This is a genomic window from Pedobacter heparinus DSM 2366 (assembly GCF_000023825.1).
Lineage (GTDB): Bacteria > Bacteroidota > Bacteroidia > Sphingobacteriales > Sphingobacteriaceae > Pedobacter > Pedobacter heparinus.
The window spans coordinates 2,883,579-2,998,921 of record NC_013061.1; the positions used below are offsets into that span (position 1 = coordinate 2,883,579).

89 protein-coding genes and 1 other RNA gene (2 of these 90 cut by a window edge) are annotated in these 115,343 nt (G+C 42.6%); 29 read left to right on the forward strand and 61 right to left on the reverse strand.

The features are described 5' to 3' along the window. The 6 genes in view from ccoN to PHEP_RS12335 are tightly spaced (at most 20 nt apart) and all read left to right on the forward strand, a layout consistent with a single transcriptional unit that may run on beyond the window. Positions 1-1,879: the 3' portion of a cytochrome-c oxidase, cbb3-type subunit I gene (gene ccoN, locus PHEP_RS12315; RefSeq protein WP_036674568.1), read on the forward strand. 233 nt of this gene lie to the left of the window's left edge; the window shows 1,879 of its 2,112 coding nt (coding positions 234-2,112); its start codon lies beyond the left edge, outside the window; it ends in the stop codon at positions 1,877-1,879. Between the two features lie 20 nt (positions 1,880-1,899). Continuing rightward, entirely contained in the window at positions 1,900-2,067 is a 168-nt protein-coding gene (locus PHEP_RS22230) for a hypothetical protein (protein WP_015808301.1), read from the forward strand. Continuing rightward, positions 2,064-2,864, forward strand: a complete 801-nt coding sequence (locus PHEP_RS12320) for a cbb3-type cytochrome c oxidase N-terminal domain-containing protein (RefSeq protein WP_015808302.1) — start codon at positions 2,064-2,066, stop codon at positions 2,862-2,864. The genes PHEP_RS22230 and PHEP_RS12320 overlap by 4 nt, the downstream gene beginning before the upstream one ends. A 1-nt stretch (position 2,865) precedes the next feature. Continuing rightward, the gene (gene ccoG, locus PHEP_RS12325) at positions 2,866-4,266 is read left to right on the forward strand and encodes a cytochrome c oxidase accessory protein CcoG (RefSeq protein ID WP_015808303.1); all 1,401 of its coding nucleotides are present in this window, start codon (positions 2,866-2,868) and stop codon (positions 4,264-4,266) included. 4 nt (positions 4,267-4,270) lie between these two features. Continuing rightward, positions 4,271-4,696: a FixH family protein gene (locus PHEP_RS12330; protein ID WP_015808304.1), complete on the forward strand. Its 426-nt coding sequence runs from the start codon at positions 4,271-4,273 to the stop codon at positions 4,694-4,696. Further along, a complete protein-coding gene (locus PHEP_RS12335) occupies positions 4,693-5,379 on the forward strand; it encodes a sulfite exporter TauE/SafE family protein (RefSeq protein WP_015808305.1) in 687 nt (228 codons plus the stop codon). The genes PHEP_RS12330 and PHEP_RS12335 overlap by 4 nt, the downstream gene beginning before the upstream one ends. A gap of 37 nt (positions 5,380-5,416) precedes the next feature. Here the strand turns inward: PHEP_RS12335 and hemN are convergent, their stop codons facing one another. From hemN to PHEP_RS12355, 4 genes are all read right to left on the reverse strand, one after another. Next, positions 5,417-6,781 carry an oxygen-independent coproporphyrinogen III oxidase gene (hemN, locus tag PHEP_RS12340; protein WP_015808306.1) on the reverse strand — a complete coding sequence of 455 codons (1,365 nt, stop codon included), beginning with the start codon at positions 6,779-6,781 and terminating at the stop codon, positions 5,417-5,419. Continuing rightward, positions 6,771-7,247: a Rossmann-fold NAD(P)-binding domain-containing protein gene (locus PHEP_RS12345; protein WP_015808307.1), complete on the reverse strand. Its 477-nt coding sequence runs from the start codon at positions 7,245-7,247 to the stop codon at positions 6,771-6,773. Before PHEP_RS12345 ends, hemN begins: the two co-directional genes overlap by 11 nt. Positions 7,248-7,331: 84 nt before the next feature. Continuing rightward, positions 7,332-8,390, reverse strand: a complete 1,059-nt coding sequence (locus PHEP_RS12350; protein WP_015808308.1) for a response regulator — start codon at positions 8,388-8,390, stop codon at positions 7,332-7,334. Then, positions 8,387-9,571, reverse strand: coding sequence for a PAS domain-containing sensor histidine kinase (locus tag PHEP_RS12355; protein WP_015808309.1), 1,185 nt, complete (start codon positions 9,569-9,571; stop codon positions 8,387-8,389). The genes PHEP_RS12350 and PHEP_RS12355 overlap by 4 nt, the downstream gene beginning before the upstream one ends. Positions 9,572-9,733: 162 nt before the next feature. On the opposite strand from PHEP_RS12355, the gene PHEP_RS12360 reads away from it, so the two are divergent. Further along, positions 9,734-11,515, forward strand: a complete 1,782-nt coding sequence (locus PHEP_RS12360; RefSeq protein WP_015808310.1) for a hypothetical protein — start codon at positions 9,734-9,736, stop codon at positions 11,513-11,515. Between the two features lie 11 nt (positions 11,516-11,526). On the opposite strand, the gene PHEP_RS12365 is transcribed toward PHEP_RS12360, so the two are convergent. The 18 genes from PHEP_RS12365 to PHEP_RS22080 all read right to left on the reverse strand — a co-directional run bounded on the left by PHEP_RS12365 (position 11,527) and on the right by PHEP_RS22080 (position 31,132). Continuing rightward, the gene (locus PHEP_RS12365; RefSeq protein WP_015808311.1) at positions 11,527-12,168 is read right to left on the reverse strand and encodes an SCO family protein; all 642 of its coding nucleotides are present in this window, start codon (positions 12,166-12,168) and stop codon (positions 11,527-11,529) included. After that, positions 12,168-12,602, reverse strand: a complete 435-nt coding sequence (locus PHEP_RS12370; protein WP_015808312.1) for a hypothetical protein — start codon at positions 12,600-12,602, stop codon at positions 12,168-12,170. The genes PHEP_RS12365 and PHEP_RS12370 overlap by 1 nt, the downstream gene beginning before the upstream one ends. A 12-nt stretch (positions 12,603-12,614) precedes the next feature. Then, positions 12,615-13,907 (reverse strand): sialidase family protein, encoded by a 1,293-nt coding sequence (locus PHEP_RS12375; protein WP_143715741.1) that lies wholly within the window; start codon positions 13,905-13,907, stop codon positions 12,615-12,617. Positions 13,908-13,916: 9 nt separating this feature from the next. Beyond that, complete coding sequence (locus PHEP_RS12380) at positions 13,917-16,229, reverse strand: TonB-dependent receptor domain-containing protein (protein WP_015808314.1); 2,313 nt, start codon at positions 16,227-16,229, stop codon at positions 13,917-13,919. Between the two features lie 206 nt (positions 16,230-16,435). Next, positions 16,436-16,807 carry a hypothetical protein gene (locus PHEP_RS22235; RefSeq protein ID WP_015808315.1) on the reverse strand — a complete coding sequence of 124 codons (372 nt, stop codon included), beginning with the start codon at positions 16,805-16,807 and terminating at the stop codon, positions 16,436-16,438. 54 nt (positions 16,808-16,861) lie between these two features. Continuing rightward, entirely contained in the window at positions 16,862-17,647 is a 786-nt protein-coding gene (locus PHEP_RS12390) for an alpha/beta hydrolase (protein WP_015808316.1), read from the reverse strand. A 223-nt stretch (positions 17,648-17,870) separates the two neighbouring features. After that, the gene (locus PHEP_RS12395) at positions 17,871-18,260 is read right to left on the reverse strand and encodes an acyl-CoA thioesterase (protein WP_015808317.1); all 390 of its coding nucleotides are present in this window, start codon (positions 18,258-18,260) and stop codon (positions 17,871-17,873) included. Further along, the gene (locus tag PHEP_RS12400) at positions 18,261-19,274 is read right to left on the reverse strand and encodes a beta-ketoacyl-ACP synthase III (protein WP_015808318.1); all 1,014 of its coding nucleotides are present in this window, start codon (positions 19,272-19,274) and stop codon (positions 18,261-18,263) included. A gap of 187 nt (positions 19,275-19,461) precedes the next feature. Further along, the gene (locus PHEP_RS12405; protein ID WP_015808319.1) at positions 19,462-21,222 is read right to left on the reverse strand and encodes a HAMP domain-containing sensor histidine kinase; all 1,761 of its coding nucleotides are present in this window, start codon (positions 21,220-21,222) and stop codon (positions 19,462-19,464) included. A gap of 29 nt (positions 21,223-21,251) precedes the next feature. Continuing rightward, complete coding sequence (locus PHEP_RS12410; RefSeq protein ID WP_015808320.1) at positions 21,252-22,382, reverse strand: sensor protein KdpD; 1,131 nt, start codon at positions 22,380-22,382, stop codon at positions 21,252-21,254. Between the two features lie 81 nt (positions 22,383-22,463). Beyond that, a complete protein-coding gene (locus tag PHEP_RS12415) occupies positions 22,464-23,537 on the reverse strand; it encodes a porin (RefSeq protein ID WP_015808321.1) in 1,074 nt (357 codons plus the stop codon). A gap of 6 nt (positions 23,538-23,543) precedes the next feature. Beyond that, complete coding sequence (locus PHEP_RS12420) at positions 23,544-24,110, reverse strand: K(+)-transporting ATPase subunit C (protein WP_015808322.1); 567 nt, start codon at positions 24,108-24,110, stop codon at positions 23,544-23,546. A gap of 11 nt (positions 24,111-24,121) precedes the next feature. Then, positions 24,122-26,152, reverse strand: a complete 2,031-nt coding sequence (kdpB, locus tag PHEP_RS12425; RefSeq protein ID WP_015808323.1) for a potassium-transporting ATPase subunit KdpB — start codon at positions 26,150-26,152, stop codon at positions 24,122-24,124. Between the two features lie 10 nt (positions 26,153-26,162). Continuing rightward, entirely contained in the window at positions 26,163-27,881 is a 1,719-nt protein-coding gene (gene kdpA / locus PHEP_RS12430; protein WP_015808324.1) for a potassium-transporting ATPase subunit KdpA, read from the reverse strand. Positions 27,882-27,890: 9 nt separating this feature from the next. After that, a complete protein-coding gene (locus PHEP_RS22490) occupies positions 27,891-28,019 on the reverse strand; it encodes a potassium-transporting ATPase subunit F (RefSeq protein ID WP_081436850.1) in 129 nt (42 codons plus the stop codon). Between the two features lie 208 nt (positions 28,020-28,227). Then, positions 28,228-28,764: a pyridoxamine 5'-phosphate oxidase family protein gene (locus PHEP_RS12435; protein ID WP_015808325.1), complete on the reverse strand. Its 537-nt coding sequence runs from the start codon at positions 28,762-28,764 to the stop codon at positions 28,228-28,230. An 86-nt stretch (positions 28,765-28,850) separates the two neighbouring features. Further along, a complete protein-coding gene (locus PHEP_RS12440; protein ID WP_015808326.1) occupies positions 28,851-30,197 on the reverse strand; it encodes a sigma-54-dependent transcriptional regulator in 1,347 nt (448 codons plus the stop codon). Positions 30,198-30,217: 20 nt separating this feature from the next. Further along, positions 30,218-31,132 carry a peptidase dimerization domain-containing protein gene (locus PHEP_RS22080; RefSeq protein ID WP_143715743.1) on the reverse strand — a complete coding sequence of 305 codons (915 nt, stop codon included), beginning with the start codon at positions 31,130-31,132 and terminating at the stop codon, positions 30,218-30,220. A gap of 191 nt (positions 31,133-31,323) precedes the next feature. On the opposite strand from PHEP_RS22080, the gene PHEP_RS12450 reads away from it, so the two are divergent. Then, positions 31,324-31,977 (forward strand): SCO family protein, encoded by a 654-nt coding sequence (locus PHEP_RS12450; protein WP_015808328.1) that lies wholly within the window; start codon positions 31,324-31,326, stop codon positions 31,975-31,977. A 3-nt stretch (positions 31,978-31,980) separates the two neighbouring features. Further along, positions 31,981-32,403, forward strand: coding sequence for a c-type cytochrome (locus PHEP_RS12455; RefSeq protein ID WP_015808329.1), 423 nt, complete (start codon positions 31,981-31,983; stop codon positions 32,401-32,403). Positions 32,404-32,411: 8 nt separating this feature from the next. Here the strand turns inward: PHEP_RS12455 and PHEP_RS12460 are convergent, their stop codons facing one another. The 3 genes from PHEP_RS12460 to PHEP_RS12470 are packed head-to-tail and all read right to left on the reverse strand — an operon-like array spanning position 32,412 to position 37,375. Continuing rightward, positions 32,412-33,725 (reverse strand): PepSY-associated TM helix domain-containing protein, encoded by a 1,314-nt coding sequence (locus tag PHEP_RS12460; protein ID WP_015808330.1) that lies wholly within the window; start codon positions 33,723-33,725, stop codon positions 32,412-32,414. Between the two features lie 55 nt (positions 33,726-33,780). After that, positions 33,781-35,004: a DUF4374 domain-containing protein gene (locus tag PHEP_RS12465; RefSeq protein WP_015808331.1), complete on the reverse strand. Its 1,224-nt coding sequence runs from the start codon at positions 35,002-35,004 to the stop codon at positions 33,781-33,783. A 22-nt stretch (positions 35,005-35,026) separates the two neighbouring features. Further along, the gene (locus tag PHEP_RS12470) at positions 35,027-37,375 is read right to left on the reverse strand and encodes a TonB-dependent receptor (protein WP_036674057.1); all 2,349 of its coding nucleotides are present in this window, start codon (positions 37,373-37,375) and stop codon (positions 35,027-35,029) included. Between the two features lie 106 nt (positions 37,376-37,481). Between PHEP_RS12470 and PHEP_RS12475 the strand changes: the two genes are divergently transcribed. From PHEP_RS12475 to PHEP_RS12480, 3 genes are all read left to right on the forward strand, one after another. Continuing rightward, entirely contained in the window at positions 37,482-37,958 is a 477-nt protein-coding gene (locus PHEP_RS12475) for a helix-turn-helix domain-containing protein (RefSeq protein ID WP_015808333.1), read from the forward strand. 40 nt (positions 37,959-37,998) lie between these two features. Beyond that, positions 37,999-38,377: RNase P RNA component class A (gene rnpB, locus PHEP_RS21785), an RNA gene on the forward strand. Between the two features lie 62 nt (positions 38,378-38,439). Continuing rightward, positions 38,440-39,846, forward strand: coding sequence for a sigma-54-dependent transcriptional regulator (locus PHEP_RS12480; RefSeq protein ID WP_015808335.1), 1,407 nt, complete (start codon positions 38,440-38,442; stop codon positions 39,844-39,846). A 1-nt stretch (position 39,847) separates the two neighbouring features. Here the strand turns inward: PHEP_RS12480 and PHEP_RS12485 are convergent, their stop codons facing one another. From PHEP_RS12485 to PHEP_RS12550, 13 genes are all read right to left on the reverse strand, one after another. Then, positions 39,848-41,632 carry a chloride channel protein gene (locus PHEP_RS12485; protein WP_015808336.1) on the reverse strand — a complete coding sequence of 595 codons (1,785 nt, stop codon included), beginning with the start codon at positions 41,630-41,632 and terminating at the stop codon, positions 39,848-39,850. 12 nt (positions 41,633-41,644) lie between these two features. Next, positions 41,645-42,367, reverse strand: a complete 723-nt coding sequence (locus PHEP_RS12490; protein WP_015808337.1) for an RluA family pseudouridine synthase — start codon at positions 42,365-42,367, stop codon at positions 41,645-41,647. Between the two features lie 49 nt (positions 42,368-42,416). Then, the gene (locus PHEP_RS12495; protein WP_015808338.1) at positions 42,417-43,106 is read right to left on the reverse strand and encodes a response regulator transcription factor; all 690 of its coding nucleotides are present in this window, start codon (positions 43,104-43,106) and stop codon (positions 42,417-42,419) included. Positions 43,107-43,211: 105 nt separating this feature from the next. Next, the gene (locus PHEP_RS12500) at positions 43,212-44,321 is read right to left on the reverse strand and encodes a TlpA disulfide reductase family protein (protein WP_015808339.1); all 1,110 of its coding nucleotides are present in this window, start codon (positions 44,319-44,321) and stop codon (positions 43,212-43,214) included. Between the two features lie 8 nt (positions 44,322-44,329). Continuing rightward, complete coding sequence (gene gatB, locus PHEP_RS12505; protein WP_015808340.1) at positions 44,330-45,793, reverse strand: Asp-tRNA(Asn)/Glu-tRNA(Gln) amidotransferase subunit GatB; 1,464 nt, start codon at positions 45,791-45,793, stop codon at positions 44,330-44,332. Positions 45,794-45,865: 72 nt separating this feature from the next. Then, positions 45,866-46,135, reverse strand: coding sequence for a hypothetical protein (locus tag PHEP_RS12510; protein WP_015808341.1), 270 nt, complete (start codon positions 46,133-46,135; stop codon positions 45,866-45,868). Between the two features lie 100 nt (positions 46,136-46,235). After that, the gene (locus tag PHEP_RS12515) at positions 46,236-48,098 is read right to left on the reverse strand and encodes a TonB-dependent receptor plug domain-containing protein (protein WP_015808342.1); all 1,863 of its coding nucleotides are present in this window, start codon (positions 48,096-48,098) and stop codon (positions 46,236-46,238) included. Positions 48,099-48,290: 192 nt separating this feature from the next. Beyond that, on the reverse strand, positions 48,291-50,021 hold the full coding sequence (locus PHEP_RS21660) for a DUF6528 family protein (RefSeq protein WP_015808343.1): 1,731 nt from the start codon (positions 50,019-50,021) through the stop codon (positions 48,291-48,293). A gap of 54 nt (positions 50,022-50,075) precedes the next feature. Continuing rightward, the gene (locus tag PHEP_RS12530) at positions 50,076-50,927 is read right to left on the reverse strand and encodes an endonuclease/exonuclease/phosphatase family protein (RefSeq protein WP_143715744.1); all 852 of its coding nucleotides are present in this window, start codon (positions 50,925-50,927) and stop codon (positions 50,076-50,078) included. Between the two features lie 73 nt (positions 50,928-51,000). Further along, positions 51,001-52,740 carry a RagB/SusD family nutrient uptake outer membrane protein gene (locus PHEP_RS12535; RefSeq protein WP_015808345.1) on the reverse strand — a complete coding sequence of 580 codons (1,740 nt, stop codon included), beginning with the start codon at positions 52,738-52,740 and terminating at the stop codon, positions 51,001-51,003. 5 nt (positions 52,741-52,745) lie between these two features. Continuing rightward, positions 52,746-56,120, reverse strand: coding sequence for a TonB-dependent receptor (locus PHEP_RS12540; RefSeq protein ID WP_162141655.1), 3,375 nt, complete (start codon positions 56,118-56,120; stop codon positions 52,746-52,748). Between the two features lie 305 nt (positions 56,121-56,425). Beyond that, positions 56,426-57,598 (reverse strand): FecR family protein, encoded by a 1,173-nt coding sequence (locus PHEP_RS12545; RefSeq protein ID WP_015808347.1) that lies wholly within the window; start codon positions 57,596-57,598, stop codon positions 56,426-56,428. Positions 57,599-57,664: 66 nt separating this feature from the next. Next, complete coding sequence (locus PHEP_RS12550; protein ID WP_015808348.1) at positions 57,665-58,252, reverse strand: sigma-70 family RNA polymerase sigma factor; 588 nt, start codon at positions 58,250-58,252, stop codon at positions 57,665-57,667. A 189-nt stretch (positions 58,253-58,441) separates the two neighbouring features. On the opposite strand from PHEP_RS12550, the gene PHEP_RS12555 reads away from it, so the two are divergent. Further along, entirely contained in the window at positions 58,442-60,844 is a 2,403-nt protein-coding gene (locus PHEP_RS12555; RefSeq protein WP_015808349.1) for a TonB-dependent receptor, read from the forward strand. A gap of 7 nt (positions 60,845-60,851) precedes the next feature. Here the strand turns inward: PHEP_RS12555 and PHEP_RS12560 are convergent, their stop codons facing one another. Next, the gene (locus PHEP_RS12560) at positions 60,852-62,483 is read right to left on the reverse strand and encodes an ATP-binding protein (RefSeq protein WP_015808350.1); all 1,632 of its coding nucleotides are present in this window, start codon (positions 62,481-62,483) and stop codon (positions 60,852-60,854) included. Between the two features lie 78 nt (positions 62,484-62,561). Beyond that, positions 62,562-65,264: an alanine--tRNA ligase gene (alaS, locus tag PHEP_RS12565; protein WP_015808351.1), complete on the reverse strand. Its 2,703-nt coding sequence runs from the start codon at positions 65,262-65,264 to the stop codon at positions 62,562-62,564. 136 nt (positions 65,265-65,400) lie between these two features. On the opposite strand from alaS, the gene PHEP_RS12570 reads away from it, so the two are divergent. The 3 genes from PHEP_RS12570 (at position 65,401) to PHEP_RS12580 (ending at position 69,646) form a co-directional block, all read left to right on the forward strand. Beyond that, complete coding sequence (locus PHEP_RS12570; protein WP_015808352.1) at positions 65,401-65,736, forward strand: MerR family transcriptional regulator; 336 nt, start codon at positions 65,401-65,403, stop codon at positions 65,734-65,736. A gap of 68 nt (positions 65,737-65,804) precedes the next feature. After that, positions 65,805-67,832, forward strand: a complete 2,028-nt coding sequence (locus PHEP_RS12575) for a helix-hairpin-helix domain-containing protein (protein WP_015808353.1) — start codon at positions 65,805-65,807, stop codon at positions 67,830-67,832. A gap of 119 nt (positions 67,833-67,951) precedes the next feature. Continuing rightward, entirely contained in the window at positions 67,952-69,646 is a 1,695-nt protein-coding gene (locus tag PHEP_RS12580; protein ID WP_238326507.1) for a ComEC/Rec2 family competence protein, read from the forward strand. Positions 69,647-69,648: 2 nt separating this feature from the next. Here PHEP_RS12580 and PHEP_RS12585 read toward each other — a convergent pair whose 3' ends face one another. Continuing rightward, complete coding sequence (locus PHEP_RS12585; RefSeq protein WP_015808355.1) at positions 69,649-70,902, reverse strand: sensor histidine kinase; 1,254 nt, start codon at positions 70,900-70,902, stop codon at positions 69,649-69,651. Beyond that, positions 70,899-71,594 carry a response regulator transcription factor gene (locus tag PHEP_RS12590; RefSeq protein ID WP_015808356.1) on the reverse strand — a complete coding sequence of 232 codons (696 nt, stop codon included), beginning with the start codon at positions 71,592-71,594 and terminating at the stop codon, positions 70,899-70,901. The genes PHEP_RS12585 and PHEP_RS12590 overlap by 4 nt, the downstream gene beginning before the upstream one ends. Before the next feature lie 124 nt (positions 71,595-71,718). Between PHEP_RS12590 and PHEP_RS12595 the strand changes: the two genes are divergently transcribed. After that, the gene (locus PHEP_RS12595) at positions 71,719-72,135 is read left to right on the forward strand and encodes an EamA family transporter (protein WP_015808357.1); all 417 of its coding nucleotides are present in this window, start codon (positions 71,719-71,721) and stop codon (positions 72,133-72,135) included. 11 nt (positions 72,136-72,146) lie between these two features. Here the strand turns inward: PHEP_RS12595 and PHEP_RS12600 are convergent, their stop codons facing one another. The 4 genes from PHEP_RS12600 to PHEP_RS12615 are packed head-to-tail and all read right to left on the reverse strand — an operon-like array spanning position 72,147 to position 78,079. Further along, the gene (locus PHEP_RS12600) at positions 72,147-75,167 is read right to left on the reverse strand and encodes an efflux RND transporter permease subunit (protein ID WP_015808358.1); all 3,021 of its coding nucleotides are present in this window, start codon (positions 75,165-75,167) and stop codon (positions 72,147-72,149) included. After that, positions 75,164-76,090, reverse strand: coding sequence for an efflux RND transporter periplasmic adaptor subunit (locus tag PHEP_RS12605; RefSeq protein WP_036674594.1), 927 nt, complete (start codon positions 76,088-76,090; stop codon positions 75,164-75,166). The genes PHEP_RS12600 and PHEP_RS12605 overlap by 4 nt, the downstream gene beginning before the upstream one ends. A gap of 8 nt (positions 76,091-76,098) precedes the next feature. Continuing rightward, the gene (locus tag PHEP_RS12610; RefSeq protein WP_162141656.1) at positions 76,099-77,346 is read right to left on the reverse strand and encodes a TolC family protein; all 1,248 of its coding nucleotides are present in this window, start codon (positions 77,344-77,346) and stop codon (positions 76,099-76,101) included. Between the two features lie 4 nt (positions 77,347-77,350). Further along, a complete protein-coding gene (locus PHEP_RS12615; protein ID WP_015808361.1) occupies positions 77,351-78,079 on the reverse strand; it encodes a phosphatase PAP2 family protein in 729 nt (242 codons plus the stop codon). 188 nt (positions 78,080-78,267) lie between these two features. On the opposite strand from PHEP_RS12615, the gene PHEP_RS12620 reads away from it, so the two are divergent. Genes PHEP_RS12620 through PHEP_RS12640 form a run of 5 tightly spaced genes read left to right on the forward strand, consistent with a single transcriptional unit; the run spans position 78,268 to position 84,708 of the window. Continuing rightward, complete coding sequence (locus tag PHEP_RS12620; protein WP_015808362.1) at positions 78,268-79,047, forward strand: enoyl-CoA hydratase/isomerase family protein; 780 nt, start codon at positions 78,268-78,270, stop codon at positions 79,045-79,047. 16 nt (positions 79,048-79,063) lie between these two features. Then, entirely contained in the window at positions 79,064-79,741 is a 678-nt protein-coding gene (locus PHEP_RS12625; protein WP_015808363.1) for a hypothetical protein, read from the forward strand. Positions 79,742-79,753: 12 nt separating this feature from the next. Next, positions 79,754-81,619 carry an LTA synthase family protein gene (locus PHEP_RS12630; RefSeq protein ID WP_015808364.1) on the forward strand — a complete coding sequence of 622 codons (1,866 nt, stop codon included), beginning with the start codon at positions 79,754-79,756 and terminating at the stop codon, positions 81,617-81,619. Between the two features lie 4 nt (positions 81,620-81,623). Then, positions 81,624-83,801 (forward strand): S9 family peptidase, encoded by a 2,178-nt coding sequence (locus tag PHEP_RS12635; protein ID WP_015808365.1) that lies wholly within the window; start codon positions 81,624-81,626, stop codon positions 83,799-83,801. A gap of 37 nt (positions 83,802-83,838) precedes the next feature. Beyond that, positions 83,839-84,708 (forward strand): aldose 1-epimerase family protein, encoded by an 870-nt coding sequence (locus tag PHEP_RS12640; RefSeq protein ID WP_015808366.1) that lies wholly within the window; start codon positions 83,839-83,841, stop codon positions 84,706-84,708. Here the strand turns inward: PHEP_RS12640 and PHEP_RS12645 are convergent. From PHEP_RS12645 to PHEP_RS12655, 3 genes are all read right to left on the reverse strand, one after another. Next, a complete protein-coding gene (locus PHEP_RS12645) occupies positions 84,705-85,901 on the reverse strand; it encodes a GAF domain-containing sensor histidine kinase (RefSeq protein WP_015808367.1) in 1,197 nt (398 codons plus the stop codon). The genes PHEP_RS12640 and PHEP_RS12645 overlap by 4 nt on opposite strands. Positions 85,902-85,981: 80 nt before the next feature. Continuing rightward, positions 85,982-86,764, reverse strand: coding sequence for a DUF4249 domain-containing protein (locus PHEP_RS12650; protein WP_015808368.1), 783 nt, complete (start codon positions 86,762-86,764; stop codon positions 85,982-85,984). Between the two features lie 4 nt (positions 86,765-86,768). Beyond that, on the reverse strand, positions 86,769-89,096 hold the full coding sequence (locus PHEP_RS12655) for a TonB-dependent receptor (RefSeq protein ID WP_015808369.1): 2,328 nt from the start codon (positions 89,094-89,096) through the stop codon (positions 86,769-86,771). A 276-nt stretch (positions 89,097-89,372) separates the two neighbouring features. On the opposite strand from PHEP_RS12655, the gene PHEP_RS12665 reads away from it, so the two are divergent. Then, on the forward strand, positions 89,373-89,837 hold the full coding sequence (locus tag PHEP_RS12665; RefSeq protein ID WP_015808370.1) for an Lrp/AsnC family transcriptional regulator: 465 nt from the start codon (positions 89,373-89,375) through the stop codon (positions 89,835-89,837). A gap of 22 nt (positions 89,838-89,859) precedes the next feature. Here the strand turns inward: PHEP_RS12665 and PHEP_RS12670 are convergent, their stop codons facing one another. From PHEP_RS12670 to PHEP_RS12695, 6 genes are all read right to left on the reverse strand, one after another. Next, complete coding sequence (locus tag PHEP_RS12670) at positions 89,860-93,024, reverse strand: glycosyl hydrolase (RefSeq protein ID WP_015808371.1); 3,165 nt, start codon at positions 93,022-93,024, stop codon at positions 89,860-89,862. Between the two features lie 42 nt (positions 93,025-93,066). After that, positions 93,067-93,993, reverse strand: coding sequence for a glycoside hydrolase family 43 protein (locus PHEP_RS12675; RefSeq protein ID WP_202901246.1), 927 nt, complete (start codon positions 93,991-93,993; stop codon positions 93,067-93,069). Positions 93,994-94,276: 283 nt separating this feature from the next. Then, entirely contained in the window at positions 94,277-95,404 is a 1,128-nt protein-coding gene (locus PHEP_RS12680; RefSeq protein WP_015808373.1) for a DUF4998 domain-containing protein, read from the reverse strand. A 28-nt stretch (positions 95,405-95,432) separates the two neighbouring features. Further along, the gene (locus PHEP_RS12685) at positions 95,433-96,629 is read right to left on the reverse strand and encodes a DUF5000 domain-containing lipoprotein (RefSeq protein ID WP_143715745.1); all 1,197 of its coding nucleotides are present in this window, start codon (positions 96,627-96,629) and stop codon (positions 95,433-95,435) included. Positions 96,630-96,672: 43 nt separating this feature from the next. Further along, positions 96,673-98,562: a RagB/SusD family nutrient uptake outer membrane protein gene (locus PHEP_RS12690; RefSeq protein WP_015808375.1), complete on the reverse strand. Its 1,890-nt coding sequence runs from the start codon at positions 98,560-98,562 to the stop codon at positions 96,673-96,675. A 6-nt stretch (positions 98,563-98,568) separates the two neighbouring features. After that, positions 98,569-101,748 carry a SusC/RagA family TonB-linked outer membrane protein gene (locus PHEP_RS12695; RefSeq protein ID WP_244862612.1) on the reverse strand — a complete coding sequence of 1,060 codons (3,180 nt, stop codon included), beginning with the start codon at positions 101,746-101,748 and terminating at the stop codon, positions 98,569-98,571. A 441-nt stretch (positions 101,749-102,189) separates the two neighbouring features. Between PHEP_RS12695 and PHEP_RS12700 the strand changes: the two genes are divergently transcribed. From PHEP_RS12700 to pdeM, 4 genes are read left to right on the forward strand one after another with little or no spacing between them, the layout of a single operon-like run. Then, complete coding sequence (locus PHEP_RS12700) at positions 102,190-103,188, forward strand: ligase-associated DNA damage response exonuclease (protein WP_015808377.1); 999 nt, start codon at positions 102,190-102,192, stop codon at positions 103,186-103,188. After that, positions 103,172-104,779: an ATP-dependent DNA ligase gene (locus PHEP_RS12705; RefSeq protein ID WP_015808378.1), complete on the forward strand. Its 1,608-nt coding sequence runs from the start codon at positions 103,172-103,174 to the stop codon at positions 104,777-104,779. Before PHEP_RS12700 ends, PHEP_RS12705 begins: the two co-directional genes overlap by 17 nt. Positions 104,780-104,812: 33 nt before the next feature. Then, positions 104,813-107,335 (forward strand): ligase-associated DNA damage response DEXH box helicase, encoded by a 2,523-nt coding sequence (locus tag PHEP_RS12710; RefSeq protein WP_015808379.1) that lies wholly within the window; start codon positions 104,813-104,815, stop codon positions 107,333-107,335. Continuing rightward, positions 107,325-107,960 carry a ligase-associated DNA damage response endonuclease PdeM gene (gene pdeM / locus PHEP_RS12715; protein ID WP_015808380.1) on the forward strand — a complete coding sequence of 212 codons (636 nt, stop codon included), beginning with the start codon at positions 107,325-107,327 and terminating at the stop codon, positions 107,958-107,960. Before PHEP_RS12710 ends, pdeM begins: the two co-directional genes overlap by 11 nt. Before the next feature lie 2 nt (positions 107,961-107,962). Here pdeM and PHEP_RS12720 read toward each other — a convergent pair whose 3' ends face one another. Genes PHEP_RS12720 through PHEP_RS12735 form a run of 4 tightly spaced genes read right to left on the reverse strand, consistent with a single transcriptional unit; the run spans position 107,963 to position 111,276 of the window. After that, positions 107,963-108,574 carry a hypothetical protein gene (locus PHEP_RS12720; protein WP_015808381.1) on the reverse strand — a complete coding sequence of 204 codons (612 nt, stop codon included), beginning with the start codon at positions 108,572-108,574 and terminating at the stop codon, positions 107,963-107,965. A 19-nt stretch (positions 108,575-108,593) separates the two neighbouring features. Further along, on the reverse strand, positions 108,594-109,862 hold the full coding sequence (bioA, locus tag PHEP_RS12725; protein ID WP_015808382.1) for an adenosylmethionine--8-amino-7-oxononanoate transaminase: 1,269 nt from the start codon (positions 109,860-109,862) through the stop codon (positions 108,594-108,596). Next, entirely contained in the window at positions 109,859-110,299 is a 441-nt protein-coding gene (locus PHEP_RS12730) for an NUDIX domain-containing protein (protein ID WP_015808383.1), read from the reverse strand. The genes bioA and PHEP_RS12730 overlap by 4 nt, the downstream gene beginning before the upstream one ends. Further along, entirely contained in the window at positions 110,299-111,276 is a 978-nt protein-coding gene (locus tag PHEP_RS12735) for a cation diffusion facilitator family transporter (protein WP_036674598.1), read from the reverse strand. The genes PHEP_RS12730 and PHEP_RS12735 overlap by 1 nt, the downstream gene beginning before the upstream one ends. A gap of 134 nt (positions 111,277-111,410) precedes the next feature. Between PHEP_RS12735 and PHEP_RS12740 the strand changes: the two genes are divergently transcribed. Further along, positions 111,411-112,604: a pyridoxal phosphate-dependent aminotransferase gene (locus tag PHEP_RS12740; protein WP_015808385.1), complete on the forward strand. Its 1,194-nt coding sequence runs from the start codon at positions 111,411-111,413 to the stop codon at positions 112,602-112,604. A gap of 203 nt (positions 112,605-112,807) precedes the next feature. On the opposite strand, the gene PHEP_RS12745 is transcribed toward PHEP_RS12740, so the two are convergent. Both PHEP_RS12745 and PHEP_RS12750 read right to left on the reverse strand, forming a co-directional pair. Then, a complete protein-coding gene (locus PHEP_RS12745; RefSeq protein WP_015808386.1) occupies positions 112,808-114,049 on the reverse strand; it encodes an ABC transporter permease in 1,242 nt (413 codons plus the stop codon). 90 nt (positions 114,050-114,139) lie between these two features. Next, on the reverse strand, positions 114,140-114,838 hold the full coding sequence (locus tag PHEP_RS12750) for a hypothetical protein (protein WP_143715746.1): 699 nt from the start codon (positions 114,836-114,838) through the stop codon (positions 114,140-114,142). Positions 114,839-115,021: 183 nt separating this feature from the next. On the opposite strand from PHEP_RS12750, the gene queA reads away from it, so the two are divergent. Further along, positions 115,022-115,343, forward strand: partial view of a tRNA preQ1(34) S-adenosylmethionine ribosyltransferase-isomerase QueA gene (gene queA, locus PHEP_RS12755; RefSeq protein ID WP_015808388.1) — the 5' end (the start) only. It continues 728 nt past the right edge of the window; 322 of the gene's 1,050 nt are visible here — the first part of the coding sequence; the start codon lies at positions 115,022-115,024; its stop codon lies off the right edge, out of view.

Consider the following 115,343-nt stretch of genomic DNA (forward strand, 5'->3'; position numbering starts at 1 on the left):
TTTACAGCGATTGCTGAAAGCGCGCATGTTTAGTGATGTGCTCAGTAAAATACATTTCTGGGGCTGGCAGCTCATCATTATTTCGGCTGTAATTACACTTCCCTTGGGTTTAACCTCCTCACATGAATATGCCGAACTGGAATGGCCCATAGACATTGCGATTACCCTGATATGGGTGGTATTTGGCGTAAATATGTTCGGAACCATTATTAAGCGCCGCGAAAAACACATGTATGTGGCCATCTGGTTTTACATTGCCACCTTTGTTACCGTAGCTGTACTGCACATTGTAAACTCATTTGAGCTGCCTGTATCGGCTTTTAAAAGCTATTACCTGTATGCAGGTGTACAGGATGCACTGGTACAATGGTGGTATGGCCACAATGCTGTTGCTTTCTTTTTAACTACACCCTACCTGGGCATGATGTATTATTTCCTGCCTAAAATGGCCCAAAGGCCGATATATTCCTATAAACTGAGTATCCTGCATTTCTGGTCGCTCATTTTCATTTACATCTGGGCCGGTCCGCACCACCTGTTGTATACTTCCCTTCCGGGCTGGGCACAATCGCTGGGTGTGGCCTTTTCTGTTATGCTCATTGCACCAAGCTGGGGCGGGATGATCAATGGCCTGCTTACCCTGCGTGGTGCATGGGACAAGGTACGGGAAGACGCGACGCTCAAATTTATGGTAGTGGGCATAACCGCTTATGGTATGGCTACTTTTGAAGGTCCGATGCTGGCCTTAAAACAGATCAATGCCATTGCACATTATACCGACTGGATTGTTGCGCATGTACATGTTGGCGCACTGGGCTGGAATGGCTTTCTTACCTTCGGCATTTTGTACTGGCTGATCCCAAGGATCTACCGGACTTCCCTGTATTCCAAAAAGCTGGCTTCCTTCCATTTCTGGATCGGTACGCTGGGCATTATTTTTTATGCCGTGCCCCTGTATTTTGCCGGGTTTACACAAGGACTGATGTGGAAAGAGTTTACAGAAGAAGGTATGCTGAGGTACCCAAATTTTCTGGAAACCGTACTGCAGATCTTGCCGATGTACGTATTGAGGGCCATAGGTGGCGGTTTATACCTGATTGGTGTGATTGTGATGACCTATAACCTGATCAAAACGGTAGGTACAGGTAAACTGCTGGCCAATGAACCGGCCGAGGCCCCTGCCCTGCCCGAAAACTACCAGCCGCAGGGCTCTGACAAAAAACTGCACCGTATGCTGGAGCGCAAACCAATGGTATTTTTAGTGCTTTCGCTGGTTGTGATCCTGATTGGAGGTATGGTAGAAATGATGCCCACTTTTACCATCAAATCCAATATCCCTACCATCAGCAGTGTAAAACCTTATACCCCACTTGAATTACAGGGCAGGGACCTTTACATCAAAGAAGGCTGTGTAAGCTGCCATTCGCAGATGATCCGTCCTTTCCGTTCAGAAACAGAACGGTATGGGGAGTACAGCAAGGCCGGGGAATTTGTGTACGACCACCCGCATTTATGGGGTTCCAAACGCACGGGCCCTGATTTGCAGCGTGAGGGTGGAAAATACGGAAATGCATGGCATTTTAACCACATGATGGACCCGCAGACCATGTCGCCCGGCAGTATCATGCCGCCATACGAATGGCTGGTAACCCAAAGCCTGGATACGAGCACTACCCGCAGCAAGATCAATGCCATGCGGACATTGGGTGTGCCTTACGAAGCCGGCTATGAAAACAGGGCGAACCGGGACCTGGACGCACAGGCCAGGGCAATTGCAGATGACCTGCAGAAAAACAACATCAAAGTAAAGAGCGATAAGGAGATCATTGCCCTGATTGCCTATTTACAGCGATTGGGAACAGACATTAAAGCAAAGTAAAACATTAAAACGAGAAGCATATGTTTAAGCAATTTTTAGATCAGGCTACCGGAAACCAGGGCTACCTGATCACCTCTCTGGCCATCTTCCTGCTCTTTTTTATCGGCGTAGCCATTTTGCTGGCCACCATGAAAAAAGATGAGGTAAAATACATGAGTGAACTTCCATTAAAAGATGATGTAAAATGAGTGATATTTTAATTTGGGCCTTACTGTTTGTTTCGGTAAGTATACTGGTGGTTTCGGTACTGGTTTTGAAGGTAATCAAAATCTATATACAGCAAAGTTTACACCCCTCCCGCCTGGCAACAGCTGAGGAAAAAGAGCAGTACAGACTGGAGCAGGAAGGCCTACAAATGGAAAAGCCGGAGAAAAGCAGTATCTGGACAAAATTACTTGGTCTGAAGCCCCTCTCAGAAGAAAAAGAACTGGTGATGGAGCATGAGTTTGACGGCATAGCCGAACTGGACAACCCTACCCCTGCCTGGTTTATGGTGCTGTTTTATGGAACCATCTTTTTTGCCATTGCCTATATGGTCAATTACCATGTAATTGGCTGGGGCAAATCGCAGGAGCAGGAATATGCAGCCGAACTGCAGCAGGCTGAAGATGAACACATTGCTTATCTACAGAAACCCGGCGCCGGTACTGCCAATAAAATTAACGAGAGCAATGTAGCGCAAAGTACCGATAAAGCGGTGCTGCAGGCTGGCGGGGCACTGTTCAAAACAGCATGCAGCCCCTGCCATGGCGAACATGCAGAAGGCGCTGTTGGGCCAAACCTTACGGACGATTACTGGCTGCATGGCGGGAAGGTGAAGGAAATTTTTAAGACCATTAAATACGGTGTACCGGAAAAAGGGATGATAGCCTGGGAGAAGCAGCTGAAACCCAAACAGATCTCGGACATTGCCAGTTACATATTGTCACTGAAAGGCAGTAACCCGGCAGGTGCAAAAGCACCTCAGGGCAAAAAAGAAGAATAAGATGTCGCAGGCCCCCAGTCATTTCAGAGACCAGATCTCCACCTTAACGGACGATGGAAAAAAGCGCAAATGGATCTATCCACGTGTTGTTAAGGGAAAATTATACCAATACAGATCATGGCTCAGTTACTTTTTTCTGGCCCTGCTGTTTGCTGCCCCATTTTTAAAGCTGAACGGGGAGCAACTGGTATTGCTAAATGTGCTGGAGCGGAAATTTGTGTTTTTCGGAGTGGTTTTCTGGCCCCATGATTTTTACCTGTTTGTGCTGGCCCTGCTGACCTTTATGGTATTTATTGTGGTGTTTACGGTGGTATTTGGCCGTGTATTTTGCGGCTGGGCCTGTCCGCAGACCATATTTCTGGAAATGGTGTTCCGCAAAATTGAGATCTGGATAGAGGGCGACCAGCTGAAGCGAAAAAAGCTGGATGATGATCCGCTTACGCGGGAAAAACTTTTTAAAAAGGCCTTAAAACATAGCATCTACCTCTGTATTTCCTTCTTTATTGCCAATATCTTCCTGGCTTACCTGATCGGTTCGGCTGCACTGATAAAGATCATGACAGAACCGGTTGCTTTACACCTTTCGGGCTTTATTTCCATTTGCGTTTTTACCCTGGTGTTTTACCTGGTATTTTCGAAAATGCGGGAACTGGTATGTACCGTTGCCTGTCCCTATGGCCGCTTACAAGGTGTATTGCTGGACAACCAGAGCATTATTGTGGCTTATGACGATCTGCGTGGGGAACCCAGGGCAAAGCGGGTAAAAGAACAGGAAAACCAGAACGGGGATTGTATAGACTGTAAGTTATGTGTGGATGTTTGCCCTACAGGAATAGACATCCGCAATGGTACGCAAATGGAATGTGTGAACTGTACGGCCTGTATTGACGCCTGCGATATGGTGATGGAGAAGATTGGCCGTCCTGCCAGGCTGATCGGCTTTAAATCAGAAGAAGAGATCCGCAGCAAAAAGCCCTTTCAGGTCAACAGACGCATTTATGCTTATGCTGTTGTTTTATTCATCTTAACCGGCGTCTTGTCTTACTTGCTGGTTACACGAAGCGCTGTAAAAACTACGATCTTAAGGGCCGGAGGAACACTGTACCAGCTAAGAGATAAAGACAAGACCGTAAGCAATTTATACAATGCAGAGCTGATCAATAAAACCAATACCACCATCCGCTTTAACCTGCTCGCTGATCGTCCTGGTGCTAAAATCCAGTACATTCAGCAACAGGACAGTATTGTTTACGGAGGTGTAGTGAAGCTGACTTTTTTTGTCATTTTACCACAAAAAGAAATTGATCAATATAAATCAGAAATGGTGTTTAAACTGGTATCAGAGGATGGTAAGGTATTGGACCGCTTTGAAACCACCTTTATTGCACCACCAAACAATTAAGACAATGAACTGGGGAACAAAATTAGTGATCGGGATGCTTTGCTTTATGAGTTTTATTATAGTGCTGGGTATCCTGATGTTTAACAGCAAAGACGATGCGCTGGTAGATAAGGACTATTATGAAAAAGGGCTGGAATACGATAAAGATTACAACCGCAAGGAACAGGTAAAAACAGATGATGCAGCACCGGAGATCACCGTACTGTCAGATGAAATGCGGATCACTTTTAAGGCAGCTGCGCAAGGTGAACTGAAACTGATCAGGAATTCCGATCAGCGGATGGATAAAAAGACAGCCATAAAAACAGATGGGGCTAACCAGGTAAAACTATCCTTGAAAGGAATAAGCAAAGGCCGCTGGAAAATTATATTGAGCTGGATGACGGATGGCAAGGCCTATTTAAATGAACAGGAAATTACGGTGTTATGAGTACAGAGAAACTTGCCTTTATGATTGGACTGCTGGGCAGTGTGCATTGCATAGGCATGTGTGGTCCGCTGGCTTTTGCTGTTCCTTCTTTAAAAAAGGGCGGCCTTTTCCTGGTAGCGGATAAGCTGGTTTACCAGTTTGGGCGCATTGCAGCTTATTGTACCCTGGGGGTAATTGTTGGACTGATTGGCCAGCAGATCTGGCTGGCCGGCTTTCAGCAGGGCATCAGCATTTTAAGCGGGGTACTGATTGTGGTGGCTGCCTGTTCCAGACTATTTAAGTTCAGTTTGTTCAACACACAATCGTCTTTTATGCTTGGCCCCTTTAACAGGGCTTTTAATTATGCGTTAAAACATAAGGCCAATCACTTGATCATTGGTTTTATCAATGGTTTTTTACCTTGCGGTTTTGTTTACCTGGCCCTTGCGGGAGCATTAAATACCAAGGGCATAGCAGATGCGGTAAGCTATATGTTCTGGTTTGGTTTGGGTACGCTGCCCCTGATGTTCATCGCTACGCTGGGCTTAGGTTTTACCGGTACGGTATTCAGGAAAAAAATTAACCGGGTAGTGCCTTATCTGATGTTGTGTATAGGACTGTGGTTTATACTGAGGGGCCTGTCGCTCGACATTCCTTATGTGAGTCCGCCGCCCCTGCAGCCCGGCATCAGCAACTGTAAATAAAACAGGCCGGTTTTGTAACCGGCCCGCGAGTGGAGCATTAATCTGCCATACTGAATACCTGCTTTTCAGGTTGTTTTTCCCACAACCGGGCATCCAGCGTCATACATATATTTCTCAGGAAACGTTTACCAAATCCGGTGACACGCAATTCACCGGCCGATAAAAACACTAACCCGTCCTGAGCGAGCCAGCGCATTCTGATCAGTCCCTCTGCCAGGGCCTCATTTTCTTCTTCTGCCAAAGTCCATGAAGTATACCCGCGGCAGATGATGTTCAGAATATGTTTGCGGATCAGCAGATCCGTTTCAGTTAAGAGGTGCCCTTTAAATACCGGGAACAATCCCTTGTTTACCATATCGGTATAGGTTTCGACAGTCTTTACATTCTGGGCAAAGGCATTCCAGCTGTCGCTGATCGCAGATACCCCCAGGCCTATGGTTAACCGGCTGTACTGGTCTGTATAGCCCATAAAATTGCGGTGCAGACTGCCCTTTTGATCCGCTTCGTACAGGCTATCCGTTGTCAAAGTAAAATGGTCCATTCCGATTTCAGTATAGCCACCTTCTTTGAGGAGTTTGCGGCCCAGCTTATACAACTCTTCTTTAGATTCAGGAGCGGGCAAATCACTTTCTGTATAACGGCGCTGACCTGGTTTAACCCAGGGCACATGGGCATAGCTGTAGAAGGCAATCCGGTCCGGTCTTAACCTCAATACCTCTTCAATGGTATCGGCAAGGCCTGAAAAGCTTTGATGCGGCAAGCCATAGATCAGGTCGTAATTAAGAGACTTATAGCCATTTTCGCGTGCCTTCCGGGAGATTTGTTCTACCTGCTCTACCGTTTGTACCCTGTTGATGATCAGTTGTACCCTTGGGTCAAAATCCTGGATACCAAGACTCAGCCTGGTGAAGCCCAGCTGGTTTAAGGTGATCAGATGTTCGGTTGTTGTATTTGCCGGATGCGCTTCAAAGCTAAATGCCGCATCTTTATGCACAACAGCATCCTTCAATATACCCTTAATTAAAAATTCGAGGTTTTGGGCATTAAAAAAAGTTGGTGTACCTCCTCCGAGATGTAATTCCCTGATGAGCGGTTTGGTTTTAAACTGTTTTAAATAAAGCTGCCATTCTTTTAAGAGGGTATCGACATAAGGTTTTTCTACCTGGTGGTTCTTTGTGATCCTGGTGTTGCAGCCACAATAGGTACACAGGCTTTCGCAAAAAGGTAGGTGGATGTATAAGCTGATGCCATCCTTTTGATTGCTTTCATCGAATGAGCCCACAACAGCGCTGCACCATTCATCGGCATTAAAATTATCTTCGTTCCAATAAGGTACTGTAGGATAACTGGTGTAACGGGGGGCGGCAATATGGTATTTTTGTCTGATAATATTAGTGTTCATGGGTATGAGCGCTATGATGAGCAGAAGCAGTTGGTTTAACTTTATCGCAGGCTTTTGAACAAACGCAAGCCTGGCCCAGACAGCGTTTTTGCTGCCATTTATCAAGATTTATAATGGTTTCTTCTGCCAATGCCATCGGCAATTCGGAATTACTAAGCCTATGAAGTGCAGTAACCGGCACACTGGCAATGCGCATGGCCCTTTTGGCTGCTGCATCCTGGTCTATATGCGCCGTTGAAACAGAACGTGTGGCAATGTATTTTACCCCCAGATCGGCCAGTTTGCCGATGACATCTGCAGAGACGATGTCATCTTCAAACACAATTACAGCTTCCTTTCCTGCAGCATAACTTACGGTATCGGTACTGAGCACATTAGAGATCAGCGTGATCTCGTGTTTTTTATGATTGGCAATTGCCAGGGGTTCTTTTTCGAATGACTTTATACTGTACGCAACTACTTTCATGCAAATCTGATTATTGAATAATCAAAATTAACAGTCCTGCAGCGCTCAAAGAATGAGGTGAATCAGAGAGAAATGTGATGTTGATCAGTTTTTCATCTGTTGGAGTTTCAGTTCATCGGTGACAATGATCTGGCTGCCTTTCTTTTCTATCAGGCCCTCGTCCCTGAAATCGCTCAGGATACGGCTTACGGTTTCCGTGGCCATACCAGCCATAGCGGCCAGGTTATCCCTGGATATTTTTAAATTCAAAACAGCACCAGACTTTTCCTGTTTGCATAAGCGGATCAGCACTTCGGCCATCCTTTTTCTTACGGAATGGTAAGCCAGCTGTAACAGTTGTTCTTCCTTGCTGCGCAGGTTATTGGAGAGGATGCGGATAAATTCTTTGGCCACATCAGGGTATTTATTCAGCAATGCTTCTACCATTTCTTTTGGCAACAGGCATACGGTGGTATCTTCCAGGGCCTCGGCTGTTTCGGCATAAGGTTCGTGCCCTAAAAGTGCAGGGATACCAAAATATTCTTCTGCGTTATAGAGTCCTGTAAGCAGTTCACGGCCATCCTCACTCAGCTTAATGGTTTTGACCTTTCCGGTCAGTACCAGGTAAATACCCTGAACAGCGTCGCCTTCATAATAGATCACCTGTTTTTTCTTCACATTCCGCACTTTGCGGTCGGCTATCATTTTCTGGAGTTCGGCCATGCCCGAATTGCTTCCGAGCAAGGTACTGAGTTTGTCGAGCGATTGGCTGTAAAACAGTTCCTGTTTGTCTTTTTTACTGAGCCTGCTTTCAATGGCGTTCAGCAGTTCTACATCGTCAAAAGGTTTGGTCAGGTAATCATCTGCTCCCATTTCCATACCTTTGCGCATGTCGATCCGTTCTGCTTTTGCGGTTAAAAAAATAAAGGGGGTTGCTGCAGTTTTAGGGTTTTTATTTAAGAGGTATAATACACCATAACCATCCAGTTCGGGCATCATGATGTCGCAAAGCACCAGGTCTGGCAGGTGTTTTGCGGCCAGTTCCATTCCTACTTTTCCATTATGGGCCTGTAAAACCTCGTAATTGGCCAGTTCAAGTATTTCAGCGGTACTCTCTCTGATGTCTTCATTATCTTCAATAATCAGTATGCGTGTTCTCTTCATCTGTTAAAGGAAAGTTTAAAGGTGGTTTCTTTATTGACGACACTTTCGAAATGGAGCCTGCCGTTCATAAGTGTGGCGTACCGGAGTACAATATTTAAGCCCAGGCCCGTACCGGGGATATTTCCTGTATTGTTTGCCCTGAAAAAAGGCTGGAACAGATGTTTCTGGTCAGCTTCGGGGATACCGATACCATTGTCTTTTACCATGATGGTACATTCATGTTCGTTGATCTCTGTATTAAATTCTATAAAGGTATGTTCACCGGAATATTTGATGGAATTGGAGATCAGGTTGATCATACAGTTCCTGATCAGGTTCTGATCGAGCTCGGTCACACTTTCCAGTCCCGTATGCTGATAAATGATGTGCTGTTCCTGTTTGGCGATCATCTGCATCTCTTCCGTTACTTCTTCTGCCAGTTTGACCAGGTCAAAAGAAATAAAAGCCGGTTCAACGATACCGGCCTCCAGCCTTTCGAGCGATAAAAAATCATTTAGAATGGTCGTTAAATTTCCTACTGCATTTTTGATTTTACCCACATGCTTGATGATGTTCTTGTTGTTAAAGGGCTGGGCATATTTTTCAATAAGAGAAGAAGAAAGCTGTACAGAGCTCAGTGGTGTCCTGAATTCATGAGAGGCCATAGATACAAACCTGCTTTTCATCTGGTTCAGCTCTTTTTCTTTTTCCAGTGAGAGGCTCACCTCTTCTTTGGCTTCGCTTAGGGCCCGCACTGTTTTTCTTAAGGATTTGGTCCGTTCTTCTACCAGTTCTTCCAGTTCGGCCGCATATTCACGCAGGCGTTCTTCGGCTTCTTTTTCTTTGGAAAGATCATGTATAAAACCTGTATAAATGATCCGGTCGTCGTATTGCACCTCACTTACGGCCAGACGAAAAGGAAAAGTGCTTCCATTTTTTCTCAGCCCCCTTACTTCACGTCCTTTGCCAATGATACGTTTTTCACGAGTAGTCTGGTACCTGTGCAGATAACCATCGTGGCCGCTTTTATCCGGTTCGGGCATCAGCATATTGATGTTCCGGCCTTTCACTTCTTCCAGGGTATAACCAAAAAGTTTAAGCGCAGCAGGGTTAAGGCTTTCGATATGCCCCCTGTTGTCGATGGTAATGATACCATCAATGGCCGTTTCAATAATGGCTTCTAATAATCGGACTTGCTCCATAACTGATCTTCATCAATAAAAATTATGTTTTTTGATGGTTTACAAATATATAAATTCTGAGCAGCTATGATTTATGGCATCAGTCATATTTAAAAGTGATGACCATCATATTTTAACCTGAAAATAGTCTGCTATTTTGCAGCTGAACCTTACACTGATTCCATGTACCATACTTTTCACATTCCTGTTCTTGGCCTGGGTTATTCTATAGATACGCCTCTAAAAGTAGCCAGGTATGGAATTTCTTCTGTTGTTTCCATTGTAGATGATGAGCTGACCGAGCGCATGCGCAAGTTTCATTCGGCAGCACAGCAGGAAGATTATACGCTTATTGCCAAAAAGGAAACCGACTGCCGGGCCTTAAGGATAACCGCTTATTTGAACCTGCTGGACAAGCTGGTGAAGGGGCAGTTTGAAGCGATGCTGGGCAAAGCGGATGAGCCGGCCGGAGATTTTCATACCTACTTTGAACTGCTGCCCGACGATTCGGTTTTAAAGCTGGAATATACTGAAATGCTGAAAATGACAGATCCTGCAGCCAGAGCGACTGCACTTTTTGCTTTAAAGCAAAAGATGAGCCCCGGTTCAATTGATGTAAACATCATGTCGAAGGTGGACAAAGCCAATTACAACGGCCAGGACGAATACCTTGGCGATGCCTATACTGATGCCCTGGCTGCCATGCGGGGTTTTGCCAATAGCCGGCTTAATGCTGCCGTAATTATTTCTGCAGGACTGAACCCCAGGCTATATAGCTATATGGAGCAATGCACAGATTTTTATCCGGATGCCTCGGGAACGATCAATAAGCAGATCATCCTTAAAGTAAGTGATTTCCGTTCGGCCACGATTCAGGCTAAGTTACTGGCCAAAAAGGGCTTATGGGTAAGCGAATTCAGGGTTGAATCGGGGCTGAACTGCGGGGGCCATGCTTTTGCTACCGAAGGTTTTTTACTGGGGCCGATATTGGAAGAGTTTAAGGAGAAACGCAGCGCATTGCTGGAGGAGCTGTATGAGGTATACGGTATGGCCCTTACTGCAAAACACAGGGCTGTCCCCTCAAAACCTTTGCAGCGGATTACTGCCCAGGGTGGTATTGGTACGGCCGAGGAGCACCGGTTTCTGCTGAATTATTACCAGCTGGATGCTGCAGGATGGGGCAGCCCCTTTTTACTGGTGCCGGAAGCTACAAATGTAGATGATGATACCCTGGAAGCACTTGTTAATGCAGAACAGGAAGATTTTTACCTGAGCAATTCATCGCCCTTGGGCGTCCTATTTAACAGTTTTAAGCAAAGCAGTATGGAACAACAGCGGCTGGATCGGATTACAAAAGGGCGACCGGGAAGCCCCTGTACCAAGAAATTTTTATGTACGAACACGGAATTTACAGCATTACCGATCTGCACGGCATCCAGGGAATATCAGCATTTAAAACTTAAAGAACTTGAAAACCAGGCTTTACCGGCAGCCGAATATCAGCAACAGTTTGAGGCCATAACTGAAAAAGTATGCCTTTGCGAAGGATTGTGTGCTGCTGTATATTTAAAAAACGGCATGCTAAAGTCTAAGGAAAGCAAGGCGGTCAGTATTTGTCCGGGACCAAACCTGGCTTATTTTTCTGGAAAATACAGTTTAAAGGAGATGGTACAGCACATTTATGGAAAAACAAATTTACTGACTACCGTAAACCGCCCCAACCTGTTCATTAATGAACTGAACCTTTACATCGATTACCTGAAAAAAGACATCTCAGCACAGCTGAGCGACCTGAACACTAAAAAAATAAAATACTTTACCAAGTTTAAGGAACAACTGGAACAGGGTATCAGCTATTACAAACAGCTGCTGCCGGTATTGAAAGAACAGAGCAGCATTTCTGTACATGAAGTTTACAAGCAGCTGCTGCTGGCAGAGCAGCAGCTGGAAAATTGTAAAGTATAAGCTGCAACTGCTTACTTTTGGGAATACGAGGCCAGTAATATATCCATATCCAGCATCAGCTGTTGTACTTCCTTATCCTGTGTGCCATCATAGAAACCACGGATGCGTTTTTCTTTATCTACCAGTACCAGGTAGCCCTGATGGATAAAACCACCAGGCGCAGCTTTATCCTCTTGAGCGGAGACCAGGTAATTTCGTTCGGCCAGGGCATAGATTTCATCCCTGCTGCCCCATAGATATTCCCACTGGGTTCCTTTTACCCCCAGTTTAGCGGCATAAGCTTTCATCCTGGATGGGGTATCGTATTTCACATCGATGGTATGCGAAGCCAGTTTAACCTGGGGGTTACCCAGGTACTTATTATAGACCTTTAACAGGTTGCGGTGCATGGTTGGACAAATGGTTGGGCAGGAAGTGAAGAAAAAATCGGCCACGTAAATACAGCCTTTAAAATCATTTTCTGTAACCACTGCACTGTCCTGGTTTAGCAGCCTGAAAGGCGGAATGGTCCGGAAAACCGTATCCTTTACCGTTTTACCATCCATTACCTTTTCGCCTACTTCCATTTGCATGAAAGGGAGCTGCTGCGCTTTATCTTTACAGCCATACAAGCTTAAGGACAGCAGTATGATGCAGGTGAATGTCTTGCGCATTACTTTCCGAATTTACTTAGATAAGCAGCCGAGGATCTGATCTCCTTTTTGTAAAGGCTGTCGACCGCAACAATCTTTACCATTTCGTCTTTAAAATACTGAATGGCTGCCTCATTTGATTTTCCGGTTACATCAGGTTCAAATTTGTGCATCCAATCGTCCATGCTGTCTTCTGCTTTGGTAAGCTGAGCGATCAAAGCTGTTATTGTAGCTTTTTCTGCTGTGGTATCTATTTCAGGAAATTTAGCTTTCAAGCCTTTTAAATCCTTTAATAAGGTATCCAGTTTCATCTGGTTGTTTACCACTACCCCCTGATCGGCCATGACCACATCATGAAATTTCATTACTTCATCCCGTTTGGTCTTATAATCTACACCTAGCTTACAGGCAGCTGCTGCCAGGATGACCAGTAAAATCCCTATTGTTCTTTTCATCTCTTTATGTTGTTATTTTGTTAATGCTACGCGAGTATAATATATTTTTGATCCGGATTTTCCTTCCCTTACCCAGGCAATCAGCAAACCATCTTTAAGAGGGGTTAAAACTGCATGGTTATCGGCTGCTGCACCATCGGTAACGTCAATTGCTTTTTCCGGTATGCCTGCTGTTAAAATATTTACCAGGATCTTTGCATGACCAGCTGCTGTATGGTTCATTTTCATGCCACCATGTGAATGGTTCATTTCCATTGGTTTTTCAGGTTCAGCAATCAGGGCTTCCTCACAGACCATAGCCAGCTTATCCCCTTCGAGGGCAATCAGCTGTGGATGCCTGCCCGAAGCCGTAATCAGGTTACGCCTTTGAAAATCAGCTCCCAGGCCTGCTGAAGAGGTATGGTATAAACCTGCTCCGCCACCAGCTGTAAACCATACGGCATGCACAAGGCCCTTACTTACCGCAAGCGATGGCCCGGAATGCGGACAGCCGTTGAGCTGCCAGTTGTCGGCACTAATGGTTTTAGCTGCACTAAAGGTTTTACCATTATCGGCAGAGGACTTGTAAGCCATGTCCCTCACCTGCTGATCTGAAAGTTCAGCAGGGAAACTGATATTCCTGTAAGCAAGGTGGATGTTCCCTGCCCCATCAGAAAAAATATCAGTACGGCAGCACTCGCAGGTTCCTTTATCGATACAGGTATCTGTTTCAAAGCCTTTTCCCTGCGCTGTACGGGCAAAAAACAAGGCCGAGCCTTTGATATTTTTTCCAAAACGTCCGTCCAGCCAGACGGCACCAAGTTCGCCATCCTTTAACGTAGTCACATCAAAAAAGCCCCGGCCATAAGTATGAGCAGTATCGGTATGTATGAAGCGGGCCTCGGACCAGTTGTTTCCCTTATCTGTTGACAGGCTATAATATATGGCACCTGCATAAGGATTCTTTTCATTTGGAAAGCGTTTGCCAAAGATGGCCAGTACCGTACCATCTGCTTTAAATGCAACCTTAGCCATACTTTCGGCAGCATTACTGCATCCCGCCGAAGCGGGAACCGTAATGGCCTGATCAAACCGGCTGGCCTGTACATTGTATCTGGCATACTTTAAACGGAAAAGGGAATTTTTACTATCTTTTTCTGTCCAGCACAGCACTGCATTGCCTTCGTTGTCTCTGGTAAAATAAGGGGCAACAGCTTCGGCAGCGCCTGTATTTAGAAGCTGTGCTTCGGGGATATTGGTTTTCCGGGTACAGGCGTTAAAACACAGTACCGTACCCATTAGCAGGAATGCTATTTTCTTCTTCATCTCCATCAGTTAAAATAAGTATTTTAGATTTAAACCACCATAACCATTTCTTTTTGGGGAGGGGTTAAAGTATGGGGGTTGTGCCCCGCCATAGCCTATCGCATTTAAAGATACAATAGAACTGTAGTTTTTATTCCCAATATTATCCAGGCCTGCGTAAACATTCAGTTCCAGACAATTGCCGAGTTGTTTTTTATAGCCGATTTTTGCATTTAAAACCTGGTACGCAGCATTATAAGCCGTATTGCCGTCATTTAAAGGAAGGCGGTCGCTATAAAAATAATTTCCATAGAAATAAATCCCGGTCCTGGTTTCAAGATCTATACCAGCATTCATTACCCAGGGTGCGATGCCTGTTAATTTATTTCCGTCATAGCTGGCCGTAACCTCTCCCTGTGCATTTAAAGTTTTGTAATCTTTAAACTTAAAATCTGAATAAGTTAATGCCACAAAAGGACGCAGATTAATAATTTCTGCCTCATCAGTGGCTTTTAGCAGCTGATAGGATAAGGCCAGTTCTACGCCATTGTGGCTTGTTTTTCCGGCATTGTTGTAAACTGTAATGCCCTGTTGTACAGATTGTGCGATCAGTTCACCCTTCATATCCATTTTAAACAGGGCCAGGTCGTACGCCAGCCTGGATTGCAACAGGTTACCTTTTGCATTCAACTCATAGTTTATTGCTTTTTCGGCCTGTAATACCGGATTAATGGAACCATCTACATTTTTGATCTCTGAACCGGATGGCGGGGAAAAGCCGGAGCTGACACTGGCATGCAGACTTAAGGCCTCACTAAATGTATGGCTAAGTGCAATTCTCGGTGTTGCCTGCGGATTGAACTTTTTAACACCGCTTTGGTTCTGCTTCAGGTAATCTTTAACATCGTAACGCAGACTGTTATAACTTAAGCCCAATGTTAAAGTGGTTTGTGGTGCCAGTGTGGTTTCTGACTGATAGAAAAGGGAATACTGTCTGTTCTGATAGTCTATATTCGCGTTGACTGTGCCTTCCTTACCCTGGTTGTTGACATACTGGGTGCCTTTGGTGAGGCCTTCATTAAACTCGGCACCCAGGGTAAACCTACTGGGCAAAATGCTGAATCCGGGATCATAGGTAAAGCGGGTCCTGCCGCCGTAGCTCTGGTAAAAATTCCGGATGTAGGCATAGGGCAGCGGGTGGTCCAGGTCGTAAAAATACGTAAACACACTGGTAGAATTGGAAAACTGATCGTTGAAACGGTATTGCTGTCCTAATCCAATGCGTGTCCAGGTCTGATACCTGCCCGCCTGCTTATCCAGATTGGCTGCATTGGCCTGTAAAGGATCAGCAGCGACCTGGGCTGCAGTGAGCGATCCCGGAATCTGGGAATGCTGGGTGGTCCTGTTCAGCATCAGGGTAATGATGCGTTTATCGCTCGGAAAAAGCTGAAAATTTCCGGTAAGGAACCTGCGCATGTCGTTACTGTGTGCTCTGTAGCCCTCATATTCCTGCCAGCCATAAGAAACATAACTGTTCAGCTTGTCGCCGCCACTCCTGTAAGTAGCTGCCAGACGGTGCAAACCATAGGAGCCTGCCAAACCAGAAGCTTCCAGGCTTTGCTCCTGATATGGTGCACGCTGCAGCTGAAAGTTGATGACCCCGGCGGTACCTGCACCATAGATGCTGGAGGCCGGGCCTTTAATGATTTCGGCACGGCCGATGCTGTTGACATCGAGGGCTTCAATCCTTGTGGTTCCATCGGCTTCGGTAACAGGAATTTCATTCACGTAAATTTTAACACTACGGATACCGTAAGCTGCACGGACACCATTGCCCCGGATGGAAATACGGGCTTCAGAGAGCGTACTCTGGTCCATACGCACACCGGGAATGGCATTCAGTGCAGGTTGCAAAGACAAGCCGCTGCCACGACTGATGTCTTTAGCCGTAAGCAATGCAACTGCGCCGGCTGTTTCCTTATTGGTTTTGTTTGCATTATTATAACCGGCAATCCGGACCTCGTTTAAGCTGAGCCCATCGGCTTCCAGTTGTACATTGAGTTCATTTTCAGCCGTATTAATTTTGATACTCTGGGTTTTATATCCGGCCAGCACTGCCCTAATCTTATTGTCGGGCTGTACAGCAGCTATTTCAAAAAATCCCCTGGCATCAGATTTTGTAAGTTGCTGATTGTTTGCACTAAACAAAATCACCCCGGCGAGCGGCTGACGCGTCTGGGAATCGTAAATATGGCCTTTAACAGGCAAGTTCTGGGCATGTCCATGCAAAAAAGGCATGAGCAGCCCTATACATAAAATTAAGTATCTAAATAAATTCATCATTAAATTTGATCTATCCATTCCTGCTCCATCCCTTAAATAAAATGAATGGGAACAAATAATAATTCCAGGAAAATTAAATATTGAGCCTATAAGCCAACGAACCGATATACGCACAGTATTACAGCTGTACGGCAATTTGCGATGCCTATAGTAGAATTTTTTTTCCCTTCTTCAGGAAAAAGGTTTGCAGCCTCAGAAGAGAAGGGTCAATTTTCCTGTGGCGGATGAAATATGGCAGATGAATGTCTTGGCAAGGCAAAAGGGATTTCTGCTGCTCTTGAAGATCTGAGCTGCTTAACCGGGGAAATACAAACCAGTTTTTGGGTAACCAGTGCATCCTGTAGCTGGACTTTCTGTGACTGGCGTTCCTGTTTCTGTTCTTTTTCCTGTGCCTGCTTTAATTTTTTCATTAAATAACATTTACCATTACAGTGCAGCTGGGGTTTATCCCTGTTGATACAAAGTTCTTTGGCAATGTAATTCTGATTGGCTTCAAAACCGAGATAAACAAACAAATTGCTGCAGTTTGCAGTGAGCAAACTGAATAAAAGCAATATGGAAAGTGGTTTCAACAGCATTTTGCTGCAAATGTAAGATAAATGCAAAAGATTTAGCCAAAAAAATGAAATATTTCAGGTTGCTTTTAACCAGTTTAAAATATACTCTGCATCATTTTTCCAGTCTGTTTGCCCCAGGACAAAGTGGTTACGCCCCTGAAACTCCCTGTAGGCCAGAACGGAGTTGTTTTTTGCGTATTTTTTATAATTACGGTAATTTAAATGTGCGGGGATAATGTTGTCTATACTACCTGCAGTAAACAAAAGTGGCGCATGTTCCTTTTTATAATCTACTCTGGCAGCAGTAGTAAGTGCGCCTCTGGTCACAGTTTTAGATTCAGGAATGGTAAACTGCTGGTAGGCGATATTTTGCTCTTCCAGGGACATTTCATTAACGAATGCATATTGCCAGTCTTTAAAGGACATTAAATAAGTTTTTTTGAGCGAGCTGAAAATGCCTAGCGACTTCCATCCTGCTTTAATAAATGAATATTCATAAGGGAATACACCTAATGTTGGAACAGAATGTATGGCTACCCCGGCAGCCGCAAGATCGCGGTTGACAATGATCTGGGTGATCAATCCGCCCAAAGAATGTCCGATGACGATGGGTTTTTCGGGCATTCTGCTAACTATACTGGCATAATGATCTGTCAATTCCGTTAAAGTTAAAGCGGCAAGATCTGTGTCATGAGGTTGCCTGCTACGGAGATCGGCAGCAGTTCCATTTTTAAAAGGCCAGGCCGGAGCGATGGTCTTGTAGCCATTGATTTCAAAATAAGCCCGCCATTCATCCCAGCAGGCGTTGGTTACAAATGCACCGGTAATAAATACGATGCTCTTGGCTGTTATTTTTCTCATTACGACATTAAATCCTTTTAAGAATTGCAATAAATACCATCAAAATAACCAATTAAAAGGCATTTATAAATTTAAATATACACAATAATTAACCAAAATGAAATAATTGGTCATTTCATTTTCAATAACTTATTAAAAATTACCTTAATAAAAATATGCATAAAAAAACCGTTCCGTATTGTGGTACGGAACGGTCAATTGGTCATTTAGCAGATAGTCAGGATCAGCCTTTAAAAACCGGTACGGGTTTTTTATTTTCATCTATGGCCACAAACGAAAACTCTCCAGTTACCGCTTTTTCCCTTTCGTCGCTATACATCTGCTCGATATAAATCTCTACGCTTACCTTTAAACTGGTATTGCCAATGTGGCTAACCCTTCCAATGAGCTCTACAATGGTGCCAGCTGGAATTGGCCTGTTAAAGTCAATCCTGTCGCTGCTGACAGTAACCATACGCTGTCTGCTAAACCTTGTAGCGGTAATAAAAGCCACTTCATCCATCATGTGCATGGCTGTTCCGCCAAATAATGTATCATAATGGTTGGTGGTATTGGGAAACACTGCTTTAAAGATACGGGTTTCCGATGCCTGTATTTTATCTTCTACTGTCATTTAATCTTTTTTAGACTGGCGTAATGTTCCCCATTTCAAATAGGTTGCACCCCATGAAAAACCTGCACCAAATGCGGTGAGTATCATTTTATCGCCATATTTAAAATCATCTTTAAAATCCCATAGGCACAAAGGAATGGTTGCAGCGGTGGTGTTTCCATAACGGTCTATGTTTACCTTTACCTGCTCGGCAGATAAACCCAGGTATTCGCCTACGGACTGGATGATCCTTAGGTTAGCCTGATGCGGGATGAGGTAATCAATTTGCGCGCTGACGAGGTCGTTGGATTTTAAAACCTCGTTACAGGTATCTGTCATTCCCTGAATGGCTGCTTTGAATACCACACGGCCATCCTGACGTACATAATGGAGCTTTTCATCCAATGTAGACTGTGAAGCAGGGAATTTAGAGCCCCCGGCAGTCACGATCAGGTTTTCCTTACCACTGCCATCGGTTCTGAAAAAGCTATCCATTAATCCTACAGGTTCTTCTGTTTGTTCCAGTAAAACTGCACCGGCACCATCACCAAAGAGGATACAGGTGTTGCGGTCCGTATAATTTACGATGGCACTGTTTTTATCGGCACCAATGACCACCACTTTTTTACAGCGTCCGCTTTCAATCATACTTGCACCAAGTGTAAGTGCATATAAAAAACCACTGCAGGCGGCGTTGGTATCTATGCCCCATGCATTTTTAAGGCCTGCTTTTTCGCATACCATACTGCCTGTACTTACCATTACATAATCCGGTGTAGAGGTTGATACGATCACACAATCAATTTCATCAGGGTTAACATTGCCTTCTTCCATCAATCTTTTAAGGGCATAAGTTGCCATATCTGAAGTCGCAATATCAGGATCGTTTACAATCCTTCTCTCCTTTATCCCTGTCCTGGCAACAATCCATTCGCTATTGGTATCCACCATTTCTTCGAGGTCATGGTTACTTAAAACCGTATCTGGAACATAACCCCCAACAGCGGTAATCACCGCATTTTTCCTTATTCTCATTTGTGCGTACGTAATTCTGTAAAAGAAGCAGGCCTTAAACCTGCTTTCTTTTTTTTGCAAAGTTACAGCTTCTTCTACAGATTCCCGCAGTACTTTTTACAGCTGCGACCATTTCTGTTAAAGCAACACCATTGAGAATTTACCCAAAGCTGTGCTGCCGGACAGCAGTACGTTAAGGGACAACGGCTCATGCATTAGTGGCAACCGGCAATGAAAAGCAGAATTTACTCCCTTCCCCTATTGCACTTTCAACCCAGATCTTACCACTTTCGGCTTCTATAAAATCTTTAGAAATGGCGAGGCCAAGTCCCGATCCTGATTTGTTGTTCCCATCTGTAGGTACCTGAAAATATTTTTCGAACAAACGTTTCTGATATTGTTCTTCTATCCCCTTGCCAAAATCCCTGACGGAGAACTCTATGGTATCGTTCTTTTCGATTACCTGGACTATAACCTTTGATTTTACTGCACTGTATCTTAAGGCATTGGACAGGAAGTTGACCAGTACCCAGGCTGTTTTTTCAATATCAACATTGATTTGCGGGAGCTTATTTTTTGAAATGAGTTCCAGTTCAATTGATTTCTGTTCGGCCTGGAACCTTACGGCATCCATGGCGTAGATGGCAATTTTACGGGGATCAGACTTCACAAAGTTCAGCTGCAGGTTACCGGTTTCTACCTGAGCCAGGTCGAGCAGCTCGCTGGTAATCTTGAGCAGCCTTCCACAATCTTCCCTGATGTGTTGGACGAGTTCCTTTTGTTCAGGGTTCATGACTCCGACCCTTTCATCATCCATCAGTTTTAAACTCATCTTAATGGATGAGATGGGTGTTTTCAGCTCATGAGAAACGGTAGCAATAAAATTTGTTTTGGCCTCATCCAGTTCTTTAAACTGGGTGATGTTTTTAAGGATATAGACCTGGCCCGCGGCTTTACCCGTTTGAACAGTTGCATTGTCGGCATTGTCGTCATAGTTGGGCACCATAATTTCCCTTCGCTCCAGCTGAAAATAGGATTCTTTGTGATCAGCGTAGATCTTGATGGGTTTATCCGTACCGGTTTCCTGTAAAATGCGGTTCAGCAGGTCATTTTTTTTGCGAAGTTCCATTGCATTCTGTCCGATTATATTTTGCTGGTCAAGGTTCATCAGTTGTCCGGCTACCTTATTGAAAAACAGAAACTCCTGCTGTTCGTTTAAGCCAATGATGGCATCCTGCATCTGTTCAATAATGGCCTCAATTCTCAGTTTTTCTGATTGTATTTTGGCCAGGTTGCTGCTTTCCCACTTATTTAATTCGGCCGTCATCACATTAAAGGAGGCCGCCAGTTCAGAAAATTCATCCGAACCTTTAAACTCCAGTTTTTGCTTATAATTTTTACGGCTGATCTCTTTTATGGCATCAGAAAACTCGCGTAAGGGATTGGCTACAAAGCCCGGAAAATTGACGATGAAAGAAAAAAGGATCAGAAAACAGATGGAAGCGGCAAAGATCACATACATGGCGGCCCTTTCTATGGCAGCCTGTGCCACATCATTTTTCCTGACAATAGCATTCATGTTCAGGTCGTCAATCAACTTCAGCTGCCACCTGATCTTGGCGATAGCCTCTTGTATTGCTGCCGGTGTAGCTGAAGGATCTATAAGCTTTGTATAGGCCAGTTTCAGGGCAGCTACTGCCTTGCCCTCTCCGGCCTCTGTAATGTTCTTTTCTTCCAGCGCCAGTTGCCTGTTAAACAATTCCCGGGCCTGATCTGACAAGGGCAAAGGGTGTTCATCCAGTATCGACCGCATCTTACTCGTAAAGTTCAGTGTCTCATAATTGTCTTTCAAAATAACCTTCGACCTTATGGAAATCTCATTCATGTAGTACAATGAAATACCTCCAAAAAAGAGGATCACCACGAACAGGAATCCGAATCCGAGGCGAAGTTTGGTTTTTATTTTCATTCCTATATTTTTTAAATTCTATAACACTGCTAACTCAAAATCACTAAATCGGTTTCTGTAGCTGAAATGCTGCGCAAAAGTTGGTTAAAAATCGCGGTTCTCATGATAATCTGAAATAAATTTAAATGTGGCTTGCCGATGCATATCGTAGTGACCTCTTTTTCCTCTGCTATTTTTAGTATAGTTTGTGTAATCTGGTTGCTTTTGATCTTGATCACTTCCGCACCCAGTTCTGTGGCCAGTTTAAAATTATTGATCAGGTGCCGCTGCAGATCAAGCTTTACCTTATCGCCCCTTTCCCTGTTGTTCTGTACATACAGCACGATCCAGGATGAATGGTAATAAGAGGCCAGCCGGGCTGTTTTGCGGATCACGATCCTGGCGGTCTCCTTATTGGTAGAGATACAGGCCATAAAGCGTTCGGGCCTCAGTTTAATCTGTTTGGGAATTTCTATACTGATCTTCCTTTCCAGATGATGGGCCACTTCTTTTAAAGCAAGCTCGCGGAGCTGCAATATCCTGTCAGATTGAAAAAAGTTAGCCAATGCACGTTCAATTTTTGTGTGGTCATAGATCTTACCTGCCTTTAAGCGGTCTATCAGTTCGTCTGCCGTTAAGTCAATGTTTACAATTTCATCGGCCAGTTCCAGGATCCTGTCGGGAATCCTTTCTGTAATGGGAATCCCGGTAATCTTTTCGATCTCTTCGTTCATGCTCTCCAGGTGCTGGATATTTACGGCCGAGATCACACTGATGCCGGCTTCCAGGATGTCGACCACATCCTGCCATCTTTTGCCATTTTTACTTCCTTCTACATTGGTATGTGCGAGTTCATCTACAATTACAACTTCAGGGTGCAGATTAATGATAGTATTTACATCCATTTCTTCCAGTTCTTTCCCCTTGTAAAACAATTTTCTTCTGGGGATCAAGGGAATACCGGCCAGGAGGGCCTGTGTTTCTGCGCGGTTGTGCGTTTCGATATAACCGATATGGATATCAATGCCATTTTTCAATAATGCATGTGCTTCCTGGAGCATCCGGTAGGTTTTGCCCACACCGGCGCTCATGCCAATGTAGACTTTAAATTTCCCCCTTCTGGATTTCTTTACCAGGTCCAGAAATTTGCGTACGGAGCTTGCTTTATTTTCTTCTTCCATCACATTGTATAAAAATATTTTTTATCCATAATTAAAAATTAATACAGGACCAGCCGCACCACAACCAGCCCTGTAAAAAACTTAAAAAGAAACTGCAATACTTGCTGTAACTGCAGCGTTGGTATTCACTATATTTTCATTTTTGATAAATATTTTATCCTTGCTATCGTAAAGCTTCCCTTCCAGCCTTACTACCGCATTGCTGATGGGGGCATAGTCAACATTTAAAGAATAACCAGTGGTTTTAAAGCCGTTGGATGTACCTGTAACTATAAAAATACCATTTTTATCCTGGTAATGCTCTACCCTGCCCGCCACTTTCCATTGATCAGAAATGTTATAACGGGCTATGGCTACCGGTGCAAATACCTCATTGTGTTTTTTACTCCCTTTAGCCTCCTGCTGGGTACCGTAGTCGAGCCCCAGGGTCAGACCGAAATCGTCTGTCAATTCAAAAATTCCATATACATCATGATAAAAGCGGTTTACACGTAGGGCGTCGCTGCCCTCTGTTCCCAGGTAATTGCTATAATTAAGGGTGATTTTTGCTGTAGGTTTCCAGGTCAGCTGCAAGCCACCTGCAGGCTTGCTGTTGCCATTGAGGCGGTTAATGCGCTGCCAGCCGTTTAAGTAAAGCAAGGTAGCAGCAAAACTGCCATCCTTACTGGCATAACTGAGCTTGGCACCCGATTCATAGTAAGGTGTATTTTCTGAGGAAATGTTCCGGGTCAATACCCAGCAGTCTTTGGATACCGCACTTTCAAAATCAATATGTGAAGCAAATATACCTGCATCAAGCCAGAGGTTAAGTGTTTTAGAAAGCTTTAAGCCTGTATTGGCCTCATAAATATTTTTTAGCACACCAGGTTCAGCAGCCATATTGGCATTGGTATACGTACCGGCCATCAAGGCTACATTTGCCCTGATGTTTCCATCATCATAGGCCCCTTTAATAAAACCCAGGTTCAGGTTTACCTCATTGTGACGGTTGTGTGAATAAATAAAACCGGGGCGGTTGTTATCTGATGGTTTGTTAAGATCGTATCCGTAATAAGTTTCCAGGTAGCCAGACACCTTAATTTTCGGTTCGGTCTGCCCATAGCTGTAGCCTGCGACAGTACTTAAGACTGCCGATAACAATAGTAGTTTCTTCATTTCAATTTATTTTTTTAATTCGTCGAGCGCCAGATTTAGCTTTAATACATTTACACGTGATGGACCAAACATCCCTAAAAAAGGGCCTTCGGTATACTTTACCACCAGTTCTGCAACAGTTCTTTCGGTAAGGCCACGTGTGGCTGCCACCCTTTTGATCTGTATAATGGCCCCCTGTTCGGAAATGTTGGGATCCAGTCCGCTTCCCGATGCAGCAACCATATCGGCAGGGATATCTGCCTTTTTAAGGTAGGGATGGTATTTTAACAAAGTATCGATCCTGCCTGAAACTAAGGCCAGGTATTCGGCATTGGAAGGGCCCTTATTGGAGCCTCCAGATCCGGCAGCGTTGTAAGCCACAGCAGAGGGCCTACCCCAGAAATATTCGGGTTGGCTAAAGTTTTGTCCCAATAAGGCATAGCCCACTACTTTTCCGTTTTTAGTGATTTTCTCGCCCCCACCATTGCCTCTGGAAAAGTTGCCTGCAAAGGCAACAATTAAAGGATAGATGACACATAAGAGCAGCATCAGTACTGCAGTAAGGCGTATAGATTGTAACAGGTATTTTTTCATGATTTCTATTTTTAAATAAATAATCCTACCATCAGGTCAATTAATTTTATGCCGATGAAAGGTGCAATTACCCCTCCTAACCCATATATAAACAGGTTTCTGCGCAGCAAGGCGCTGGCACCTATGGGTTTATAGGCAACACCTTTTAAGGCCAGGGGAATGAGGAAAGGAATGATGATGGCATTAAAAATTACGGCCGATAAAATTGCACTTTCAGGACTGTGTAGCCCCATGATATTCAAATGCTGTAAAGCAGGGATGGAAGCAATAAACAGGGCCGGTACAATGGCAAAATATTTGGCCACATCGTTTGCGATAGAGAAGGTGGTTAGCGTGCCACGGGTAATCAGCAGTTGTTTGCCGATCTCTACGATCTCGATCAGTTTGGTAGGGTCATTGTCCAGGTCGACCATATTACCGGCTTCTTTAGCTGCCTGCGTACCACTGTTCATGGCCACGCCTACATCGGCCTGTGCCAAAGCGGGGGCATCATTGGTACCATCACCCATCATGGCTACCAGTTTACCCAGTGCCTGCTCCTCTTTGATATAGTTCATTTTATCTTCCGGCTTGGCTTCGGCAATAAAATCATCAACCCCTGCTTTTTCGGCGATGAACTTAGCGGTTAAGGGATTATCACCGGTTACCATTACGGTTTTCACCCCCATCTTGCGCAAGCGTTCAAAACGTTCACTGATGCCGGGCTTAATGATATCCTGCAGTTCGATTACTCCGATGGCTTTTTCATTTTCGGCAACTACCAATGGGGTACCACCATTGTTGGCTATAGCTTTAACCTGGTCTTCAATATCCATTGGAAAAGGGTTTCCGGCCATCAACACGATGTTACGGATAGCGTCAAATGCCCCTTTCCGGATGCGTTTTCCATCAGGGGTATCAATACCGCTCGAACGTGTTTCGGCAGTAAATTTGATAAATTTTGCTCCTTCAGGTGCAACAGCATGACTATGGCTGTCCTGTAAAGCCGCAAGCTCTACTATAGATTTTCCTTCAGGCGTATCATCTGCCAGTGAGCTCAGCACACAGGCATCCATGAAGTTTTTGATCACTATCCCGGTGGTAGGGTAAAAATTTGTGGCCTTACGATTACCTATGGTAATGGTTCCGGTTTTATCTAAGAGGAGGACATCTATGTCGCCAGCAGTTTCAACTGCCTTGCCCGATTTGGTGATCACATTGGTCCTTAATGCCCTATCCATCCCCGCAATGCCAATGGCAGAAAGGAGCCCGCCAATGGTTGTAGGGATCAGACATACAAACAGGGAGATCAGGGCTGCTATAGTGATCGGCGTATTTGCATAATCGGCAAAAGGCTTTAAGGTTACGCATACGATGATGAAAACCAGGGTAAAACTGGCCAGCAAAATGGTCAAAGCAATTTCATTGGGTGTTTTCTGACGGGATGCACCTTCTACCAGGGCGATCATCTTATCCAGAAAGCTCTCGCCAGGCTGAGTGCTTACCTGTACTTTGATCTCATCAGAAAGCACTTTTGTACCACCGGTTACGGATGATTTGTCGCCACCCGATTCGCGGATAACGGGGGCTGATTCACCTGTAATGGCCGATTCATCAATTGTAGCTATACCTTCAATGATCTCGCCATCGGTGGGGATGGTATCGCCTGCTTCGCAGATAAATACATCCCCTTTTTTGAGCAGGTTTGAAGAGCGCACCTCAACCTTTCCATTGCTCAGCAATACTTTGGCCGGTGTTTCTTCCCTGGTTTTCCTTAAACTGTCGGCCTGAGCTTTTCCGCGGGCTTCGGCAATGGCCTCGGCAAAGTTGGCAAAAAGTACGGTAAGCAATAAGATCAGGAAAATAAAGAAGTTGTATACGGCCGATCCCTGTCCGGGGTTGTTCATTGAATAAATGGTAACATAGGCCATAATGGCCGTACCGATCTCGACCGTGAACATGACAGGGTTACGGACCATCACCCTTGGGTCGAGTTTAATAAAAGACTGTTTAAATGCAGTTTGCACTAAAGCAGGTTCAAATAATTTATGAGAAGTTTTCATCTGTCTGTTTCTATTTAAGCATCGTAAAATATTCTGCCAGGGGGCCTAAGGCCAGTGCAGGGAAATAAGAAAGTGCATTTAACACCAGGATTACTGCAAAGGTCATCAGGCTGAAAGTCAGCGTATCTGTTTTTAGCGTACCAGCCGATTCGGGGATGTATTTTTTGGCACCTAGTAAACCGGCAATAGCCACCGGACCAATTATGGGCAGGAAACGACCAAGTATCAATACGAAACCTGTGGCCACGTTCCAGAATACATTGTTGTCGCCCAGCCCTTCAAAGCCCGAGCCATTGTTGGCATTGGAGGAGGTCATTTCATATAACATTTCAGAGAAGCCATGAAAGCCGGGATTGTTCAGCCAGTTTTTGGGCTGTACGGCCCAGGCCGCATCCCCATGGTTTGTAAAGACATAACTGGCTATAGCGGTACCAGCCAAAATCAAAAAAGGGCTTAACAACGTGATCAGCGCCGCTATCTTGATTTCCCTGGCCTCTACCTTATGCCCAAGAAACTCTGGTGTACGGCCCACCATCAGTCCGGAAATAAATACAGCGATGATCAGGTAAATAAAGTAATTCAACATCCCTACTCCACAGCCCCCGTAAAAGGAGTTGATCATCATGCCCAGCAATTGCCAGGTTCCTGTTAAAGGCATGGTGCTGTCGTGCATGCTGTTTACCGAACCGGTAGAGATGATGGTGGTTACTGTACTCCAGTAAGCAGATATGGCTGGACCAAAACGTACCTCTTTACCCTCCATGGCGCCTGTAGCCTGCGAAATACCCATTTTTGCAATTGCCGGATTACCCCCCAGTTCGCTGCTCAGCGTAGGGACCAGCAGGAGCAGCATGCCTATGGTCATTACCCCGAAGATCATCCAGGCCAGTTTTTTACGCCTGATGAAGTAACCGAAGGCAATGACCATGGCGATGGGGATGATCACCTGGGCAATCAGTTCGACCATAGCGGTCAGGTAATTTGGATTTTCCAAAGGGTGTGAAGAATTGGCACCAAACCAGCCTCCACCATTGGTACCCAGGTGTTTTATGGCAATAAAGCCGGCGGCCGGGCCACGGGATACATTTACGGTATCACCCTGCAGGGAGATAAACTGGTCTTTACCTTCGTAACTGGTTGGTGTGCCATTAAAAGCCAGGATAAGGGCCATAATTAAAGACAGGGGCAATAACAAACGGGTAATTGATTTTACAAAGAAATCCCAGAAGTTGCCCAGTTTAACCGAAGTTTTATCTCTGAAAGCTTTAAAAAACACGACCGCAGCAGCTATACCGGTTGCACAGCTTACAAACTGTAAAAACATGAGTACATAATGCTGGGTGAGGTAACTTACCCCAGATTCTCCGGAATAATGTTGCAGGTTACAGTTTACGACAAAACTGATAATGGTATTGAAAGACAGATCTGCCGTCATACCGGGATTACCATCAGGGTTCAGGGGTAGTTTATCCTGGTATATCAGTACAAAAAAACCGTATACCAGCCAAACCAGGTTAATGGTAAGCAGTGCTTTCATGTGCTGCTTCCAGTTCATCTCTTCTTTGGGGTTGATTCCGGACAGCTTAAATATGCCGTTTTCGAGTGGTTTCAGAAAGTCTGTCCAGACTTTTTCTCCGGCAAAAACTTTTGCCAGGTATTTACCCAGCGGAATAGCTATGACCAGCGTGAGCAGGTAAGTAGCAACAATTCCAAGTAATTCAGTGTTCATAGTTTTTAATTAAAATTTTTCTGGTTTAATCAGCACGTAGATCATATAGATGAAGACGGCGATTGCGATAAGGAATAATGCGATCATAACTTTTAGATTTTTTCGAACCAGTCGATTGATTTGTAAAATAACCTGCATAAGATGAGCAGGGCAAGGAGCAAAAGGATTGTTAACATAATTGTGTTGTTTTTGAGAAGCTATAGCCAATTGGCATACCACAAGAAGAAAAAAATACACAACTATCTATAAATCAATATGTAAAAGAAAATACAAAAAACCTGGTAAATAAAAAACCCTTCCATTTTGGAAGGGTTTTTATCATTATGGAAGCTTAGGGAAACCTGTGTTAAATGTTGATCCTTCCTTCTACTGAGTCATCCAGTGTTTTGCCAATTGCTGTACCGATCATCATTTTAACACCTGCAACCAGGTTACCATGCTTGTTATCCCAGTAATACCCGAAAGACGGCACTATTTTTAACAGCGAAATACGGGGATCATTCTCCCCTTCTGTAAACCATACTTTCAGGAAGGGGCTCCAAAGTTCCTTTATTTTTGTCTTGTCGTCATGAATACTTGCTTCTGCGGTAAGATATAGGTAATCCGAATGCTTAGAGCCCTGAAAATAGAGTTTTACCCTTGAATCAAGTGCTACTTCGGCATTTACATGGCTGTCATTTGCACTGATGACCCATAGGTTCCCCTCATCATCCACCTGTTGGATAGTCATTGGTCTTACGCCTCCGGAAGGTCCGGAAGCCGGTTCTGTACAAAAAAAACAGGTTTCAGCCTGCTCTATTAGCTCTTTGATTTTTTTTACGGCTTCTTCCCGGCCTAAATTTTCTATAGTATCTTCCGGCTGATTTTTATTAATGCTGTTCATAGGAATAGGAGTTAGATAAATTTTATGTTCCTAATAAACAGGTTATGGATGGGAATGTTTCCGCTCTTTTAAGAAAATGAAATTGTTCACACTGCCGTGCCTATTTTCAGTTCTTCAATTTTACGGTACAGGGTAGTCAGGCCAATTCCCAATAGTCTTGCGGTTTCTGTTTTATTGCCACGGGTGTATTTCAGTACTTTAATGATGTGCTGTTTTTCCACGGATTCCATTTTTAAGGCATCAGTCTCAGGAATTTGTCCACCCAGATGAAACTCATAAGGCAGCAGGCTGCTGCTGAGTTCCTGCCCATCCGCCAGAATAGCCACACGTTCCATCACATTTTTCAGTTCCCTGATGTTACCTTTCCAGGCGTGTTTCAACAACAATTCTTCAAAATCAGTATCCATTTTAAACTCGGGCTTGTTCACCTTATCTGCAAACTCTTTCAGATAATGCCTGGCGATCAATAAAATGTCAGATTTACGCTGCGATAAAGCAGGCAGCTCTATAAAAAACACAGAGAGCCGGTAATACAGGTCGAGCCTGAACCTACCTGCTTCTGCTTCCAGTTTCAGATCTCTGTTGGTAGCTGCTATGATGCGTACATTTACTTTGCTGGTCTGCGTATCGCCCACCTTAATAAAGGTTTGGTTTTCCAATACCCTCAGCAATTTGGCCTGCAGTTCCATGTTCATTTCTCCTATTTCATCTAAAAATATAGTGCCTTCATGGGCTTCCTCCAGCAAACCCTTCTTGTCTTTAACCGCCCCGGTAAAGGCACCTTGTTTATGGCCAAACAATTCACTTTCCAGCAGTTCATGGTTAAAACCACTGCAATTTACGGCAACAAAGGGTTTCATTTTACGGGGACTTTCGTAATGGATGGCCTGTGCAAACACTTCCTTACCCGTTCCGGTCTCGCCCAAAAGCAATACAGTGGTATCTGTGGCCGCTACTTTTCTGGCTAGTTCTATGGCTGCTATGATGGCTTTCGACCGGCCCAGAATCCCCTCAAAACTATACTTTTTACCTACCTTGTTTTCCAGCTCATTTATGCGGTACTGCAGCTTTGCCTTATCCAAAGCTTTGTAAACCAATGGAATGATCTTATCGTTATCATCGCCTTTGGTAATGTAATCAAAGGCACCATTGCGCATGGCCATTACCCCGTCGGCTATGGTGCCAAAGGCCGTCAGGTTAATTACCTCTGCATAAGGCTTTATTTTTTTAATTTCCCTGACCAGCTCGACACCGTTAATATCAGGAAGTTTTACATCGCTTATGACTACATATACATCCTGACTGGAAAGAATTTTGAGCCCCTCCTTTCCGGTACCGGCCTGAAAGACCTTAAAACCTTCCAGTTCTATAATGCGTGCCAAAAGGCTGCATATTTTTTTTTCGTCATCAATGATCAGAACCGTATTCTGCATAGCCTATAATTTCAGCAATATTAGCAATTATTCGAGACAAGTATGTCGTCATGAACGTCAAATTTACTCCTGATGTGGTTCCTTACCGTATTCAGGATTTCCTTTGCTGTATAACTGTGATCGTATCTGATCTCGACTGTAAAACTACATTGGCCCGCCAGATTATTTGTCATGATATCTGTATGAATTGCAGTTACCTGCATCCTTACCGGATCAGGTAAATCCCTTTCTATTGGAAAAACGTATTCAGAAAACCATCTGATATCGTTTAATGCTGTACATAGTGCATTGGTTCCTTCTGCAAAAGGAACCAGACTTGCTCCAGGATGAGCAGTACACTCGAGCCGCATTACCTGTAGCCGGTTTATATTTTTTGCAGACTGCCCTCCTTCTGCCTTATGCGGATCGAAGAGCATGGCCGTACACAAACAATTGCATCGCTTTTTATTTTCCAGAATGTTATAATTTACACAGCTTTTGCAACCTTCCCAAAAAAATTCGTCCTGCGTGATCTGGGCAAAACTAACCGGTTCAAATCCCAGCTGGGTGTTCAGCTTCATCATTGCGGCGCCAGAGGTGATACTGAAAATCTTTGCCCCTGGATACCTGCTGCGCGACATCCTGAAAATCCGCTCCTTAATTGCCCTTGCTACACCTGCATGGCGAAACCTGGGCGCAACGATAAGACCAGAGTTGGCCACAAAACTGTTGTTTTGCCAGACTTCAAAATAGGCAAAGCCTACCCATTCGCCAGTACCAGTAACTGCAACCACAGCTTTTCCACCCTTCATTTTTTCGGCAATGCTTTCCACTGTACGGTTGGAAATACCGGAGCCACGTGCTACGGCCGAAGCAGCGGTTTCATTTACAATTTCATGTGCATACCTGATGTCTTCTTCAGTTGCTATACGTACAAATATCATTTGATTATCCATGATAAATTCAATTTTACAAGCCCCTTTCAAAGTGGATGCCTGTTTGGGCCGGTGCTTAGAAAAGCGTATAAAAACCATTGAAAACATCATTTATTTATTTCATGACCTTTTTATGGCAATAGGAAACCTTATCAAAATGGCAGGGTTAATTTCATTTTAGTTACCTTTGTTCGTCCCAATCCTATCACAACATGAAATTAAGATCCCATATACCCCTTTCTTTTTTAATTCTTTTGGTTTTTATACTTTCTGCCTGCGGTGATGCAAAAAAGCTACCTGTATTGGGGCCCAGGACAACAGAAACGGTTAAAAATGCTGACGGAACGACCCGCGTGGATACTGTTTTTAAAACGATTCCGGCATTTAGCTTCTTAAACCAGGATTCTGTAAACATTACCCAGGATAAGTTTAAAGACAAGATTTATATAGCCGATTTCTTTTTTACTTCCTGCACCACCATTTGTCCGACTATGCACCGCAACATGAAAGCGATTTTTGAAAAATACAAGGACAATCCTGAGGTAATGTACCTTTCACATACCATTGATTTTAAGTATGATACACCTGCTGTACTTAAAAAATATGCGCAGAAACTTGGTGTTGATGATGGCAGATGGCAGTTTGTTTATGGCATTAAGGACAGCGTGTATAAGATAGCCGAGAAGGACTATCTGGTAGCCGTAATTGAAGATACGACTGCTAAAGACGGCTATATACATCAGGGCTGGCTGGTATTGATAGATAAACAAAAGCGCATTCGCGGTGCTTATGATGGTACCGATACCAAGCAGGTAGACCAATTGATGAAAGACATTCCGGTTTTACTGGCTGAAGATAAAAAGTAAAATATGCGCAGGTATTTTATAGGTTTACTGTTTTTATTTGCTGTTGCCACCATCATATTTTCCTGCCAGGATGCCGGCAAAATTAAACAGGATGTTTATTATGTAAATGGACGTGATCTGTACCTGAAGCATTGCCAGAACTGTCATGGGGCCAATGGCGAAGGCCTGGGTACTTTAACACCGCCACTAACCGATACCATCTTTTTAAAAGTAAACAAACAAAAACTGGCCTGTTTTATTAAAAATGGTATAAAAGAGCCCATTACAGTGGGTGGGCTGGAGTATGAAGGCACTATGCCAGGTTTTGCCAATCTTCAAAACATAGACATTGCCCAGCTCCTGGTTTACATTAGTAATTCATTTGGCAATCATCAGGGGATGTATACTTATGAGCAGGTAGCCAAAGATCTTAAAAGCTGTAAATAGCGGCCAGGCTAAAGCGGCACTTCATCAGCAACTGCTATTGCTACCTTCTTTTTTCCGGCCAGCTTTTGAACCACATGGCCTGTTTCTTTTACAGGCTTCTTTTTCTTTTTAAATTTCCGGCCATACCAGATCAAAAACCCTGTTATAGGCAGACTTGCCCCTATTAATGAAGCCAGAAAGGCCATTACCTTACCCGGAAACCCAAGTATACTTCCTACATGAATGTCGTAATTCATTTTACGGAGCTTGCCACCAAGGCCTGCTTCAGCATAAGCTGTGGAATAGATATCTGCCCTGGGGAGTTCTTTAGCCGTATGCTGATCAAAAGTATAACCCTGGCTATTGTAAAACTGACCAGTATTGGGATATACTGTAATGCCGATTGTAGCCTTAGCTTTTGAAGTATCCGGGAAATTATAATAAAAGCCCTGCGATTTTGGATGTTTTGCAATGACCTTATTCCAGGCCAGATCCATAGCCGCCTCTGGTGTATAATATTTATTGGCCTGCAGGGAATCTGATTCCAGCCTTTTAAATTCTGCCAGTTTTTCTCCTCCGGTGGTTACCCAATATAAACCTTCACTATACCATTTAATGCCATAGACCATACCCGTAAGTGCAATGGCCAGCAAAAACAGCAATGAATAAAAACCCAGTACATTGTGCAGATCGAGGTTTACCCTTTTAAACGAAGCTCCCCATTTGACCTTAAAACTCTTGTCGCGCGTAGATTTGTTCCATTTTTTGGGATACCACCAGATCAGACCTGTAATCAGGAGCAGTACAAATACCAGGGTTCCATAATTTACAATAGGCCGGCCAATCTCATAAGGCATCCAAAGAAACCGGTGACCGTTCAGAATGAACCTGAAAAAATCAGTCTCATTTTTTTTTCTGACTTCCGTAACCACCACTGCTCCGGTATAGGGGTTAATTTTAAGGGTAGTACCCCCGCCCCTTCTTCCAGCTCCTCTTTCGCCCCTTCCTTTTTTTTCTACTTTATCTTTCAGGTTAAGGTTAATGGTACGCCCCTGCTGATAAGTGGCATATGCCGGTAGTTTATCTGGATAATCGCGGGCTACAATGGCCGACAACTGTCCGGGTGTGAGTACGGGTTTATCTTGTTTTTCAATTCTTGTTTTTGGTTCCAGCAGGCCATTGATCTCTTCATTAAATACCCAGATACAACCTGTTAGACAAACAATCAGCACAATGATACCGGAGGCAAGCCCCAGCCATAAGTGAAGCCATTTATTGATCCTGGTAAAAAGAGTATCCTTACTCTTTTTATTTGGAACTGAATTTTTGTTTCCTGTAGTCATTGTGCTGATGTATTTGGTATTAAAATGTAATTTTTATGGATGTTTAAGATGGGTATTATGGTAAATGCTGGATAGCTGTAATCAGTCCTCCTTCTACTTTCAGTCCTTTTACAGCTGTGCCGGCTGCAGCATCTATTTTATATACATAAGTAGTTCCGTCTTTCAGGTTAAAACCGATATAAGCATGCTTACCATCATTTGGTGCATAGTTATTGGTGGTGACAGTCTGAATATCTGCAGCAGCAGGTGTACCAGATATCAGTTTAAATGTTTTATCGGCCACATTGACAACAGCAAGTTGTTTACCTGTAACATAAGCACCTTTTTCTGCTTTTGGCGTAACATTGGCTATAAAATTATTGCTGCCAATATAGATCCAGTTGGTGACTACATAACCACCCGAAATGGTTTCAAAATTGTAAAAATAGCTCTGGTCAAATTCAGTGGTACCCGCCTTAATTCTGGTAATTGCAGAAGGTTTAGTTGAAGTTAACACTCCGCCATTAACAGCTACAGAAGAAGAAAATGCATAAACATCCCCATTTTCGACCAGGCCAAGTCCGTCTACAAAGTATCTGCCGATAAAGCTGGTACGTGTATCTTTAATTACTTTTTCCAGCTGCATGGCCGGATAAGAATAAACCGCTATACCTGCAAAATCCGGGTAATCCGTTTCAAACGATCTGTTCTTGATCGAGAAAAATGGGGCAAATACCTTAGTACCCACCTGTTTGATCCAGCTAAAATGGGCAATCTCGCCGTTACCAGTGGGTGCAATGGCATCAATTGTACCCTCGCCACTAATGGCAGTGCTATTATTGGTATTTACCCGGTAATAGTTGGCCAGTGTGGCGCCCGTTTCATTGATGGTACGTGGGATTTTAAGCATCAGTATATCCTCGTTTACCGGTGCAAAAGCCTGAACGGTTTCTGAAACAAAATTAGAAAGTTTGTTTAATTTACCGTCTTTCACATCATAGGAAGTTACAGCACCTGGATTTCCCTGTCCGTACAACATACTGAAAAACTTGTTATTGGCCGTTACATAATAACGGTAGGTACCATCTTGCTCCACTCCGTTTCCTATAATAGATACCGCACCTTCATCTAAGCTGCTGGCGGTTACCAGATAGTCGGCAACCCCGGTAGAGGCAATTGGTGTAACAGCGAGTACAAAGTTACCTGGATTTTCAGGTATGTTATTTTTATCTTTTTTGCAGGAAGTTAATGCTGCTGCAAATGCAACAGCCATAATCGCTTTTGTAAGCTTTGCTTTCATATCAATTGTTTTTAATGGTGTATTAATTGTTTTTGTTAAAGAAATATCTTAGGTTGAGGTAGAAACCGCGACCTGGCTTTTGCAGGCTAAAATTGTCAAAAAGGTCTTCATTGGTAAGATTTTTGGCTTCCAGTCCGATATTATACCTTCCTTTAGCCATGCTGTATACAAAGTTCAGGTCATGTGCAAGCTGCTGGGGAACTTCCCGTTTTGCATCATTTGCACTTTTTCCACCCAGGCTGGGCCAGTACAGCCAAAAAGCATGTACATACAATAAATTATAACCAATGCTCAGGTTATTGTTCTTATTTCCAACATTTTTAAGTGATACAGAGATGTCTGCATTTCCATATAAATACGGAATATTCGGCATCTGATCTAAATACAATGGGCTTACAGCACTATAATTGGGTTCATATTTCTGAAGATTGCGCAGAAACTGATAAGTAAACGTAGATCCGGCTGAGAGCCAGTCTTTATAGGAATATCTGATCTCAGCATCTCCCCCCCAGGTGCTTACTCCTTCCCGGTTATCGGCCACCAGTTTGGTCTGGTTCAGGTTTAGTCTATTGTAAATAAATTGGTCCGATTGCCTGTAAATTGCATTGGCGGTAATGGAAAAATTGTGTATTTTATTTAATGAAAAGCCATAAATAAGGCCAAGGTTGATGTTGTCACTTTTTTCAGGTTTCAAGGCAGGGTTGCCATCCATATTTTCCAGGTCGCCAAATATCTCGTTGGCTTCAGGCATACGGTTTGTGAGTTCATAAGAACCTTTAAGTTGTAAACTTGAATTGAAATAATAAGTGACTGCTGTACCGTATCCTATTTTTTCTATGGCCGACTCTCCTGTAGCGGCAGTTCCGTTAACATTGTTCTGATAAATGTATTTTCCAAATAAGTTGACACTCCACCTGTCTTTCACATTATAACTATAGCCTAGCCCGAGTACGTTCTTATAGGTCTTTTTAAGCAGGTTACTGATATTGTTTGCCGGGTTCAGCAGGTCGTTGGTCTTACGGTTGAAAGTAGTAAAAACATTGTTCAGGGCCACCGACTGGTTGTCGCTGATGTTATAATTGACCATAGCAGTGGCTAAACCATTATTGTTTCTGTATTTAGCAAAAGTTCTTCCACGCTCTCCACTGGTACCTGTATTTTTAGGTACGCCATACCAATCGTACCTTACATTCATGGTATCAATATTCTGTTCATACCCCAAATTGTAGTTGGCATTCACCGTAACATCCAGGCCTTTAATCAGGTCTGTTTTTTTATACTTCAAAGAAGGCATTACAATACTTCCACGTCTGTGTAAAGCACCAAATACAGCTTCCATGCGTGCGCCGGTTTGTATTTCCTTATAATTTTTACCCAATGTAATGCCCAACAATAATTTATCAGCAAAGCCTTTATCTACCAGTCCGACGTTTGCAATCACTGTTTCATTGTGATAGTTATCATGAAATCTTCTCAATTTGATGTCTTCCTTTACACCCGTATTTATAGTAGAGAGCGTTACCTTATAATCATTGTCGGAATAGTTTTGAAAAGCATTCAATTGTACAGTAAAGCCACTTTTACTTGTGGCAACCGTATTGAAAACAGTCCTGTGCGTATTAAAAGAACCATACGCATAAGCAGCATCTATAAAATTGCGCTGACGGTCGCCCGTTACTATATTGATGGCCCCACCAAGCGCATCAGCGCCAAGCCACATGGGTACTACCCCTTTGTAAACTTCTATGCGTTCTGCGACATTAATGGGAATATTATTGATCTGAAAAGAGCTGCCAAAGTTATCCATCGGGATTCCATCAATAAAATACCTGATGTGATTTCCTGAAAAACCATTTAAAGAAAGGTTAAAGTTAGACCCTACCCCACCAGATTCCCTTACACGTATACCGGCAACCCTATCCAGTGCACCAGAAATATCCAGTGTAGTGTTGTATAGTTTTTTAGCATCAACAGCCGTTACATTAAAGGCCTGCCTGTTGGTTTCCTGGACTACGGTCCGCCCGATTACCGAGACTTCAGAAAGGTCGTTGTCCCTAGCTTTTAACACCAGCTGTATACCTGAAGTATTACCTGTTATTGTTACCTTTTGTATCCTATCGGCATAGCCAATATATTTCACTTTTAAACGGTATTCACCTGCAGGAATATTTCTGATGCTGAATTTCCCTTCTCCGTCTGTTACTGAGGATTTATTGCTGCCCTGCAATACAACTCCTGCACCTGTGAGTAGTTCTCCACTACCAGATTTTACAATACCTTCAAGTGTATATCCTTGTTGTGCCTGGGCATAAAAGCTACTGAAGATGAGGAAAATCAACATTAAATACCTGTATCTGGTAAAAATTTGCATCTTTGAATTATTAATATTTATTTAGACTTATTCTTAATTGATGCAAAAGTATGTGTTACTTTGTACGAGAGTTGCAGGAATTTATACGAATTAAGCAGAAAAAATTATGGTAGATATTTACATTAAAGATGTTTCAGGGAACATTATTTTCAGGGAAAAGATGGAGCTCAGTAAAGTTAGCGAACTGCTGCTGCTGGTTAAGAAGTTTACCATACCGTCGTCATCCCTTTCGGGCGCAGGCTGGACAGAAAAAGAAACAGATACTTTTACCGCTATTGCCGAAATGATCGGGAACGAGCTGTCGAGAAATTTTTCCATCCAGGAGCTGGCAAACCATGCGGGCATGAACCGTACCAAGCTTCAGGCGGGCTTTAAGCAGGTATACAAAAAAACGATCAACTCATTTACGCATGATTTAAAAATGGAGCGGGCCAAAGTGCTGCTGACGGCTGCACAGGGCATTGGTTTGAAGGAAATAGCCGGTATGCTGGGCTATCGTTATACCAATCACTTCTCAGCAGCATTTAAGAAAAAATTTGGTATTTCACCTTCAACATTCAAGAACAACAATTACCGGAACTGATTCATCAGCTAATATACATTCTTTTCCTATCTTTGCTGAAAATGCAAGCTGTTCTATCGCTGGCCCGGTTCGCCGGGAAAGAGGAAAGTCCGGGCAACACAGAGCATCCCGCTTCCTAACGGGAAGAGGTTCAGGAATGAATACCTGAATTATGGAAAGTGCCGCAGAAAATATACCGCCGATGGCTTTTAAGCACAGGTAAGGTTGAAAACGTGAGGTAAGGGCTCACGAGTTTTGCCAGTGATGGCAAGGTTGGTAAACCCCGGGAGTTGAAAGACCAAATAGGCTAACGCATGTAGGGCTGCTCGTCCGATGTTAGTGGGTAGGTCGTTAGAGATAAATGGCAACATTTATAGTAGATTAATGGTAGAAGCCCGATTTATCGGGAACAGAACCCGGCTTACAGGCTTGCATTTTTTATTTTATAAATGGGTTATTAAAATTATATTAGTAGCCAGACACAAAATGATTAGCATTACCTATGGCAAAATTATTAATAATTGATGATGAAAGGGCAATAAGAAGTACGCTCCGTGAGATTTTAGAATACGAGAATTACGAGGTTGAAGATATTGACAATGGTATTGACGGACTGGAACTGATCAAAAAAAAGAAATTTGATCTTGTACTGTGCGACATTAAAATGAATAAAATGGATGGTATGGAAGTACTGGAACAGGCCCTGGCCTATAGTCCGGATCTTCCTTTCATCATGATATCTGGCCATGGTACTGTAGAAACCGCCATAGAAGCCAGCAAAAAAGGGGCGTTTGATTTTATATCTAAACCACCCGATCTGAACAGATTGTTGATTACAGTCAGAAATGCCCTGGACAGGGGTAATCTGGTTACTGAAACTAAGGTATTAAAAAGAAAAGTAAGCAAGACCAGGGACATCCTGGGCAGTTCAGAAAATATTGGAAAAATTAAAGAAACCATTGAACGTGTTGCGCCTACTGAAGCCAGGGTATTGATTACAGGTGCAAATGGTAGTGGTAAAGAGTTGGTGGCACGCTGGCTGCACGAGAAATCGCAACGTGCAGAAAGTCCGCTTATAGAAGTAAACTGTGCTGCAATCCCGTCGGAACTGATAGAAAGTGAACTATTTGGTCATGAAAAGGGTTCATTTACCTCTGCAGTAAAACAACGTATCGGTAAGTTTGAACTGGCCAATGGCGGCACTTTGTTTTTAGATGAGATTGGCGACATGAGCCTGTCTGCGCAGGCTAAAGTACTTCGAGCCTTACAGGAACATAAAATTACACGTGTAGGTGGAGAAAAAGAACTGGAAGTCAATGTCCGAGTACTGGCGGCGACAAATAAAGACTTGCTCAAAGAAATTGAAGCCGGAAATTTCAGAATGGACTTATACCACCGTTTAAATGTGATCAATATTCATGTTCCACATTTAACTGAGCGTACAGAGGACATCCCCGAAATTGCCTTAAACTTTCTTGAAGAAATTTGCAGGGACTACGGTATGCCGGTTAAAAAAATCAGTGATGGGGCTATGACAGCCTTACAGGCTTTGCCATGGACAGGGAATGTCCGTGAATTGCACAATATGATTGAGCGGCTGATTATTTTAAGTGATAAGGTTATTACTGAAAATGATGTAATTGCTTTTGCGAATCCTGGCGGCGGGACCAATATTGGGGCTGTAAATACGGCGAATGGCCAGTCAGGACTGGCGCATGGGCCGACAGTTGATTATGATAAATTTAATAATTTCCAGGATTATAAAGATCATGCAGAAAGGGAATTTATTAAATTCAAGCTGGAAAAAAACAACTGGAATGTATCTAAAACAGCTGATGATATTGAAATCCAGCGTAGTCACCTATACAGTAAGATTGAAAAATTCGGTTTGAAAAGGGTAGCAGAATAAGCTAGCCCATATAATCTGCCTGTCTGCTCAACAAGGCCCTGTATTTATTAAAGATGGCTGTTTTTGAGACAAGGCCAAGATATTTTCCTTGCTCATCCAATACAGGTAGCAGCCATGCATTTTCTTTTTCCATCTTTTGCAGCAGGTGTTTTAAAGAATCGGAAATGACTGCTACATCCGGTGCAGTTTGCATCAGGTCTTGCACGGCTAATGTATCTGAATTGCTGATGCCTTTTTTAAGCAGGTCTTCCACATATAACAAACCCTTAAAATCCTGCTCATTCCCCACTACGGGGAACAGATTTCTTTTAGATTGTAATATTTCGTTCAGTCTGTCAGAAATCAGGTCATTTTCATTTAAAACCAGGTAATCATGCTCTAAAAGATGCCTCAGTTTCATCATGTTCAATACAGTTGCATCTTTATCTTCAAGAGAAAGCAGTTCCCCTCTTTCTGCAAGTGGCTGTGTATAAATGGAATATTTATGCTTACTGCGGTTAATCAGATAGGCAATTGCCGAAGTAATCATTAACGGAACCATCAATACATAGCCCCCGGTAATTTCTGCAATTAAAAAGATACCGGTTAAAGGGGCATGCATAATGGCACTTAAAGATGCGGCCATACCTGCAACAATAAAATTGGCCACGCTTAAATGGGCAAGACCGAGTGTATTGATTGCAAATGCGACAGCAAAACCAATTAAACCACCCATAATTAAACTGGGAGCAAAAATTCCCCCGTTACCACCGGCGCTTAAAGTAATCAGTGTGGCAGCAGATTTGGCAAAAACAGTAACGACGGTAAAGAGAATAATGACCCAGGGCAGACTGCTGTATTCGGCAAAGATACTGTTACTGAGCAGTGTAGTATAATTACCTCCCAGCAGATTTTTGATGGTAATGTATCCTTCCCCATATAACGTAGGAAATAAAAAGACCATTATTCCCAGCATTAAACCACCCAATACTACTTTTTTATAGGGGTTTCTAATTTTGTAAAATGATGTTTTAATAAAGCTGTTTACTTTTTTAAAATAAATAGAAAACAAGCCGATCAGTACAGCCAGCAATACGTAATAGATCAAAGCATTCATCTTCCAGCCTTCTGTAACCAGAAAAAACAGCTGCTCGTTATAGAACAAACGGGCAACTACAGCTGCCGTAGCCGCAGAAAGCAATAAGGGGATAAAAGCTGGAATGGTAAATTCTGGCAGCAGGATCTCTATGGCAAAGACTATCCCGGCAATGGGACTGTTAAAGGCTCCTGCAATACCTGCCGCGGCCCCACAGGCCAGCAGCATAGTAGTTTCCCTGTAAGATAAGCCCAGAAAACGACCAACTACAGAACCAATGCCACCACCACTGGTTACAATGGGTGCTTCCAGTCCTGTCGAACCACCAAAACCCACCGTTAAAGCTGCGGTTATCACTTGCGAATAAATATTGTGTGGCTCTATTTTGCTCGACTTTTTAGATATGGTATAGAGTATAGGCGTTAAACCGGTTTCAAACTTACCTTTTCGGATAAACCGGCGCACATACAATACGGAGAGCAGAATTCCTATGAAAGGAAAGAAGAAAAAAAGATAATACTTATACTGCCAGTGAAAACCAGTCTGCAAAAAATCTTCAATGTGGTGTGTCAGCGATTTAAGTAATGCCGCTGCAAGACCCGCCAGTATACCGACAATCAATGCAGCTATGACCAGGAAATTCCTGTTAGAAATTTTTGTTTTCCTGTACTGATTAATGGCATCTATATAACTTACTAATCTAACGTACATCTTAAAACAGCTTTAAGCGTCGAACTTGTCCAGTAATTTAATCAGTGTAGCAAAATCTTTAGGATAAGGAGCCTCAATTACAATATCCTGTCCGTTCAGTCCCTTAAACACCAGGTGCCGCGCGTGAAGTGCAAAACGCTTCATAATGGGCTGTTCCTCTTCATCTTTTGCCAAACGGTAACCTTTTTTTAAGCTGGAAAGGTATACAGGCTTGCCCCGGTACATATCGTCGCCGGCAATGGCTGCACGTTGTGTAGCCAGGTGTATCCTGATCTGGTGCATGCGCCCGGTAATGGGCTTGCATTCTACCAGTGTATAATGCCTGTAATGTTTCAACGTATTGAATATGGTTTCTGCACGTTTGCCTTCCTTACGGTCGATGGTCACACTTTTATTACCATCATTTAAAATGGGGAGGTCGATAAACAATTCTTTGAATGTAAACTGTCCGTCAACTACCGCATGATAAGTTTTATTTACTTTACGTTTTTCAAATTGCATGGCAACGTTACGGTAGGCTTCTGGTGTTTTGGCGATAATAATGGCACCTGACGTTTCCTTATCTAAACGGTGACATACCTGTGCATCAGCTGTATATTGCTTTGCCAGGCGGAGAATGTTCACTTCTCCTGAGCCGCCACGTTCATCTAATGATGCGACGAAGGGCGGTTTATTTACTACGACATAATCATCGTTTTCAAACAGTATGAGATCTTTAAAATTTGGGTACTTCACTCGGTAATTTTATGTAAAGTACAAAAGTACGCATTCTTAGTGGCAATGTCTAAGACAACTCGAACTTATACCCTACTCCTTTTACGGTAGCGACGTAGGTTTCGCCCAGTTTCTCGCGTAATTTACGGATATGTACATCAATGGTACGGTTGGTTACCACTACAGAATCTTCCCAGATATTCTTTAATATAGATTCGCGTGTATATACCTTACCTGGTTTAGAGGCCAAAAGGTACAACAGTTCAAATTCTTTTTTAGCCAGCACTACCTTTTGCCCGTTCTGGTACACCAGGTAAGCTTCCCTGTCGATTACCAGGTCCCCTATTTCCACCTTATTGTCTGACACGTCGTCCGTACTTGAATTTCTTCTTAAGATGGCATTGATACGGCTTACCAGGGCACGGGGTTTAATGGGTTTGGCGATGTAATCATCAGCACCCACGTTAAAACCGGCAATCTCGGAATATTCTTCACTGCGGGCAGTAAGGAATACCATAAATGTATTTTTAAATTCAGGAATGGCACGCATCAATCTGCAAGCTTCGATCCCATCCATTTTAGGCATCATAATATCCAGGATGATCAGATCAGGATGTACCTTTTTCGCAATCGTAATCCCTTCCTGTCCGTTACCCGCCAGATAAACCTGATAACCTTCTTTTTTTAAGTTGTATTCTATTAATTCTAAAATATCGGGTTCATCATCAACAATAAGTATCTTCTGTTTTACGGTGCTCATAGCTTTAATTATTTGTTACGAAATTAGGTAATCAATTATAATATAGCGTTAAACACAGGTTAACAAATTGTTAATTACACCCTGTATATTAACATGAATTTAGGGTTAGCGTAAAGTTTTATTTAAAAAAGCATCCAGTTCTGCACCGCGAAGGTTTTTAGCTATTATTTTTCCATTCGGATCTACAATAAAAGAACTTGGAATGGCATCTATACCATATAACAACGCTGTTGGACTTTCAAAATCTTTCAGGTCGCTGGCATGTGCCCAGCTCAGGTTATCGGCTGCTATGGCTTTTTTCCAGGCTTCTGCATCTTTATCCAGGGAAATTCCTAAAATGGTAAAATTCTTATCTTTATAGGCATTGTAAGCTTTCACTACATTGGGATTTTCCTGTCTGCAGGGCATACACCATGATGCCCAGAAATCAAGCATTACATATTTACCTTTAAAATCGGCCAGTTTAATAGGCTTGCCATCTACACTGTTGATGATAAATTCCGGGGCTTGCTGCCCTACCTGTACAGATTTAAGTTTAGCCATTTTTACCAGAAATTCGGTAACTGCAGCATTGTTATTGAAATTACTTTTAATCTTATCGGCATAATCTACCAGCTCTTTTTCATACTCTGCCGGGTTTAACAGATTAACGGCATAAAAGCCCGCAAGCGAGCTGGTATTGTTTTGTGCGAACTTAAGGACAGCCTTGTTTAAGCCATCAATCTCCTGGGTATAGGCAGGCCGCATTTGCTCCATGATCATGTCCCTTTTATCGGGCTGTGCGGCTACGGCTTCATCAAAACTGCGCTGGATCTCCCCTATCTTAACCATATACTGGTTTTTAGTTTTGTTCAGTTCTTCCAGTTTATCTGCTTCTACAGCACCTGATATGGTATAGCCAAGGTTTTTATCGGCCAGATCTGCCTGTATTTTGATCTGGTCACCATTCTGGGCTATAATCATGTATTCACTATGACCTGAAGATATCCTGAAAAAATCTACTACGGGCGTGCTATGGATAAATTTAAACTCCCCTTTTTCTGAAAACACTGTTGAATCCAGGGGTTTTACCTGATCCTTTTGTATACCAAACAGGTAAACCTTACTGCCTGCTGCCGCATTTTTAAATGTTCCTTCTACTACAAAATTCCCTTTGTCTTTACATGCTGCAAAAACAATACAAAGCAGCACTATATATCCGATTCTCTTCATCATATTCCTGATTATTTTAACTTATCCTGTAACAATTGATTTATTTTCTGAGGGTCAGCCTTACCTTTGGCGAGCTTCATTACGTCGCCAACAAAAAGACCCAACACCCCTTTTTTACCTTTTTTATACGCTTCAACCTGCGCTTGATACCTCGTCAGTACTTCATCTACAAAGGCAGACAGTTCATCGCCGTTGTCTACGATCAGCAGGTTCAGTTTTGCTGCCAGTTCCAATACGTTAACGGCAGGGGCTTTAAGCAATTCGGGCAATAACTGTTGTAAAGCAACCTGCTGTGTAATTTGCTTATCATCAACCATGTTGATCACATCGGCGAGCTGTTCCGGAATAACTTTAAAATCTGCTATGCCGATCTCTTTTTCATTTAGCAATGCCCTTATTGGTCCTGTAAGCCAGTTTACCAAATTCTTTTTATTATTAACAAACTCCAATGCATCGTTAAAATACTGCAAAAGATCGTGGTCTTCAGCAAGCATAGTTGCCTCAGAAGTACTTACTCCATAATCTGCTACCAGTTTTTTGGCAATTTCCTGTGGTAATGCAGGCATATCAAATTTTAACTGGGCCAGCCATTCATCTGAAATGTGTACGGGTGCCAGATCCGGGTCAGGAAAATAACGGTAATCGTTGGCTTCTTCCTTGCTCCTCATGGGTGCAGTAGTTCCCTTGTCTGCATCAAAAGTAAGTGTACTCTGGACAATACTGCCACCACTCAAAACCACTTCTTTCTGACGGCCAAACTCAAAATCAATTGCCCTGCGCACATTTCTTATGGAGTTTAAGTTTTTCACTTCACAGCGCGTACCAAATTCAATTGCTCCCACTTTCCTTATAGAAATATTGGCATCACAGCGTAAGCTTCCTTCTTCCATATTTCCATCACTCACATCCAGGTGCCGCACCAGTTTTCTGATCTCGGTAAGCAAAAGTGAAGCTTCTTCCGCACTGCGGATATCGGGTTCAGTTACAATTTCAATTAAAGGTACACCAGCCCTGTTCAGGTCGACATAAGAATATCTGTCATCCTGGTCGTGCAGACTTTTACCTGCATCTTCTTCCAGATGGATGCGGTTGATACCGATCCGTTTTTCTTCTCCGCTGCCCAGGGTTACATTGATAAACCCATTCTGACAGATGGGTTTATTGTCCTGAGTGATCTGATACCCTTTAGGCAAATCGGCATAGAAATAGTTCTTTCTGTCGAAATAGTTAACCTGATTGATGTTACAGTTTAAGGCCAGGCCCATTCTGGCAGCTTTAGCTACTACTTCCCTGTTCAACTTAGGCAGTGCACCAGGCAGGGCCAGCGAAACTGCCGAGATGTGTTCATTGGGTTTTGCTCCGAAAGCTGCACTATCGGATGAAAATATTTTAGATTGTGTATTGAGTTGTACGTGGATCTCTAAACCAGATACCAATTCGAATTCTGATGGAGAAACTGAGGTTTTCGTACTCATTTATAGGCAATAGTTTTCTTAATTTCTGATGTGTTTTACATACAAACATAACCATTTATACGTTAAAAACCTTTATTTATCTACAACAACGATACTACTATCCGCCACTTTAGCCGAATCTTGCGACGTAAAATTTACACTGTCTGCATTTTCAGTTGCCACCTTACCGGCAGCTACCGGGGCTTCATATTCGATAACTTTACCGCTTTTATGCCGCACAGGCTTAGGGTGTTTGTTATAAAAAACAGCACCTACAGCTGTAACAATTAATGCTGTACAAGCAATTGTAAGATATTTAAATTCCCTTCTGCTATAAAAGGGTGTACTTTTTTCTTCTGTCATTTTAAGCTGTCATTTCTATAATGGTACCTAAAGTACTCAAATGCCTGTTTTATTTTAAATAAAAACAAGTATCAAATAAATTTGTTTAACTGGACTCCGGTTAAAAACTCGTTTTTAACCCTGTTGTAAACCAGCTGCCAGGCATGGGCACTGCTCCAGCTTCAATGTACTGAATGTTAAACAGGTTTGCCCCCTCAGCATATAGGCTATAGTGTTTTTGCTTAAAGGCTATTCTCGCATCCATGGTCATGTAATCCTTGTAATTGATGCGCTCATTGTAGCGGCTGGTTAACGTAAGCGAGAACAGCTGATAAAACTCTCCGCTGATGGTACTGCTCAGTTGGTTCCTCAGACTTTCCAGTGCATAACGCGAAAAATTTGCTGTAGCCGATGTTTTTTTAAAGCTGGGATCCAAATTGGTATAAGCTATACCAATCCTGATGTGGTTCAAAACCTGTCCTTCCAGTTTCCGGGTATAATCTGTACTGAAGGTAAGACCATTTGTATTTACGCGGCTAAAGTTTTGTGGTTGCCATGGATCGGTCTGTATATTTTTAACCCAATCAATGAAGTTATCTATGCGGCGAACGAAATAACTGGCATTCATGGTAAAGTTCTCGTTGTTAAATTTAACTCCGGCTTCGGCATATCTGGATTTTTCCGGTTTTAGCTGATCATTCCCGATATTGGTAGGTCCTTTATAGTAGAGATCTGTATACGTAGGCAGGCGTTGTCCGGTTCCGACATTGGCGAATACACGCCAGTTACCATAAAAATTATATCCAAGGTCCAGTCCCGGGAAGCTTTGCCATCCATAATCCGAATTGTAATTTATATAAGCCCCAAGGTTGATCTGTAAATGTATGAGCGGTTCAAATTTATATTCAGCAAAAAGCCCTGCATTGTTACGGTTCCTTTTACCCAGGTTTGTACTGTTAATGCGCTCTGACCTTGCTTCCAGTCCGAGCCCAAAAACCCCTATATCGGTTTGTATATTATTGTTCAGTTCTGCATCAAAAACATTAGTCTGGTGATGGTTATGAAATTTATCCGGCGTTTGTTTGATGTAAAGATAATCATCTGTGTTGTTCCTGAAGCTGATTCTGGGCACCATTATCCAGTTTTGGCCCAGCTTAGCGGTATAAGAAACTGAGGCCAGGGCTGTTTTTACGGTTTCTTCTGCTTCTTTATCGCCTGGTGCCGAATAAAAAGCATTTGCACCAAAATTATTATGGGTATAACCGGCAAGCACATCAATTACATCCGTTTTACCCGCAGCAAATTTTCCCTGGTAATATACTTTCTGATTGTTAAAAGCAGTATTGTAACGATAGCCATTACCTGCCTCCTGGCTGGCCGAAAACAAGTGCTGAGCCGTTTTTGACACCAGGTTCCCTGTGGCCTGAAGACCATAATTGTAATATGTATCACCCGAAATATTGTCTTTAAAACTACTCCCGGCAAATACATTTGCAGAAAGGCCTGTTTGTTGCGCATTGCGGGTTACAATATTAATGGCACCGGTTAAAGCGTTAATACCATAAACCCGGGACGCCGATCCACGCAAGACTTCGATATGGTCAATATCGTTTATGCTTATGGGTAGGTTCATCATGTTGTGGCCTGTCTGCGGATCAGAAACTTTGAAGCCATTGATCAGAACAAGCGACTGGTCAAATGTCCCCCCATCTATACTGATATCGGCCTGCACACCACCGGGACCACGCTGACGGACATCTACACCTGAAATATAGCTGAGCAATTCGGCAACTGACCTTGCCGGCAAACCCAGGACCTTCTCCCTGTCCATGATCCAGATGTTTCTGTTTTGCTTGGAAAAAGGAAGCTGAAGCCTGTTTTCTTTTACTACAACTTCATTCAGTTTATTAACGGTATCCTTATTTAATTTAACCCGGCCTTGCTGTGCACGGGCAGGAAAAACCATCGAAAACGAATAAAACATTAATAGCATTAATAGCGTGGAGAGCTTTGAGAGCTTTGAGAGCGCCGAACATGTTGAGCGCATTCGTACAGGAAAAACATTAGCTTTTAAATACATCTTTTTTTGATTTCGAGCGGCAAATATAATGCTTTCCGGAAATCTGTTTAAAAAAGCATTGGGTTGTTATAATACCCCAATGCTTTATAAGATATATTATTGAAGGGTTACTGTTGCCACAACAGGAAGATGATCTGAAGCCAGTGTATTTATTGTTCCATAGCTCAACACGTTAAAGCCTCCGGGCCGTGACATAAAATAATCTATACTTCTTGTTGCTGCATTAGAAGGATGTGTTGCCGGGCAACTGCTTATACAGCCTAAAGTAAACTTTTCTTTTAACTTGGCTATGGTAACAGAACTAGGTATTTCATTAAAATCACCACCCAGAATAAAAGGATAGCTAATGCCAGTTACGATGTTGTTGATGGCGGTTGCCTGCAGTAAACTATTCCCTGCTGCAGGTCCAAGATGATCCAGGTGCGTACCGGCAAAATTAAACATGGCCCCATTTTTCTCAGTCCTGATCACAGCCATCTGTCTTGGCTCTCCCGTTCCGGCAGGCAGCACATAACGCGTAATTTCATACAAGGGCCATTTAGAAAGTATGGCATCACCATATTCGCCCCCGTCAAAGTCCATTGCTTTTGAGAAATAATAATACATTCCTGTTAATTTACCCAACTCTTCGGCCTGGTTTATGGAAGTACCCGAACGGTTGGTATATTTATCTACCTCCTGCAAGCAGACCAGATCCGGGTTTTGCGCTGTAATTACATTTGCGATGGTCTGCAAACCACTGCCTGCCAACTGAATGTTGTATGTCATGAGTGTAATTTCTTCAGACTGGGCGGCAATGCTGTAGTCATATTTCCAGATCCTTGCCCTGTAATTTGATGTACCTACGAGGTTTTGCCATTGGTGCCATACACCGCTGCTTGCACAAAAATCAATATGTGCAGCGTTTGATGGGTCTGCCTGGATCAACCTGCCTGAGATCTGGTTCACGCAGGATTTCACACCGCTTCTAGAGGCATAATTTCCAATCGCTGTAAATGCTTTGCTGGTCTTGTTATAGGTATATACACCTGTACTGCTGCATACCCATAATTTATTGGGATCACCGGCAAAATCTGTCACATCCTGTCCCCCTGCTGTTGGTAATGTACTTCGTAAAGAAACATTTTCGGTAAGTGTAGGTGCTGCAGCAGTACCACCCACGGTTAAGGCGGCCAATACAGAAGCTCCGGCAATTGTTCCGGTTACCCGGATTACATTATTTACCGGATCCCAAAGTACTGCAGTGGGCGAAGTAATGCTAAACTGCGCGTAGCTGGTACTGCTGCCCCCCTGAGAGGAAGTATATACCCGCACCCAATTGCCATCCTTTGCTGCAACTACTATATTCCCATTGGGCAGAAGCTCCACGCCGTGTGGTGTGGTACCTGCCCCGAGGTTTAATGCCCACTGCCTTTTTCCGGTGCTTTGAATGGCAATGGTGGCCAGGTTACCTCCAACAGCAGCCCATGCACCACCCCAGGGGCTTTGGCGGATCCTTACATCTCTTGGATCTCCCCAGGCACTTACTTCTGTCGAACTGTATAATCTTGCCGTAGTAGGGCTCCAGCTCATTTTTAGTGCCGCCGCCGTCCAGTTTGCTGCGTAACAATCATAAACATTGATCTTGTCGTTGGTTACATCCAATACAGCTACCCAGCTATCTTTAATGGAAGTTCCGGCCAGGCTTGTTAAAGGGGCCAAAGTACTTTGAGTTGCCCCGCGGTTCTGTTCTGCTTCATTTCCCGGGTTTAATTCTGCTTTGTAACATGAGCTGGCCAAAAACAAGGCTGAGGTAATTATTATTGCTATAACATTAATTCTTTTCATAACGCTTTCTTTTAATTCAGGCAGGTTTGACCCTGCTTTTTGATGAATAACTGATTATTTAACCAATTGTATCTCTGTAACAAGCGGCAAATGATCTGATGCATAACTTTCATTCACTGTCACATAACTCAACACATTAAATTTTTCTGCAGGGCGCATCATTACATAGTCAATTGTTGAACCCGGTTTTTGCGCGGAAAAAGTTAAAGGGCAGGAAGATTTACATCCCCAGCTCAGTTCCTGCCTTAAGATCGTAAGGGGGTTAGACATGGGGGTGGCATTAAAATCACCGGCAATAATTAGTGGCAAAGTAAAGGTCTTCACAATTTTAACGAGTTCAGTAGCCTGGAGCATCCGGTTATCCTCGGCAGTCAAATGGTCCAGGTGTGTAGAGGCAAACAAAAAGCGCTGGCCTTCTTTCTCCACAGTGATGAGGGCTACAGACCTGGTTTCGCCTCCAAGTTTTGCAGTTACCGGCAGTTCATAACGCTTGCTTTCCAATATTGGGAAACGGGAAAGCACAGCATCACCAAACTGACCGCCATCATAATCAATTGCCTTGGTGTAAAAATAATTCATCCCTGTAAGCCTGGCCAGTTCTTTAGCTTCGTCAAGACTTGTCCCTGAACGATTGGTATTCACATCTACTTCCTGTAATGCGACCAGGTCCGGGTCCTGGGCTTTTATTACAGCAGCAATAGCAGGCAGATCAACAATACCGGCAGGTTTCGAGGGTGGGTTGCCAATATGAATGTTATAGGTCATGACCTTTATTTTTGCACCTGTAACCTGAACCGGTGGTTCTGGCTGTTCTACATTTGAACCTCCTTTTCCTTTGCCACAAGATAGCAGCAACAATAAAAAAAAGGCTGGTGTACAATATTTTACTGATAATATTTGTTTCATGGTACATTTAATTAACAAACAGATCAGGCACCTGTAAGTACTATACAGGTGCGCTGTTCTTAAAAAGAATTGGTTATTTCCAGCCATCTGGCTGAATGAGATTAGGGTTCAGATCCTTTTGTGGCAATGGTACCGGCCACAGGTAGTTTTTAGGTTCTACGAATTTCCGTCCTGAATTGATAATAAGGTAACCCTGTGCATCTGTGGGGATAGTAGCAATGTAGACCTGATTGTAAGCCGGCACAAGACTTTTCTTTATCCCTTTCACATCTTCTGCCAGTAAGCTGCCTTGCTTCCAGCGCAGGATATCAAAATAACGGTGTCCTTCCAGTGCCAGCTCAATCCTGCGTTCCCTTCTGATCTCGGTACGAAGGTCCATACCCCAGGCATTCAGCTCAGTGATCTTCATCTGGACCATACCAACCCTGGTTCTTAATTTATTAATGGTATCGTCCAGATCGGTCTGGGTTAAAGTACCCTGCTCCATCCTGGCTTCTGCGTAGGTCAGCAAGACCTCCGCATACCTCAGCAAATGGATGTCGTTGGCATCTTTATTATAAACACCCACTGCAGTTGGCTCTACATATTTAAGGTTGTAATAACCTGTACCGGTTACCGTTCCTTTTTTATCGGCATCCCATTTTGGCAAATTGAAAATGGCATTTGGGTTTGAATCCTGATCACCGTCATCTTTACCTTCCCAAGCCGTACCTGGACTTAGCACAGTTTGTATCATCCGGGGATCCCTGTTCTGGAAAATAGCAGCATAAGTGCTTTCGCTATATAAGGCAGATTTGTCAATCGGTTTTCCATCGCTGCATAAATAAGCATCTACAAGGGATTTGGTAATGCTAAAACGCGAAACCTGATCGGGCACCCAGCTTTCTCTGCTGAGGTTATGCTCCGATACATTGGCAAGATATGGCCTGGCCAGGATAGTTTCTTTATTGGCAGCATTGGTTATTTTACCTTTGTAAGTAAACAGTTCCTTGTAGCTTGTGCTGGTATTTCCATTTGAGTACAAGCTGTATATCCCTAAATTCATAACGGCTTTAGCGGCTGCTTCAGCCACATCCCATTTCTGAAAGAACAAGGCAACTTTTGCTTTCCATCCCAGGGCTGCGCCCCTGGTAATCCTACCCGAATCAACGGCTGTATAAGTTGGAGGAAGCGAAGGCGCTGCAGCTTCCAGTTCCTGCAAAACAAAGTTCAGTACTTCAGCCTTTGGCGTCTGAGTGGCCATTATCTCCGGATCACCTATATTTAAGGTTTTGGTGATCAGAGGCACATCGCCGAACAACATGATCAGAAAGCTATAATAATGGGCGCGTAAAAACCTTACTTCTGCGGCATACCTGCTGAGCAGATCTGGCTTTACACCCTTTGCTTTTTCATAATTCTGGAGAAAATGGTTGCACCTGCGGATCGCAGCATATTGTTTTACCCACTCATTATTGATCGAGGGAAGGTTATAATCAAAAACACCGGTAGAGATAGACAGGTAGTCGGAAAGTGGCGGATAGATGATGTTATCGCCACAGCGTTCCAGATCAACATAGCTATCCTGCAAGGTTTCACTTTTTCCTTTCAGATAAGCATAGCAGCCATTTACGGCCAGCTTAAGTTGTTCTTCAGTTTCCCAGAAACTAACATCGGTAATGGCATCCAGCGGCTGACGATCTAAAAAATCCTTGGAGCATCCGCTTAACAGGGAAGCCAGGGCAGGCATGGCGATGAAGGAGGACAGGCCATAGAATGTGGCTTCACGTAAAAATGACCTGCGGTTTTTATATGATGTATTTTCGTTGTTCATGACAATTATTTTAATCTTAGATTGATACCAAAAATGATTGTTTTAACCTGGGGATAAAATCCGCCATTGCTGATCTTATCGCCACTGGCCTCGCCCGGTACAATGGTTTCCGGATCGTATGCACTAAAAAAATTGGTGCTTGTAAAGAGGTTATCGGCCGAAAAGAAGATCCTGAACTGATCGACCCTCCATTTACTGATCCATTTGTTTGGAATGGTGTAGCCCAGCTGGATATTCTTTAACCGCAGATAGGAAGCATCCTGCAACCAATATTCGGCCAGCTGCCTGGTCGTATTCCGGGTATCCTTAAATAACAGGCGCGGATACCAGGCAGTGGTATTGTCAGGCGTCCAGTGATCCAGGTGCATTTCCTGTGGAAAAGCTGCATCAGCATAAAAAGGATGTATGGCAGGACCGGAAATGTATCCGTTTGCCTTGCCTACGCCCTGAAGGAAGAATGAAAAATCGAACTGTTTAAAACCAAGGTTACCCCTGAAAGAATAAGTGTAATGCGGAAAAGGATCGCCAATTACGGTACGGTCCTTATCTGCCGATATGATCCCATCCCCATCCAGATCAACAAACTTCAAGTCGCCCGGAGCCACTTTTCCTGCATCTACAGGAAATATCGGAAAGTTAGGACTGAGTTTTCCGGTTACCTCATCCTTTGTAAAATCGGCTGCCTGAGCCAGCCCCGCTGTTTTGTATCCATAATAAGCATTGATCGGATAACCTACCAAGCGAATGTTATTGGCAATAGTTGGTGCTACGCCCCCCAAACTGATTACTTTGTTCTTTACATCTGAAAGCTGGGCGCTGAAACCGTACCTGAATTCCTTGATCTGGTCGTTCCATCCCAGATTCAATTCCCAACCTTTATTGGATACAGAACCGGCGTTCTGATCAGAAACTGAAACGCCAATTACTGCCGGCTGGGCAACTTTAAGCTGTATATCCCTTGTTTCACGGTTATACCATTCAGCTGTAAACGTGAGGCGGTTTTTGAAAAGGGCCAGGTCTACTGCTATGTTAAACATCCTTACCTTTTCCCATTCCAATGCCGTATTGGCGAGAACAGTTTGGGCAAATCCCTGTGTAAGGACATTGCCTATCGGCATGGTAGATACTGAAATGATAGAAGGTATATAAGGATAATATTCGCCATAACCTGAAGCATCTGCATTATACTGATTGCCCAATAAACCGTAGGACATCCGGATCTTTCCTTCACTTAACCAGGCTAAGGCGATACTGTTCTTTATAAAATTCTCCTGTGTAAAGCGCCAACCTGCAGATGCAGAAGGGAATAAGCCATAACGCGACTCCGGAGCATAAGTTGAAGTCCCATCGTACCTTAAATTGGCTTCAAAAAGGTATTTATCTGCAAAATCATAGTTTATACGGCCAAAATACCCCCTCAATGCATATTGAAAGGCATCACCATAATTGGTAGGATTTGCAGTCCCAAGATTTAACACGGGAACATTGTCGCTCAGAAAATTAGTTTTGACGGCACGCCAGTAATCATTTCTGCGCCATTCCAGTTGGGTACCTGCCAGGGCCTTTAAATGGTGTGCATTTAAATTTAACCGGTAATTTACCTGTGCAGCGAAAGTCTGGATCTTATTGATGTACTGACGTTCATCAAGGGTATTGTTTGGGTTTGAGGTATACCAGATGGCCCCTGTTTCGGGATAAAGATAATCTATCCTGCGGGAGAAGATATTTCTGTTCTGGTTGTGCATGTCCAGACCATATTGCGCCTGAAGTTCCAGATCTTTCATCAGATGAAGTGTGGCTGCTATACTTCCGGTGAACTGCTGTGTTTTGGCCAGGTCAAATCCTCCATCTGTTGCAATTGCTACCGGATTACTTGAACCACCACCATAGCCCCATAAACCATTTGTAAATTTAACCGGACTTAAAGGTGAGATGGTAAGGCCTGTATAAAAAACACCTCCATTCTGACTGGTAGCAGCAGAAGATTGGTTTACATCACGGTCTATATAGCCCAGATTAGCATCTATATCCAGTATATCCAATATTTTTGCAGCGTTGAGCCTGATCCTTGCATTGTTGCGTACCGTACCAAACTGGTCTCCAACAGCCAGTCCCTGCTGGTCCTGCCGACCATAGGACATATAATACTTCAGGTCTGAAGAACCACCTGTAAAACTAACAGCATGATTTTGCTGGGGCGCATTATTTTTATAGATTTCATTGAACCAGTTGGTATTGGCAAAATAATTCGGATCAGATCCGTTACGTGCAGTTTCTATCTGGGACTGGGTAAATGATGGGGGGATACCTGAATTGGACTGTGCTTCGTTCAGCAGTTCCATATAAGCAGCCGAACCCAGCATTTTTGGCAATGCAGTGGGTTTTTGAATCCCATAGTAGCCGTTGTAACTGATGCTGATCTTTTGATTTAAGCTGCCCGACTTGGTGGTAATCAGAATGACCCCGTTAGCCGCCCTAGTTCCGTATATAGATGTGGAAGCTGCATCTTTTAACAGGGAAACAGACTCAATATCTTCCGGGTTGATACTGTTCAGGTCCTGAGGAATACCATCTACAAGTATAAAAGGCTCAGAATTGTTTAAAGAAGTTAATCCCCTTATGCGCAGCATGGCCCCGGATGCTCCGGGCATTCCACTTTGCCCTACAGCCGTTAAACCGGGGAGCAAGCCCTGAAGTCCACTCGATACGGAAGTGATTGGCCTTCCTACCAGATCTCTGGCAGAAATGGTACTTACTGAACCCGTGAGATTGCTTTTTTTCTGGGTTCCGAAACCCACAACAACAACTTCATTCAAGCCGGTCTGGTCTTCCTTTAAAACTATATTGATTACTGTCTGGCGATCTACCCTGATCTCGTTGGTGATAAAGCCGAGATAAGACACACTCAAAACAGCATTGTCTTCAATGCCTTTTAAAAAGAACTCTCCGTTATTATTGGCAACCGCTGTTGTTTTAGTTCCTTTTACATGTACAGAAGCACCGGGCAGCGCTTTTCCATTATCATCTGTTATTCTGCCACGGACATCTATGGCATTGAATACAAACATTAATTTGTCCATTAACGAAGCATTCTGTTTGATCAGAATGGTTTTATCCTCTATGGTATAGGTTAATCCTCTGCCCTGGATTACCTTTTCCATAACTTCATCCAACGCGGCATTGCTGAAACTGACGTCAATGGTGGAATTGATCCCGATTCTGTTGGTAGACAGCAGGACATCATACCCCGTCTGTTTCCTGATCTCCTTAAAAATGCGCTGCAGGGTAATGCTTTTCCGCTCTAAGGTCATTCTTTGCCCAAAAGAGGAAGCACTAACCTGCAGCAGGGTGGTAATTAATATGACAGTGGTTAACCTCATAATTAATAGCAGTTTAGCTATGCTGCCAGATGGCATACATAAAATTTTAGTATAATTTTTATACATTTGATTGTCTGTGTTTATGCGATTGCTGTTGATTTAAGACCTCAGGGCAAGCGCAATGAATCATGAATAATTAATTGTTCGGCCGGTTTTACCGGAATGGTAGCAGATTTAGAAAGGGGTGTTCGCTGCACTCCTTTCTTATGGCTATCCATATAAGCGGTTAAGTTTTCTTTTCTGGATTTTTCATTTGATGTTTAGCTGGTTATTTAATTGGTTGTTTTATCATTAAAGGCTGACTGTTATTTCTCGGACACATGAACTGTTTTCCCTTTCACTTCAAATTTCAGGTTACCAGTAGTTTCGAGCTTGGTCAGCACCTTTGATATTTTTTCAAAACGGCTTATGGTGCCATAGTACTTTACACTTTTAACCGCTTCATCTTCATAGTTCACACTTACATTGTACCAACGGCAAAGCTTTGCCATTACACTGGCCAGATCTTCATTATCAAACATGAAATAGCCATTTTTCCAGGCTATTGCATCTTCTGCATCACCACTTACCAGTTCTATTCCTTTTGCACCGTTAATGGCCTGCTGACCAGGTTTAAGCAGGGCATTTCCTTTATCATTTTTAATGCGGACGAGTCCCTCCAGTAAGCTTGTTTTTGTAGCGGCCTGATTGGTATAGGCACTGATGTTAAAATGGGTTCCCAGTACTTCTACTTCCTGACCTTTGCTGACTACGATAAATGGTACTCTGGCACCTGCGGCAGATGTTTTAGACTTGGTCCTGATCTTTGCCACTTCAAAATAAGCTTCGCCGTTAAGCTCAACTTTCCTGCTATCCAAACCCGAAAATGTGGCCGGGAATTTCAAACTGGAAGCGGCATTCAGCCATACCCTGGTACTATCCGGTAAAACAACCTGGTAAGTACCACCATCTGGGGTGCTGACCATCATTTCCTGTTGTGATGAAGGACCTGATCCCGGCATAGCACCAGGATATAAGTCCTCAGTCCGGGGGGAAACCTGAACTTTACTTCCATCATTATAAGTTAATGTTGTGGTGTTGATCACTATGCCACTTTTAACTCCACTTAAGTTTACCTTACTGCCATTTACCAGGGTAAGTACAGCTTTATTGCCACCCGGTTCAACGTCATAAGAAAGCGCTGTTGTTTCTGCAGTCTTATATCTGACCCTATAAAAATAAAAGCCTGCTGTCAGACATAAGAAAACAGTAGCAGCTGCCGCTATCCTCCGGATCAGCACCTTTGATTTTCTTAACGGTATAATTTCACGTTGCAGGCGTTCCAGCATTCTTTTGTGTACAAGATGTTCGTCATCAGGATATTCAGCATCCGCATAAGCGACATCCCGGTACCATTGATGCAGTTGTTCACGCTCTTCATTAGTTGCTGTACCTGCAGTATATTTTTTAATCAGGTCATTGATCTGTTCCTGCTTCATCCGCATATTTCATTCTTATGTTAATATACAGGTGTACGGTGAAAGGGGGCTGACCCTATATAGAAATTAAAATAAATTTTTCCAGAGTACGGACGACAACAGCAAGAGCAGACCGGAATCTTTGAGGTTTCCCCTAATTATTTTCAGGGCACGTGTTAAATTGGCCTCTACTCCTTTTTCCGAAATATTCATCCTATCAGCAATTTCAGCATTATTCAGCCCCTCTTCCCGGCTGTATTTAAAGGTAAGACGACATTTTTCAGGAAGCTGCTCTACAATGCCGTTGATGTATTCTTTAAGAAACAGGGCATCGAGTTTATCCTCATCATAGCTACTTTCTTTAAATTCATAATTTTTAAGGGCCAGTTGTTTACGCTGCTGCACTTTCTGGTAATGTTTAAAAATATTAAATTTTATGGCTGTTGTTAAAAATCCAGGAACATTCATTATCAAGTCCCCGTCCCTCCTGTTCCACAAGGCGATAAAAACCTCATGTACAATATCTTCAGCATGTGATTTATCCTTACAATGGTTCCAGGCCAGCAGTAACATTTTCTTCCAGTACCGGTTATAAATCTCCGTATAGGCATCTTTGTCTGCTTCTTTTAGCAGAACAGCCAGTTCATTATCGCTATGCGTACCATAAGAAACCATTGCGTTTGTAATCCTTATTTAAAGCTAATCATATCTGTCTCAATGTTAATTAAATATTTTTGTTTTATTGTAATGATGCAGTGCTCAATCCTGAATTTTTATAAGCTGCGTTAAAAATTGATATAAAAAACAAGCCGCCATAGGGGTAAACTCAAAACTGGGTGTCTCATCAGAAACAAACCCATCACAATGAATATAAAATATCTCTTCATTCTTATTGCAGTTTTCAGTCTGCAACACCTTAGGCTCCAGGCACAAAACAAAGATTCCCTAAACCGGAGCAAAACACAGCTCAGACAGACACTCAAGGGAACGCTGATTGATAAAGGCACTAAACTGCCCTTACAGGGCGCAACGGTCAGGTTGTTGACCAACACCAGTGTTAAACCGGTAAGTACGGATGTACAAGGTATTTTCAGGTTAAGCGATGTTCCATTGGGACGTCAGATATTACAGATCAGCTTAACAGGTTACGGACAACTTACGCTCTCTGAAATACTGGTAACCAGTGGCAAGGAACCCGTATTTAACCTGGAAATGGAAGCACAGGCCAATAACCTGAACGAAGTTGTGGTAAATGCAAATTCGGGTAAAAAACCATTGAACCAAATGGCTTTAACCAGCGGACGTTCCTTTTCACCTGAAGAAACCAATCGTTATGCCGGTGCTTTTTTTGACCCTGCGAGAATGGCCCAAAGTTTTGCAGGTGTAGTTGCCGGTGGCGATGACAACGAGATCATTGTAAGAGGAAATTCTCCTAAAAGTCTGCAATGGCGGCTGGAAGGTATAGAAATTATAAACCCCAACCATTTTGGCAGCGAAGGTGCTTCAGGAGGAGCCGTTAGTATGATCAATACCACTGTTTTGAGTACTTCAGATTTTTATACCGGAGGCTTAGCAGCTGAATACAGTAATGCTTTATCAGGTGTATTCGATTTAAAATTCAGAAAAGGAAATACCGACAAACGTGAATATGCGCTTAATATTGGAGTGCTGGGTGCCGGGGCTACCTTTGAGGGACCATTTAAAAAAGGAGGGAATTCTTCTTATCTGATCAGTTACCGTTATTCTTCATTGAGCTTACTGGAAAAGGTAGGCGTTAAAGTATCCGATGAGGGCGTGCCCAAATATCAGGATCTGTCTTTTAATCTCGTGTTTCCTACAAAAGCAGCCGGCACTTTCTCTCTTTTCGGAATCGGCGGCCTCAGTAAGCTCCACAAAGATGCAGAAAGGGAGTATACCAAATGGGAAGAAAGAATGGACGGCCAGGATATGAGATTCGGTTACAATGCCGGGAGTGCTGGCTTAAAACATACCTATATTGCCAGCAGTAAGCTGTATTTTAACAATATCATTTCTGTTTCCGGCAACCGAAGTACCAACCATATTGATACCCTGAACAACGATTATCAGCCCAGCCTTACGGATAAAAACCAATATACAAACACTGCATTACGTTATGCGGGAATGCTGAACTATAGCATCAATACCTCAAATGTGATCCGTGCAGGTGTAAATGCCAGTTTTTTAAGTTATAACCTGTACGGACTGGAATACAATACAGAAATAAAAGCATTAAAGGAATTAATTAACCAAAAAGGGAGTACCAGCAGTTACGATGCTTTTGTGCAGTATAAAGCTGAACTTAGCAGCAGGCTAACCCTAAATACAGGTATGCATGTCAACTACTTTAATTTAAGCCGGAGCTGGACAGCAGAGCCGCGTTTGGGCTTAAACCTGGAACTGCCTGCCGATCAGCAATTGTCGTTCGGAGCCGGCTTGTATAGTCGCCTTGAACCACTTTCCTATTATTTTGCCAAAGGCAACGAACCCGCAGTTGGTCAGCCAGCTACAGCACAAAGCAATAAACTGGAACCTACAAAATCTGCCCAGGCGGTACTGGGGTATGAAAAATTATTTGGTGGAAGCCTCAAATTTAAAACAGAGGTTTACTATCAGCATTTATATGATGTACCTGTATCTTCAGACCCTTCCGTGAACTTTTCGCTGCTTAATGTATCGGATAATTCGGCCATATCTTCTTCCGCTTACCGTTCGCTGATCAATAAAGGAACAGGTAAAAACTATGGCATTGAACTTTCACTGGAAAAGTCATTGAGCAAGGGGTATTATTTTATAGTTACCTCCTCATTTTTTGACTCCAAATTCAAAGCTCTAAGTAAACAGGAATTCAACACTGCTTTCAATACCCGTTATGTGGGCAACTTATTACTGGGTAAAGAATGGAAAGTGGGAAGAAATAATCTGTTCGGGCTAAATGGCAAGCTCATTTATGCAGGCGGCAGACGCTATACACCTGTATTGGTTGAAGAATCTATGAGGCTTGATGAAGAAGTGATCGATCAAAATAAAATCAACACCTTAACTGCCGACCCCTATATGCGTGTTGATTTCTCTGCCAGTTACCGCATCAACGGTAAAAAGGTAAGCCACCTGATCCTTATGGATATACAGAACCTGCTCAACAAGGAAAACACTGTAGGTATGCATTACAATCCAAGCAAGCGCATTATAGAGGCCGCAAAATGGAGTGGTATCATCCCAACCCTCAACTACAGAATAGAATTTTAAATTAGTTTTATGTGGTAACTACCCCCCTTGCCCTGGCAACCTTTAGTAAGATGTCGAACATTTTCTCGGGTGCAAAAGGTTTATTCAGAATATCATATACATGGATCTTTGAAAATTTTTGCTTCACTTCTATCATGATATCTGCGGTAAAAATCACAGGATGAATATCGGGATGCTTACTCCTGATGATCTCTGCAAGGGCATAACCATCCACACCAGGCATGTGCAGGTCAAGCATCGCCACATGATAATTCTTCATATTTATCAGCCGGAGAGCTTCCTGCCCATCCTGTGCGCAATCTGCCAATATGCCAAAAAATTCGAGCTGCTTTTGTGCAACCATCAGATTGATCAGGTTATCTTCTACCAGAAGCACCTGTAAACCTTTAAGCTGGTCTTTATAGACAGAAAATACGGGTGACGAAGGCAGGGCCTCATCGGCATTCTGATTGGCGGCAATTTCAAAGCTCAGGTCAAAGTTAAACTCGGCCCCCTTACCTGCCTCACTCTTTAGTATTACCCTGCTGTTGTGCAATTCTGCCAGCTTTTGAGTAATGGTTAAACCTAATCCTGTGCCAGAATGCTCGCGGTGTGCCGATTGCTGGATCTGTTTAAAGCTTTCAAATACACTTTCCTGCAATTCGGGCGGAATGCCCATACCGGTGTCCTTCACCGCAAAATGAAGAAATGCGCGATTGGATTCAACAGTTAACAGCTTGATCAAAAGTGTGACTTCGCCACGATCTGTGAACTTTATGGCATTGCTGATGAGATTATTTAGCATCTGGCTTAAACGTACGGGGTCTGCTATCAGCCTTTGCGGAATGTCATCATCTATAAAACTTTTCAATTTTATACCCTTAGCTTCGGCAAGTGATTTGAACTGGTTTTTAATATTTTTTATCAGTCTGAACAAATCGATCTCTGCAACAATAAGTTCCAGTTTTTCGTTTTCCATTTTGGTAAGGTCCAGAATATCATTGATCAGCTGCATCAGATGATCTGCAGAAAAGATCAGGTTACCAATATATTCTTTCTGGTCCATGGTATGGTTCAGTTTCAACAGATTGGCAATACCAATGATGCCGTTTAGAGGCGTACGGATCTCATGGCTCATGACCGATAAAAAGTCAGACTTGGTTTTTGAAGCTTTTTCTGCTATACTGATTGCTTTTTTCAATGCTGCATTACTTAGTTCCAGCTGTTCTTTTGCTTCTTTCAAAGCAAAATCGGCCAGTTTCTGCGCAGTAATGTCCTGTATACTCAATACCAGTATGTAATTTTCCGGTTCAGGCGATTTTACTACCGGCTTGATTCTGGCTTTAAACCATTCATTAATGTTGGCATCAAGGTGCTGATAGATCACTTCCTGTGCAAGCCCCGTACGAATGGCTTCATTTACAGGCCCAGTAAAAGTGGCCGATTGAGGGCCCATCACTTCGGCAATTGTTTTACCGAGAAAGGCTTCTTTAGGCATAAAAAGCACACTTTTATCTGACACCCAAACATTCTTAAAGATATGGTTTCCGTCGATCTCGAATACAATGTCTTCCAGGGAAGTAATGAGTGACTGCAAGTGTACTGCTAACTCATGGAGCTTTTCGTCGCTCTGTTCATCATCCTGAGCTAATCTGTTCATATTCAACAATAGGTTAAACAAATATAGTCAAAATCATTACTTAAAGCAGTTTATCCTTAAGTATATCTGAATATTGCCCTACTGAGTCATCATAGCCTGGGCCTTGTGCAATACACCAGCCAGCCCCTCCTTATTTTTGCCACCTGCAGTAGCATAAAAAGGCTGACCACCACCGCCGCCCTGAATATCTTTTGCCAGTTCTCTAACAATATTGGATGCATTTAAGCCCCTGTCTTTTACCAGGTTTTCCGATAACATGACGGTGATACCTGGTTTATCATCAATAAGAGTGGTAAATACCAGAAATAAATCATCCACCATATCTTTTACTGCATAAGCCAGATTTTTAACCGCATCGGCATTTGGCAGGTCGACATGTGTGGCAATCAGGTTAATGCCGTTAATGGTTTTAAGGTGATGCACAATTTCGTGCTTCAGATTTGCAGATTGTTCCAGAACTGCCTTTTCAGCATCTTTTTTCAGCCTGTTATTTTCTTCAATCAATCCGGCAACTGCAGCTTTCAGGTCTTTATTGCCTTTCAGCAATTCTCTCAACTCATTCAGTTCCTTGTTTTGTGCCAATACAAATGCTTCAGCCTTATCGGCAGTGATGGCTTCAATACGCCTCACTCCTGCAGCTACTGCACTTTCAGCGATAATCTTAAAATAACCGATCTGTCCGGTAGCCTGTACATGCGTCCCCCCGCAAAGCTCTTTGGAATAATGGTCGTCAAAAGTAATGATCCTTACCAAATCTCCATATTTTTCACCAAACAACGCTGTTACACCACTGGAGATAGCCTGATCATAAGGTACATACCGCTGTTCTTTTAATGGAATATTTTCCCTGATCTTTTGATTCACAAGGTGTTCGATCTGTGAAAGCTCTTCATCTGTTACCCGGGCAAAATGCGAAAAGTCGAAACGAAGATAATCAGGGTTTACCAATGAACCTTTCTGATTTACATGGCTGCCCAATACCTTTTTCAAAGCGGCATGCAACAAATGCGTAGCTGTATGGTTGTCCTGAGAAAGCAGACGTTTATTTTCGTCAATTACGGCCCAGAAATGTCCTTCAATATCTTCAGGCAACGTATCTGCATAATGTACAATTACCCCGTTCTCTTTCTTTGTATCTGTAATCTCTACAAAGAAAAGGCGACTGTGATCTTCCAGACGACCGGTATCACCAACCTGTCCCCCGCTTTCCGCATAGAACGGAGTTTTGCTCAATACAATTTGATATTGTTCTTTTCCTTTAGCACTCACCCTACGGTACTTGATGATCTCTGTTTCTGCTTCCGCATCATCGTAGCCTACAAACTCCACTTCCAGGTCCGGATTAACCAGTACCCAGTCACCGGTATCTACAGCAGTTGCCGCACGGGAGCGTTCTTTTTGTTTAAGCAGGGCTTTATTGTATTCCTCCATATCTACCGACCAGCGCTTTTCACGGGCCATCAGCTCCGTTAAATCTATCGGAAAACCATAAGTATCGTTCAGTTCAAAAGCAAACTCGCCTGATATAACCATCTGGTCTTTCAAAATGCTATGTACCCATTGGTCCTCAAACGATTTTTCGGGGTCAATGGCATTTTCTGACATCAGAAATTCTGCCTGCTTTTTAGTGTAGCTATCAAAGCGTTGGATCCCTGTAGCTAAAGTTCTTAAAAAGGAAACTTCTTCTTCCAGGATCACCTTTTGAACAAAATCCTGCTGTAAGGCCAGCTCCTCAAAAACGCCCTTAAACTGTTCGGCCAGTACAGGGACCAGCTCGTTTAGGAAAGGATCTTTTAAGTTCAGGAATGTATAGGCATAACGTACAGCACGGCGTAAAATACGCCGGATCACATAACCGGCCTTATTGTTTGAAGGCAGCTGCCCATCGGCAATAACAAAAGCTATTGCACGGACATGATCGGCCATTACCCGCATGGCAATGTCTGTTTGCTCATTCATACCATACTGAATTCCTGCTTTTGCAGCAATAAACTGAATCAGTGGCTGAAATACATCCGTATCATAATTAGAAGACTTGCCTTGTAATACCCTCACCAGACGTTCAAAACCCATACCTGTATCTACGTGCTGTGCCGGTAAAAGCTGTAATGAACCATCTTTAAGGCGGTTAAACTGCATAAACACATTATTCCAGATCTCAATTACCTGCGGATGATCGGCATTTACCAAAGTTTTACCTTCAACAAGCTTACGCTCATCATCAGGGCGACAATCCACATGGATCTCAGAGCATGGACCGCATGGTCCTGTGTCCCCCATCTCCCAGAAATTGTCTTTTTTATTGCCAAGAATAATGCGTTCTTCGGGCACATACTGTTTCCAAAGTTCGTAGGCTTCAGTATCTCTTGGTAAGCCTTCCTTTTCATCTCCTTCAAAAATAGAAACGTAAAGTTTATCCTTTGGTATTTTATAAACTTCAGTAAGCAGCTCCCAGCTCCAGGCAATGGCTTCTTTTTTAAAATAATCTCCAAAGCTCCAGTTGCCAAGCATCTCGAACATGGTATGATGATAGGTATCAATCCCAACTTCTTCCAAATCGTTATGCTTACCTGAAACACGCAGACAGCGCTGCGTATCGGTTACCCTGGGATATTTTATGGGCGCCTCTCCTAAAAATAAATCTTTAAACTGGTTCATCCCTGCATTGGTAAACATGAGGGTTGGGTCATTTTTAACTACAATTGGTGCAGATGCCACAATGTGATGCTGTTTCGATTCAAAAAATTTTAAGTATGCCTGTCTGATTTCCTTAGCTGTCATCCTTCTCTTGATTTATTTTGAACAAACTTAGATAAAATTATTTTTTTTTCTTGTGCCCATGGATACTTGCTTAACTTTACCTAAGTTTGAATGCTTTAAATAAAACCTGTAATCAATTCATAATCAACACTAAAATATGCCTTACAAAGAACGGGAAATTAATAAAATGTATTACACCATGGGGGAAGTTACCGAAATGTTTGGTGTAAACGCATCTCAGATCCGCTTTTATGAAAAGGAATTTGACGTGTTACAGCCTAAAAAAAACAAAAAAGGCAACCGTTTATTTACACCTGAAGATATTGAAAACCTGAAGATCATCTTCCACTTGGTAGATGACAAAGGCTTTACGTTGAAGGGCGCCAAGGAACACCTTAAAAACAATACAGGGGAAGTAAAGGAAAACCAGAAGATCATTGCCTCTCTTGAAAAGCTAAAGGACTTCTTATTAAAGCTAAACGAAGAAATTTAATTTAATTCTTAAATTATTTTTTAATTTAATTTATAATCCGGTGATTGGGCCAGTTTACCCCCATCACAATGAGAATATTATACCTCCTGTTTTTTCTGTTGTGCCGGTTAAATCCTAGCCGGGCACAGGAAGAAGAAAAGATCAGGGACCTGATAGAAAACCAGGCTGAAAATGTAACGGATGAAGATGACCTTTCTGAATTGACAGAACGGCTGGCCTTTTTTCGTAAGCACCCTATTAACCTTAACCAGACTACTGCTGAAGTATTAAAGAGCCTGATCTTTCTTTCTCCGCTCCAGATAGGCAACTTCTTTAATTACCTTGCCAATGGCAACAGGCTGCTGGATGTACTCGAATTGCAGGCCATACCGGGTTTTGATACGGTAACCATCAGTAAACTGCTCCCCTTTGTAACGATTAGCGTACCGAAAATTTATGAACATATAAAACTCAGACAGCTGCGTACAGCAGCTGAGCATGACCTTATCTTAAGATACAGCACTTTGTTGCAACAGCAAAAGGGCTTTAGGGATTTACCTGGCAGCCGCTATCTGGGTACACCTGAAAAGATCCTGTTGCGCTACAGGTACATTTTTCCCGGATTTGCATCGGCAGCACTGATCATGGAAAAAGATGCGGGTGAGCCCTTCTTTAATAAAAAAACAGGAATGGATCACCTTTCGGCACATTTGGCGCTTTATAATCTGGGCAGGATCAGGAAACTGGTTGTGGGTGATTATAGTTTGCAGTTCGGACAGGGATTAACTTTATGGTCGGGCTTTGCGTTTGGCAAAGGACCAGACATAACCAGTGTAGCAACCAAAGATGCAGGTCTGAAACCCTATACCTCTTCCAATGAAGCTTCTTTTTTCCGTGGAGTGGCCAGCACCATCGATTTGGGGAAAAACATTAATTTCAGTCCTTTTATATCTTACAGAGAACTGGATGCCAGCTTAAAAGCCATGCCGGATAGCAGTTATACCCTTTCAAACATAGGTATTAGCGGCCTGCACCGCACAGCTACAGAACTCAAGAACCAAAAACGCCTGTCACAATTGGTTTATGGGGCTGCCCTGCAATATATAACAGATAACCTGAACATCGGGCTTGTTAGCTATCAATCGGCTTATCAGCACCTGTTTGTAACGGGTAGCCAGCTTTACAATAAATACAGTTTTACGGGCAAATCTTTAAGCAATGCAGGATTACACTACAACTATACCTATAACAGCATCTATTTTTACGGCGAACTCGGCAAGAGCCTTAAATCGGGCTGGGCAATACTCAATGCTGCAATGGCCACTTTATCGCCCAAAACGTCAGTAGTATTGCTTTACCGCAATTACGATAAAGATTACCACAATTTTTTCAGCAGGGCTGTTGGAGAAGCTACGGAAACCAATAATGAACAAGGCTTATATATGGGATTGAACTATATGCCGGTAAAAAATTTAATTTGTTCGGTATATGGCGACTATTTTAAATTCCCATGGTTAAAATACAGGGTAGATGCTGCTTCATCAGGTTATGAATTGTTAGCCCAGCTGGTTTATACAAAGGGCAAAATACTCAAGGCTACCTTAAGATTTAAAAGGGAACAAAAGCAGCAAAACCCAGATGCAGACAACAGTTATAAGCAGCTGGTTAATGTATTGAAACAAAGTTACAGATTGGAATGGAACTGGAAAATAAACCAGAAGATAAACTTTCATCAAAGGACAGAAATAACTCAATATCAAAAAGATATAAACAAAATAGAAACTGGATATCTCATCTACAAAGATGTAGATTATACCCCAATGTCTTCACCCATAAGCGCCAACCTTCGCCTTGCCTATTTCAACACCCCATCCTATAACAGCAGGATCTATGCTTATGAAGATGATGTGCTTTATGGTGCTGGCTCCGGTGTCTATTCAGGAAAAGGTATTCGCAGTTACCTTAATATAAAATACCATTTAATGAAAAAAATGGACATATGGGGCAGATATGCCCTATCCCTTTACAGGCAAACAACCACTATAGGTTCCGGATTGGATGAAATTGAGGGTAACTGTAAAACTGAAGTTAAATTTCAGGTCAGGTACCAGTTCTGATGGCATCATTTACGCCCATCCATAAAGCTGAAATTGCTTTTGTAAGAATACTGCTCCCGTTTTCAATGGGCATCCTCGCTGTTTATCAGTTAACCGTACCTGGTCTTCTGAAAGGCCTCATGCTGACGCTTGGCCTGCTCTTCATTTGCCTCTTAATCCTAAATTTAGGCTACAGGCAACTGAACATTTATCATCGGAAGACAATTATCGGGATTCTGATCTATAGCATGATCTTCCTTTCAGGATGCTTACATTCTACTTTATATAAACAATTATTATATGCTGATTATTATTCATTTAAAAAACATAAATACCTAAAAATAAGAATTATCGATGAGCCTGAAATAAAACCAAATATAATTTTGTTTACTGCTTTAACGACAAAAGGCTATGGTTTTGACAGCTTATACGGGCGGACAAATAAATGCCTTCCCCAATCCACTTCCGGAAAAATACGTGTAATCCTGAAACCCCAGCCCAGGGCCACCCTTATCTTAAAATATGGGGACGAGCTGATCATACCTGCCCGGATAGCTGAAATAGAACCGCCCGGCAACCCTTCAACGTTCGACTTTAAATCCTGGCTTGCGGCAAAAAACATTTATCACCAGACTTTCTTAATGCAGAGAGAACTTGTTAAATTAAGCAGCAATACCGGTAATCAATTTATAGCACATGCTTTACAATTAAGGGAAAAACAGGTAGCCCTATACCGGAAAATCATAAAAGATGACAATGCCTTTGCAGTGGCAGCAACGCTGATACTTGGTTACAAATCGGATTTAAATACAGAAACACTGGATATATACGCTAAAACGGGTACCATCCATGCCCTTTCTGTCTCGGGTATGCATGTTGGTCTAATTTACCTGGTATTAAACTGGATGCTTTCGTTTCTCGATACAAAACGAAGCTTCAAAGTATTCAAGACTGTATTGATCCTTGGTCTGATCTGGGGCTATTCCCTGCTTACCGGCTTCTCTCCTTCCGTGCTCCGCTCAGCCATTATGATCTCCGTATTCATCATCGCTAAATTATTTGCCAAAACAACCAATAGCTATAACATCATTGCTTTTGCGGCTTTTTGTTTACTGCTTTATAACCCATTTCTTATCTGGGATATAGGCTTTCAGCTTTCCTTCCTCGCTGTTTTCGGATTGATCTACCTGCAACCTAAAATTTATGGCTGGCTCTCAGTTAAAAACCCAATACTGGACAAGATCTGGCATACCACAGCCATGTCTTTAGCTGCGCAACTGGCTACCTATCCCTTAAGCGTCTATTACTTTCACCAGTTTCCCCTCTATTTTTTAGTCAGCAACCTGTTTATTACGCTCCCTATTGCCCTTATTATGTATCTTGGTATCCTCATTCTAATGTTCAGGCTAACGGGCCTGGGGGCTTTATTTGAATGGCTCATCAATTTTACCAACAGGGGTCTGGATAAAATTGCCGGCCTGCCATTTTCAGGTATTTCGGCAATATGGATCAGCAAAACTGAGCTCATGTTGCTTTACCTTACATTGATATGTTTTACAATGGCGATGCAGGGCTTCAAAAAAAAGTGGTTGTTTACCTCGTTAATGTTATTTTTAGTTTTTCAAAGCCTGCTGACTTACGACAAGACCAGGGCATTACAGCAAAAAACAACAATCAGGTTTAAATTGAAAAGAAACTATGCCCTGGCAATGGTAAAGGGCAACACGGCTATAATATATACCGACCTGCAACCCGACAGCAAAACTTTTAAATATCAGGTTAAACCCGCTTTGGACCAGCATAAAGTATATAAAGTTATTTTTTTAAAAAAATGATGTTAAAATACAACTACAAATGAATGCCGGACTTCCTTGTATTGATAATTGAGCTGAAAATGGTACAAAGCACAAATTTGTTTTGAGATGGCCAGGCCCAGGCCCATCCCTTCTGATGCCGTATTTTTATAGAAACGTTCAAAGGCCTTATCGGCAATCAGGCCTTCGCCGTACCCTGTATTGGACATGCACAGCTCCTGTGCTGTCAGAGATATATTGATCTCTCCGCCGCGATAATTGTGGCGAATGGCATTACCCAGCAAATTGTTAATTAACATATCTGCAAGGTGCCGGTTCATTACCAGCTCTCTATGATCCAATTGTGTAGTCAGGGTTAGCTCATGCGAATGTATCAGTTCTTTAAACTGCCTGATCTTTTGTTCCAGTAATTCTTTAACATCAATGTTCTCCTGATCACCGATCAGGTTATTTTCAATCTTTGCCAATAACAACAAGGATTGGTTGAGCCGCGACAACCTGCTTACACCAAGATAAACATCTTCAATTAATTGCCCCTGCCGGTCGGTAAAAGCACCGGTCTGGATTAAAGTATCCAATTTGGAATTGATTACGGCCAGGGGCGTCATCATCTCATGCGATGCATTATCCGTAAAAGTTTTAAGTTCTTTATAATCCCGCTTAACCCTTATCGCCATGGCAATTACGGCCTGGTTAAGTTCAGTGAACTCGTCTATCCTGGTCTGATCAGCAATAATATCATTCTTATCGGCCAGGTTAAACGCTTTCATTTGCTCCAGTACCCCATAAAAAGGCTTCCACAGCTTATTCAACAAAAACCTGTTGATCAGCATCAGGGTAAGCAACAGCAAGGCTGTTACACCAAGGGTAATGATAAAGATTATCCTGACCAGGTCTTCTGCCTCTACCCTCGATTTGGTAATTGTGATTTCATAAAGCTTCCCGTTTACCTTATGGAAAGTATTTAATCCCCTTCCTGGTTCAGACTGATTCTCCGAAGCATTGTAAAAATCGGTATTAAAAAACTCCCGCTCTACGGTACTACCAGAATCAACAACCTTATAAACTACCTTCTGGTCTTTAAAACTTCCTGGCAAAGGCAGCTTTTTAAAAGTATTTGCATAGGAAATGATCTCATCTTCTTCAATAGTCAAATCTTTATCCAGTTGATCTGTTAAAATAAAATGGATTACGGTATAATAGACCAGTCCTGTAAAAATGAGTACAATGAAAGACGCCACTAAAGTAACCCTGTTGTATTTTACGGCTAACTTCATTGGTTTTCAAACTTATATCCGACACCGTACATCGACCTGATGTAATCCGGACAGCCAGCCTCAACCAGCTTTTTCCTCAGGTTTTTGATATGGGTATAAATAAAATCAAAATGATCGGCCAGATCAATTTCATCCCCCCATAAATGTTCGGCAAGTGCATTTTTAGAAATCACCTTTCCCTGGTTGGCAATAAAGTAAACCAGCAGGTCGTATTCCTTTTTTGTAAGGGTCAAAATTCCCGGTAGTCTGGCCAATTCCGGTTTTATAGAAACGCTCATTGCCAGCGTGTCAATGCTGATCTCGTTAAAAACAATGGTATTGCTGCCATTATAACTTTTACGCCTTACAATTGCCGCTACCCTGGCCTTAAGTTCAGAAAGGTGAAAGGGTTTGATCAGGTAATCATCTGCACCAAGGTTTAACCCATCAATCTTATCATCCAAAGCCTGACGTGCCGAAATAATAAGCACCCCTTCTTTTTTGTTCATTTTTTTTAAACTGCGCAGAATTTCCATCCCATCCCCCCCAGGCAAACTCAGGTCGAGCAAAATGCAGTCGTAGTTATAGATGCTGATTTTCTCCAAGGCTGAATTAAAATCTACCGCAGCCTCACAAATATTCCCTTCCCCGGTAAAATATGAAATAATACTTTCTCTAAGCGATGCTTCATCTTCTATAAGCAGTATCTTCATGCGGGTTATTTTTTAATAATGGATAAAGTACAAATAAACATTTAAAATTTGAAGATAATTTGTAGTTCGTTTGCTAACTTACAGCTACGCTTTTATGAAAACAATCTGATTAAAATTTAAGTACATGTGGTGGATCTATGCTTTATTGTCGGCTATTTTTGCGGCCCTTACGGCTGTTCTTGCTAAAGTAGGGATCAAAGGTATTGATTCCAACCTGGCAACGGCAATCAGAACGGTTGTCATTTTACTTTTAGCCTGGGCAATTGTATTTTTCAGGAATGACCAGCAGGGCATTTCCGGATTAACACGACAAAACTGGACCTTTCTGATCCTTTCGGGCCTTGCCACGGGTCTATCCTGGGTATTTTATTTTAAGGCACTTCAATTGGGTAAGGTTTCGCAGGTTGCCCCGGTTGATAAGGCCAGTGTGGCCATTGCCATTGTGTTATCTGTTATATTTTTAGGTGAACCCCTGTCCCTCAAAACCGCAGTTGCCGTATTGATGATCATAGGTGGCACCATTATCCTTATCTTTCAATAATTTACCTGGATTTAATGGTACAGCTTCCTGATCATACTCGGTAAAACTACCAGCAATAGCGGAAGACCAACAATAAAACCTCCCGTAACCGCTATAGCAAGCGGCTGATGCAGCTGGGCACCGGCGCCAATGCCCAGGGTTAAAGGGAACAGTGCAATTATAGCCCCCAGAGCAGTCATCAACTTGGGTCTTAGACGTGTTGAAATGGCATAAGTAATGGAATCATCAACATTCATGATGGTCAAAGATTCTTTAAATTGTAAAAAAGTAAACACTGCATTTTCTGCAATGATCCCAACAATCATGATCAGCCCCGTATAACTGCCAACGTTTAAAGGGGTGTGCGTGATAAACAAGGCAAGGTAGCTACCCGATATACCTAGTACTGCGATAAATAAAATCAGAAATGCAATTTTAAAATCTTTAAATAAAAACAGGATCACACTAAATACCAGTAAACTGGAAGCTATAAGTATGGTCAGCAATTCTCTGAACGATTGCTGCTGTTCGGCATAAGCCCCACCATATTCGATGTGATAACCGGCAGGCAAGGTGATGTTTGCAGCCACTTCTCTTTGGATGTCCTTCATTACACTCCCCAGGTCCCTGTTGTCCAAACGGGCAGTAACCACACCGATGGATTGCAAATTTTCCCTTGATACTTCGGCACTACCTCCGCTTAGTGTTACCCTGGCCAGTCCCTGAATGGGAACAGTTTTTCCATTCGGCATAAATATTTTCAGTCCCTCTATATTGGAGATACCAAATTGCCTGCTTCCCGGATAGATCATCCGGATGGGGGACAGTTGCTGCTGATCATACAAATTTCCAATTATATTACCTTCCAAAGCGGTTTGCACCTGGAACTGAAAGCTGGCCGGACTAACGCCATATTGCGCCAGTGCAGAAAAATCGGGTTGTATATTTACTGTAGGACCAGATAAGACAATACCGTCAAACACATCGGCGACACCTGCTATCCCGGTAATCATGACAGCTACCTTTTTCGACAAAGCCTGTAACTTTTTCTGATCGTTACCAAATATTTTCAGTTCAACAGGCTGGGTAGAACTCATAAGGTCGCCCAGCATATCCCCAATCACCTGTCCAAAATCTATCACCAATGCCGGCTGGGTACTTTCGATCATACGCCTGATTTCTGCAATCACTTCATCCGTACTTTTGGTCCTGTTTGCTTTCAGCTGGATCAGGTAATCACCCGTGTTGGGTTCGGTAATAAAAAAACCCATCTGTGTACCTGTCCTTCTCGAATAAGCGGCAACTTCTGGTATCTTCACCAATTCTTTTTCTATCCCTTTAAGCATCCTGTCGGTCTCGGTCAAAGATGTACCTGGCGGAGAATTATAGTCCAGTACGATACTCCCCTCATCCATTTCAGATAAAAACCCTGTTTCAAGTCGCGGATAAATAAAAACAATAGCAGCAACAAGTAACAGTACGCCAATCATGCTGATATATGGCCGGTGTATAAAATAGCTGATCCATTTCTGGGTCTTAACAGGATGCATTTCCCTTTTTTTACCCACCGTATTTAACCCCGCATCCCGTGTAAGCAGCAGATAGACTACCGGTAAACCAATCCAGGTTACAAAAAACGAACAGATCAGCGTAATAATCATGGTATTGGTCATCACCTGAAAATAAGAACCAGCCACACCGGTCATTAATACAAAAGGTATAAATATAACTATTGTACTTACAGATGAGCCCAGCATTGCCGGAAAAAGATAATCGATGGCCTTTTTCAGGAGTGTTACTGTGGGTTCTTCAGGATGCTCTTCATGCGTCCGGTGAATTTGCTCTACAACCACAATCGCATCATCAATGATCAGACCAATAGCGGCTGCTATAGCACCCAGCGTCATGATATTTAAAGAGTAGCCTACCAGGTATAAAACAATAAGTGTCAGACACAAGGTTACAGGTATGGTAATCAGTATGGTGGCACTGGCCTTTAAAGATCTTAAAAAGATAATGGCAACTACAATTGCAAGCCCCAAACCTATCAGCAGGCTATCCCTTACACTTTTTACCGATTCATTTACAAAATCGGCCTGCACATAATAGGGCTTTATGTTTACCCCTGCCGGGAGGATTTTTTTAAGGGTATTTATCTTCAGCTCCATCTGATCAGACAGGTCCACCAGGTTCGCATTGGGCTGTTTAATTACCGCAACCAGGATCCCTTCCCTGCCATTTGCATTCACCCTGGTATAGGTTACACCTTCCTGTATTTTAACCTGTGCAATATCTTTAACCCTTATCATGCGGTTCCCCATTTTACCAATGGTCAGGTCTTCCAGTTGTGCCCTGGTTTTAACTGTAGCATCAGTAACGGACAGATACAAAAAGTTGTGATCCGAAAGATATCCATTTGATTTTATAAAATTTGTCTGTGCTAAAATGGAGCTCACCGTTTCAGGGGATATGGATAAGGCTGCCATTTTTTGTTCGTCCAGTTCCAGCCAGTATTCTTTTGTTTTACCGCCTATGATCCTGATCTCGGAAACACCATCTACCTGCGACAAAAAAGGTTTAACCGTATACGTAGCCAATTGTTTAAGTTCTATAGCCGATTTGGTGTTGCTTTCCAGGCTATATCCACTTACCGGCAATATAGATGGGTTCATCCTTTCGACAGATATATTAATTCCCGGCGGAAGCGTAGCACTGATCTTGGCAATTTGCGATTCTATCCTTTGCTGGCTCAGATCGATGTTCGCATTGCTGTTCATGTAGGCCGATATTTCACAGCTGCCCCGGCTGGTATTACTTCTGACCAGCTTTAAATCGGGCACCTGCTTCACCGCATTTTCAAGTGGCCTGGTAACTGTTACCACCATTTTATCAACCGGCTGCAGTTCGGCCTCGGCAATGATCTTTACTTTTGGGAAAGTAATTTCCGGGAAAAGTGATGTTTTTAGCTGAAAAAAAACATAACAGCCACCTGTTAGTACCAAGATCAGTATAACCAACAGGGGATTCTTATGAGAGATAAAGAAGTTCTTCATAACTTTTTAACCACTTTAACCTTTGCCGTATCTGGGATACCATAATTCCCTGTAATAATGATCCTGTCGCCGGCATTAAAAACAGGACTTAAGATCTCCACCTGCTTATCGTTTTCGATCCCTCTTTTTACCGGTACTCTCACTGCTGTTGAATCGTTGATCATCTTCATCACCCAAAACTCGTCCTCTGTTTCATTGGCCAGCACTGCCGATTTAGGCAGTACCATGGCATTCGGCCTGGCCAGTTTAATTACCTTTACCAGGGCTATCAACCCCTCTGGCAAAGACTTCAACGGATTTACCCCAATAATTATCCGTTCTGTCTGCGAGGCCGAATCTACTGATGGTAACGTCCCCCGAACCGTTCCATTTAACTTCTCCCCATCTGGAAGCGTCAGTTCCAGGTTTTTGTTAAGTGCAACCAGCTGATGCAATTCGTAGGGCATATCCAGCAAAAAAACAAGACTCCGTTGGTTGCTGATGGTAGCCAGTGCCTCACCTTCCTGCACATAATCTCCCTTCTGATGGTTCACCATGGCGACAAAACCAGGCTGATCAGCCCTGATATTCGATATTCCGGAGAACTTAAAAGCAGGATCAAGCTGGTTAACAGCATTCCCTATCGCCCTGGCCTCTTTGGTAATGAGGCTAAACAGCAGCTGACGTGGTGCAACCTGCTGGCCTTGCAGTATAGCTACCGACTGAACATAGCCCGTAATATTTGCCTTTACATAACTCTTTTGCAGATAGGCAGATACGGCGTTTAACGTTACAAAATCTGTTAAAGTACCTGCAGATATATGTCCTACTTCAACGGGCGCGCCCGGCACTACAGCTATTTCTGAGCTGGTATCCTGCTGACTGCAGGCAAAGTTAAACAAGAGCAGGACCATGCCGGGCATAAATAAATAACTAGCTTTCATAGTTTTGATCATCTGTTCCAGTAATTGAGCTGGTTGATAAGTTTTAAACGATTGATATCTGTTTGTCTGAACTGATTTTGTGCGGCCATATAATTGTTGATGGCAATCACCAGATCTGCAATTTTTACATCGCCGGTACGCAATAATTTCAGGTCAACTTCTACCAGGCTCCTGGCAAATTTGATCTGGTCTTTTATTTGTACATATAAGCCTTCTGTTGCTGTAATCTGCTGGTAAAGCATATCTATCTGCTGCCGATGCTGGTTTATAAAGAAATCCCGGTATGCAGTGGTCGTTTGCGCCTGTAAATTCAGCTTGTCCAGCTGTATTTTCTTTTGCCGTCCGTCGTAAATAGGAACCGATAAGGTAAAACCGGCACTTGTGCCAAAGTTCTTATAAGGCTGCAGCAGAAAAGAAGAATTGTACCCTCCATTTATATAAACACTTGCTTTTGGCAGGTAATTGAGTACTACAGCTTTACGCTCATTGCTATTTTTAGCACTATCGATAGCAAAACCCTGCATAAAAAAAGGATGGTTTGTTAATGTATTTCCTTCAAATCTGAATACAGGTTCTTTTAACATGACCGTACTGGTATCTTTAATCCCGGTTAAATAATTCAGTGCCGCGTAATCGTTTTTGAACTGCAGTTCGGCCTGCTTTAGCTGCAATTGCTGCTGCTTTAGTGTAACCAGAAAGGTCAGGTAATCCGTTTGGCGATAGGCATTTGACCGGGTAAGCTGTTTTAACAGCACTTCTTCCCTGTCCAGCAAATTACAAACGTCGAGGTTAAACATCACCTGTTGCTGACTGGCATAGGCATTAATATACTGCTCTGCTATAGTCTTACCCAAATCCAGTTCCGACCGTTTAGCAACATACTTTATGGAATCCATTTGCAACAGCAATTGCTGCTGTCCATTTGTTTTAAGCCCTTTATTGATCAGGTTATAATTTGCCGTAAGCAAGGCATCAAATGTATGTGCATTGGTTAAAGCTTCATCATAACCATAACCGTTGATCACCGGAGCATATAAACCGGTTGAACTTGCCGTTACCTGGGGAAGATATCCGGCCCTTAACCGGAGACTGTCGATCTTAGTCATCAGCAACTGGTTTTTAAAGTCCCGGCTAACCGGATTTAGTGTTAGGGCCTGCTGAATAAAAAAGTTAAGGTCCCTGGATAGCTCACCAGAACTTTGCGCTGCTGCCGCTAAAGAAAAAAAACAGATCAATAGCAGAATAAGGTACCGCATTTTTTTAAAATGTTCCATTCAATGAGAGTCCAATACTATGTTGCTGATAGGAAGGTACAACATTATACTGCAAAGTACTTTTACCGAGCACCAGTCTTTTTAACTTGGGATAAACTAAATAAGCTATTTTGGCAGACAGAATACCAACACCAGCCCCCGCTACTACGTCACTAAACCAATGTTTATTGTTATACATCCTGAGTGTTCCGGTAGCCGTTGCCACCGCATAACCAGCCACACCATACCAGGACGAAATATCTTTATATTCCTGCTTTAAAAACTCGGCCGCGGCAAAAGCATTGGCGGTATGTCCTGAAGGGAAAGAATTAAAACCAGAGCCATCTGGGCGTTCTCTATGTGTGGCACGCTTTAAGATAGAAACAGAACCGCCCATAATGGCGGAAGACAATACGTATATACCTGTAGCATCCAGCAAGCTGTGTTTTCCTTTTATGCCAGCCAGATTTAACCCGTAAACAGCCACTGCCGGGGCAAACTGCATATAATCGTCTGCATGCGCAGCAAATAAGGGATGGTCTTCCTGTAACTCATTTCTGGTGCTATAATCCAGCCTCCGGATCAGGTTATCTCCGGCAAGTGTAATTACACCATAGCCAATAAATGCTGCCGGAATTATAAAAGGAGTAAAACCTGGCTTATAGGGTTCCATACCCGTATACTTATAGCTGTTTGGCATTGCTGTCAACAATAAAGTATCCTGTAGCTGCGCCATACAAAAAACAGGTAACATCAGACATAAAATGACGATAAATAGTCTCCTGTATACTGCACAATAATAAGAAGGGCACATGATCGTAAATTTTACACCAAATTAAAACCCAATTGTGTAGAAAATCTGTAGCGTAAAACTGGCATCTTCTTAACCTTATCTTATATTTGGCCTGATAAAATAAGACTTATATGACTGAACCCCTGGTTTTGTATACGGTAAGCCAGCGTATAGCTACCATATCTATTAACCGACCCGAAAAACGCAATGCATTAAATTCCGAGCTGGTAGCCCGGCTGACCGCTGCATTTGTAAGGGCATCGGAAGATCCTGCAGTTAAGGTGGTCATTTTAAAAGCCAATGGCACTACCTTTAGCGCGGGGGCCGATCTGGCTTACCTTCAGCAGCTTCAGCAAAACAGCTACGAGGAAAACCTGGCCGATTCTGAAAATTTAAAACGCCTGTTTACCACCATTTATTACCTGCCCAAAGTAGTGATTGCCCAGGTTGAAGGTCATGCCATTGCGGGCGGATGCGGTTTGGCAACGGTATGCGATATTGTATTTGCCGTGCCTGAAGCCAGCTTTGGCTATACCGAAGTAAAACTTGGTTTTGTACCAGCAATTGTAGCCTGTTTTTTATTGCGCAAAACCAGCGAAACCATCGCCAAAAAATTGTTGCTTACCGGAATTCTGTTTACTGCTGAAGAGGCTTTAAGCTATGGACTCATCACTTTTGTAACAAAGAAAGAAGAGATCAGTCTTAATGTAAACAATTTTGCATTAAGTTTGTGCAATGAAGCTTCTGCTAATTCGTTAATGGTAACTAAACAGCTGATCGGGCAGACCACAAATCCGGAACTCGATAATTGTCTGGCCGCGGCCGTACAGCTCAATGCCAGCGTTAGGGAAACTGAAGATTTTAAAAAAGGTGTTGCTGCCTTTATCAGCAAAGAAAAAATTAACTGGTAAAAATATTATTAAGGATATGTTTAAATCAATCAAAACAGGAGTTTTAGCCATCATTTTAATTGGTACAGCTATTATGGCCAAAGCACAAAAAGTTATAGACTCCGGCACACTTACCTACGGTATAGAATATGTGCTGACAGATGACCAGAAAAAACAGGTAGACCCATCTGTATTACCTTCTGAAAGTAAAGTTGATTTTAATGGAAATTTATCGAAGGTACAGATAGATATGGGTATGGCCATGCTGAAAATCATCACCGACGCTTCAGTTAAAAATTCAGTGGTACTGGTTGATGTACCAATGATGCAAAAGCAATATGCTGCAAAATTATCTAAAGAAGAATTAGAACAACAGCGGGGTGCCTTAAAGTACAGTGATTTTAAAGCTACCGGTGAAAAACAGAACATTGCGGGCTTCAATGCCGAAAAATTCACCTACAAAGATAACAATGGTACAAACTATGAATTGTGGGCCACTACAGAACTTAAATTACCGGCAGGTGGAAGCCCATTTGGTTTTGAAGAACTGAAAAGTACCCCCATCAAATTCCCTGATATAAAAGACGGAGTTAAAACCATACTTACTTTAAAGGCTGTAAAGGAAGGCAAGGTAGGGCCTTTTTCTATCAACATTCCGAAAGGGTATGAAGAAAAGACCATGGCCGAGCTCAAAGCAATGCGGGGTGGTAATTAAACCCTGAATCGAATGCTGAAAAGTTTGCTCTTCTTTCTGCGCTTCTTTTTGTTTTGGCTGTTGTTCTTCTTTATAGACCGCCTGATATTTATATTCATTTACCATAGGCAACTGGCATCGGTTCCATTATCAGAAAGGCTGGCTACTTTTTACCATGCCATTCCCTTAGATTTATCTATGACAGCTTATCTGGCTGTCATTCCACTTTTAAGCTATATTTACTGGCTGTTAAACGGCCGTAAAATTGTAGAGTTGAAATGGATAGCTGTTTACAACACCGTCCTCATTGTCATATTCAGCATTCTTGCGGTAGTTAATTTCAACATTTACCGCGAATGGGGCAGCAAGGTAAACGCAAAGGCACTTGGTTTTGCCTTTTCATCACCCCGGGAAGCCATGGCCTCCAGTGCTTCCTCACCCATTGGCCTTTCCATCTCATTACTCATCCTGTTAATTGCACTGGGTCTGTTTCTGCAACGCTATGTAGTATCCAGGAAACTCAGTTTTACTCAAACACCGATCTCGCTCAGGGCAATCGCTTGCCTTTTCTTAATTGCCTGTAATTTCCTGTTGATCAGAGGTGGTTTGGGTAAATCCCCTATTACGCAGAGTATGGCTTATTTTTCGAAAGACCAGGTGCTTAACCATGCGGCAGTAAATACAGAGTGGAACTTATTGTCGAGCCTGCTGGCTTCCAGAATGACGAAGACCAACCCATATATATATATGGACAAGCAACTGGCCGAACAAAATACCAAAGCACTATATACTACCGCAAAAGATACCACCGTTAGCCTACTCAACACCAAACGCCCCAATGTGGTGCTCATAATTATTGAAAGCTTTACAGCCGATCTGACCAAGACCCTTGGCGATGAAGACGGGATAACTCCGCATTTTGATACATTAATGCACAAGGGTGTGCTTTTCAGTCAGATCTACTCTCCAGGTAGCCGTACCGATAAAGGTCTGATGGCAGCACTGGCAGGCTTCCCTACACTTGCCGCAGGCAGTATTGTAAAATGGCCTGAAAAAATGCAGAAGATTCCCGCTATCTCGCAGGTGCTCTTTAAAAATGGTTACCATACCTCTTTCTTTTATGGTGGGGAGTCGGAATTCGACAATTACAAAGCCTTTATCCTGAGCCACGATTACCAAAAGCTGGTAGACAAGAACAGCTTCAAAGGCAATGAAATGAAATCGCCCTGGGGCAAGTACGATGAGCTGGTATTTGCAAGGCAGCTTGCCGATTTAAACCGTGAGCAGCAGCCCTTCTTTTCTACCCTGCTTACCCTTACCAATCATGAGCCATATACTTTACCGGGTACACCTAAATTTGGCAATACGGATAATGTAGCAAAGTTTAAAAGCACAGCTTATTATACCGATTCCTGCATCAATGCCTATTTGACAACGGCCAAAAAGCAGACCTGGTACAAAAACACCCTTTTTATATTTGTAGCCGACCATGGGCATGTATTGCCAAAAAACAGGCAGGACATTGCTGTACCGCAGCGTTATCACATTCCACTCCTGTTTTACGGAGAGGTAATCAAAAATGAATTTAAAGGTAAAAGGTTTGACCGGATAGGTAGCCAGACAGATATTGCAGCCACCTTACTGGCCCAGCTTAACCTGCCTGCAACTACGTTTACCTGGAGCAAAAACCTGTTAAACCCTTATACCAAACCATTTGCTTTTTTTAGCTGGGACAACGGAATGGGTTTTATTGATAACCAGCAATGTGTTACCTTTGATAATGTAGGCAAAATGATATTGTACAACAGCAATGCGGCCGATAAAGCACAAACAGCAAAAACCCTTGATCATGCAAAAGCATATCTCCAAAATGTATATCGTCAATTTATAGAACTTTAATAAAATGAATTTCAGAAACATCGTGTTTAAACTAGCGCTGGCCCTGTTAATTGGCTTTTGCAGTAAAACCCATGCACAAAATAGACCTGAACTTAAGTGGACTAAAGATGGGAATGCGTATTACCAGTTTACGGATGGGGAGCTGGTATCCATTTCACTGGCCCAGAATGAACGTAAAACCATTATAAGCCGCGATTTGCTTTATACCTCTGGCCAGCATACCATCGGCAGAATTAAAGATTTTTTCTTTTCTGAAGATGGCAGCAAAGTGCTCATTTACACCAATAGCAAAAAAGTTTGGCGGTATGAAACCCGTGGCGATTATTTTGTGGCCGATTTAAAAGCAAATACAATTACACAGGTTGGAAAAGATAAACCCGCATCATCACTCATGTTTGCAAAATTCTCGCCCGATGGCAATAAAGTTGCCTATGTTAGTAAACACAATCTGTATGTAGACGATCTGATGGCCAAAAGTACCAAAGCACTAACTACCGACGGAACAGAACGCCTGATCAATGGTACATTCGATTGGGTATATGAAGAAGAATTCGACTGCCGGGATGGTTTCAGGTGGAGTCCAGACGGACAATCTATCGCCTATTGGCAAATTGATGCCACAAAAATCAAAAACTTTCTGATGATAGACAATACAGATTCTATCTATCCTTTTACCATACCTGTAGAATATCCTAAAGTAGGTGAAGACCCGTCTTCCTGTAAGGTTGGTGTAGTAAATATTGCCTCAGCGCAAACCAAATGGCTCAATATTCCCGGTGATGCGATCCAAAACTACATCCCAAGAATGGGTTGGATACCTGGTTCCAACGAAGTCATTTTACAGCAGCTAAACAGGGAGCAAAATGTAAGCAAGCTATTTGTAGCCAATGCGGCTACAGGTGTAGCCCAGAACATCCTTACCGAAACAGATCAGGCCTGGATAGATGCGGCCGATGAAAACTGGGAATGGGTGAATGAAAACAAGGAGTTCATCTGGATGAGCGAAAAAGACGGGTGGCGCCACGCCTACCGCATCAGTAAAGACGGGAAAAGGCAGACCCTGATCACCAAAGGCGATTTCGATGTTATTGAAAAATCATTGGTTGACGAGAAAAACAACTCCCTTTATTATATGGCATCTCCGGGTAATGCCACACAAAAATACCTGTACAAAACAAAATTAAGCGGTGGGTCAAAGCCGGAAATGGTCACCCCTTCTATCCTGCCGGGCACCCATAATTACGACATCTCTCCAAATGGCATTTATGCCCGTCATACCTATACCACTGCCTCTGTGCCCTTAATTACCGAATGGATGAAGCTGACTACCTTAAATCCACTAACCATGGATGGCAGTATCACCAATCAGTTAGGCCGAATAAGACCACCTAAAAATAAGGTAGAATTTTTTAAGGTAACTACCGAAGATGGGATAGAACTGGATGGCTGGATGAAAAAACCTGATAATTTTGATCAGACCAAAAAATATCCTGTTGTATTTTATGTATATGGCGAACCGGCCTCACAAACAGTTAAAGATGAGTTTGGTACAGGCATTAACCGGCTATATGCAGGTGATATGCCAAAAGACGGCTATATCTATATCTCCGTAGAAAACAGGGGTGCACCAGCACCCAAAGGACGTGAATGGCGTAAAAGCATTTACAAAAACATTGGTTTGCTGAACATCCGTGATCAGGCAATGGCTGCTAAAAAGATTTTACAATGGCCATTTGTTGATAAAGACCGCGTGGCCGTTTGGGGCTGGAGCGGTGGTGGTTCATCTACCCTAAACCTGATGTTCCAATATCCTGAAATTTATAAAACAGGCATAGCTATTGCCGCAGTGGCCAACCAGCTCACTTACGATAACATTTATCAGGAACGTTATATGGGTTCTCCTTTAAAAACAAAAGAGGCATACATTAAAGGTTCACCGGTTACTTATGCCAAAAACCTTCAGGGAAACCTGCTGTACATCCATGGTACAGGTGATGACAATGTCCACTATCAGAATGCAGAAATGCTGATCAATGAACTGATCAGAAACAAAAAAGTGTTTCAACTGATGTCGTACCCCAACCGCACACACAGCATTAACGAGGGCGAAAACACCTCAGCGCACCTTGCATTAACCTATACAGAGTTTTTAAGGCGTAACTGTCCTCCCGGAGGGAGATAATCAAATAGAAACCTTATTTTTTTTATTTTTACCCAGTATGATTTTTCTTGAAAACGAACAAATTTGCACTTCAATTGCAAGTAAGGGTGCCGAATTACAAAGCTTAAAAAGCAAAAAAAACAATGTAAATTACCTTTGGAATGGTAATCCTGAATACTGGGGTAAGTTCAGTCCGGTGCTGTTCCCAATTGTAGGAGGATTAAAGAACAATACTTATTACTTTGAGGGTAAGGAATATCAGTTGCCCAGACATGGTTTTGCCAGGGACAAAGATTTCCAGGTAAAGCAGCTAAGTGCTACAGAAGCCTTGCTTACACTTTCTGATGATGAAGAAAGCCTGAAGGTTTATCCTTTCAGATTTGTGCTACAGCTGCGTTATCAACTTTCAGACAGGGCAATTTCCTGTACTTATGAGGTGTTAAACCCCGATAATGAAAAGTCAATGTTGTTTTCCATTGGTGGCCATCCGGCATTTGCGACATCAACGGAAGGCGGTTTAAAGTATACCGACTACTTTTTGCAGTTTAACAAGGATACCGAACTGGTGTACCATAAAGTTAAACATGACCTGATTGACAGTGAAACTGCGGTTATTGAATTAAAAGAAGGAAAACTGCCATTAAATCATGCGCTTTTTTACGACGATGCACTGGTACTTAAAACTTTAAAAAGCGACTGCATTACCCTGCACAACCATAAAAACAAAAACGGGATCCATTTCAGGTTCAAAAATTTTCCTTTCTTCGGGATTTGGGCAGCAAAAAATGCCGATTTTGTTTGCCTGGAGCCCTGGTGTGGCCTGGCGGATGGCACAGCTCATGACCAGCACATTGAACATAAAGAAGGCATAGTTACTTTAGGCCCAAACGAAACTTTTGTCCGTAAATGGGAAGTAGAATGTTTTTAATTTGTGCGCAAAGGGAGTTCAACGCTAAATTTAGCACCTGAACCCTTTCCTGCACTTTCGGCAAAGATCCGGCCGCCATGGGCTTCAACCAGGGTTTTAACGATAGAAAGTCCAAGACCGGTAGAATGCTCACCGGCTGTAGGTCTCGCACTTAATCGGGTAAAACGCTGGAACAATTGTTTTTTATCTTCAGCAGTTAAGCCCTGCCCCTCATCTTCAACTTCTATCAGTACATGATTGGGGAATGTTTTTACACGGACATAAATGTTGGTATTGAGTGGTGAATACTTGATGGCATTGTTGACCAGGTTATCTATCACTTCGTTCAGTTTCCCCTCATCACCAGTCGCCATTACATCCATCTCCGAACTGAAATGTATGGTCTGGCCTTTTCTTTCTGCCAAAGGCAGGTTCATGGATACTACATTACTGACCAGAAAGGAAACATTGAGTTTCATCATCAGCAAATGGACCTGATCGGATTCCATACTGCCCGATTGCAACAGTTCATCTATGATGCGGACCATATTTAAACTTGCAACTTTAATCTGATCGCACATGGTATCTACCATCTCCGGATTATTTTTCTTCATTTTGATCAGATCTGCACGAACCGGAATGGTGGTTAAGGGATTTTTAAGATCGTGTGCCGTTGTATTTAATATTTGTTGCTGTCTTGCAGCCGATAGCTTAGAAGTTAACCTGAGCTCAATATTGTGCATCACAATGTCCCTGATGTCCCTTAAAATTTCCGAATCCTCCCTGCTCATTTTTCTGGGTTCTTTACTGATCACACAGAAAGCCCCAAGGTTATAGCCGTCCCTGGTTTTAAGTGGGTAGGCCGCATAGAACCTTAATCCAAAAGTCCCCGTTACCAGGCGGTGCCCCATAGTCCTTGGGTCAGCAGCTGCATTTTCGACCAGATAAAGATCCTCCGCCAATACAGCAGAATCACACAAGCCCTCTTCACGGTCTATTTGCCGGGTTTCCAGACCATACTTTGATTTAAACCAAATTCTCTCTTTGTCTACCAGTAATATAATGGCTATGGGTACTTTAAGCAGGTTTGCCGCCAGTCGGGTCAATTTATCAAATGGTACCTCCGGAGGCGTATCCAGCAGATCGTAATTGTACAGTGTTTTAATCCTTTCGTCTTCAACCGAAACCAGATCCTGAGCTGTATGCGTAACCATTATGATTAACTTTAAGAGATTAATTAATAGAGATTTTATAAAGTTAACATAGTTCTAGCGGAAAACAAAGTATAATGACTTTACTTGATTACCGCCGTTCTTTTGCTGGAAGTATAGGCATTAAAAACGCCCAAGGCACCATTATTAAAATTAGAAACCGGATTTGCAGGTGATACAGGTGGCCCGCCATTACCTGCATTTTGTCCCAGACTGTAAAAATACCGGTATACATTCCGGTCTATGCATTGAAATTCGACATGTAGGCTATCGCCCGAAACCAGATCATCCAGTTTATAGAAAATAACATCTGAAACACTGTTACCATTGTTAAAACGATCCTCACTTACCATATCGTCCTCTACCTTACCCTTTACCTTCAAAATATAACGGTACTGGTTCTGTACCTCTACCGGGTCCTGATAATTTACAGCCACATAAGTATTTATTTTACCAAAAAAATTAAACTGCCTGAAACTCAATGAATCCAGCATTACCTTTCCGGGCATAGTAGATGCGGCACTGTAGATTTTACCATCTATAGTTACATCCAAAGCATACCTGACGCCAGTTACCCCTCTGAATTTGGCACTTTGATATATACCTGGTGCTATTTCATTGTAATTGATGGTGCTGCCATTTGGCCGGGTAAGCACTACCTTTGCACCTGTTACTCCGTTAAACTTATTGGGTTCGGTAAAATTATAGGTTTTAGACACCTTTATAACCTGATTTTCATTTTGGTCGCTTAGCCCCCCATCAATAACCACAACAGGTTCAGCATTATCCAGTTTCAGGTCAATCACCTTTTCACAACTGCTGAACAGCATTGCTGCTAAAATCACCTTTATTTTAAAATTGTTCATTCGGCTAAAATTTAAAGTTCCAGGTTACAGAAGGGATAATACCAAATAAGGTTGTCCGTACAGCCTGTGTTTTGGTTGCATCATCCGGATCATCCTTAAAATCTATAGAAAATGCATTTTGACGGTTATATAAATTATAGATTCCGAAAGACCAGCTGGACTGCAGCTTTCTGCCCGGTTTCCCTTCGAGTGTGGCCGATACATCTAAACGATGGTATGCCGGTGTGCGGTAACTGTTCTTTTCAGTATAATAAAAAACGGTGCGCCCGTTGATCTGGTATTTGCCACTTGGAAAGGTGACGGCATTACCGGTGTTATACACAAAGACAGAGGAGAAAGTCCAGCGTGTACTCGCTTTATAAATACCTACAAGCGACAGGTCATGCGTTCTGTCCTGTTTTGCATAAAACCATTTGCCATTGTTAAAGGCATCAAATTGCCGCTCCGTACGCGACCAGGTATAACCTATCCATCCGTTAAACCGGCCAAACCTTTTCTTAAAAAACAGCTCCAATCCGTAAGCCCGGCCATCACCGTACAACAAATCAGCTTCTACATTTGCATTGCCACGCAAATCTGTACCACTCCGGTATTCGATCTGGTTTTGCATCCACTTATAATAAACTTCTGCAGAAAACTCGTAATTATCGTCGTTAAAATTACGGAAATAGCCCCCTGCAATCTGATCAGCAATTTCTGGTTTTACATTATTGCTGTTCATGATGTACAGATCTGTAGGAGAAGTAGAAGTTGAATTGGACATCAGGTGCACATTCTGGACATTGCGCGTATAGGCAGCTTTTAAGGAACTTGAATTGCTGAGCTGATAACTGGCCGAAACCCTGGGTTCCAGATTAAAATAGCTTTTCACAAACTCGCCTGCGTGATACGTAGTGGTACCGGTGGTATTACCCTCGGCATCATAAGTTTTGATGTTGCCAGGCCCCATTAAAGAAAAACTGCTTAAACGTAGTCCATAAACCAGGTTCATTTTAGGGCTTACCGTCCATTCGTCCGATATATAGGTAGCAAGTTCCAGGCCTTTGCGGTCTTCATACCTGGTTTCATTTACACTTGAAGTTGCTGTAGCAGTTAGTTTGCCAGGGGCAATGGTATGGTGAATGGCATTTAAACCAAACTTCAGATTATGGCTGTTGCTAAGGCTGTATTCAAAATCCTGCTTTAAATTAAAGTCTTTAATAGAAGAATTTACCTCAAAGTTATTTTCTTCCATAAAGTTCTGGATCACATAATTGTAATTGCTGTAAATAAGAGAAGTGTTAGAAAACAATCTGTTGCTGTACAGATGGTTCCACCTTAGGGTAACAGTGGTATTGCCCCAGTTAAAACCAAAGGTATCAGCTATACCCAGTTTATCGCGGCCAAAATACCCTGATAGATATAGGGTGTTCTTTTCATCAAGCTGGTAATTGGCCTTTGCATTCAGGTCGTAAAAAAAGAGGATATTGCTGTTTATATTGCTATCTGGCGATAAGGACAGAAGGGCATCCATGTAAGTTCTGCGGGCACTTACCATAAATGAACCTTTATCTTTTACAATGGGGCCTTCAACTTTTAAACGGGATGAAATGAGACCTATCCCACCTTCGGCAGTATAGGTTTTACGGTTTCCATCGTTCATTTTAATATCCAGTACCGAGGCCAGTCGCCCTCCATATTGTGCAGGCATCCCTCCCTTATAAACGCTTACATCTTTTATCGCGTCGGAATTAAAGGTTGAGAAGAAACCCAGTAAATGCGAGGCATTGTAAACAGGTGCTTCATCTAAAAGAATCAGGTTCTGATCGGTAGCCCCGCCCCGCACATAAAAACCACTATTCCCCTCGCCCGCCGATTTGATGCCGGGCAGCAACTGTATCGTTTTAAGGATATCACGCTCGCCCAGCAATACGGGCACGTTGTTGATTTCGCGGACGTCTATCTTTTGCAGGCCCATTTGCGGACTGCTTACATTTTCGTTTCTTTTTGTAGCCGATATGATTACTTCATTGAGCTGATTGTCTTCTTCCATTGCAAAATTAAGCCTGGTATCTTTCGCAATGCTGATATTTTGTCTGATGGTTTTATAGCCAATAAAACTGACAGCAATTTCATAATTACCTTCGGCAGTATTCAGCGAATAGAAGCCATAAGCATTGGTTAAAGTACCAGCCTGTGTATTGCCTGCAAGCTTAACACTTGCCCCAATCAATGTTTCGCCTGTTTTGGCATCCGTTACATTTCCATTAACCGTTTTTTTATTTTGTGCAGATACAAACTGGAATTGAGCTATCAAAAAGAGAATCAGTACAATTCTATTGGTATATGGCATAGTTTCCTGGTGAATTGTAAAAATAGAAAAATTCCAGAAACTTGAACAAAATGAATACTTGTTATAACATCTTTTTTATTAAAATCGATCAGACAAGAAACGAAACCCAGCTTATGAAAAATTCAGGCATCAGCAATGTCTCTCTCCCATCAGCCGGCACATTCAATTCCATAAAATATTTAGTTTTTTTGGTTTTCATCATGTTTTTATTCAGATTTGAATTCGTTTAACAGAAATAATTGATATTTTTTTATTTAGATTTTAAAAATCCAATATATGTCTACAGGTCTGGATCAAACTGATATCAGGATATTGCAAATTTTGCAAAAAGATGCTGCACTCAGTAACGAAGCAATTGCTGCCAAGGTGAACAAATCTATTGCAACAATCCACGCAAGGGTAAAGCGGTTAAAAGAAAATGGATACATCAAACGAATTGTTGCGATCCTTGATAACCGAAAGATAGACAGGAGCCAGATTGCCTTTTCACAAGTTTATCTGAAATCTCATACCAAAGAGAGCTTAAAGGAATTTAAGGATGAAGTTGCAAAGTTTGATGAAGTGATGGAGTGCTTTCAAATGACTGGGACTTTCGATTTTATTCTCCGGATTGCTACACGAAATATGGATCATTACAATTTGTTTTATAATGAGAAACTGGCAACTTTATCTAGTATAAGCACCATACAGACTTCATTTGTAATGTCAGAAATCAAAAGCGACACGGCATATTCACTATAAATTGTATCAACTTTATAGAACTTTATCGGGGGATGATCTCATGAATATCAAAATCTTCTTCCAAACCATAACCATAAGTCTGATAATCATTTCCTGAAGGGTATGTTTTAACATTATACCATTTGCCGGGATCTACCAAACCAGGTAAGGGTTTATTGTGATGTGGGCCAAGTAAATTCTTAAGACTTCCAATCACCTCAATTTCAACATGGTTAAGGCCTTTTTTAAGATAAGGGGTAATATTAAGTTCATCAGGTTCCGAACTGATAATTCCTGCAAGCACATGGTTAACTTTTACTGCAGCCACTGTGCCTTTCCACTTTTTCAGTTTAACGGCATATTCCTTGCCCATGGTCTGAACCTGAAACTCCTTTACATAGCTGATACCCTGTCCATATAACGGCAGCCCCTGTTTATTCCAGGGTCCAAATGTAAGCGGTGCAGCTGCAGTTATTTCCCAGCCCTTTACTGCCGGAACAAGGTTAAAGTCGCCCAATATATATACAGGTTCTATTTCTGCATAAACACGCATTGGCGAAACAGCCAGTGAAATACTGTTTTTACCCGGCTTAAGGTAATTGCCAATTTCAAAAACCCCAAAAGAACGGTCAAGCCACCATTTACCTTTCAAAGCCTTTACCTTTGTTCCGTTTACAGACACACTATTCCACAAGCCTGGTTGTTCTACTACTGCACGAAAATTTTTCAGGTTAACATTTTGGGCTATTTCAAAACGGTAGGTCGCCATATATCCGGTACCTACCGAAAAAGTGTCGCGGGCAACAATCCGATCTTTAAACTGGGTACGGTTATTCCATGGATTGCCTACACCATCTTTAAATCCAAAATGTTTAAAAGCTGTATTAGAAGCGATGCCAACATGCAAGTCCCGATAAGCGGTATCGGGTTTTTTGAGTTCCAGGTCACAAAAGTCAATCATTAGCGTATTTTCTGCGGGGCGAAGTACTTTTGACTGGCTTGTTTTTACAAGTGTTTCAGCCCGATTTAAAGCAGGTGCTTTGAAACCCGTTTGTTTCTTATCGGCCACAAAAAACATCATGCTTCCCGCTGCTGGAATATCAAATTTAAAACTAAGCTTACCGGAGCTTTCTTTTTCCGGATAATCATAAATCCCCCCACTGAACAGGTCCATCATCAATGCGTCTTTACCATTAACCGTAACCATACCTTTTGAAGCGGCCTCCATACTCGCATTTGAAAGGAAAATCAATTGCCCGTCAGCCAATTGTCTGCGTTGGTAATACAAATTACCACCTATCCTATTATTGCCTACAGCCGATATCCGGATGTCTGCAGGCAGCAAATGATTTTGGATGATCTGTTGTTCAGCGGCACCAACAGCCAGCAAAACATTGCTTTTAGCAGCTGTAAAAAAATCCAGTGCGTCATTGGCATCCCCATCTAAACAGCTAAGCTTTTCAAATAAGATCACTTTGCCGCCCTGACGGGCATATTCTTTCAATAAATTAAATGTAGGGCGGTCAATATTGTCCATACCAGGTGGAATGACAACGGTACTGTAAGCACGCTGGCCGATAACGAATTTTCCGCTTTCAATCTTTCCCTGATCTTTGATAATGTTCTCGCAACCCAGGTCATATTCAACATGCGCCCTTTGCAGGGTAGTTACAAAATCATTAAAATTTTTCCCGATTTCAAAAAACCGTTTGTTCTCTTTACCTCTGAAATAATACATCCATGCAGAAGTAGTGGGTTCCAAAACCAGTACATCATTTTTTTGCTGGCCCGTTGACAGGCAGAGCGACAACCGGGAAAAATATTGGTTCAGCGTTTTATAGAAAGGCCACCAGGGCTCATGATAAGAAAAACTCGGCGGATAATCGTATTTTCTTGCTCCGGTAATACTCATGAACGACAGGTGCTGGTTCATAAAATTCACGCCAAGCACAAACTCCCAGTCGCCCAACCGCTTCATGTCCTTAAAAGTCAGCTCCCAGCCGCCACCACCATAGGTTTCGGAAAGCGTTCTTTTTTTTCCAAGTTGATTGGCTACACTACCCAGTTCTTTAACCGCCCTGATGTTTCCAAACTGTACGGGTTTATCTTCATTGTACTGGTTAAACAGCATGTCAATTCCAGGCATCTGGTGCCAGGCATACATGGTCATATTGTCGGGCCCATGGTAAGGGCTTGGCCAGCCGTGTTCCCAGTAATGCCCCGTCCAGATCAGGTTGTGCTGCTCGGTATAATTAAACATAGGTTTAGACCATCTGTCGATAAACAGTTGCAACAGCGTTTGGTAATAGTTGTGTCTTACTTTTTTCCAGTTACCGGTTTCCTCAAATAGCGATGGCAGCTGAAGACGCAGGTCATAACCCCATTTTTCCTTGAAATGCGCAAACAGGTCGGGTGTCCAGCGTACACAATCCTTACCCTCATTGATAATGGTTGGTTCATCAGAAAAGATACCCGGAACAGTTTTGCCAAATTCATGGCCTGCAACTTTTTCATATCCTTTAAAGGTAATGTCCATAAACTTTTGTGTAACGCCTTTGGCCATCAGGTCTACGTAAGAAGAGCCAATAGGCCCTGCCACCGTTCCACGGTTAGACTTTTGATAATTCACTTTTTTGAAAATCCGGTATTTCCCTGCTTTACCCTTCTCTGCGGCCAGGCTTAAACTTATGTCCGTAAACTGTCCCTTGTCTTCTCTAAGGACTATTAAAACCTCTTCCAGATTACCCGGAATAGCTGTTACTTCACTCATATATAGCATTTGGCCCTGATTGTACGATTCCGGCATCTGGTCGGGCACCAAACCACCCCCAAACCCGGTAGGATAAGAATTTTCATCATAAATCCAGACCTTCAGACCCAATTGTTTTCCCTTTTGCTGGGCATATTCAAATAAACTGAACCATTCATCAGATAAATATTCAGTGATCAGTCCGGGCCGGGCGTGGACGATTACTCCTCCGAAATCATTTTTCTTATAGTCCAGCATCATAGAATCTATCATTTCCCCGCTTACCTTAGTGTTCCAAACCCAGAATGGGGTGGTGCCATATTCATTACCAGGATTTTTGAAGGCTTTTTTCAATACCTCAAAACCATCAGCCTTTAATTTCCTGCCCCCCAGTTGAAAACCAAGTATAAGGACCAGGGCGCTAATGAAAACAATTGCTGTTAAAGTTTTAAATTTCATTTGTGTCTATGTTTAAACTGGTCTTTATACAGTGCCGGAGAACTATTGCTGAGTTAAAAAACGGAATGTCCCCTTATAGGTGTACAATTTTTCCGTTTTGTGCTTTCCTTCCAAAAATTTCATCAAAATTATAGCTGTTCTTCTTTTTCCGTTGGGCTTATTATTGGATTCGTGAGTATGGAAAACATAATTAAACTTTCCTTTCTCATCTTCAAAAAAATCTCCATGGCCAGAGCCATTCTCATTGGTTTGAAGCTTGCTTAAAATGGGGTTTCCTTTATATTTAACCCAAGGCCCATAAGGACTGTCGCTGGTTGCATAACCAACAGCATAATCCGGGTTACGAAAATCATTTGCTGAATAAAACATATAATAAACATTCCCCCTTTTTAAAACAGACGGCCCCTCGGTTACAGTCCAGCTTGCTCCACTTGTATTTTCCCAATTCTCGCTGGCATGTATGCATTCTGTGCTTGTCTCTTCCTTAATAGATAAGAGATCGCTATTCATTTCAGTAACATAAATGCGGTTGCCCTTGTCGAGCCGAACATGATACAAATAAATTTTACCAGAGTCAAAAAATATAAAAGGATCGATAATTCTGACAGGAGCGTCAATTGCTTTCTTCACTTTTTGAGTGAAGGGGCCCTTTGGTCCGTCGCTTTCGGCAATAGCAATTCGTTCATCGGCAACATAAGCCAGGTAAAATTTGTCTTGATACTTAAAAATTTGTGGTGCCCAGAAGCCAGATGTGCCAAACACATCTTCTTTTTTTAGCACTGTCCCCCCATCTTTCCAACTTTTCTTATCTTTTGAAATGTATACCTTAAACCCTTTTTGCGCCTCGTTATCTGCAGTTCCATACAGGTAGTAAGTATGTTCATGGTAGAAAATAGTTGGATCTGCAACGGTAATTACCCTTCTTTCCTGAGCAATACCACTTGCAGACAACAGTGTGCAAATCAGCAATAAACATATTAACACGTAGCTCTTTTTTAACATATTACTCTTACCTGTGGTTAAAGCTCAGTCTGCAGACCAGCCTAAGTTCAAATATCGGGTATATTATTAAGAATTATCGAAAAGACTATAGGGAATTCTTACACAGCAATGGTATATTAATTCAAGGTTTGTTGAAGGCTTGGTTGGGGTTTGTTGGGCTAAGGGGTACTTTAGCCCAACAAAACCCAACCCAAACCTCACTGAGCACTCTTTCAGCCCAGCACATTGTCACCTTTCGGGAAACAGTACTTTATTCATATCCGAATACGGTAAACTCTGCCAAACTGGTATGTACCGCGCCTCCTGCTGTTGCATAAATCCTGAAATAGCGCATTTTTGGTATGCTCTTAAGCGCAAAGCTTTGAGCCTGGTCTTTCTGCACCAGGGTATACGATTCATAATCCGTCCAGGTTGTACCGTTCAGGCTTCCCTGCAGGGTAAATATGGTAAAGCTATTGGTTACTCCTGTAGCACCTGCCCTGCACACCAGCTCAACCCTGGTGATGTTGTAGTTTTTCTTCAGGTCAACCATCAGCCAATGTGGAAAGGTGGGAACCGGTGCCGGTGTATGGTGGGTATGCCAGAAGGTATTCAGATCATCATCAAAGGCATATCCCGGAGGGCCGCCGCCATTAGCGAGCTGAGATGTGGCCGCAAAAGAATCGGCCGTAACCACAAGTCCTGCTTTCGGTATTTTAAAAGCAACAATCTGCGTGGTATAACCTGTATAAAAAGGATCTATACTGGCACCCGGACGGTATTCAGTTCTGTACCTGTAAGTGGTACCTGGCTTATAATCTGAAATTACTGAAGACAGTTCATCTACACTGAAACGCTTAACGGCTGTTACATTGGCTGTATTGGTATACTCTACCTCGGTTACATAAGCCCCGCCACTTTTGTTGGCATTGCTCCAGTTAATGGTTAGTACCGTACCCGAATTTTCACTCTGAACCACCGGTCGGGTAACCAAAAAAGACTGATATTTGTCGCCAAAGCTTTCGGCCAACAACTCTACAGGTACAGATTTGTTGCCTTTATTGTCATAAGTTCGCGCCACAAAAGTATAGGGCTTTTCTTCCAGGTTACCGATGATGACACTAATGGTATCCCCTGTTGCCGGAATGGGCACATTCACCGAATCTTTATAATTGTTCCAGAAAATCCTGGCCAGGTTTACATTGGGATCTGCACCTCTTAACCAGGAAATTTTAATTCTTTGACGGCCAGACTGGATTACAGGACTGGTTACCCGGCCTGCATAAGTGAGCCCACCCGGAACGATGAAATCTTTATAAACCTCGTCCATCTTTTTGCAACTACCCAGCACACAAACAGCAAGGGCAAGCATTACGGTATAACGATATATTTTCTTCATTACTTTATATTTATGTTTATGATGAACATTAAGGTTGTATCTCGCCAAATAAGGTAAGTTCGGCGATAACGATCTGTCCGGTACTGCTATAGGTTTCTATGGTTTTCCAGCGCAGGTAACGTACAGCGGGCGGTGTTTCTTCAAACATAAAGTCCTCACCCAGAAAGTTACCATAGTTTTTATCCTCAGCTGTAGCCGGTGTTCCCAACGGCAATCCTGAAGGTCTAAAAGATTCAAATGCGCCCAATAACACCCAGCCATCAAAGCTACCATCCTGACTTGGTGCATTTGAACCCCACAGTTCAAACTTCTTTACAGCCGAACCTGTATATAAATGTGAAGTAGGTGCCTGATGTTCCTTAAACCTGCTGAGCAGTACCTTCTTGCCCAAGTCTATACTAAACCAGGAAGGTAGCGGGGAACCATTTGGCGAAGCAAAGCTATCGCCGGTTAGCACCGCCCATTTGCCATCCCATATTTTGGACACACTGTAACCGGAGTTTACCGGTTGCCAGGAGTCTAATTTCATTTGCATAGACACCCAGCCTGTTTTTGGTATTTGTGTTTCATATTTAGGGCTCAGCATTTTTGTCAGGGTATCCGATTTGTTGTTCCAGCGATCACGCAGATATACGGCAAATTTTTTCTCCTCGCTTTTCATTCCCCTGGCCGAGAATTTTCCTTTTACTGCAGCGGTATAATAGGTACTTACCGGGGCCCAGGTATTTTGTCCGGTCGTATCTACCATTACTTCTATAGCCAGATTGGCTTTTGTCAGGTTATCAAAACTTACCGTTACACCGCCAAAGGTAGAAACCAGGTCCAGCGTTGAAAATACAGACTGTACGGGCGGGGTTTGAGGTATAACTTTGACCAGTACAGGTGCCGATTCTTTTTCATTTTTCCCAACACTATATACTTTTACTTCATGTTCCCTGGTATCACCGAAACCAACCAAAGCTAGTGTATCTGCATATATAGACGATTTTGCTTCCCTGAAAACACCGGACTGTATTTCATATACTGCCTTTACATACGCCAGATTAGCATCCTGGGGAATCTTATAGGAAAGCTTTGCCCCTCCAGGCTGGGCCTTTACCGTAACATTACTGATTTGAGCAGGCGCAGGTGCATTGGGGTCTATATGGTCTTCTCTTTCCTCTTTTGCACAGCCGTACAATAAAGAGGCAATTAAAACTGATGTGATAAAATATAGTTTCTTCATCTTTATTTTGTTTATAAAATGATGGTTATACATAGAATAACTTTTACCAGCCTAAATTCTGGACGATGTTTCTGTTGGCAGTAATGTTGGCTTCACTAATTGGCCAGAAATAATCCTTTGAACCGAATGTCTGGTTAAACAGGATCACCGGTCTGTAATATCCGGCCGATGTTTCCTGCCCCAGGTCCCAGGTGGTAATCGGTTGGTTCAGCTCTTTAGCTGCCTCTTTCCAGCGGCGCAAATCCCAAAGCCTTTGAGACTCAAATACAAACTCTATTTTCCTTTCCTGATGAATGATTTCTCGCATGCCGTCTTTATTGGTATATTTTGAAGGATTACTGGAAAAATTGGTCCATGATGATTCGACACTGTTCAAACCTGCACGCGCACGGATCAGGTTAATGTATTTGTACACTTCGGCATCAGGTGCTGCCAACGATTCGTTCAAAGCTTCTGAATACAGCAAGTATAGATCGGACAAACGGATTACCGGCCATGGAAATGGATTTGTAGAATAGGATGCGGCGACCATCACATTTTGGAAATGCACATATTTTTTTACGTAATATCCTGTTACTGTACCATAATTAGGTTTACCTACTCCATTTCTTTGCTTAAATTTAGCCTGCAGATAAAACAGGTCCTGGCTGTCGTCATATTTTCCCTGACCATACCAAATACCCCCATCAAAGCCCAGATCGGCATAAAATCTTGGCTCCCTGTCGAAATTCAGTTTTGCCGTCTCAAAGTCTTTTTTGATGTACAGCTTTTCGCTTTCAACCGCAGTACGTAAACCATACCTGCCATTGTAATCCCATGTTTTATCTTCGGTAATCGGTACCCCATTTTTGGTGTAAAACTGCTCTACAATTTTTAAAGGCGGAGAGAATTCACCGCGGATAGCAGAATTGTCAAGCAATAGTGGGTCCCACCAGGTGGCAGCCAGAACCTGCAGTGTTGCATTTGCCACCAGGGTTTGCGTGTTTGCCCAGATGATCTCGCTGTTCCATTTCTCGGCAAAACTGTTCCTGATGTTCATTTGCGTTTTAATGGTACTGGTAAGGTTAAACTGCTGAAAATCTGGATTATATACATACAACTTCATTCCTACTGAATGGCACAGTTCTATGGCCTTTTTACAGGCCACCGCTGCAGTGTCCCATTTGGCTTTTGAATAGGTAGGGTTAAAGAGCTGGGTACCATCAGGGTTTTTAAGGGTCGACTGATCAGTATTTCCGTTAAAAAGCGGACTTGCAGCTGTTACCAGCACCTTGGCTTTAAGCGCCAGTGCAATGGGCTGGGTAATTCGTCCGGCCTCGGTGGTAGGATTCAGTACAATTGGCGGAAGTGAGGGACTGGCTTCATCAAGCAGTTGCTTGATATAGCTGAAGCAGGAATCAACCGGATCTCTTGTAACCCTGGTTACATTTGCTTCTGCATCAATAGACAAATTGGTTTTTATCAATGGGATTGGCCCATACATGCGTACCAGATAAAAATGGTAATAGGCTTTTAAAAATTTCACCTCTGCAATCCAGCGTGCCCTTTCTTCTTCATTCAGGTCTGGTACTTTTCCTACATTTTCAAGAAAAATATTACAGTCGCGCAATGCACGGTAAAGATTGGTCCACCTGTCGCCATAGGGGCTGATCGTTTTTTGAAAGCCTCTGGCGATAAAAAAGTAAGCACCTTTGGTAGGAACATCCCATATCTCATCACCGGAAAGAATCCCCGGATCATCGGTAAGGTCACCTTCTTTAGGCATATAAGAATAACAGGTAAACAAGAATTTTTGCGCCTGACTGCGCATGGTGAAGGCATTTTCTATGGTAGCCACATTATCAGGAACAACATCCAGGTACTTTTTACAGGAACTTAGCGTTGCTAAAACAAGGATAACAAGCAGGCCTTTGGTTATATATTTTTTCATCATGACTTATTAATTGAAAGTAATGTTTACACCCAGGTTAAATACTTTTTGCAGCGGGTAGCCCAAACCGTTTCCACCCATTTCTACATCCCATAACTTAAACTTACTGAAGGTTAACAGGTTGGTTGCGCTGGCATATACCCTGAAAGTACTGGCTCGCACCCTTTTTTGCCAGCTTTTAGGTAAGGTATACCCTACTTCCACTGTTTTCAGGCGCAGAAAGGAACCATCGCGCATAAACCAGGTATTGGTTTGTGCATTGTTCTGATTGACCTCCGGACTTAACCTTGGCCATAAAGCGTATACATTGCGGTTGTCTTCAGACCAGTGGCTATCGGCATAAGCCTTTAACAACTGGTTGTTGAGCACCTTGCCCGCAAGTGTGCCATTGTCAATTTCCGTTTGTGTCCTGTAATTGGCAAATGGCGCAGTTGCCTCTGCATCTATCCAGAAAGATTCGTTGGCCAGCCCCTGGAAAAATCCACTGAAGTCGAAGTTTTTAATGCCCATAGAAAAACCAAAACCATAAATGATCTGAGGAACTGTAGGGTTACCAATCGGCACTTTATCTGCATCAGTGATCTGACCATCACGGTTCACATCGGTATACTTGATGTCTCCGCCCCCATACTCCCCAAAGTTTTGTTTAGGTGAGTTCAATGCTTCGGCATCATCAACAAATAAACGTTCAGCAATATAACCGTAGGTTTGGTTCAACGGATAACCTACATGGCTGCGATAAAATTCATTGTACTGGGGTTCTTCATAAACCAGGTATTTACTGCTGGCATAAGTAAAATTTCCTCTTGCCGATAACCACATCCCATTGCTTAAATTCTCGGTATAATCAACAGATATATCCGTTCCCTTGCCACTGGCCTTACCCACATTGGCCCTTACCGGGGCCGATAGGCCCACAGTTACCGGAACTGAGCGGGTCATCAGAATATTGTCGCGCATTTCAGTATAATACTCTGCCTGGATGTTTACTTTGTTAAATAAACCGATCTCGAGCGCAAAGTTCTTCTTGGTTGCGGTTTCCCAGCTGATGTCGGCATTGGAGTACCTGGATACCGAAACACCGTTTAAAGAAAACATTGGGCCCTGTCCGTTACCAAAAACAGCAGCCCTTGCAGCGGTATTCATATTTACATTAGAGAGGTAAAAAAAACGGTCTTTTTTATCGCCGATGGCATCATTACCAATTAAACCGTAAGTTGCCCTTAACTTTAAATTGCTGAATATAGGTTTAAGCTCTTTAAAGAATTTTTCATTGGAAATGTTCCAGGCTACCCCTCCTGCCGGAAAAAAGCCGAAACGTTTGGACTCATGGAAACGTTCGGATCCATTGTAACCAAAGTTAAATTCGGCAAAATACCGGTTGTCATAAGAATAAGTTGCCCTTCCAGAAAGCCCCAGGTTCCTGAAAGGCAGTGATTCCTGCAGATCTCCGGCATTGGCCACCCTGTTTTCCATCATCCGGTACACCAATAAACCATTTAAACCATGCTTATCAAAGTTACGGCTGTAATTGAACATAGATTCCAGATAAAAAGAGGTTTCTACCTGTTTTTCACCTTCACTATAGCCCAGGTATTCTGTACCGGTCTCTTCATTTAAATTGGTTATTGCGTAGGTATTGTTCAGCTGGTCGTAACCTCCAAGCGTGTATAAATAAGGATTATACGATCTGCTCACATCAAAATAGGAAGTCCTGTTGGTATTTAACATGGTACGGAAAGAAAGGCCCGGGGTAAGTGCGGCGAGATCCTGCTTTACTTCAAGTTGCGCCAGCATGAGCGACCGGGAATAATCTTTATAGCCCTTAGTCATATCGGCATATGGGTTCAGGTAATTTCCTGCACCAAAATTCCCGTACATGATGTGTTTTACAAATTTATGCTGCTCATCAATAGGAAAATAAGCCGGGAACAAAGTTGGATTGGAACGCATCACTTTTCTGTACATGCCCGAACCGCCATCAATTGGCCCCGTATAATCGTCAAAGTTTCCACTTAAACGCACAATCATTTCAGTTGATTTGGTTACGTCGATGGTCACATTTGAACGCAGCGTATAACTTTTAAGGTCTATGTTGTTGTTGTAATTGTTGCGGTTGTCTACATTCAGCATTCCGTTGTCCTTATTATAGGCACCCGAAACAAAGTATTTGGCCACACCACCGCCACCACTAATGCTCAGATTGGCACGTTGTGTGATGGCATTGTCTTTAAACATCATTTTCTTCCAGTCGTTGGCCGGGTATACTAGCGGGTTTTTACCAGCAATGGTGTTGGCAATCTTTTCTTCCGAGTACAACAGGGTTCCGAGTGGGTTACGGGTTAAAATGGCTTCATTAGAAAGTTGCATATAAGTGATCGGATCAGCCAGTTCCAGGTCTTTAGTTGCACTGGAAACAGAATTTTCCAGACGCAGGGCCAGTTTTGCTTTGCCGACCGCCCCCTGTTTGGTGGTAACCAGGATAATCCCGTTAGCCCCCCTTGCGCCATATACAGCAGTAGAAGTAGCGTCTTTTAAGATGGAAAAGCTGGCAATATCATCCGGCTGAAGCCTGGCCAGGTCTGTCGAGGTCAGCTCCATCCCATCTATCAGGATCAGCGGTTTGGTATTGCTGCCAAAAGTGGTAATGCCCCTGACAAAGAAATCTGCATTATCCTGTCCGGGTTCCCCACTCCGCTGGTAAGCAATGATCCCCGCCGCGCGGCCCGCCAGTGCAGTAGTCAGGTTGCTGGAAGGAACCTTCAGATCTTTTGCACTGATGGAAGTAACCGAACCCACCATATCTGTTTTTTTCTGGGTCCCAAAAGCCACCACTACTACCTCATCCAATGCATTTTGTGAAGGTTTAAGGGTAACATTGATCACCGTTTTTCCACTTACCGGGATTTCCTGTGTGGCATAGCCCACCATAGAGAATACCAGACTGGCGCCCTCATCAGGTACGTTTAAAATATACCTTCCGTTCCCATCTGTAGTAGTACCATTTGTACTTCCCTTAATTTTAACCGATACACCTGGCATTACACCAACAGAATCGCGCACGGTTCCGGTAATATCCTTTCTTGAAAGAATTGGAACTGGTTTATTCTTTTTAAAAACAGCCGCATTACCGGGTTTTATTTTACTGTAGGCCGGACTTATACGGGACATATAAGCAAAGGCAAACATTTGTAACATTATGAAAGTTAGTATTTGTTTTCTCATATAATTTTGAAATTGTGTATGAACACATTGGACTATTTAGGATGAACGGACCTTTAATAAGGAGGGAGTAACACCCCAGTTCAAAGGGTTTAATTCATGATTTAAAGGCGATTATATATTAAAAACATTTAAAGGGGGGCGTACCGCCTATGGCGATACAACGTGGTGTAAAGATTTTTTGTCATGGTTTTTTATTTGGTTAATCTAAATTATTAAGTATAAGATTAACAACTGTTATGCACTGTCCTGCAAAAGCGAAAGTATTTTAAATACTTTAAAAGAATATTAAATAATTATTAAGCTTAATACAATATTAAATAAAAGTTATTTAAACAAAAATGTAATATCAAAAAAGTCTGTTGTCAGGACAAAAAAACTTATCCAATAAATATTTGTTGATAAAAAATGGGACTGATCAGCTTTACGAATAAAGGAGTTTACTGCAAACAGGGTGATTTTTATATCGACCCATGGCGTCCGGTTAACCTTGCGGTTACTACTCATGGCCATTCAGACCACGTAAAATGGGGTAGCAACGCTTATTTATGTCACGAGCTGACAAGCCCTATCCTGAAACAGCGGCTTGGCGAGCTAAACATAGAAACACTTCCTTATGGTAAAGAAATCAGCATCAACGGGGTTAAAATAAGCCTCTTTCCGGCAGGCCATGTAATTGGCTCGGCCCAGGTCAGGCTCGAATATAAAGGGGAGGTATGCGTGGTATCCGGCGATTATAAGGTAACTGATGATGGCATCAGTACTGCTTTCGAACCTGTTAAATGTAACACCTTTGTATCTGAAAGCACATTTGGGCTTCCCATATACAAATGGCAGCCGCAGCAGCTGATACTGGATCAGATCAGGGAATGGATATCCGGCAATCAGGATAAACAGAAAACCAGCGTACTGGTTGCTTACAGCTTAGGCAAGGCGCAACGGCTCGTAGCCGGACTTGCAGGCTATCGCCCTGTGTATGTCCACAACTCCATTGCCAATTTAAATGATGCTTTTAAAACAGCCGGAGTAAATTTGCCGGAAACAATAAGGGTCACCGCTGAAACCAGCAAAGAGGAACTCCAAAAAGGAATAGTGATTGTGCCTCCTGCACTTGCAGAAGGGCGCTGGATAAAAACCTTAAGCAACGCAGCTACGGGGGTATGCTCGGGCTGGATGCAGGTAAGGGCGGGCAGAAGATGGAGAAGTGCCGATGCCGGTTTTGCCTTAAGTGATCATGCCGACTGGCCTGGCTTATTATCGGCCATTAAGGCAACTGAAGCAGAAAAAGTGTTTGTAACGCATGGCTACAGTGCTACGTTCGCAAAGTACCTTAATGAAATTGGCATTGAAGCGGAAGAAGTAAAAACCCAATACGGTAACGAAGATGACGATGAAGCGTTTCACTAAACTCATACAACAGCTGGAAATGAGCAATAAGACCAACGACAAAATTGCCGCGCTGGTTGACTATTTTAATGAAGCTGATGAACTGGATAAACCTTATGTAATTGCCATGTTTACCGGAAAAAGACCTAAAAGACCGGTAAGCACCGCCTTGATCAGGCAATGGGCCACAGCATTGAGCGGAATTCCGGAATGGCTTTTTTCAGAGTGTTACCACAATGTGGGCGACCTGAGTGAGACCATTGCCCTGGTGCTCCCGCCTGCATCGGAACTTAGCACAAGGAAACTCCATGAATGGATCAATGAGCTGGCTTTACTGAACGGCAAAGATGATGACGATAAAAAAACTTTCATTTTAAAAGCCTGGGATAGCCTGGAAACACAGGAACGTTTCATTTTTAACAAACTGATATCTGGCAATTTCAGAATAGGTGTATCCGGCAAAATGCTGGTCAATGCACTGGCCAGACAAACCGGTACAGAAAGCAGTAAAATCATGCACAGCATTATGGGCAAATGGGAACCCTCGCAGATCAGTTACCAGGACCTGATGGCAGGGGCTCATGTGAATACCGACAGCTCCTGGCCCTACCCTTTTTGCCTGGCATATGCGCTTGAAGCGGAACCAGGTGCACTGGGCGAACCTTTGGAATGGCAGGCAGAATGGAAATGGGATGGCATACGCGGACAAATTGTAAAACGCAATGGCGAGCTTTTTATCTGGTCGCGGGGCGAGGAGCTGGTAACTGAGCAATTCCCGGAGCTGCACTTTTTAAAAGATGAGCTGGAGGATGGAACAGTACTGGATGGAGAAATACTTTCTGTAAAAGATGGAAAAGTACAGGCATTTAGCTTGCTGCAACAAAGGCTAAACAGAAAAACCATCAGTAAGGCCCAGCTAAGCGACGCCCCGATAGGATTCTTTACATACGACCTTTTGGAGCATAAGGGAAGAGATTTAAGATCAGATGCCTTAAGTCTGCGCCGGGAACTGCTGACAAAAACTATTGAAGATCTGCTCACTAAACATGTAGTGCTCCTGTCGCCGGTTATTGAATTTAAAAGCTGGGCGCAACTGGCAAAACTCAGAACCATATCGAGGGATATCAACCGTGAAGGCATCATGTTAAAAAAAATGGATTCCTTATACCACAGTGGCAGGAAGCGCGGCGACTGGTGGAAATGGAAAATAAACCCTTATACAGTGGATACTGTAATGATCTACGCCCAGAAAGGCAGTGGCCGCAGGGCCAGCTTTTTTACCGATTATACTTTTGCTGTCCGCGATGGGGAAAAACTGGTTACGGTAGCAAAAGCTTATTCCGGATTAACAGACAAAGAAATTAAAGAAGTAAACGCTTTTGTTGTAAAAAATGCAATTGAAAAATTTGGCCCGGTAAGAACTGTTAGACCGGAACTGGTATTTGAAATTGCATTTGAAGGAATAGCAGAAAGCAAAAGGCACAAAGCAGGTCTGGCCCTCAGGTTTCCGCGTATTGCCCGATGGAGAAAGGACAAGAAAGCAGATGAGATCAATACCCTTGATGATTTAAAGCAATTGCTTCAGGCTACATTATTGCCTGCCAAAGCTTAAATTTACAGTGCAGACCCCTGCTTATTTTGAAAGATGAAACTGGAAACAAGTAAAGGATACAAACAGGTAATTAAATGGCTGAAAAGCAACAGGAAAAAGCCCTTTAAATTCCAGACAGATGCCTGGCAATATTATGCCGAGGGGTACAGCGGCCTGGTAAATGCACCTACCGGATTTGGTAAAACCTTTTCTATTTTTCTAGCAGCTGTAATTGATGAGCTGAATACCCGGGCCGGTCTGGAAAAACGGCAGGCTAAAAAGAAAGCAATGGTAAAACGGACTTCCGGATTAAAATTAATGTGGATTACCCCACTCCGTTCATTGGCAAAAGACCTGGCCCGTGCCATGCGTGAGGTTTGCATGGAACTGGAATTGGACTGGCATATTGGCGTACGCAACGGCGATACCCCGCAAAATGAAAAACTGAAACAAAAAAAAGCAATGCCAGAGGTATTGATCATTACCCCGGAAAGCATCCATTTATTGCTTGCCCAGAAAAATACGCATAGCTATTTTGACCAGCTGCAATGTATTGTGGCCGATGAATGGCACGAGCTTTTGGGCAGCAAACGCGGGGTAATGACCGAACTGGGCATATCCAGGATCAAAGGCCTGCTGAAAGAAAGGCATCCGGAAAGGTTACTCCGGATATGGGGCATATCGGCCACTATCGGTAATATGGAACAGGCCATGGAAGTGCTGGTACCTTATCCCGATGTACCGAAGACCATTGTTAAGGCCGACCTTGAAAAGAAAATTGACATCCGTTCTATTTTACCGGACCATATTGATCTATTGCCATGGGCCGGACACCTTGGACATAAACTGGCAGAGAAACTGTTGCCCATAATTTACAAAAGTAAAACCACACTGATATTTACCAATACCCGGGGCCAGGCTGAACTCTGGTACCAGACCTTGCTGGCCCTGGATGAAAACCTGGCAGGCCTGTTGGCCATCCATCATGGTTCTATCGACTACGAGCTAAGGAACTGGATTGAAGACGCACTCCATTCAGGCTCCCTGAAAGCAGTGATCAGCACTTCATCCTTAGATCTGGGTGTAGATTTTAAGCCTGTAGATACGGTGGTACAGATCGGCTCGCCCAAAGGGGTAGCCCGTTTTTTACAGCGGGCCGGGCGCAGCGGACACTCACCTTACGAAACATCGACCATTTATTTTTTACCCACACATGCCCTGGAACTGGTAGAAGCAGCCGCCATTAAAGAGGCTGCAAAAACGCAGGATATAGAAAGCCGTGAACCTGTCGTCATGGCTTTTGACACGCTGATCCAGTACCTGGTTACACTTGCCGTTGGCGATGGCTTTGATGAAGCCAGGCTTTTTTTTGAAGTGAAAGAAACTTATGCTTTTAGTGAATTGCTGCCGCAGGAATGGAGCTGGATCATGCAGTTTATTACTACCGGAGGTGACAGTTTAACCGCTTACAATGAATTTAGTAAGGTGAGCCTGGTTGATGGACTTTGGAAAGTAGAAAGCAGGCAGACAGCCATGCGCCATCGCCTGCACATCGGCACTATAGTGAGCGATCCGATGTTGAAAGTTAAATTCATTACGGGTGGATATATCGGCATGATCGAAGAATCGTTTATTGCAAGGATGAAACCTGGTAGCAGTTTTACACTGGCCGGAAGGGTACTTGAATTTATTATGGTCAAAGAGATGACAGTTGTGGTACGCAAAAGTAAAGTGAAAAGGGCCATTACCCCCAGCTGGATGGGTGGCCGCATCTCATTAACTGCCAACCTGGGTGCCATATTGCGAAAAAAATACAATGAAACGCTTTACAAAACACATCAGGATATAGAACTGGACTTCATTTTTCCTTTATTTCAAAAACAGGAAAAAGTATCTCATGTACCCAGGGACGATGAATTCCTGATAGAACTGATTGCCACAAAAGATGGACATCACCTGTTTGCTTATCCTTTTGAAGGCCGGCAGGTACATGAAATCATGGCGGCACTGATTGCTTACCGTCTGGGCAAAACCACCCCTATTTCTTTTTCTATAGCCATGAATGATTATGGTTTTGAGCTGTTGAGTGAACAACCCATCCCTGTGGAAGAAAACGACATTAAAAACTTGTTCAGTCCGAAAAACCTGGCGGAAGATATTGTGGCCAGCATCAATGCCACAGAAATGGCAAGACGCAAATTCAGGGACATCGCCTGCATTTCAGGGCTGGTATTTCAGGGTTTCCCAGGAAAGTACATTGCAAATAAACATTTACAATCTTCGGCAGCCTTGTTTTTTAATGTATTTAGCGATTACGACCATCACAATTTGCTACTGCGACAGGCCTATGATGAAGCTTTTTATCAGCAGATTGAAGAACCCAGACTGGCCGCTGCTTTACAGCGTATACAAAACAGTAAACTTATCGTAACCAAACCGGAAAGTTATACGCCGTTATGTTTTCCAATTAAAGTAGACAGTTTAAGGGACAGCATGAGTTCTGAAGAATTAAGTCAGCGCATTCAAAGGATGACCACAGAAACAGAGAAAAAAAATAAAAAAAGACATGAACATTAATTGCCGGGGGCAAAATTTAATATTGCATAAGGAAAGGGCCATATATTGGGAAGCACAACAAATATTGATTGTAAGTGACCTCCATATTGGTAAATCTGCACATTTCAGAAAACATGGCATTCAGGTACCGGCAACAGTGGGCCTGACAGATCTGCACCGGCTGAACAATTTAATGACCATATTTTCACCAAAAACACTGCTGGTTACGGGTGATATGTTCCACAATAACATCAACAGTGATGCCAATGCTTTCATGCAATGGAGAACTAGTTATCCGGACTTAAAAGTGATACTGGTTAAAGGCAACCACGACAATTTAAAGAATGAAGATTATGAGGCTTTGGGTATAGAAGTACACCATAAAGAATTTTTACAATATCCGTTCAGGTTTATACACGATAAGCCTGTAACTTATGATGCGTATTATAATATTTCGGGCCATATCCACCCCGGGGTGATCTTATATGGTAAGGCCCGGCAAAGATTAAAATTTCCCTGTTTTTATTTTGGCTTACATTGTGCAGTTTTACCAGCATTCAGCGTTTTCACCGGTTTAAAGCTTTTAACAGCAGCTGAAGGCGACAGGTTTTACGCCATAACACCGGAAAAAGTAATTGAAATTTAAAGTTAATTGCGCAATTGCTCGCCCAGATTACTGATCCAGCTGTCAAACATCTCCTGTTCTATTCCAATCACCAGTTCGGCATGTTTTTGCCAGTCTGGAGAAAATGTTTTAAGCTGGTTGAGCATTTCTTCAAGGTGTCCTTCTTCTTCCAGGATGATCGATTTAACATTTACTTTGCTTTTGGCATTTGTTAAAACCTGCTGATATACCGGATACAGTTCATCGGCACGTACTTCTATGGCATAAGTAACAAAGAGGTAGGCAGCAAATTTCAATTCGTGGCCACTCAAATTAAAATGCTGTTTCAGATAACGGCAAACCGCGACATCCAATGCATTTAAATAAAACTTGGTATGATTTGGTGTGAGCAGCTCCTCATTGGTATAGGTTTTACAAAGGTTACCATCGAGCTTCTCCAATTGTTTTTTCAGGTAATAAGCATGGCGGTGCTCTTCTGCGGCATGTTTAAGGATGATCAGGTTTACCTGCTCTTTATGCTCGGAAGCGGAGATCTTTTTTGCACCTGCATTTTCCATATATGACAAGGTATTTAACCATTTTGCATGCAGTAAATTGTCATTAACTATACTTTCCAGGATCGGCTTAATGTTCATTGATCTCTTATTTAGGCTTTTATATTTCTTCTAAGGCTGTCAGAATATTTTGGTAAATATACGCCAGATCTTCATCACTGATTACATAAGGTGGCAAAATATATAATATATTGCCCAGGGGACGCAATATGATACCACGTTCCAGAAAATACAGGTAAAGCCGGTCGCGCAGGCCGTTCAGATAAGAAGTATCACCTTCCGTTTGCCATTCCATGACCAGTATAGTACCATTTTGCCTGACATTTTTAAGCTTGGGATGTCCGATAATGCTTTCAGAAAATACCTGGTGCCTGCTTTCTATTCTTTTAATGTTTTGCAGGGTTTCAGGCTGCAATAATATATCCAGACTAGCCAAAGCGGCTGCACAGGCAACAGGATTGGCTGTAAACGAATGTCCGTGGTACAAGGTTTTAAGTTTGTCATCACTTAAAAAAGCATTAAAGATTTTGCTGTTGCAGGTGGTAACACCTAAAGGCATAGTACCGCCGGTGAGCCCTTTGGAAAGGCAAAATATATCTGGTTCTGTTTGCAATGCTTCGGTAGAAAAATACTTTCCTGTACGGCCAAAACCTGTCATCACCTCATCTGCAATGGTCAATATACCATGTTTCTGACAGGTTTCAATTAACTGATCAAGATATATCGCTTCATACATGAGCATGCCGCCGGCACCAAGCACCATAGGTTCGAAAATAAAACAGGCCACTTCATTGGAAAGGTAATTGATCTTGGATTTGAGCTGCTCTATATTTTGAGCATTAGGCAGTTCAACAAACTCTACATCAAAAAGCAGCGGACTAAAGGGCTCTGTAAAAATACTGCGGCCGCTTACAGACATCGCCCCGAAGGTATCACCATGATAAGCGTCTTTAAAGGCAATGATTTTGGTACGCGGTTCTTTTGTGGTATTTACCCAATATTGCAGACACATTTTTAAGGCTACTTCTACTGCTGTAGATCCGTTATCGCTATAAAACACTTTTTTCTGTACACCAGGCAGCAAGGGCAGCAACCGCTCGGCCAGCCGAACTGCCGGTTCATGTGTAAAACCCGCAAAAATAACATGCTCCAGTGTATTCAACTGTTCAGCTACTTTTGCTGCAATATGCGGATGTGCGTGACCATGGATATTTACCCACCAGCTGGAAACTGCATCAATATATTTCTTGCCTTTTTCGTCAAAAAGGTACACCCCTTCGCCCCTAACTATCGGAACATGTGGTAAATGGTTTTTCATTTGGGTGTAAGGATGCCAGATCACCTGTGCATCGCGGTTTATCAAACTCATAGCGTGTATTGTTTCAATAATATTTCCACCACAGTTTTATCCGTTTTAAAGGTTACGTCATCAGGTTTAAGTTTATCCAGGTCAATCCATCTGAACGATTGCAAAGCGCCATCCTCAAAATCAAAAGCCTTTGTTTTGAAGTTGAGCATTAGGGGCTCAACCGACCTTACAAGGTAATATATACTCAGTATCTGGCTATCATTAAAAGACGACTGTTCATAAAAATCAGTAGTATACAAATGACCCAGCACTTCAATTTCTGCATTACATTCTTCCATAAATTCCCGTTTTAATGCATCTATAAGACCTTCGCCAAGTTCGAGCCCGCCACCGGGAAATTTACTGAAAATGCGGCCACCAGATTGCTCATCACTAACCAATACCTGATTGTTGTGGTTTATCAATAAACCGTATACCCTAACGTTAAAATAGCTCATTACTGGTCAAAATGTTTTTGGTTCTTGGTTGCGTTTTCAACTGTCCACTTAATCTCGCCCCTGAAAGGCTCCTGCCTTACCGGACATTCTTTCATTTTACAATAATTACAACAGGCAGGCAGACAAGGATCGGCATGGATAAACAATTCCGTCTTTCTATCTGCATTTCCATTGATCATTTTATCTATTTCCGAGATCTCCTGGTGTACCTGGTTCAGGTCAAAATAATAAGGCAGGGTAATGTGGCAATCGATGTGCAGGTCTGCCCCATATTGCTGTGCCCTTAAATTGTGTACATCTATCCAGGGCTCTTTCCTGTTTTTTTGCAGGATGTTGATGATGGTCTCTACCAGGTCGATATTGCTCTCATCCATTAATCCACCTACCGATCTTCTGGTAAGCTTATAGCCATTGTAAATGATATATAATCCCAGCAACATAGAGATGACACTGTCCATCCAGTAAATTGCAGTAAGCTTGATCAGTACAATTCCTATAACCAGGCCTGCACTGGTAATGGCATCAGTTAAGAGGTGCTTTCCATCTGCTTCGAGGGTAATGGATTTATGCTTTTTACCGGTATTGATCAGATAATACCCTATGAAAAGATTAACCAGTCCTGTGGCCCCGATAATACTGGCACCTTCAAAAAGCTGTGTAATGGGTTTGGGATATATCAGGTCGTAGCCCGACTTAAAGACGATAATAATGCCCGCAATGGCAATGAGTGTACCTTCTATAAAAGCAGAGAAAAACTCTACTTTTCCATGCCCGTAAGGATGATTTTCATCTTTAGGTAAAGTAGCCAGGTAAATACTGTAAAATGCAAAGCTGCTGGCCAGTACATTTACAATACTTTCTGCGGCATCGGTAAGTATGGCATTGGAATGTGTAATAAAATAGGCGACAAATTTTGCCAGCATCAGCACAATGCTAATGCACAATGCAATTAATATGGCTTTTTTCTGAGGTTGCAAATTGCTGAGTTTAGCATCCAAAAATACTGTTTAACTGTCAATTTATATAAAAAGTATTTTTTTTAGTTTATAATGCCGTGAGGTTCATATATTTGCTTTCGCACAAAATTTAATTTGCCTTCGCATTAATTACTATGACATTTTTATCCAAAAGAATCAACAACCTATCTGAGTCACAAACCATTAAAATGGCCAAGTTAGGAAGAGAACTGTCCGCAAAAGGGATAGACGTTATTAACCTCAGTTTTGGGGAGCCAGACTTTTTTACTCCTGATTTTGTGAAAGAGGGCGCTAAGAAGGCTATTGATGACAATTTTTCTTATTACAGTCCGGTTTCAGGTTATCCTGAACTAAGGAAGGCGATTGCAGAAAAACTATTGCGAGAAAATGGTTTAACCTACAGTTTTGATCAGATTGTAGTTTCAACCGGGGCCAAACAATCCTTGGCCAATGCCGTAATGTGCCTGGTTGATCCGGGAGATGAAGTAATTGTACCTACTCCTTACTGGGTTTCTTATTCGGAAATGATTAAACTGGCCGAAGGAGAAACCGTTTTTATCAATGCAACTGTTGAAAACAACTTTAAAATAACAGGCGCACAGCTGGAAGCAGCCATTACGCCTAAGACCAAATTGTTTATGTTCTCTTCGCCATGCAATCCAACGGGATCTGTGTACAGCAAAGAAGAACTGGCCGATCTGGTAGCTGTATTTGAAAAACATCCAAATATTTATATCATTTCTGATGAGATCTATGAGCACATCAACTTTGTAGGCAAACATGCTTCCATTGCAGAATTTGATTCGATAAAAGACCGTGTGATCCTGATCAACGGGTTCTCTAAATCGTATGCAATGACTGGCTGGAGATCTGGTTACATGGCAGCAAATAAGGAAATTGCCAATGCGTGCGATAAATTACAGGGCCAGATCACTTCGGGCACCTGCTCAATTGCCCAGCGAGCTTCGTTAACTGCTTATCAGGGCGGTCTGGACTCAGTAAACCAAATGGTAGGAGAATTTAAAAAACGCAGAGATATTGTTTATGCTTTATTAAAAGAAATCCCGGGTATTAAAGTAAACCTGCCTGATGGAGCATTCTATTTCTTCCCTGAAGTAAAGGCCTTTTTCGGCAAAAAGAATGGCGACACAGTAATCAATTCAGCTGAAGACCTGAGCCTATATTTATTAAATGAAGCGCATGTATCAACTGTTACCGGCGAAGCTTTTGGCAATGAAGATTGTATCCGTCTTTCTTACGCAGCAGCTGAAGATAAGCTAAGAGATGCCGTTTCCAGAATAAAAGCCGCTTTAGCTAAACTGAGCTAGTTAGTACTAGGATATTAGTATTTAGTACTTAGTACTTAGCTATTAAGCTTAAAACATAACAAATGCCTGTTCCAAATAATGGAACAGGCATTTTGTTTAATATTTACCCAACCTAAAAATAGCGAGTTTATGCAGATCGGACATTTAAAAAAGATTCCCGCTTTCGAATAGTCCTATCTCTTTTTTTACCAAAGGGATTCCTATTAGGAGCGGATCGCTTCGACAGGATCTAACCTTGATGCCGAATACGCAGGCCAAAACCCCGATATTGTACCGATTAAAAATGACACTCCTATTCCCAGCACAATATTCTTCATGAACAATACCATTTCAAATCCAAGTGCGGCCGAGATCAGTGTACATATATAAACCAGTAACAAGCCCAACAAACCGCCCAGTAAACATAGTGCAATTGCCTCAAACAAAAACTGTAACAGAATAAAATAATTTTTGGCGCCCAGTGATTTCTGTATACCTATAATATTGGTGCGTTCCTTTACTGAAACAAACATGATGTTGGCTATGCCAAACCCGCCAACGAGGATAGAAAAACCACCAATTACCCAACCTGCAATATCCACTATCCCAAACATCACATCCAGCTGATCGGAAGCAATTGTACTTTTATTTAAAGCAAAATCATCATCTGCTCCCGGTCTGATCTTATGTATCGCGCGCATAGCGCCCTGTATTTCACTTTCTATTTCTTCAAGTGCGATATGCTCTTTTCCCCTTACGGTAATCGTAGGGTCATAACGTCCGCTTTCCACATCAAATAAGCCTTTTGCAAAGTTGAGCGGAATCAGGATATTTTTATCCTGGGACATACCGAGCATATCCTCCCCCTCTTTTCTGAAGACACCAACTACAGTTAAACGGCGCCCCATTACCACAATCTTTTTTCCTACAGCAGGTTCACCATTAAATAAACCATCAGCGATGTCGGCTCCAAGAATGATGACCGGTGAGCCCGATTTCCCTTCATTCTCTGTAAAATACCTACCCTCCTGAAAATCGATGGTCCATGTTTTATTAAAGTCCTGGGAGGCCGCTTTCAAACCTGCTCCTTCAACAGAATTGCTACGGTACTTGACAGTTCTGCTATCGGCATAAATTTCATAGGAAACACCCTCAGCATGCTCCAGACGTTCCTTTAATGCACTATAATCCCTTAAGGAAGGTTCCGGACGATTTACATATTTCCACCAGGGATAATCTCCAAATCCGCCCCAGGGCCATTTCTGAACAAAAATTGTTTTTGAGCCCAGTTTGTCAATGCTTTCCTGAAGCTTACTTCTAAAGGTATCGGCAGCAGAAAATACAAATATGATGGCAAAAATGCCAATGGTGATTCCCAATAAGGAAAGCATTGTCCGCAGTTTGTTTTGGCGCAGTGCATCAGCTGCGAACCGAAAACTTTCGCCTATTAGTCTGAAAATGATCATAACGTTTAGACCAAAGCTACCAAAAAAGGTTACAGTGTATGCGTTATAATTCTAAAAAAACATTATGTCTGCGTTATTGATAAAAACATTTTAGGGTTTGGTCATGCTCACACTTAAAATTGAGGGTAGCTTTAAGACCAGTTTATCAAACAGTGTTTTATTTACCGTGTTGCTAACCAAAATGGTGTTGTTAGGTGTAGTACGCGTTGTTTGTCCGAAATCACTTGCAATGAGTCCCTTTACCAGGCCGTTAAGCTCCAGTGTAACTTTTGCGATGTACTTTCCCTGTGAAACCTCTATCCGGGGTACTTCCAGCTTGATAAGCTGAGAAACATTTAATTTCACTACCACTGGTATTTTTGTTCCTGAAGCTTCTATATATGTTCCACTGAGCAATAAAGGAGGATTACTCAGGGATTCATTTATATTGATCTTAAATTCGTTTTTCTCGTAAACTCCTGGCGACAAGAAAACCGTTCCGGCCAGGGAATCGGGATTCAGTGCATTTACTGTGTAAAGATTTTTTGATTCAAGGGATATGGCGTTTCCTGTATGAGTTGCACTGAATTCGATCTTTGCAATATTAACACTTGCGCTGGTCCAGTTGATACTTCCGTTTGTTCCTGCAGGAACGATGTTGCCGCTCGTACCTGAATTGGAACTTAAAGCAGCATTCAGGTTAATCGCATTAAAGCTGTAGCTCAGCTGAGTGTCCGTAGTATCAGTACTTTTGGTACAGCCCATTAAAAGTGTAAACAGACAAAGGATTGAAAAGTATATTTTTTTCATGATGAAACTAGTTTAACTTTAATAAAAGATTTATGTCAAAATAAATATAATTAAAACTATAATGACATTCTGTAGGAAATCTGAAGTTTAAAAAAATTAGTATACCAGAAAGCAGCAAAAGAAATATATGCTAATAAAGATTATATTTCGTAAATTTGCGCCCTTAAATATCACATCAAACATATGAAGTTATCTCAATTTAAGTTTAATTTACCTGAATCGCTGGTTGCCAACAACCCTTCTGAACAAAGAGACGAAGCCCGTTTAATGGTTTTACACAAGGATAGCGGAAAAATTGAACATAAAATATTTAAAGATGTTTTAGACTATTTCGATGACCAGGATGTTATGATCCTGAACAACACTAAAGTTTTCCCTGCCCGTTTATACGGCAATAAGGAAAAGACAGGTGCAACAATTGAAGTCTTCCTGTTAAGGGAGCTGAACAAAGAACTTCGTTTATGGGATGTTTTAGTTGATCCTGCACGTAAAATCCGCGTTGGAA

Coding starts and splice junctions, on each gene's coding strand:
- PHEP_RS22230 (WP_015808301.1), top strand. CDS start 1,900: ATGTTTAAGCAATTTTTAGATCAGGCTACCGGAAACCAGGGCTACCTG.
- PHEP_RS12320 (WP_015808302.1), top strand. CDS start 2,064: ATGAGTGATATTTTAATTTGGGCCTTACTGTTTGTTTCGGTAAGTATA.
- ccoG (WP_015808303.1), top strand. CDS start 2,866: ATGTCGCAGGCCCCCAGTCATTTCAGAGACCAGATCTCCACCTTAACG.
- PHEP_RS12330 (WP_015808304.1), top strand. CDS start 4,271: ATGAACTGGGGAACAAAATTAGTGATCGGGATGCTTTGCTTTATGAGT.
- PHEP_RS12335 (WP_015808305.1), top strand. CDS start 4,693: ATGAGTACAGAGAAACTTGCCTTTATGATTGGACTGCTGGGCAGTGTG.
- hemN (WP_015808306.1), bottom strand. CDS start 6,781: ATGAACACTAATATTATCAGACAAAAATACCATATTGCCGCCCCCCGT.
- PHEP_RS12345 (WP_015808307.1), bottom strand. CDS start 7,247: ATGAAAGTAGTTGCGTACAGTATAAAGTCATTCGAAAAAGAACCCCTG.
- PHEP_RS12350 (WP_015808308.1), bottom strand. CDS start 8,390: ATGAAGAGAACACGCATACTGATTATTGAAGATAATGAAGACATCAGA.
- PHEP_RS12355 (WP_015808309.1), bottom strand. CDS start 9,571: ATGGAGCAAGTCCGATTATTAGAAGCCATTATTGAAACGGCCATTGAT.
- PHEP_RS12360 (WP_015808310.1), top strand. CDS start 9,734: ATGTACCATACTTTTCACATTCCTGTTCTTGGCCTGGGTTATTCTATA.
- PHEP_RS12365 (WP_015808311.1), bottom strand. CDS start 12,168: ATGCGCAAGACATTCACCTGCATCATACTGCTGTCCTTAAGCTTGTAT.
- PHEP_RS12370 (WP_015808312.1), bottom strand. CDS start 12,602: ATGAAAAGAACAATAGGGATTTTACTGGTCATCCTGGCAGCAGCTGCC.
- PHEP_RS12375 (WP_143715741.1), bottom strand. CDS start 13,907: ATGAAGAAGAAAATAGCATTCCTGCTAATGGGTACGGTACTGTGTTTT.
- PHEP_RS12380 (WP_015808314.1), bottom strand. CDS start 16,229: ATGATGAATTTATTTAGATACTTAATTTTATGTATAGGGCTGCTCATG.
- PHEP_RS22235 (WP_015808315.1), bottom strand. CDS start 16,807: ATGCTGTTGAAACCACTTTCCATATTGCTTTTATTCAGTTTGCTCACT.
- PHEP_RS12390 (WP_015808316.1), bottom strand. CDS start 17,647: ATGAGAAAAATAACAGCCAAGAGCATCGTATTTATTACCGGTGCATTT.
- PHEP_RS12395 (WP_015808317.1), bottom strand. CDS start 18,260: ATGACAGTAGAAGATAAAATACAGGCATCGGAAACCCGTATCTTTAAA.
- PHEP_RS12400 (WP_015808318.1), bottom strand. CDS start 19,274: ATGAGAATAAGGAAAAATGCGGTGATTACCGCTGTTGGGGGTTATGTT.
- PHEP_RS12405 (WP_015808319.1), bottom strand. CDS start 21,222: ATGAAAATAAAAACCAAACTTCGCCTCGGATTCGGATTCCTGTTCGTG.
- PHEP_RS12410 (WP_015808320.1), bottom strand. CDS start 22,382: ATGGAAGAAGAAAATAAAGCAAGCTCCGTACGCAAATTTCTGGACCTG.
- PHEP_RS12415 (WP_015808321.1), bottom strand. CDS start 23,537: ATGAAGAAACTACTATTGTTATCGGCAGTCTTAAGTACTGTCGCAGGC.
- PHEP_RS12420 (WP_015808322.1), bottom strand. CDS start 24,110: ATGAAAAAATACCTGTTACAATCTATACGCCTTACTGCAGTACTGATG.
- kdpB (WP_015808323.1), bottom strand. CDS start 26,152: ATGAAAACTTCTCATAAATTATTTGAACCTGCTTTAGTGCAAACTGCA.
- kdpA (WP_015808324.1), bottom strand. CDS start 27,881: ATGAACACTGAATTACTTGGAATTGTTGCTACTTACCTGCTCACGCTG.
- PHEP_RS22490 (WP_081436850.1), bottom strand. CDS start 28,019: ATGCAGGTTATTTTACAAATCAATCGACTGGTTCGAAAAAATCTAAAA.
- PHEP_RS12435 (WP_015808325.1), bottom strand. CDS start 28,764: ATGAACAGCATTAATAAAAATCAGCCGGAAGATACTATAGAAAATTTA.
- PHEP_RS12440 (WP_015808326.1), bottom strand. CDS start 30,197: ATGCAGAATACGGTTCTGATCATTGATGACGAAAAAAAAATATGCAGC.
- PHEP_RS22080 (WP_143715743.1), bottom strand. CDS start 31,132: ATGGATAATCAAATGATATTTGTACGTATAGCAACTGAAGAAGACATC.
- PHEP_RS12450 (WP_015808328.1), top strand. CDS start 31,324: ATGAAATTAAGATCCCATATACCCCTTTCTTTTTTAATTCTTTTGGTT.
- PHEP_RS12455 (WP_015808329.1), top strand. CDS start 31,981: ATGCGCAGGTATTTTATAGGTTTACTGTTTTTATTTGCTGTTGCCACC.
- PHEP_RS12460 (WP_015808330.1), bottom strand. CDS start 33,725: ATGACTACAGGAAACAAAAATTCAGTTCCAAATAAAAAGAGTAAGGAT.
- PHEP_RS12465 (WP_015808331.1), bottom strand. CDS start 35,004: ATGAAAGCAAAGCTTACAAAAGCGATTATGGCTGTTGCATTTGCAGCA.
- PHEP_RS12470 (WP_036674057.1), bottom strand. CDS start 37,375: ATGCAAATTTTTACCAGATACAGGTATTTAATGTTGATTTTCCTCATC.
- PHEP_RS12475 (WP_015808333.1), top strand. CDS start 37,482: ATGGTAGATATTTACATTAAAGATGTTTCAGGGAACATTATTTTCAGG.
- PHEP_RS12480 (WP_015808335.1), top strand. CDS start 38,440: ATGGCAAAATTATTAATAATTGATGATGAAAGGGCAATAAGAAGTACG.
- PHEP_RS12485 (WP_015808336.1), bottom strand. CDS start 41,632: ATGTACGTTAGATTAGTAAGTTATATAGATGCCATTAATCAGTACAGG.
- PHEP_RS12495 (WP_015808338.1), bottom strand. CDS start 43,106: ATGAGCACCGTAAAACAGAAGATACTTATTGTTGATGATGAACCCGAT.
- PHEP_RS12500 (WP_015808339.1), bottom strand. CDS start 44,321: ATGATGAAGAGAATCGGATATATAGTGCTGCTTTGTATTGTTTTTGCA.
- gatB (WP_015808340.1), bottom strand. CDS start 45,793: ATGAGTACGAAAACCTCAGTTTCTCCATCAGAATTCGAATTGGTATCT.
- PHEP_RS12510 (WP_015808341.1), bottom strand. CDS start 46,135: ATGACAGAAGAAAAAAGTACACCCTTTTATAGCAGAAGGGAATTTAAA.
- PHEP_RS12515 (WP_015808342.1), bottom strand. CDS start 48,098: ATGTTTTATTCGTTTTCGATGGTTTTTCCTGCCCGTGCACAGCAAGGC.
- PHEP_RS21660 (WP_015808343.1), bottom strand. CDS start 50,021: ATGAAAAGAATTAATGTTATAGCAATAATAATTACCTCAGCCTTGTTT.
- PHEP_RS12530 (WP_143715744.1), bottom strand. CDS start 50,927: ATGAAACAAATATTATCAGTAAAATATTGTACACCAGCCTTTTTTTTA.
- PHEP_RS12535 (WP_015808345.1), bottom strand. CDS start 52,740: ATGAACAACGAAAATACATCATATAAAAACCGCAGGTCATTTTTACGT.
- PHEP_RS12540 (WP_162141655.1), bottom strand. CDS start 56,120: ATGAGGTTAACCACTGTCATATTAATTACCACCCTGCTGCAGGTTAGT.
- PHEP_RS12545 (WP_015808347.1), bottom strand. CDS start 57,598: ATGAAGCAGGAACAGATCAATGACCTGATTAAAAAATATACTGCAGGT.
- PHEP_RS12550 (WP_015808348.1), bottom strand. CDS start 58,252: ATGGTTTCTTATGGTACGCATAGCGATAATGAACTGGCTGTTCTGCTA.
- PHEP_RS12555 (WP_015808349.1), top strand. CDS start 58,442: ATGAATATAAAATATCTCTTCATTCTTATTGCAGTTTTCAGTCTGCAA.
- PHEP_RS12560 (WP_015808350.1), bottom strand. CDS start 62,483: ATGAACAGATTAGCTCAGGATGATGAACAGAGCGACGAAAAGCTCCAT.
- alaS (WP_015808351.1), bottom strand. CDS start 65,264: ATGACAGCTAAGGAAATCAGACAGGCATACTTAAAATTTTTTGAATCG.
- PHEP_RS12570 (WP_015808352.1), top strand. CDS start 65,401: ATGCCTTACAAAGAACGGGAAATTAATAAAATGTATTACACCATGGGG.
- PHEP_RS12575 (WP_015808353.1), top strand. CDS start 65,805: ATGAGAATATTATACCTCCTGTTTTTTCTGTTGTGCCGGTTAAATCCT.
- PHEP_RS12580 (WP_238326507.1), top strand. CDS start 67,952: ATGCTGACGCTTGGCCTGCTCTTCATTTGCCTCTTAATCCTAAATTTA.
- PHEP_RS12585 (WP_015808355.1), bottom strand. CDS start 70,902: ATGAAGTTAGCCGTAAAATACAACAGGGTTACTTTAGTGGCGTCTTTC.
- PHEP_RS12590 (WP_015808356.1), bottom strand. CDS start 71,594: ATGAAGATACTGCTTATAGAAGATGAAGCATCGCTTAGAGAAAGTATT.
- PHEP_RS12595 (WP_015808357.1), top strand. CDS start 71,719: ATGTGGTGGATCTATGCTTTATTGTCGGCTATTTTTGCGGCCCTTACG.
- PHEP_RS12600 (WP_015808358.1), bottom strand. CDS start 75,167: ATGAAGAACTTCTTTATCTCTCATAAGAATCCCCTGTTGGTTATACTG.
- PHEP_RS12605 (WP_036674594.1), bottom strand. CDS start 76,090: ATGAAAGCTAGTTATTTATTTATGCCCGGCATGGTCCTGCTCTTGTTT.
- PHEP_RS12610 (WP_162141656.1), bottom strand. CDS start 77,346: ATGCGGTACCTTATTCTGCTATTGATCTGTTTTTTTTCTTTAGCGGCA.
- PHEP_RS12615 (WP_015808361.1), bottom strand. CDS start 78,079: ATGGCGCAGCTACAGGATACTTTATTGTTGACAGCAATGCCAAACAGC.
- PHEP_RS12620 (WP_015808362.1), top strand. CDS start 78,268: ATGACTGAACCCCTGGTTTTGTATACGGTAAGCCAGCGTATAGCTACC.
- PHEP_RS12625 (WP_015808363.1), top strand. CDS start 79,064: ATGTTTAAATCAATCAAAACAGGAGTTTTAGCCATCATTTTAATTGGT.
- PHEP_RS12630 (WP_015808364.1), top strand. CDS start 79,754: ATGCTGAAAAGTTTGCTCTTCTTTCTGCGCTTCTTTTTGTTTTGGCTG.
- PHEP_RS12635 (WP_015808365.1), top strand. CDS start 81,624: ATGAATTTCAGAAACATCGTGTTTAAACTAGCGCTGGCCCTGTTAATT.
- PHEP_RS12640 (WP_015808366.1), top strand. CDS start 83,839: ATGATTTTTCTTGAAAACGAACAAATTTGCACTTCAATTGCAAGTAAG.
- PHEP_RS12645 (WP_015808367.1), bottom strand. CDS start 85,901: ATGGTTACGCATACAGCTCAGGATCTGGTTTCGGTTGAAGACGAAAGG.
- PHEP_RS12650 (WP_015808368.1), bottom strand. CDS start 86,764: ATGAACAATTTTAAAATAAAGGTGATTTTAGCAGCAATGCTGTTCAGC.
- PHEP_RS12655 (WP_015808369.1), bottom strand. CDS start 89,096: ATGCCATATACCAATAGAATTGTACTGATTCTCTTTTTGATAGCTCAA.
- PHEP_RS12665 (WP_015808370.1), top strand. CDS start 89,373: ATGTCTACAGGTCTGGATCAAACTGATATCAGGATATTGCAAATTTTG.
- PHEP_RS12670 (WP_015808371.1), bottom strand. CDS start 93,024: ATGAAATTTAAAACTTTAACAGCAATTGTTTTCATTAGCGCCCTGGTC.
- PHEP_RS12680 (WP_015808373.1), bottom strand. CDS start 95,404: ATGAAGAAAATATATCGTTATACCGTAATGCTTGCCCTTGCTGTTTGT.
- PHEP_RS12685 (WP_143715745.1), bottom strand. CDS start 96,629: ATGAAGAAACTATATTTTATCACATCAGTTTTAATTGCCTCTTTATTG.
- PHEP_RS12690 (WP_015808375.1), bottom strand. CDS start 98,562: ATGATGAAAAAATATATAACCAAAGGCCTGCTTGTTATCCTTGTTTTA.
- PHEP_RS12695 (WP_244862612.1), bottom strand. CDS start 101,748: ATGTTTGCCTTTGCTTATATGTCCCGTATAAGTCCGGCCTACAGTAAA.
- PHEP_RS12700 (WP_015808377.1), top strand. CDS start 102,190: ATGGGACTGATCAGCTTTACGAATAAAGGAGTTTACTGCAAACAGGGT.
- PHEP_RS12705 (WP_015808378.1), top strand. CDS start 103,172: ATGAAGCGTTTCACTAAACTCATACAACAGCTGGAAATGAGCAATAAG.
- PHEP_RS12710 (WP_015808379.1), top strand. CDS start 104,813: ATGAAACTGGAAACAAGTAAAGGATACAAACAGGTAATTAAATGGCTG.
- pdeM (WP_015808380.1), top strand. CDS start 107,325: ATGAACATTAATTGCCGGGGGCAAAATTTAATATTGCATAAGGAAAGG.
- PHEP_RS12720 (WP_015808381.1), bottom strand. CDS start 108,574: ATGAACATTAAGCCGATCCTGGAAAGTATAGTTAATGACAATTTACTG.
- bioA (WP_015808382.1), bottom strand. CDS start 109,862: ATGAGTTTGATAAACCGCGATGCACAGGTGATCTGGCATCCTTACACC.
- PHEP_RS12730 (WP_015808383.1), bottom strand. CDS start 110,299: ATGAGCTATTTTAACGTTAGGGTATACGGTTTATTGATAAACCACAAC.
- PHEP_RS12740 (WP_015808385.1), top strand. CDS start 111,411: ATGACATTTTTATCCAAAAGAATCAACAACCTATCTGAGTCACAAACC.
- PHEP_RS12745 (WP_015808386.1), bottom strand. CDS start 114,049: ATGATCATTTTCAGACTAATAGGCGAAAGTTTTCGGTTCGCAGCTGAT.
- PHEP_RS12750 (WP_143715746.1), bottom strand. CDS start 114,838: ATGAAAAAAATATACTTTTCAATCCTTTGTCTGTTTACACTTTTAATG.